The following is a 115,343-nucleotide window of genomic DNA, read 5'->3' on the forward strand; positions in this document are numbered from 1 at the left end:
TATTAATTCCTCCGGCGTATAATGTTTAGTGATCTGTGCACTGCTCATTTTAATGCCCAGCCCGCCAAAATCTACCTTCAGTTTATATGCGGGTCTTCTTGCCTCAGGAAATAGTAAAACTTCAACAATCGTTCCTGCTCTTAACTCTACTTTCTCAAAATCATTCCAGCTAATTTCTTCCATTATTTCCTGTTTTAACAAACATGGCTAAAATTACAAATCTCATCGTAATAAAATCTCCTTTTTACCGAATCCCTTTTTATTACCTTTGCAGCATGATTGATGTTGTACTTAAGAAAGGCAAAGAAAAAGCCGCATTACAAAGACACCCATGGATATTCTCGGGAGCGATAGATAAAGTTAAAGGGACACCAGTAAATGGGGAAGTTGTTAAAGCTTATGCGGCTGATCAGACTTTTCTTGCTTATGGTTATTATAACAATCAATCAAGGGTAGCCATCAGACTCCTGGAGTGGGAAGAAGACCAGATAATCAATAAAGAGTGGTATCACCAGAAAATAAAAAATGCGATTGCTGCAAGGGCTCATGTATTGAATCATCAGGATACAGATACCTGCAGACTGGTATTTAGTGAAGCTGATTATCTTCCGGGATTGATTGTGGATAAATATGCGGACTTCCTTTCGCTGCAGATTCTCAGTGCAGGAATGGAGAATGCCAAGGCAGAAATTATTGAGATTTTAAGAGAAGAATTAAACCCGCTGGGAATTTTCGATAAAAGTGATGCCAATGCACGCACGCATGAGAACCTGGAGGTTTCACAAGGCTTACTTTGGGGCGAAAACCCTCCTGAGTTTGTTGAAGTAAAAGAAAATGGCGTTCGTTACCAGATCAATATTGCTGACGGACAAAAATCAGGTTTTTATTGTGACCAGCGGGACAACAGGGAAATCCTGGCCGCTTATACAAAGGGTAAAAATGTACTGGACTGCTTTTCTTACAGTGGAGGATTTACACTGAACAGTCTCAAAGTAGGCGCAGCACACGTCACCAGCGTTGACAGTTCTGCTTTAGCGCTGGAAACATTAAGTCATAATTTAGGCTTAAACGGTTTTGATACTGCGCAGCAAACCAGCATACAGTCAGACGTTAACAAACAATTACGTATCTTTAAGGAAGAAGGCAGGAAATTTGATATCATTGTGCTTGATCCGCCTAAGTATGCGCCTTCAAGGTCTGCGTTAGACCGAGCAGCGCGTGCATATAAAGACTTGAACAGGCTGGGTATGTTGTTGTTAGAAAGTGGTGGATTACTGGCTACATATTCATGTTCTGGTGCCGTGGATCTGGAGACATTCAAACAAATCATTGCCTGGGCTGCGTTAGATGCAGGAAAAGAAGTACAAATCATCAAACAGTTTCACCAGCCTGAAGATCACCCTGTAAGAATTTCCTTTCCTGAAGGCGAGTATCTGAAAGGTTTATTAGTAAGAGTTTTATAGTTCTCTTTGTAAGAAAGTATGCTAAAAAACGGTGCTGATGGCTAAAAAATTGCTTTGGTAAACTATTTACATAATTAATTTTATCCAGATGCTCGTTGCACAAAACATCAAGATTAGCAGAATACTCAGAGATACCTGGCAGGTAGACATCATTATGATTGTTTCCTGCACAGGAGCTTACCTGGTGAGGGAATTTTTAATTAAACACCATTTCGAAATACCGGCAATTATCCCTACAGTGCTGGGTACAGCCATTGCCTTTTTCGTGGGTTTCAATAATAACCAGGCTTATGACCGCTGGTGGGAAGCCCGCAAGGTATGGGGAGCACTGGTCAATGATTCCAGGTCATGGGCCAGATGTGTAATTGCATATATCTCACAACATGAATTGGAAAACAGCCAGTTTACCATCCTGAAAAACAGATTGGTTTGCCGGCATATTGCTTTTCTGTATGCACTGAAAGCTAATTTACGCGGTGCTGTAGATGAAACATATTCACAATACCTGGATGAAAAGGATATCAAAGAAATAAACGGTCATACCAACGTTCCTAATGCTATCCTTACCATCCAAACAAGGGAATTGCAGACCCTTAGTGCGTCTGGAATGATCGACGGTTTCCGTTTTATGGAGATGAACCAGTTGCTGGTCAAATTTACGGATGAGATGGGTATGTCTGAGCGCATCCAGAAAACGGTATTTCCGACTACCTATAATTACCTCACCAAGGTTTTTATCTGGTTGTTTGTCGTATCCCTGACGCTTGTTATTAGTCAGTATGCAGGTTTATGGTCCATCTTCCTGGGCTGGCTGGTTGGTTTTGTTTATGTTTCTACACAAAAAAACGGAATGAGTTTAGTCAATCCCTTCGAAAATAATTCTGCCTCAATCCCTTTAAATCAGATTACAAGGAACATAGAGATCAATCTGCTCGAAATGATCGGTGCCGATAAAATCCCTAAACCTATACAACCCATTAATGAAGAATATGTGCTTTAAGCACTATTCTTCTTCCTTGAAGAATACCTTGTAATAGTTCATCGCCTTATCGTCATCGAATCCCTTTTCGATCAGGTCCTTGTCGCCATGAATATAGATATGGAAGTTCTTATCCAGTTTTAACACACTCTTGAATGCGCTCGATTGTTTTTTAACGGCAGCACCGGAAATCTCAAATGCATCCTGAATAGGGGTGTCAAATTCTTCTTCATAACTTTTCTTGTAGTTTTTGAAAGATGCGATACCATCACTATTTCCAATCACTTCGTTGGAAAACTCATCCAAATCAAAGGTTTCTTTCTCTTTAAAGTACTTCATAGAGCGGTTTAACAGATCTATCTTATCTGCCTTGGAGATTTCATACTCCTCATCCATTTTCTCCGTAACAAAGCTCTTATAAACGCCCAGTACATTATTGGTCTGGTTGTAATTGTCGTTCCTTACTTTAAGCTTCAGGAATTCATCTTTCCAGTATACCGCCTCTGCACTGCGGTTGGTCTGATCGATCACTGCTACTTTAAAGCCTTCCTCTTTTTCAGTGTTGAAGATCAGGCAGCCTTTATCTAGTTTACTGATGTTGATGGCACCTTCTTCATAGCTTAAGCCAAATCCCGCTTGCTCCGGATAAACTTTAAGATAAGTCTCTTTAGTTTCCGATTTAAAAATACCTATAGCATCATGCAGATCTCCTTCAATCTGAACATTCTCAAAGTAAGCTACATAAAGCTCTCCTGCTTTAATTTTAGGGTGACTGGAAATTTCGAAGAGATACTTCGCTAGTTCCTGACTGTTTTTATGGAAGTGCTGCCCGTTTTCAAATATTTGCTCCACAAAATGATAGACCTCATTCAGGTTCAGATCATCATTGACATGGGTGAAGCGATAGATTTCATTTACTTTTTCATAAGGACTCAGGAAGTACTGGATCAGCAGATTTTTTAAGAACTCATCCTGGATCTGTAAAGAAGCTTCAGATAGTACATAAAATTCATCCTGCGACTTATTACCTATCCTGTGTATAGAAAGCTCTGCCAGAGACGCTTCGAAAAAAGTGATCATATTTGCCTTTGTTTAAATTATAGCGGCCGTAAAAATACTCCTTACGAATTGAATAATTAAACAATTGTGTATTTCCGGTATTATATTTTTTCCTCTTCTTTTGGACTGTTCCTCAGCTTTAATGGTGTCTTGGTATTTTTCTTCATTTTCAAATTAAGCATTTCCACCAGAATAGAGAAAGCCATCGCAAAATAGATATAACCTTTAGGAATATGCTGATCCAGACCTTCGGCCAACAAGGAAACACCGATCAGCAGCAGAAAAGATAGTGCAAGCATTTTTACCGTAGGGTGGTTATTCACGAAGGCACTGATTGCATTGGCCGAAACCATCATAATCAGTACGGCTATAATAACCGCAGCAATCATAATTTCCACATGTTCGGCCATACCTATGGCAGTGATTACAGAATCCAGAGAAAAAACGATATCCAATATCAGGATCTGAACAATTACTCCGGCAAACGAATGCACCTTAGCTTTGCCTTCTTCATCTTCTTCTCCCTCCAGTTTCAGATGTATTTCATGCGTGCTTTTATAGATCAGGAATAAGCCGCCCAAAATAAGAATCAGGTCTCTCCCCGAAATGGCCAGCTTCTCCAGCCACTCTTTATTATCAAGACTGATCCACGACCCTATATTGAACAGCGGAGAAGTTAAGCTCATTACCCAGCTTAAAGAAAGCAGCAACAGGATTCTGGTAATCATAGCCAGTCCAAGACCTAACTGCCTTGCCTTTTTTTGCTGATCTGCGGGAAGTTTACCAGAAAGAATAGAAATGAAAACAATGTTATCTATACCCAGAACAATTTCTAAAAGGGTAAGCGTTAACAGGGATATCCATGCTTCAGGGGTGGTAAAAAATTCCATATAAATTCTTGTATAATGGCTAAGATATAAAAAAAGCTTGCTGAATAATCAACAAGCTTTAGCTGTATTAAGTTTTACGTTTTTTACCTGAAGGTGAGGGATCCGTATTCAGTTTTAATACGGACATTTCCCGTCCCGCCATTCCCGATTTTACCGGTATAGTTTTTATTCGATGAATCATCACTATCCCCACTGATCCGGGCCTTTACATTTGATCCGTATTTGAATCCTCCGTAACTTCTCTGCACGGTAAAGTCGCCATGATAACTGTCATTAAAAGCCATTGCAATATCCACATACTCGGCGTCGATAGTCAAGTTCCTGCAGGACTGGCTGATTTCATTTATCGCCAGGTTGTTATAGCTCATATTGAAATTGCCATCTCCCCTTAAAGCACCGATAGTTACACCCGCATATTCAGAACGCAGGTTCAATTTTCCCGCAGATCCTATTTTCAATCCGTTATATTGCTGATCAATAGTTGCATTTCCTTTGATCGTACCAATCGTTGCAGTTGCATATTGAATATTCAGGTCTAGATTATTAACTGAGCCCACTTTGAGGCTTTCTCCATACTGCTGTCTGATCAGCGCATCTCCTTTGATGGTAGAAATAGCCACTTTAACATATTGTGCATCCAAGTCCAGCGTTCCAACAGTCCCTACTGTTAATCCGGCACCATATTGCTGTTTGATTACAGCGCGGTTCACTGAAATAATAGTAGTTTTACCATATTCCACAGCCACATAATTATTTGCAGATGATAAATTTCCGGCATTAAAATCACCGTACTGTACTTTTGCAGAGAGAGGTCCGTCATAATCTCCCATGATGACATTACCAAACTGCTGTGAAACAGTCAGTGGATTGCCTGAAGGAAGGTACACCACATAAACAATTTTAATTTCCCGTTTTTTGTTTCTGCCACCGCGCCTGCTCCCCTGACCAATTGATGTCCTGCAGGAAACAACGTCCCCATTTTTATCTGCAGTAATATTTACCTGTTCAATTAATTTCCGGGCTTCCCCGTCATTGTTGCTGTTAGCACTGACGGTAATATCTATTTTCACCTCTTTCCTGTCCCATGTTTTGATCAGTATGGAGCCAAATTGATTATTCAGATTGATCTTATCTGCACGGTCTACCGCAAATGTTTTGCTAAACTTCCTCACCTGCACAGGTTCATCTTCATCCTGCACATCCGTTTCCGCATCAATCACATCATTTTGCTTAATATTAACAGCATAATCAACATTAACCGGCACCCTGGCATCCACGTTCACTTGTGCTGCTGCACCACCAGACCAACACAGTGCAAGACCGAAAAATATTAAGTTTTTCATATACTGTTCTCCTTTTTATATTGACTTACTTCATTAATGATAGATAGCTGCTGACTCACTACTTGTAACTGAATTTCCAGGTTTTTAACCATGGCCTTGACAACCAGCTGCTGGTTTGGACTTGCAGGAAGTTCTTTCTTCAACTGATCATAAGCCAGTTCCAGTTTTTCCAGATCAGCACTAAACTTATGATACAGTTCCGGATTAGCTTTCGCAAAAATCTGCAGGCTATCACGTTTCTCTTCAATAAGCCCTGCAAATCTAAGCTGCTTTTGTGCATAGGATGGATTTACATCTGCCACAGTCATATGCTGCTGCTTTGCTGGCAAAAGGTAAACAAATGTAATCCCCAGCATAACAAGAACCGCAGCAGCGACACCAGCCCAAAGCCGCAGATCGATTACTGGTCTTGGTTTTTTTTTATTCAGCTCGGCATCTATCCTGTCCCATAACATACCCGAAGGCATGTCAGTATCAAATGCTTTCTTATTTTCCTTAATGAAATCTTCTAATTTAATACTCATCTCTTGCTCCTTTCTTTTCCATATTGTTTTTTAATTTCATTTTAGCCCTCATCAGTTGCGAACGTGAAGTGGCTTCAGTTATTTTGAGGATATGCGCAATTTCTTCATGATCATATCCCTCAAAAAGGTAAAGCGTCAGCACCACCCTGTACCCGTCAGGCAATAATCTTACCGCAGCTTTGATCTCCTCTACTCTGAGTATCAGGTCCTCGTCAGACCCCGCAATTTCATCTGGCAGGTCCACCCCGTCAATGCTTACAAATTCCGCTCTTCTTTTTCTTAAGCAGTTAATCGATTTATTAATTACAATCTGCTTAAGCCATAAGCCAAAAGTTGTGTCTCCTCTAAAATCAATTATTCTTGTAAACGCTTCCAGAAAAGCTTCCTGTAAAACATCCTCCGCTTCTGCCTCATGATTGACAATCCGTAGCGCAGCACTGTACATAGCACGCTCATACAACTTGTATAATTCAAATTGTGCTTTCCGGCTTCCTTTCCGGCAGTCGTTGACCAGTTCAATATTCTTGTCGATGTATACGGCTTCCAATGTTTTTCTTATTCGCTATAAATGACACTCAGCTTTTTAAAACGTTGCACCATAATGATAAAACTTTTGAATATACTAAGCTAAATCAACAAGGCTTTGAAATATATGGGTCAAAATCAATATTTTTGCGACTTAATCCGATTGATAATGTTAAGAACAACAACTTGCGGAGCACTAAACATTGAAAATTTAGGCGAAAGCGTTATACTGTGCGGTTGGGTACAGAAATCCAGAGATTTAGGAGGAATGACTTTTATAGACATCCGTGATCGCTATGGCATCACTCAGCTGGTTTTTAATATGGACGATAACCGTGAGTTATGTGAAATTGCGCGCAGCTTAGGCCGCGAATTTGTCATCAAAGCCAGCGGATTAGTAGTTGAGCGTTCAAATAAAAACCTTAAGATCCCTACAGGAGAAGTAGAAATTAAGATTACCGGCCTGGAGATATTAAACTCTTCAAAGATTCCTCCATTCATGATTGAGGATGAAACTGATGGAGGTGATGATTTACGTATGAAATACCGCTACCTGGATTTACGTAGAAACCCGGTAAGAAATAATATGGTACTGCGCCATAAAATGGCACAGGCGGTAAGAAGATACCTGGATGGACTGGATTTCATCGAGGTGGAAACCCCTGTCCTGATCAAATCAACCCCGGAAGGGGCGCGCGACTTTGTCGTTCCCAGCAGAATGAACGCCGGCGAATTTTATGCATTACCGCAATCGCCGCAAACATTTAAGCAATTGCTGATGGTGTCGGGATTTGACCGCTATTTCCAGATCGTAAAATGTTTCAGAGATGAAGACCTACGTGCAGACAGACAGCCTGAATTTACACAGATCGATTGTGAGATGTCTTTTATTGAACAGGAAGATATCCTCAATACCTTCGAAGGCCTGATCCGTACTTTGTTTAAAGAAGTAAAGGACTTTGATTTGCCTGAGGTGCCCAGAATGCAATATGCTGACGCCATGCGCTGGTATGGTTCAGATAAACCTGATACACGTTTCGAGATGAGATTTGTAGAATTGAATGATATTGTAAAAGGACAGAACTTCCCGGTATTTGATAACGCGGAATTAGTTATAGGCATCAATGCGAAGGGCTGTGCGCATTATACACGCAAACAGCTGGATGAGCTGACTGACTTTATTAAACGCCCGCAAATTGGCGCTACAGGCTTAATTTACTGCAGACATAATGATGATGGTACGATAAAGTCCTCAGTAGATAAATTCTACAGTGAGACTGAGCTGCAGAAATGGTCTGAAGCCCTGCAATCTGAGCCAGGCGATTTACTTTTATTAATGGCTGGAACAAAAGATAAGGTACGCAAACAATTAAGTGAACTGCGCCTTGAAATGGGTACCAGACTTGGCCTGCGTGATAAAAATATATTCAGTGCACTATGGGTATTGGACTTTCCATTACTGGAATGGGATGAAGAATCAGAACGCTACCATGCAATGCACCACCCTTTCACCTCTCCAAAACCAGAAGACATCGCACTCTTGGATACCCATCCCGGAGATGTGAGGGCTAATGCTTATGATATGGTGGTAAATGGTACTGAAATTGGCGGAGGCTCCATTCGTATCCACGACAGAACCTTACAGGCACTGATGTTCAAACACCTTGGTTTTTCTACAGAAGAAGCACAAAAACAGTTTGGCTTCCTGATGGATGCGTTTGAATTCGGCGCACCGCCGCATGGTGGCATTGCTTTTGGTTTTGACAGGCTATGTTCAATATTTGCTGGTCTGGATAGCATCAGGGATGTAATTGCTTTCCCTAAGAACAATTCTGGAAGGGATGTAATGATTGACAGTCCTTCTACAATTGACGAGAAGCAATTGAAAGAACTGAAAATAAAGACAAATTTATAAATCATAAAAAAAGGAAGCTATTAGGCTTCCTTTTTTTATATAAGATTTAATAGGTCTCACTATCCGGAGGTATACCATAATCGACATACACACCAGCTTTCTCTTTCTTCTTTTTTGAACCAAATAACCCTTTTACTGAGTTAAATATTGCAGATAAATGTTCTGCATCAAGTGTCTTCCCAACTTTGCTTGTCGCCAGGCCTACCAGTGTTTTGGTAATAAAACCAGATCCTCTGAACAGCGTACTGTTCATCAGTACAGGAAGGACAAATGACATCAGCTTACTGCTGATATTCAGCTTGTCATCTACCTTTAGCAGGGAGGAAGGCGTTGCGTATTTTTTGATCAGGTTGCCAGGGGTAAACTGTTTAGCATAAGTCTTCACGTCATCTTTAATGACTACTTCCTGCATCTTATAATCCACTTTAAGACTAAGCATTTTTGCCTGCAGATCATTCAGGTTTTTGATATTATACTTTTTGCTCATCTTCTTCCTCCTCCTCTTCTAGTTTATTGAAATATTTTCTGATAGTGAAGTTAACGATAGCTTTTTCAATGAATTTATCTTTAGCAAGAAAAACAACAACTGCAATCAGGAGATAAATCAGAGCGACTACACCAAAACCTGCTGTAGCACTATTCAATACTGAAGCCAGATAAAGTGCCAGTGTAATTGTTCCCAGCAGGAAAGCAAGTACAAAGCATACCACTACCACTGCAGTGGTTACGATGTCCGCAAATAATTTAGATGCCCGCTTTATAAAGAATAACCGGGTATATTCCACCCGTGTATCCAGATAAGTTTTGGCTTCTGAGATTATTTCCTCAAAATTCTTTTCTTTCTTCTCCTCCATTGGTATTGTTTTTAGCTTTTTTTGTCTTAAAATCTAGGCGTGCTCAACATCGTCAGCAAACTCATCTTCAGTCTCATGAAGCTTACTTTTTACCGAACCTACCACTTTATCTTTCATAGCAGTAAGGTTTTCAATTTCTTCAGCAGCTCTGTCTTTAATAGAATCCCCAAGGTCTTTTAAAGACTGACTTAATCTATCGCGCGTTTCACTTCCCTTTTCCGGAGCAAACAGCAAACCTAATGCAGCACCTGCAGCTAAACCAGTTAAGAGACCAATTAATACTTTTGAATTATCGTTCATGACTTTAGTTTTTATGTGTAAAATAATATGTAAAAAAGTAATTTGCGCTTTTGTTACTGATGATTATAACTCTTCTGTATCAGAAATTGTTTTAATTCTTTCCAATCTTTCCGAAGCCATTGCACTGGTTTCATAAATTTTGATCAGCAGAATAAAATACGACAACAACAGGGGACCAAACACCAGACCCAATATACCAAATAAGGGAATACCAATAACTACACCAATCACAGTAATGATTGGATGGATATTGCCCACCCTTTTCGCAATCATAAACCTGATTACATTGTCTATGTTAATGATGACCACGAAGCCAAATACCAGCATTGCCCAGCCTGCAAAATTATTACCGTCCGCAATCTGCAACAGCGCAGCAGGCACAAATATAACTGGCGGCCCGAGAATGGGTACAAAAGAAATAAATGTTGTAATTACTCCCCAGAAAACAGGATCCTTATAGCCCAGAACAAAAAAAGAGAGGCTCACCAATGATCCCTGTACCAGCGCAATAAAACCCTGCCCAATTACATTGGCATAGGTTGTATTTCTCATCTCTTCGCCAAAGCGCTGCGCATTTTGCGTTCTGAACGGTGCGTACTTAATCAATGCTGCTTCGAAACGTTCGTTTTCCACTAGCATGAAATATAATAGGAAATACATCAGCAAGAGTCCGAGTACGATATTAAAGGCCCCGGAGATCAGCGAAGGAAATAATTCCGTAGCCCATTCACCGGCCTTTTTTAATCCCTCTTCTATTAAGTGCTGTGAATTTGTTCCTACCGGAATAAGATGTTTGACTTTAAAAATAAGGTTACTGAAGTAAATATGATCATTTTGTAATTCTGCAATCTTTTGCAAAACCATGGTGCTTAAAGCATAAAATGGCAGAATAATCAGGATAACGGAAACAAACAGTAACAATACCGCAGCAAAGCTCCTGTTTAACTTTTTCTCTTCTACTAGAAAAAGAAAAACAGGTCTTAGAATAGTATACATAACCAGCGTACTCAGTATAGATCCAAAGATCCCCTGAAGCGAATAAGCAATCACACAACCTAGAGCAATGATAATCACCAGGTTAATTGTATTCCGCTGCTTATACGTAAAAATCGACATAAAAACGTCTAGGTGTCCAGATTTATCGCTTTCATTTTATTATAAAGGGTCTTTCTGTCAATATTCAGAATTTTTGCAGCCTTTGTCTTGTTGAAGTTTACTTCTCTGAGAACTTTCAGAATAGCATCATACTCTGCCTCTGAAGCCGCATTTTTAAGATCCCTGGATTTCTCCGGATTACGGTGAATCGTATTTTCTATAGCGGTCACTTTAGCATCCGTTGAGATTTCTAATGGCAGCGCCTTCAGTTGAATTTCATCAGATTCAGTGAGCAATGTAGCCCGTCTAACCACATTCTTTAACTCACGGACATTTCCCGGCCAGTTATAGGTAAGGAAACATTCTTCCACATCTTTCGAGAATCCCTGTACATTTCTGCCCAGCTCTTCATTGGCAAAATCAAGAAAGTTCCTGGCAAAGATCATGATATCCTTTCCTCTCTGGCTCAATGGCGGCAGAATGATCGAAAATTCATTAAAACGGTGGTACAAATCCTCTCTGAACCTTCCTTTTTGTATTGCCGTACCCAGATTCTCATTTGTAGCAACAATGATCCGTACATCCAGATCAATCTCTTTGGTACTTCCGATCCTTTTAATCTTCCGCTCCTGAACCGTTCTTAAAAGTGCTGCCTGAATTTCGTAAGAGAGGTTACCTACTTCATCAAGAAATAAGGTACCTCCGTTGGCCATTTCAAAATGTCCGATTTTTGTATTCAGCGCACCAGTAAAGGAACCCTTCTCATGTCCGAAAAACTCACTTCCTGCTAATTCCTTTGTTAAAGAACCGCAGTCCATTGCCACAAAAGGATTATCTTTTCTCGGACTATTTAAATGTATCGCTTTGGCAACAGATTCTTTCCCTGTTCCGCTCTCCCCGGTAAGAATAACACTGTAAGTAGTAGGCGCAACCAGTTGAATCTGTTTCAATAATTCTTTTGAAGCCTGACTTTGTCCGGCAACAAAATTCTCCACCTGAGTATACGCAGGTTTTGCAGCCTTTACTTTCGGTGCTTCCTGTCTGCTATGGCTTTCTGCAAAAGCATCATTCAACGCTACCTGTGTATCAATAGCCTTATTAATTGTATTTAAAATTTCATCCGGATATAAAGGCTTGGTGATATAATCGTAAGCACCAAGTTTGATCAGCTCTACTGCAAGCTTAATATCTGAATAACCTGTAATTATAATTACGCCGGTAAGCGGATAGCTCTCTTTGATTTTAATAAGCATTTCCTTGCCATCGGTGTCTTCAAGCCTGTAATCACATAACACCAGATCATAAGTGTCCTTTGCGAGATAGTCGAGCGCAGACAAACCACTTGTAGCAGTGTTAACCGTGAAACCATTTCTTGTTAAGAATTTTGACAGCAATAGCCCTATATTAACTTCATCATCTACTATTAATATCCTTTTCATATTTGGCACCTAATTCTGAAAACCTAATCAGATGATAAATATAAAGAAATATTTTATATGGGAAATAATTTCTACAGTTTTAAGTCAAATTTCCCCTTTTTTATTTAAAATAGATTAAAAAATGACCTAAAGGCAATAACCTGATCATAAAATAGTACGCTTGGAGAAAGCTTGATATTAGCCTAATGTTAAGCGCCTTTAAAATCTGCTTTACGTTTCTCCAAAAAGGCAGTCACCCCTTCTTTGAAATCTGCTGTTCCAAAACACTTGCCAAATTCTTCAATTTCCACCTCGAATCCGTCTGCAGCAATTGCTCCGGCTGCGTTGACTGCTCTGATTGCAGCAGCTACGGCAAGCGGCCCTCTCATTTTTATTTTATTCAGAATTTCTTCTGCCTTTCCCATTACTTCGCTAGGCAATACCACGTAATTGACCAGTCCTATCCGTTCCGCCTTTTCTGCAGAGATCATATCAGCAGTGGCAATCATTTCAATCGCCCTTCCTTTTCCAACCAATGCAGTTAAACGCTGGGTACCGCCATAACCCGGAATCAATCCTAAGGAAACTTCTGGTAATCCCATTTTCGCAGTATCCGCGGCCACCCGTATATGGCAGGCCATGGCCAGTTCCAGCCCACCACCCAATGCAAATCCATTGATTGCGGCAACCACTGGCTTCGGACAATTTTCGATGGCATCAAAAACAGTTACATGCCCGTTTCTTGCTAAAGCTTCACCCTGATCTGTGGTATAACTGGAAAATTCAGATATATCTGCCCCTGCCACGAAAGCCTTTTCTCCTGCACCCGTTAAAATTACGCCTTTCACTTCTTTTTCCGTAGATGCGAATGCAAAAACATCGGCCAGCTCAATTAAAGTATCTTTATTTAATGCGTTTAATTTCTGTTCACGGTTAATCGTGATATAAAGCAGGTTATTTTTAAGTTCTGATAAAATGTTCTGATAAGTCATGATTTAGAATTGTCGATGTTCAAAAACCCATTCCTGGATATAATTTACGATAGTTTGCATGGTGGTACCCGGAGCGAACAATGCGCCGACACCAATTTTATGAAGCTGATCCATATCGGCTTCCGGGATGATTCCGCCACCGGTCAGTAATACATTGCTGAGCTGTTTTTCTTTCATGATGTCAACAATTTTCGGAAAGACGGTCATATGTGCACCTGAGAGGATGGAAATACCTATTGCATCAACATCTTCCTGCAATGCCGTATTCACTACCATTTCAGGAGTTTGACGTAATCCTGTGTAAATCACCTCCATACCTGCATCTCTCAGGGAAGTGGCAATCACTTTTGCTCCTCTGTCATGCCCGTCTAATCCTACTTTGGCTACTAAAACACGAATTGGTCTATTTAATGTTTTGCTCATAAATTATACCGGTAGTAGATCGTAAATGTAAGTGAAATTAGCTCTTTTATGTTAACTTTGGATATAAATTTACAGTTTTTATGAGTGAGGAAAGATCATTGAACTTTATTGAAGAGATCATTGAAAACGATTTAAAAGTAGGGAAATACGAAACATTAGTTACCCGTTTCCCTCCTGAACCCAACGGATATTTACATATTGGTCACGCAAAGGCCATTTGCTTAAATTTCGGGCTGACCAAAAAATATGGCGGTTATACTAACCTGAGATTCGATGATACCAACCCGGTAACAGAGAAAACTGAATATGTAGATAGTCAGCAGCAAGACATTAAATGGCTTGGCTTTGAATGGAAAAACGAATTATATACCTCAGATTATTTTGATACGCTGTATGATTTTGCTGTTACGCTGATAGAAAAAGGCCTGGCCTATGTAGATCATGGTACTGCAGACGAAATTGCTGCCCTTAAAGGCACACCTACAGAACCGGGATCAGCTAGTCCATACCGTAGCCGCAGCATAACAGAAAACCTGGAGCTGTTCAGTAAAATGAAAGCTGGTGATTTTGAGGACGGGGTTTGTATACTACGTGCAAAAATTGATATGACCAGCCCGAATATGCTGATGCGCGATCCTATCATTTACCGTATTAAACATGCTGAACATCACCGTACGGGCAATAAATGGTGTATTTATCCGATGTACGACTTTGCGCATGGACAAAGCGATAGTATTGAAGAAATTACACACTCTATTTGTACGCTTGAATATGTTTCTCACCGGGAACTGTATGACTGGTTTATTGAGAAACTGGAAATCTTCCCCTCCAAACAGTATGAATTTGCCCGCTTAAACCTGACCTATACGGTAATGAGCAAGCGTAAATTATTGCAGCTGGTGAATGATGGAATTGTTAGCGGATGGAATGATCCGCGCATGCCTACCATCAGCGGTTTAAGAAGAAGAGGATATACACCAGAAAGTATCCGCGAATTCTGCGAAAGAATTGGTATTGCCAAAAGAGAGAACCTGATAGAATTGAGTTTACTTGAATTCTGTGTGCGTGAACATTTGAATAAGACCTCAAACCGCGTAATGGCAGTTTTAGACCCTATTAAACTGATCATCACGAACTACCCTGAAGGCAAGGAGGAGACTTTGATTGGAGAAAACAATCCTGAAGCGGAAGATAAAGGCGGAACGAGAGAAATTCCATTTAGCAGCGAGCTCTGGATCGAACGTGAGGATTTCATGGAAGAGCCAGCAAAAAAATGGTTCAGATTAGCTCCTGGTGCGATGGTACGACTTAAAAATGCGTACATCGTGAAGTGTGATGATTTCAGGAAGGATGCCGATGGTAATGTAACGGAGATCTACTGTACCTACATTCCTGAATCTAAAAGTGGTGAAGATACCAGCGAAATCCATGTAAAGGGAACTATTCACTGGGTAAGCACAGCACATGCTAAAACTGCAGAAGTAAGAATTTACGATAGATTGTTCTCTGTAGAATCACCAGATAGTGAAGACGGTGATTTTAAAGACTACCTGAATAAAGATAGTGTGAAAGTGATTAAACAAGCGTATATAGAGCCTTTCCTGGCCAATGCAGATCTTGATTCACGTTACCAGTTTATTCGTAAAGGCTATTACTGTCTGGATACGGATTCTACTCCGGAACAACTGGTTTTCAACCAGACTGTCGGATTAAAAGACGCCTGGGCAAAAGCGAAGAAGTAATTGCCTCAGTTATAAACAGAAATGCGGGTATATGATTCTCACGATATACCCGCATTTTTTTAATTGACATTTCCAGATAAGACCTGCCTTCTCTTTAATATTTTTTGTACAAATTAAACAGGATCATCATTTCCGATGCGGATAGCGCAGGGTTAATATTTGTTTGTATAAAATGTCTCTTAAAAGCAATAATAGCGGCATTGAGGTTGCTCACATCATAACCGATCACTCGTAATGCAACTGCCGGACTAAATTCAGGCGGCGGGATTTGCAGTACGGCATCATACCACAGGCCATAACCTTGTTCAGCTAATTTTTTCCATGGGAAGTTATTGGGATCCTGTTTTCTTTTTGGAGCGATATCAGAATGCCCTATAAAATTTGCAGACGGAATATTATATTTAGTCTTCAGTGTAGAAAGCAAGGTGATCAGACTGCTAATCTGCACGTCCGAATAAGGTTCATTACCATTGTTATCCAGTTCGATCCCTAATGATGAAGAATTAAGATCAGTATCATTTCCCCATTTAGCGGCACCTGCATGGTTCGCTCTCAGGTAATCGTTCACCATTTGTACCACTTTTCCGTCACGACCAACAATATAATGTGCACTCGTCTCGGTTTTTTTAATCAGAAATGTTTTTATGGTCTGAGCGGTAGAATCCTGTGCCGTGTGGTGAAGAATGACGAAATTGGGCTTGCGAATACCAAAATTCACGGAGCCAATAAATGTCTGTTCATTCACTGGCATGGAATCTATCATTTGCTTCGGCGGAGGCACTGTTGCCAGGGTTTCTCCAAACTCCTTTGCCTGCTCTTTATATATTTTATTTGTTGCCGCATATTTGTTTGTAGAACAAGAAGTAAAGGTCAGTGCTGCAGAAAATGCTAAAAGGGATAATTTTTTGTAACTGTATTTTTTGATCATTTTGTAATTGTGAGCCGTTAAATTACCTTTTTTTATATAAATGCACCTGATTTAACTAAAGTTTATGCCTGATTTATATTTTTTCCTAATTTAGTTGCGTTGAAAAAAGCAACTTGTTTTAAGCAGGACAAAAGACACAACAAATACCAGGAAAAACGCAATACATTCTAAATGAAGAACATCAACAAAGCAACCCTGTGTTTTATGGGAAGCGCACTCCTTGCAGGTTTTACTTCCTGCACCAATACAACTGGCACTAAAATAGTTAAAACTGAAAAAAATACGGCAGTAGCAGTTAAAGATAGTCTTCAGGACTATGTTAATCAGAGATTAGCAATCTATGAACCTGTAAAGCTGACAACAAACCTGAATGCGCTCAGCCCTAATCAGCGTAAGGTATTGCCTTTGCTCATTCAGGCCGCTCAGATCATGGACGAACTTTTCTGGAAACAGACTTATCCGCAAAGGGACAGCCTGCTGGCAAAAGTAAAAGACGAAAAGACAAAAGCATTTATCAAGATAAATTACGGCCCCTGGGACAGACTTAATGGGGATAAACCATTTATTGCGGGTATCGGACCAAAACCAGAGGGTGCTACATTCTATCCGGCTGGTATTACCAAAGAGGAGATAGAAAAGGTACAACTGAAAGACAAATTCAATGCCTATTCTGTGATTCAAAAAGATTCCCTGGGAAAACTGATTACAGTTCCTTATCGCGTGTTATTTGCAGCAGACCTACAAAGAGCATCAAATTTATTGAAACAGGCAGCTTTGCTTTCTGAAGATGCCGGTTTTAAAAAATACCTCAACCTGCGGGCTGATGCATTGGTAACAGATAATTATTCGCCGAGCGATTACGCATGGCTGGATATGAAAACCAATGTCCTTGATATCATTATCGGCCCTATAGAGAATTACGAAGATAAGCTGTTTAATGCCCGCAGTTCTTTTGAAGCTTATGTACTGGTGAAAGATAAGGTATGGAGCAAGAAACTCGCAAAATATGTAAGTATGCTGCCTGAATTACAAAAAGGATTACCCGTGCCTGAAAAATATAAAAAAGAAAAACCAGGTACTGATTCTGAACTGAATGCTTATGATGTGGTTTATTATGCAGGTGATTGCAATGCGGGCTCTAAAACGATTGCCGTAAACCTCCCTAATGATGAACTCATTCAACAGAAGAAGGGCACACGCCGTTCCCAGCTGAAAAATGCAATGAAAGCCAAATTTGATAAGATCTTAGTGCCAATTGCGAATGAATTGATTGACAAAGACCAGCAGCAATATGTAAATTTTGATGCTTTCTTCTCGAATGTAATGTTCCATGAAGTTGCACATGGATTAGGTATTAAGAAAACGGTTAATGGCAAGGGCTTCGTAAAAGCAGCGCTAAAGGAGCAATATAGCTGGCTGGAAGAAGGAAAAGCGGATATCCTGGGTTTATACATGGTAACCGGCCTGCTTAAAAAAGGAGAGTTAAAAGGGGATATCAAAACTTTTTATACCACCTTTATGGCCGGGATCCTGCGTTCAGTAAGGTTCGGCGCCGCGAGTGCACACGGACAGGCCAATATGCAGTGTTTCAATTATTTCCAGGAAAAAGGTGCATTTATCAGAACTGAAAGCGGCACCTACAAGGTAGATTTTACCAAATTCGCGACCGCGATGAACGGACTGAGTAATGTGATCCTTACGCTACAAGGGAATGGCGACAAAGCCGGGGTAGAAAAACTCCAGAAAGAGAAAGCTGTGATCAGTCCAGCGCTACAATCGGATCTGGACAGACTAAGTAAAAAAGGTATTCCGGTCGACATTGTTTTTGAGCAGGGCGTCGACGTGTTAGGGGTTAACTAAGTATAAAAGGATTAAGCTGGAAGGTGTTTTAATATAATATCTTCCAGTTCATGAATATCAAAAGGCTTGGACAAATAACCGTCTGCGCCGGCCTGATCTGCAAGAGACATCACATCATTATTAGCAGAAAAATAGATTACTGGTATATTCTTTAGGTTTTCATCACTTTTTAGCTCTCTGGTGGCATCAATTCCCCCAACATCAGGTAACCAGTTATCCATAAAGATAATGTCCGGTATATAGGCTGAAACCTGGTCTATAATATTATTAGAAGTAGATGATGTTTTAATCTCATATCCTGCATCTTCCAGAATAATAGTACACAGTTCCAGAATGTCAGTATTATCATCAAAAATGAATACTTTTTTTTGCTCAGCCATTTATATCAAATCTTTAGGACAACAAATTTATAAAATCTGCCATATCTTCTATGGGTAAAATGTAATCAATTTTTACCTGCGCCGCAGCCTGGGCAGGCATGTAAGAAACCTGGGCCGATTGCGGATCCTGAATCACCGCTGTTCCACCCCATGCTTTTACACTTTTTAAGCCGTTCACACCATCAGAATTAGATCCCGACAACAATAAACATACTAGTTTTTCTTTATATACTTCTGCTGCAGTTTGAAAAGTAGCATCAATTGCAGGTCTCGAATAATTAATTTTTTCCGAATAGTCGAGAGAGAAAGTATGATCCTGCTCAATCAATGTATGATAATCAGAAGGCGCAATATAGACAGTCCCCGGCCTTAGCACCTCTTTCTCATCTATTTCCTTCACCAGTAGCTTTGTACGTCCTGATAATAATTCTGGTAATAGAGAGTCAGCCCCATTTTTTCTATGGATAACAATAGTAATTGGGAAATTAAGATCAGGTTTGATCAGTGGCAGTACTTTGAGCAGCACGTCCAGGCTTCCGGCAGAACCGCCAATTATTAGTGCATCACATTTATTCATCAGTTGGTCTTCCTCCAAATTTTTTCTCCAGGCAATCTTTTATAACTTTTTGAGATCTGCGAAAAATCCAGTGTTTCCTTTGTTCCAAGAGCAAGATAACCTAATCCTTCAAGACTGTCATCAAAAAGGGCCAAAACTTTGTGCTGCAAATCACGGTCGAAATAAATCAGCACATTTCTACACAATATCAATTGGAACTCATTAAATGAATGATCGGATACCAGATTATGCGTAGAAAAAATAATCTTGCTTTTTAATTCCTCATTAAATTTTGCCAGAGAATAATTAGCCGTATAATAACTTGAAAAATCGTTTGTACCTCCTGATGAAATATAGTTCTCCGAATATTGCTTCATCTGGCTCATGGCAAACATACTTTGTGCAGCTTTCTCCAGCACTACAGGATTGAGATCTGTGGCATAAATAAGCGATTTGTGCAATAAATTCAGCTCTTTCAACAGGATAGAGATAGAATATGCTTCTTCCCCTGTAGAACAACCCGCTACCCAGATACGGATAAACGGGTAAGTTCCCAATTTAGGAAGTACCTCGTTCCTTAGTGTTTTAAAAAAAAGCGGATCCCTGAACATTTCTGTCACATTTACGGTGATCTGCTCTACAAAGCGCTTAAAATAACCATGCTCACTTTTAATCTTATACCTGAACTCGGCAAAACCCGGGATCTTGTCAAGCGAGTATAACCTTAGTATTCTTCTTTTTAAAGACGCCCTGGAATAACCTGTAAAATCATACCCATAATACTCCAGCAGATCTGACAATAAAACCTCTACCTGCTCATCCGTAATTACGGGTAGTTCTATGCTCATTAAATATATTTTACAAGTAAATCAGTTAAACTATCTACGTTAATGGGTTTAGATACATAACCAACAGCACCCGCTTCAAGGCAACGCTCTTTATCACCAACCATGGCCTGTGCTGTAACAGCAATCACAGGAATATCTTTCAGGACAGGATTTGCATTCATCACCGCCATGGCCTGATAACCATCCATTCCCGGCATCATCATATCCATCAGCACCACAGCAATGTCAGGTTGCTCCTCCAAAAGCTGCAGTCCTTCTACTCCACCTATTGCAGACAAACAGCTATATCCCTTTGCTTTTAAAACAGCTGTCAGGGCAAATATATTCCTGTTGTCATCATCAATAATCAGTACTTTTTTTGTATCTGGCATATCGCTAAAACATTGTTTTTTTAATTTTTATCATAAAGCCAAACCCTGAGCAATGAGATCAGCTGATCCACATCTACCGGTTTGGAAATATAATCTGATGCACCTGCTGCTATACATTTCTCCCGATCTCCCATCATGGCCTTCGCAGTAACAGCCAACACTGGTAAATGTTTGAACTTATTTATTTTTCTGATCTCCATTGTACTTTCATACCCGTCCATCTCCGGCATCATCATGTCCATCAGTACTATATCAACGGAAGGATTATCTTGCAAGACCTGTAAAGCTTCTTTACCATCTGTAGCGGCCAGGACTTTCATCTTGTGCTGCTCCAGTGCTTTAGTAAGGGAAAAGATATTTCTTACATCATCATCAGCAATCAGTACTGTTTTATGATGCAGCACCTCATATAATCCGCCTAATCCCTCTGTCAGTTTTTTATTCTTTTTCTCGCCATTATTTTCTTCTACCAAATGAAGGAAAAGTCCCGCTTCATCTAAAATACGCTGGTAAGAATGGGCCGTTTTCACAACGATAGAATCCGCATATTGCTTAATTCTGATTTCTTCCCCTTTAGAAAGGTTTTTGCCGGTAAAAATGATGATAGGCAGATTTTCCAGGCCATCGCTCTTCTTGATGGTTTCCAGTGTCTCGTAAGCATTTTTGTCTGGTATGCCCATATCCAGAATTACACAGTCAACCTCATTCTTCTGCAGGGCATCAATGCTCTGAGAAACATTATTGGCCACCTGCGTTTGGATGTTATAAGTACTGAGGAAATAACTCAGCGCTTTTGCATGCTGCTCATTCTCTTCCACAATCAGTACTTTCTTGGGATGCCTGCTCAGCGCATCTTCCAGTTTCTGGAAAATCTGCTGCATGTGCTCAATTGCGAATGGCTTATTGATAAAATCTACCGCGCCCATGAGTAAACTTTCTTTTTTAACCTCCAGCGACGACATGATATGCACCGGAATAGGCCTGGTTGCAGGATTTGCTTTCAGCTCTTCCATTACCTGCCAGCCATCCTTAATGGGCAACTGTATATCCAGCAGGATAGCAACTGGTTTATAATGATTGGCCATCTCGATGCCAATATCACCCCTTACAGCAACAATCCCCTTGTAATGACGTTTGCGGGTAAAGTTTAAAAGTGTTTTGGCAAAAGCAGTATCATCTTCAATAATCAATATGATTTTATCGTCAGGAAGAATATTGTTTCTGTCATCTTCCACGTCCTGCGGGATATAGTCTACAGTAAACCGTTCCGGCAATGCAATTGCCGGTGGCTCAGCAAAGGCTGGAATTGAAGCATATCCCCGTTCAACTGTTATTTCACTGGCAGCAGCCTTAACTATTGGCAGATACAGCGTAAATATACTCCCGGTATTTTCTTCACTGCTGAGCAGGATTTCACCACCCAGTAACTTGGCTAATTCGCGACTAATAGAGAGCCCCAGTCCTGTACCGCCAAATTTCCTTCTGGTAGATCCGTCTGCCTGCTGAAAGGCTTCAAATATAATCGCCTGTTTAGCTGCGGGGATGCCTATACCAGTATCTTTCACCTCAAATACGATCGATTCTCTATGCTCATCTTTGTGTACATCCATTGTCACACTGCCCTGCGAGGTAAATTTAATCGCATTGGAAAGCAGGTTTTTAAGGATTTGCTCCAATCGCATTTTATCCGTTTCAATGGTCGGCAGATTATCTGCCACAACGATCTTCAGCTCCAGCTTTTTATTTTTTGCCAGGGGATTGAAGAGCGAGCGCATATCTGTAGAAACCTCCGTCAGGCTAATATCGCCAAACTCCAGCTTCATCTTCCCTGCTTCAATTTTAGACAGGTCCAGAATCTCATCAATCAGCCCGAGTAAACCCTGACCTGAACTCTGTATCACTTCTGCGTATTCTATATACTCCGGATCCAGTTCTTCATTTTCGGACATGAGTTTAGATAGCAGTAATATAGAATTTAGTGGCGTCCGCAGCTCGTGCGACATATTTGCCAGGAATTCTGATTTATATTTTGTGCTCAGTTCCAGTTGTTCTGACTTCTGCTGAATTTCAAGGTTATGCTCCTGGATCAGCTGATTTTTTTCTTCCAGCAGACTGGTTCTCTCTTCCAGCTCCTGGTTTGCCTGCAACAGTTCTTCCTGCTGCACTCTTAACTCCTCTTCAGAAGTCTGAATTTTCTGTGTTTGTGCTTCAAGTTCCGCATTTAATCCTTCCAGTTCACTATGCTGTGCCTGTAGTTCCTCAGCCTGTGCCTGTGTTTCTTCTAAGAAATCCTGTAAGCGTTTGCGGTTCTGAGAAGACTGTACAGCAATGCCTATATTACCCGATATACTGGTAAAGAATTCCAATTGCAGCGGCGTAAAGATATTCAGTGAGCCAAATTCCATTACGCCTACCACCATCCTGTCCCGAATTACCGGCACCGCAACGATATTTCTTGGACGGGTATTTCCTACTGCATAGCTGATGGTCAGTTCTCCTTCAGGAATATCATTCAGCAAGATCATTTTCTCTGATTTTAAAGCCTGCCCGGCAAGTCCTTCTCCTGCTTTCAGCACTTCCTGACGCTGTTCATCAATCAGGGCGTAACTTCCTGTGATATGTAACAACCTGTCTTCTTCCAGCAAATAAAATGCAGCAACCTGTGCGCCTGTATGTTCTATAATATTTTCCAGGATATCATTTGTCAGTGTGCTTACACTCTTATCACCCACCATTTTATCGTTTAACCTGGCGATACCTGACTGTAACCATTCTTTATCTTCCAGCAAAGAGAATGAATACTGAAGCGATTCTGCCATCGCATTTAAGGATCCGGCCAGACTGCCCAATCCATCCTTTTCATCCTGATCTAGTCTCACTTTATAATCACCACTCGAAATCTGACTCGCTATCCCCTGGATCACTTGTATCCTGTGGTCAATCTCATCATTTTTATCCTGCAGTTCCTGCTGAAGTACTACTCTGGTGTTAAAATCGGATGATACCCTTCGATAGAAAAATATGGTAATCAAGATTGCAAAAGCAGCGGCAAGGATGATTAACATCGGGGTATAACCAGCCAGCTTATTCTGATCAGAAGTCCTTGATATCAACAGGTTGTTTTCATCAGTCTGCATCGTCTTGATGACAGTTCGCGCATTATCCATGTACTCCTTGCCTGTAAGCAAATCACCTACACTTACGGACCCACCAGCCTTTTTTATCTGTATAGTCCGGTCAAGCACACTCAACCGATCCTGAATAATGGTTCTTAATTTTTTTACACTGCTTTGTTGTACAGGATTATCTTTCGTTTCCTGCTCTACATTATTCAGTAAACGTATAGCTTCTTCCTTTGCACCGCTGTAGGGTTGCAGAAAGAGATCTTCACCGGTTAAAAGATACCCCCGCTGCCCTGTCTCTGCATCTTTCAGGGTGGAAATAATTCCATCCAGGTTAGACATGACCAGGTTACTATGAGAAACCATTCCTGAGCTTTTAATCAGGTTTTGTATACTCATGTAAGAAGCGAGAGAGCTAATAAAAAGTATAATTAAAGATAGCCCCAGTCCGATACGAAGGTTATTTTTTAAAGTTTTTTGCATGATGGTAATGAAATATATTAATCCTCTTCAGCTAATGAAACTAACGGAATATTAAAGTAAAACTCAGAGCCTTCACCGAAAATGCTGCTTACACCAACATTCCCCTGATGCCTTCTGATAATTTCAGCAGAAATATATAAGCCAATTCCTAATCCCTGGAAATGTATTGCCGTTTCTTCAACTCTGTAAAATTTATCGAACACACATTTCTGTTGTTCAGGCTCAATCCCGATCCCAAAATCCCTGACTGCAACATGAACGGTATCCCCATCTGTTTTTACATTAATATGCACCTCGGTCGTACCAGGAGCATATTTAATAGCATTTGTCAGGAAGTTAACGATGACCTGCTCAATGCGCATTTCATCTGCGTAAATCTCCTGCCCCACTACTCCGTTCCTGATTATTTTAAATTCAGGATTAGACTGATGAATAATTTCTATAATGCTGTCTAAAAGCACATCTAAATTAAAATATTTTTTGTTGAATTTCAATTTCCCGCTTTCAATCTTAGAAATGTCCAGCAGATCTGCAATAAGATCGTTTAGTTTATCCAGCTGAACCTGTGCCTTCTGGAGGTGTCTCTTCACCGTTAACATATCGCCCTTATCTATACTGCGCTCCAGCAACTGTACATAGCCTTTTACACTGGTTAAAGGCGTCTTTAGTTCATGACTGGCAATACTGATAAATTCGTCTTTTTTACGCTCCGCTTTTTTACGGATTTCTATTTCCTCCAGTAAGGCATTCTGGATTTCAATAAGTTTCCTGCTTTGTTCATATATCCTGTAAAAAGTTTTCACTTTCAACAGCAGGATATTCATATCGACAGGCTTGGTGATATAATCCAGTCCGCCGGAAGAATAACCTTTAGTAATGAAATTCAATTCTGTATTAACAGCTGATAAAAATATGATGGCTGTTTCTTTAGCTTTGCTGTATCCTGCAATGGCTTCGGCGACTTCAAATCCATCCATTCCAGGCATCTGAACATCAAGAATGATCAGGACATAAGCATTTCGCAAAACTTTCTTCAGGGCTTCTTCGCCTGAAGACGCTGTATCTACTTCAAAATCGTGCTTTTCGAGAACTCTTTTTAGAGAAATTAAATTCTCCGGGGTATCGTCTACAATTAGGATCATTAGTAAGAATAAATAGTAGGACTAATAAATGGTGTGGCTGATTTCTCTTGTTTTAATTTTTGGCTAAAGTTATACAACTTTAAAGAATAAACAATAGATAAAATAGGCTGTCCGATGAATGGAAAGTTGTCAAGTAGAGACATTTTAAAGCGCATTGCTTTTAAAAGTGTCTCCCTGATTGATATCTCCTGTGTCAAATCCTTTTTTAAACCAATACTTACGCTGTGCTGAAGTACCATGCGTAAATGCATCCGGAACCACCTGTCCCTGAGATTGTTGCTGAATCTTGTCATCGCCAATTGCATTTGCGGCATTCAGCGCTTCTTCAAGATCCCCGTCCTCCAGCGCGATATTTTTCATTGATTGTGCATTATGTGCCCACAAACCCGCAAAGAAATCAGCTTGAAGCTCCAGCTTCACAGACAGTTTATTATATTCCTTTTCGCTCATAGAAGACCGAGCGCGGTCCATCTTTTCGGAAATACCTAGTAAATTCTGCACGTGATGGCCAACTTCATGCGCAATCACATAAGCCTGGGCAAAATCGCCGGCTGCGCCAAAACGGTCTTTTAATTCTTTATAAAATGCTAAATCTATATAAACTTTATGGTCTGCAGGACAATAGAATGGTCCCACTGCTGAACTCGCAAAACCACACCCCGATTCTTCTCCATCAGTAAATAACCTGAGTACAGGCTGTTCGTATTCTTTACCCATCTGCTGAAACTGGGCTTCCCAAACCTGATCTGTAGAAGCGAGCACATCTGCAACAAATTTTCCCTGTGCATCAGCCGGGGTTCCTTTTTGTACAGTAGCCTGTTCGGTATTGCCTACAGGCATTTGCGAAACCAGTCCGCTGAGGTCTTTTCCGAAAAACAACCCAATAATAACGACAATGACACCTAATCCCCCTCCAATAGCTCTCCCACCGCCAGAGCTTCCCCGAGCGTCTTCGATATTACCACTGCTTTTCCCGAAAAATTTCATAATAAATCTGATTAATTTGGTATAACAATGACAAACCTCAATTGTTATACCAAATTAATAATTGTTTAGGCATCAAATGCAGCCAATGCAGCAGCGATTCTTTTTTTAGTTTCAGCAATGCCTAAAGTGAGTGCGATATCAAATATGCCTGGCCCGAATTTGCCTCCAACCAGCATCATACGGAAAGGCAACATCAGCTCTCCAGGTTTCAAAGCATTTGCGGTTGCCAATGCCTTAAAATTCTCTTCCATTTCTGCCGCAGTTAACCCTTCAGCTAAATCTGATTGATAACGATTAAAAAATGCGGTCTTTTCTGTGGTCCATTTGCCTTTTACTGCGGTCAGATCATACTCAACCGGAGCAGTAAAGAAAAATCCGCTCTGCAGGATAAAATCTGTCAGCAGGTTACAACGGTCTTTAACAAGATCTATCACTTTTAGCGTATAGGCATCATCATTCAATGTTGTTCCCTGAGTTGCAAATTCCTGTTTTACGACTTCCAGTAACTGACTTGCATCGGCATTTTTGATCCATTCATGGTTATACCACTTGGCTTTCTCAAAATCAAATTTAGCACCTGCTTTACTGATCCTTTCCACACTAAATTTCTCTATCAGTTCAGGCAAAGTAAAGATCTCCTGATCTGTACCATCGTTCCAGCCCAGCATACCTAATAAGTTGACAAATGCTTCAGGCATAAAACCAAGCTCTTTAAATCCTTTGGTCAGATCGCCACTTTTTGGATCCAGCCAGTTCTGTGCGTAAACCGGGAACCCTAAACGATCACCATCACGCTTACTTAACTTTCCATTTCCGTCTGGTTTCAGAATCAATGGTAAATGCGCCCATTGCGGCATTTCATCTTCCCACCCCAGGTATTTCCACAGAAGAACATGGATTGGTGCTGAAGGCAGCCATTCTTCACCTCTGAAGATATGACTGATCTCCATCGCCCTGTCATCTGCAACAACTGCCAGGTGATAAGTAGGCATGCCATCTGCTTTCAAAAGCACTTTATCGTCAACTAAATTTGTATCAAAGCTAACCAGTCCGCGAATCATATCTACAAAAGATACATGTTCATCTTCCGGCATTTTTATCCGCACCACATGCGGCGTGTTATTTTTTAACAGTTCATCAACTTCTGCTGAAGACAGGGTAAGTGAATTGTTCATGTCCATCCTCGAAGCCTGACCATACAGAAAATTAGGAATTTCCTTCCTTTTTGCATCAAGTTCTTCAGGGGTATCAAAAGCATAATAAGCAAAGCCATCGGCAATCAGCTGTTCAGCATATTGTCGGTAACTGGATTTACGCTCACTCTGGCGGTACGGCGCGAATGGTCCTCCTGCCTGCGGACTTTCATCCGGATGTATACCACACCATGCTAAACAGGAAACAATATATTCTTCGGCACCTTCAACAAACCTTGTCTGGTCTGTATCTTCCACGCGCAGTATAAATGTACCGTTGTGCTTTTTGGCGAATAAATAATTAAATAAAGCCGTACGTACACCACCTAAATGAAGGCCGCCAGTCGGACTAGGGGCAAATCTTACTCTAACTTTCTTTTCCATATAATCACTGCAAAGATATATTTTTTAAGCGCTTACCGTTCTATTGATGTCTTTTTGAATGCTAATTCGTAATTTGCCTTCCTATTCTATGAATCCCTACGAAAAAAAACGCCGCTGGAAATTATTTTTACTGGCCTTCGCTATACTTATTGGTGCCGCTTCTGTTTTCTACAGTGACTTTTTTGTCAAGAAAATGGAACGTGAAGAAAAGGTACAATTCCAGATCTACGTCAAAGTAACCGAACAGGTACTGGCGATGTACGATGATGACAGGTTTACGGACCTGATCGAAACCATCACAAAAAACACAAAATTGCCGGTAATCATGACCGATGCAGAAGGTGTAATCAATTCTTACCAGGGGCTTGATTCCACAAAAACAAATTACGATGTAGAAAAACAGGACAAAAGGACTTATGATCCGGCTTACTTTAACCGTGAGCTCAGGAAAATGAAAGAACAGCATCCAGGAACGCCTATTATCGGGCTGGACGGCAAAATATGGCATATTTACCATAAAGATTCTTTCATGCTCACACAGCTAAGGTACTTCCCTTACATACAGCTGGGTGTAATCGGATTATTTCTGCTGACGGCATATGTGGCTTTTAGTTCCGCAAGACGATCTGAACAGGATCAGGTATGGGTGGGCATGGCCAAAGAGACAGCGCATCAGCTGGGCACACCTATTTCTTCTTTAATGGCCTGGGTAGAGCTGATGAAATCCCGCTTTGATGCAGAGGATGATCCGCTGATTGCAGAAATGGAGAATGATATCAAACGCCTGGAAGTAATTACCGACCGTTTTTCAAAAATCGGATCCAAACCTATTCTGGAAGACCACGTGGTATATACGGTAATTTATAATTTCATTCAGTATTTCAAGCTGAGAACCTCAGACAAGGTTATTTTTACAATTACAGGCGACGATCAGGTACGTGCATTGCTGAACGTTCCGCTGTTCGATTGGGTAACAGAAAATCTGTTAAAGAATGCGGCAAATGCGATTGAAAATGAAGGGAGTATCACTGTAAATATTATAGAGCACCTGGCGAAAGAAGAAGTATACATTGATATTACAGATACAGGCAAAGGCATTCCCAGATCTAAGTTTGATGCTGTTTTTCAACCGGGATACACCACCAGAAAAAGAGGCTGGGGACTCGGATTATCGCTAACCAAACGTATCGTTGAAAACTACCACAGCGGTCAGATTTTTGTGAAAGATTCTGAAGTGGGTAAAGGCACTACTTTTCGTATAATTCTAAAAAGCAGCATAACTTATGAACCAACCTCAACCTAACGAATACTCCGACTGGAGTAAAGGCTATATTGACCAGGTTAATGGCGACCTGATGGAAATCCTGCAGCGTCAGTCGACCGAATTCCCTGAATTCATTAACAGCATCGCTGCAAAAGCGGATTATGCTTATGCACCGGGAAAGTGGACCATCAAAGAGATGACCGGACATATTATAGATACAGAAAGAATCCTTGTTTACCGTTTAACTGCCTTTGCGAGAAATGAACAAGCAGTGCTTCCCGGTTTTGAAGAAGATGATTACGTAGCTAATGCCCGTTTCGCTGAACGAAGTCTGCTGAGTTTTACCGAAGAGTTTAGCCTCCTCAGAAAAGCAAATCTTTATCTGTTCCGTTCTTTAAATGAAACCGAACTCAACCGCGCAGGTACGGCTTCAGGAAAACCAATATCAGTAAGGGCGCTCCTCTTCGTCATCGCAGGACATATGATTCACCATACACGGATAATTAAAGAAAGGTACCTATGATCTGGCTCAAGACCTTTAGTCCGGAAGACCTGAATAACAGGCCTAAAAACCATCTTGGTGCGTTGATAGATATACAGTTTACCGAAATCGGCCAAGATTTTCTCACAGCAACGATGCCGGTCGATGAGCGCACGCATCAGCCTGCGGGGATTTTACATGGTGGTGCTTCAGTAGTATTGGCAGAAACCCTTGGCAGCATTGCCTCCTATATGTGCATAGATCCCGAACGTTATCAGGCAGTCGGCCTAGAGATTAATGCAAATCACCTGCGTCCGGTTAAAAGTGGTAGAGTGACCGGCATTTGCAAGCCCCTACACCGGGGAGCAAAAACACATGTCTGGGAAATAAAGATCTACGATGAGAGAGGTAAAATGAACTGTATTAGTCGGCTGACCGTAGCTGTGCTCCCAAAATAAAGCTTTTGGAACATACCCTAAATACCATCAAAAGCATTTACCCTTTACAGGATAAACACCTCCAACTGCTATACGGGCAGTTGAAAAGAATAGAGGTACCTAAAAACCAGCTTATTTTTCATGCACAAAAAGTAGAACGGTCCTTATATTTTATTGAGAAAGGTATTGCCAGAGCTTATTTAGACGGCGTGGATAACCGGATCACCTTTTGGTTCGGTATGGAAGGAGATGTCATGTTTTCCTACCATAGTTATATCAATGGAAAACCCGGATACGAAAATATCGAGTTACTGGAAAACAGTATTCTTTACGAATTAAAAACAGACAGTTTAATCCAATTATATAACAGCCATACCGAACTGGCCAACTGGGGCCGTAAGCTGGCAGAGCTGGAGCTGATTAAAACGGAAGAGCGTTATATCGCCCGGTTATTTAAATCTGCCTCAGCAAGATATAAGGAATTACAAGCCTCCTATCCTGCGCTGATCAATAGAATACAATTAGGTCATATTGCTTCTTACCTTGGTGTTACGCAGGTTACACTCAGTAGAATCCGGTCAGAAAACAAATAATGTTCTCTTTTTAACATTTGTAAAATTTGAGCCGGATTTCAACTGCTAGCTTTGCAGGAAATATTTACATTATGAACTGGATCTTATTAATTATCGCGGGGCTGTTTGAAGTCGGTTTTACCACCTGTTTAAAGCTCTCTGATAACTTTACCAACCTAAGGTGGACAGCAGGTTTCCTTGCGGCCATATTGCTCAGCTTTTTCTTTTTAAATAAAGCGATACAAACCCTGCCAATGGGTACTGCCTACGCAGTGTGGACCGGGATCGGTGCTGTAGGCACAGTGATTGTAGGAATTGCTTATTTCAATGAACCGGCAAACTTCTGGAGGCTATTTTTCATCGCCACGCTGATCGCATCCATACTTGGATTAAAGTTTTTTGCGGGGTCTGCACATTAAAATAAAGATGCCATCCCCGAAATCACGAAGATGGCATTTTTGTATATTTTGAAGGCTTATTTAATGGTAACAGGAACTTCAACAGAAGTTTTGTCCCATCCAATAATCAGATTTGCACCTGATGCCATCGGAGTAAATGTAATAGATAATGATTCCAACGCGGTAGCTAATGGTTTAACTGGCACTTCTATCCTAACCACATCCTTTTTCTCATCATAAGTATAGGCTCCCCATCTATCAGTCTGCTTGTTGATAATGATCACCCATTTATCCTGATTTGGAATCGCGAACAAGCTATATGTGCCCACTGCTATGTTTTTACCACCAATTACAACCGGTTTAAAAAACTTAATTTCTGTACTTTCATTAGCTCCCACTCTCCATACTTCTCCAAAAGCGGCCAAAGTGCCGAAAACTGTACGTCCTTTTGCAGAAGGTCTTGAATAGAGAACTTTAATCAAAGGAGCTGAATCTTCTCCTTTTTTGACTTTTACAGCATTTAAAGGATAATAAGCGATATCAGCCGGACTGGAATCCAGGGATGGGAATTTTACTTCCTGTGCGCTGACAGCAAAGCCAAACAGCACGAAAAGAACAACCAGGTTGAATTTTCTGTACATCTTCTAGTATTTACGTCCTTTAACGATCGCATTTACAAATATCACAGATCCGATCCAGCCTAAAATTCCACCAAAAATAGACCACAGGAAACCACCTGAAATTACAGCAGCTGTTAAAATTCCAAAAACCAGACCTATTACATAATAAACCCAGTCAAAGCTTGTGTTGTTTTCTTCTTTAATCATTTTGAATATTCTTATGTGCCAAAGGTATTGATTTATTTTAAATATGGAACATAGAATCTATTGTCAACCTACTGTCAATTATCTTTCTAATGCGGTTCTAATCTAAAAACTAATCAATCGATTGATTAGTTTTGTGCTATCAAATCAATTATGGAAAAGCCAGACAAGAAAGCAAACATATTATCAGCCGCAGAAACGTTATTCTCCGAGCTGGGATATGAAGGTACATCTACCAGGCAAATCGCAAAAGAATCAGGTGCCAACATGTCTATGATCAACTATTATTTTGGATCTAAAGAAGGTGTGTTTCTGGAAATTATGAACCAGAGACTGCAGGAGTTCAATGTGCAGCTGACCAGCATCAATGAAGAGCGCATTTCCTCAATGGAAAAGCTCATGCAGATTATAGAATCCTATACCAGGCGTATATTGAATAATATCTCGTTTCATAAAATGATGCACCGCGAACTCTCATTGGCACAGCGCCCTGAAATGTTCTGTAAATTAAAAGATGCGATGTCCCTGAATCTGAATGTAATAGAACAGATCATTAATGAAGGAATTGCAGAGGGAAGTTTCAAACCTATCGATATCCGGATGCTGATTGCTTCAATTATGGGAACGATTACTAATGTAGCTACAATGCCCTCTAAAATAACCCGAGGCTCAGTTTTAGATATTACCATCCCCGAGGACAGGGAAGTATTAACCCAACGCCTTATCCTTCACCTCAAAGATTTGGTTACCACGTATATAACACCCCAAAAATGATACACAGAACAATTAAAATGAGCTGCTTCGTGCTCTTACTGCCAGGCATGCTCTTTGCGCAGAATGTGAAGAAGTTAACACTTCAGGAAGCAATCCAGCTTGGCGTAGAAAACAGCAAAAATTTAAAGCTCTCTCAGAACAAAATTGATGAAGCAATGGCAAGGCTGGAAGTTATTAAAGACAATGCACTGCCGACTGCAAAAGCCAGCTTAATTTATAACCACGCAGAGATACCTACCAATCAGTTGATTATAGGAGATGCAAGCCCTTTATTCTTACCTAAACGCGCTGATGCATATCTGGCGACCGCAGCAGTAGAGCAACTGGTTTATGGTGGTGGAAAATTAAGATATGCAAAAGAGTCTACGCGACTTCTTTCTGATGTAGCCAGACTGGATGCAGATCAAAGCAAAGAAGAAGTAAGTTATGCCGTCATCAATACTTACTATGCTTTATATAAAGTAGCACAAAGTAAAAAAGTAGTGGCCCAGAATCTGGCTTCTATCGCAAGCCAGTTAAAACAGGCACAACGCTTCTTTGAACAAGGCATAGTGACTAAAAATGATGTATTAAGATTTCAATTACAACAGGCAAATATTACGCTGACAGATCTGGAAATTGAAAGCAATCGTAAAGTAGTTAATTACAACCTTGATATATTATTAGGCTTATCAGAAGATACCGAAGTAGAAATTACCGATCCTGCAGGTGAAGGAATGGGCGTCGCACCATTAAGCAACTACATGGAGATGGCAATGGCAAACCGTCAGGAATTAAAAGGTCTTGATTTGAGAAATAAAGTAGCTGAGCTGGATATTAAATCCGTTAAAGCGAATACTTTACCAACCGTTGGGGTGGGTGCAAATGTATACTATATTAATCCAAGTGGCAGTTTTATCCCTCCTACTCACCAGTACATCGTACCAATGACTTTGGGAGCAACTTTATCCTGGAATATAGGTACGCTGTGGACCAACAAAAACAAGGTAACCGAAGCCAGGGTTCAACAAAGGAATGTAGTGATCCAGAAAGAGATTCTTACGGATAATGTTAAAACTGATATCAATAAAAACTATCAGAATTACGAAGTAGCCATGAGCAAGATCAAAATCCTGGAAACCTCTATTGCACAGGCAACTGAAAATGACAGGTTACTGGAATCAAAATATAAAAACAATGTGGCTTCCGCTATAGACAGGATAGATGCAGAAACACTTTTATACCAATCAAAAATTAATCTGGAAATAGCAAAAGCCGATGCCGGCATTGCCTATTACACCTTATTAAAATCAACAGGAAAAATTTCTCAATAAGCCCCCTCATAAAAAAATATAATGACAACAGAACCAACAGCAGAAACAACAATTGAAACTAAAAAGAAAAGTAAAATTGTTCCTATAATAGTACTGGTATTAGTAGTTATAGGCGTCATATTTGGCGTAAAGGAATACATATATTACAGTAAACACGTAGATACTGATGATGCGCAGATAGATGGCGATATCAGCCCCGTAGTTGCCCGTGTAGGTGGATATGTAAACGAGATCAAATTTGAAGAGAATACTAAAGTTACTGAAGGCCAGACACTGGTAACGTTAGATGACAGAGACTATAAAGTGAAATTAGAGCAGGCAATGGCCGGTCAGAAAGGTGCCAGCGCTGGTGTTGGTGTTTCTCAATCACAGATCATCGCAACTTCAGCAAACACCAGTACTGCTAAAGCAAATATAGAGTCTGCTAAAGTAAAATTATGGCAGGCACAAAAAGATTACGACCGTTATGCAAATCTGATTAAAGATGGTTCAATCACTCAGCAGCAATTTGATCAGGCTAAAGCCACAAGAGACGTTGCACAGGCTACATATAACGCATCAAAGGATCAGTATACAGCTGCGCTGAAACAAGTAGGGACTACACAATCACAATTAGCAGTAAGCAGCAATGGCGTTTCACAACACCAGTCGGACGTAGACTTTGCTAAATTACAATTGTCTTATACCAACATCACCTCCCCGGCTACGGGTATCGTTTCTAAGAAAAGTATTCAGAAAGGTCAGCTGGTACAGGCTGGTCAGTCTTTATTCTCTATTGTAAACGAGAACAGCTTATACATCACTGCAAACTTCAAAGAAACGCAACTGGAAGAAATCAAAGCCGGATTAAAAGTTAATGTTGAAGTAGATGCTTACCCGGATCAGGAATTGGAAGGTGAAGTATATAACTTCTCTCCTGTCACAGGTGCTAAAGGTTCATTGCTTCCACCGGATAATGCAACAGGTAACTTCGTTAAAGTTGTACAGCGTGTACCTGTAAAAATTAAACTTAAGGCCTCAAAAGAAATGCTGGAAAAATTACGTCCGGGTATGAGTGTTAAAGTTTCTGTGATCACAAAAGACTAATAAAATGGCCGAACAAGGTTTAAAAAAATGGGTAATCACGTTTACAGTGATCACAGCTTCATTACTGGAGCTGATTGATACCACTATTGTAAACGTGGCCTTACCACAAATTCAGGGTAACCTGGGCGCAACCCTCGAGGATGTGGCCTGGTTATCTACCGGATACGCTGTTGCCAATGTTATTGTCCTTCCTATGTCGGGCTGGCTGGGTAGCCGTTTCGGACGAAAAAATTATTTCCTCACTTCCATCATTGTCTTCACTATAGCCTCCTTCCTGTGTGGAAATGCAACTACATTAGAAGAATTAATTCTTTTTCGTATCCTGCAGGGTATCGCTGGCGGTGGATTGATTTCTACAGCACAGGCTATCTTGATTGAAACCTGGCCCCGGGAAGATATTGGTATTGCGACTGCCCTTTTCGGATTAGGTGCGGTTGTGGGACCAACTGTCGGACCAACTATAGGGGGTTATATTCTTGATATCAGTTCATGGCCGTGGATATTTTATGTAAATATTCCCGTCGGGATTCTCGCTGCCTACTGTACGTATGCCTTTATAAAGGTCACGCCCAAGGATGGACAAGGTAAACCGGTCGACTGGTGGGGTATTGCCTTACTGGCAATCGCTGTAGGTAGTTTGCAAACCGTACTGGAAAAAGGCGAAAGCGAGGACTGGTTTGCTACACCTTATATCACTGCTTTAATGGTAACCTCTGTATTTGGATTGTTGCTGTTTATCTGGCGGGAGATGACAACGGACCATCCGATCGTAAACTTTAAGATTATGCGTCACCGCAGTTTTTCTGTAGGCCTGGTCACCTCATTCATTTTGGGATTTGGTTTATATGGATCCGTATTCGTGTTTCCGGTGTTCTGTCAGAACCTGTTAGGGTTCTCTGCACTGCAGACAGGTGAACTCTTATTTCCGGGAGGTTTATGCACTATTGTGATGATGCCATTTATCGGGATTTTCCTTAAAAAGGGTATTCCTGCACAGTTTATGGCTACTATAGGAATGTTCCTGTTCTTCGTATTCTGTAATATGCTGAGTAAATCTACCCTGGCATCGGGCACATCAGACTTCTTCCTGCCGCTGGTAATCAGGGGTATAGGGATGGCTCTGCTATTTGTTCCATTAACAACCCTGGCTATTCAGGACCTTAAAGGTGCAGAAGTTGGACAAGGATCAGGATTAAACAATATGATGAGACAATTAGGGGGTTCATTTGGTATTGCTGCGTTAACAACACTGATTCACACACGTCAGGGTTTCCACCGCAGTAATCTGCTGACAAACATCAATGAGTATAATCCTGCTTTTACACAACGTTTCAATGCTTTCATCAATAATTTCATGACCAAGGGTTATTCTTACCTTGACTCAAAAATTATGGCAACCAAAGCTATTGAAGGTACCGTAATCAAACAATCGCTGCTTTTAACTTATAGCGATGCCTATTGGGTAGCAGGAATGGTCATGTTATGCTCAATTCCATTACTTTATCTGCAGAAATTCAAAAAAAATGTGGAGATACCTGCAGATGTACACTAATCAGGTAAATTAAAGCACAAAAAAAGCCGTTAAGTTCAGAACTTAACGGCTTTTTCGTACAAAAAATCATTTGCATCATTTGTCGCTACACAACAAACTGCTTATACCTTTTTAAATGTTGTAAACCTTTATGTCAGCAATTTAAATTTAATTACAATCAAACCAAAATAATTTTATTAACATTATTCATTAATGTTAGCATCATTTTTCTTAGCTTATACCCGAAAAAATTATGAATTAATATGATGCAGAAACCACGTGTGGCAAGTCAGCGGGAAGCAATTTTCAATAATGAGGTTGTCTCCAGATTTGAATTGTACAACAGCCTTTTCCTCACCCTTCCATTTTATAAAATTAAGGATACAGGCACCTTATTGCCCCTTTTTATCAAACATTGCGAAGATGGAGTAAAGAACCATCAAACTCCTGCCCAGATTATCAGCACCTTTTTTGACAAGTATACACAAGTCCAGGAGCCTAAAGAAGTAGTCGATTTACTGTTCAGGTTTATCCAATATATTGAGCGTCAGGTAGTGTTATTTGACGCTGTAGAGGATGCTTCATTTAACAAACTGAACGTGTCAGATGACCAGCAATCGCTCAGATTAATGTTGAAAAAGAGCGAATCCAACACAGAACTTCACCATAAGATAGAAGAATTGATCAAAGATTTCTCTCTTCGCCTGGTGCTCACTGCACACCCGACACAATTTTATCCCGGAAGTGTATTGTCAATTATTACCGATCTTACTTCGGCAATAAAGATTAATGATATAGTAACAATCCATGAGCTGCTGCAGCAATTGGGAAAAACGCCTTTCTTCAATAAGAAGTCGCCCACCCCTGTAGATGAAGCACTCAGTCTTTCCTGGTACCTCGAAAATGTCTTCTACTTTGCCGCTGCCAATATTCAGTCCGAAATAGACAATGGACTGGAAGAGTTCAATATTCCGACTAAAAAAGTAATTGAATTGGGTTTCTGGCCGGGTGGCGACAGGGACGGGAATCCAAACGTGCATGCAGAAGACACTCTGCAGGTATCTAAAATGCTTCGCCAGATCCTATTCCGCTGTTATTACAGGGATTTCAGGAAACTGAAACGCAGGATTACTTTCAGAGGCGTTGAAGACACTTTATACAAAATTCAGGATGTATTGTACCAGAATGCATTTGATACGAATATCGTTCCGGAAAATATTTCTGCATTTTTAATAACACATCTGGAGGAGATAAAAACTACGCTTATACAACATCATGATGGTCTCTTTGCCAATCTGGTAGATGACCTGCTACGTAAAGTTGAACTATTTGGCAGTCACTTTGCCTCATTGGATATCAGGCAGGACAGCCGCGTGTTAAGAGATGTACATGCCTACTGCCGACAAAGCAAGCCAATCATCTCCCTCTTCCCTGAAAACTACGATGAGTTATCAGAGAAAGAGAAAATCAGTCACCTGTCCTTTAAAAGTGCGAAGGTAAACTATACAGGCGAGGCCGATGCACTGGTAACCGACACGCTGGAAACCATTGTAAAAATAAAACAGATTCATGAAGCCAATGGTGAACTGGCTTGTCACCGTTTCATTATCAGTAATTGTCAGCAGGCAAGTGATATACTTCAGTTGATAGAACTTTTTCTATGGAATGGCTGGCAGGAAGATCAGCTGAACATGGATTTTGTGCCCTTATTCGAAACGGTGAACGACCTTGAAGGAGCCGCTGAAATTATGGAAGAGCTTTACGCACATCCATTTTACAGAAAACACTTGGAAAGCAGGGGCAATAAACAGGATATCATGCTTGGCTTCTCCGACAGTACTAAGGATGGGGGCTATTTGATGGCTAACTGGTCTATTTTTAACGCCAAGGTGGCTTTAACTACTACCTCTGTGGCAAACAACATCCAACTGGCATTTTTCGACGGCCGTGGAGGCCCTCCTTCTAGAGGAGGCGGTAAAACACACCGTTTTTATGCTTCTATGGGTAAAGAGATCGCTAACAAAAATATTCAGCTCACTATACAGGGACAAACCATCAGTTCACAATACGGCTCTATAGACAGCGCGGGCTTCAATATTACACAACTGATCAATGCCGGTATTTCTGCGGGCATTAAGGAAAAACACAATATTCTCCTTGATCCCTTACATAAAGACGTACTGGATATCATGGCAAGGGATAGCTTCAATGCATTTGTATCCCTGCGTAAACATCCCTTATTCTTAACTTACCTGGAGCGTTTCTCTCCACTGAGCTTACTGTCTAAAATTACGATCAGCAGCAGGCCGGTAAAAAGAAGTTCGGGAGAAAAATTACGTCTGGAAGACCTGAGGGCAATCAGTTTCGTGACCTCATGGGGTCAGCTGAAACAGAATATCCCCGGCTTTTATGGTATAGGAACTGCCTTAAAAAACCAGGAAGAAAGTGGTAACTGGGATAATATCGTGCAAACTTACCAGGAATCAGGCTATTTCAAAACGATTATAGACAACTGTATGATGTCTATGAGCAAAGCCGATTTCTCTATCACCGCACATTTTGCCAACGATCCTGAATATGGCGATTTCTGGAAAATGCTGAATAACGAATATGAGTGTTCGAAAGAAATGCTGTTAAAGCTTGCTGGACACACCACTTTAATGGAAAACTATCCGGTAGAAAAACGCTCTATCGCCGTTCGTGAGAAGATTGTATTGCCATTGGTGCTGATCCAGCATTATGCACTCGAAAAAATGCAGCATGAACTTACAGATCTGGAATTGCAGTCTTACGAAAAACTGGCTATCAGGACAGTTTACGGTATCGTAAATGCAGGCAGAAACTCTGCTTAGCAATTATTCATTGTTAAAATGCCCCCGGAAATATCTGAATTTTCGGGGGCATTTCATGAGCAGAATCGCGCTTTTTTAAGAGAGCTGATTAATAAATGATCTTACCTGCAGAAGTTACAATAGATGCAATACGAACAGCATCAAAAACACGCTCTTCTGTAGCACCCAATCCTAAGATTGATTTTTCATGTGCATTCACACACATTTCACATCCATTTACGGCAGAAACAGCCAGGCTCATCAGTTCGAAGAACTCTTTACCTGTTACCGGGCTGCTCATTAATTGCATGCGTACACGGGCAGGAATCTGCGTATATTTTTCTTTTCCGGTAAAGTGACGGAAACGATAAAATACGTTGTTTAAGGCTAATAAAGAAGCGCAACCGGCAGCTTCAGCAATCTCCTCAGGGGTAGCTTCCTTTGCAATTGCCTGTTTCTCGAAAAATTCAGTAAGTACTTTATTGTTATTGTTTACAGCAATACTTAAAGCAAGCAATGCACATTCTTTTTCAGTCATATGTGCTGAAGTAAATGTACTGGTAAAGTTCAGCTTCAAGTCTCTTACATACCTTGAATTACCTTTTTCCAATAAATGAAGTCCTTCATTTCTGTAATCGGCATTTAGTCCTACAACAGCTAGTAATTCTTGTATAGTTTCAGTTATTTCACTCATTTTATGTTTTTTTGGATATAAAAAATCCCTGCAAAATGCATTTACAGGGATTTTTTATAAGGAATTAAATTATACAGTTAAAGTAGCTTCACCTTTTTCCCAGTTACAAGGACAAAGTTCATCAGTTTGTAAAGCATCTAATACTCTTAAAACTTCTTTAACATTACGGCCAACGCTTAAATCATTAGCACTTGCCCAACGGATAATACCTTGCGGGTCGATAATGAAAGTTGCACGGTAAGCGATTTTTTCAGTTGGCTCAAGAATATCCAAAGCTTCAGCTAATGACTTTGAAGTATCAGCAAGCATTGGGAATTTTAAACCGCGTAAATCATCATGATTGTGTCTCCAGGCCAAATGCACATTCTCAGAATCAGTAGAAGCACCAATTAAAGTAGTGTCACGGTCACGGAATTCACCAAAATTAGCATTGAATTCAGCTATTTCAGTAGGGCAAACGAAAGTAAAATCTTTTGGCCACCAGAACATGCAAGTCCACTGGTTGTTCTCATTTACTAAAGTATCTGACGTTAATGTTTCGAATTCTTTACCTTTTTCTATGCTAACTACAGCAGGTTTTGAATACGCTGGAAATTGTTCACCTATATTTATCATAATATTATTGTTTTCGTTGCGCAAAGGTACATCAATCTAAATCCTTAAGCAACCCAATTGAATACATTACAGATCATTAATATTGATGCCTATATAGACATAAGCTATAATTAACGCTCATCAATTAGAATTCATCTATTTAGTTTTCAGTGTGGTTTCAAATAGTTTAAATATTCTTTTATACTCATCCGTCCAGCTGGAGGGTTGGGTAAAGCCATGATCTTCAACAGGGTAAACAGCTAACTCCCAGTTGTTTTTACCTAATTCTATGAAACGCTGACTTAACCTGACAATGTCCTGGAAATGAACGTTTACATCTACCATACCATGGCACATTAAAAGATTTCCTTTCAGTCCCGCAGCAAAATAGATAGGAGAACTGCGTTTATAGGCCAGTTCATCATTGTAGGGTTCATTCAAAATATTAGAGGTATAGCCATGGTTATAATGTGCCCAGTCAGTCACCGATCTCAATGCCGCCCCGCTGGCAAAAACATCTGCTTCTTTGAACAAAGCCATCAGGGTTATAAATCCACCATAAGATCCGCCATACAATCCTACATGCTTGGGATCCACATTGTATTTCTCTACCAGCAATTTTACACCGTCAGCCTGATCGGTAAGATCCTTGCCGCCCATGTGGCGATAAATACCTGTACGGTGATCTCTTCCATATCCCGAACTTCCGGTATAATCAATATCAATCACGGTATAACCGTTATCAGCCAGCATATTGTTAAACATATACTCCCTTGAATACTGACTCCACCAGTAATGCACGTTCTGCAGGTAACCTGCACCATGTACAAAAACTACAGCAGGACGGTTTACATCAGGTTTTGTTGCCGGATAAATACGCGCGTACACGTCTGCTCCATACCTGTTTTTAAATGAAATGAGCTCTGGCTCTCTCCAGGCATAGGCTTTAAATTCCGGGGAGGTCGACTCCGTAACTTTTACAGCTTTTGCGCCTGCTTTATTCGCCTGAATATATAATTCCCATGGTTTGTTCATGTAGGAATAATTAATGGCCAGCCATTTTTCATCAGGAGACAGGGTAACTTCATTGCCTCCTTTCATTCCGGTAATTTTAACAGGTGTACCACCTCCAACCGCGATACGATAGAAATGTGTAATTCCAGGATGTTCTATATTGGCGGTAAAATAAAAAGTCTTTTTGTCGCCGGACAACTGCAGCTGCTGCACTTCCCACTTACCGGAAGTCAGTTGTTTTTTCTCTCCGGTCGTTACATTTGCTGTATACAGGTGAGCATATCCGCTTTTTTCGCTCTGAAAATAAATTTGCTGATTATCGATCCAGCCAAAATTTCTCGGGCCTATACCAGGACCACCAATCCAGGCCTCATCCCTTTGTCTGTCTATTACCGTTACATTGCCGGTTGCAATATTGATTTTCAGGATCCACAGATCCTTGTTATCCTGTGATTCAGCCATCGCCACAGCGACAGTTCCCTCAGCATTCCAAAGTGTAGCAGAAATGGAAACTTTTCTATCTTCATTATTTTTCTTCGCCTCTTCCAGTTTTTTCGGATAATCTTTCAGATAATCAGGCAGGTCTTTGATTCCCGTAATCTGCTCATGATGTATTTTGTAGATGGTATCACGCTGCTGATCATAAATGAAACTCTCCGAGGTTGGCAATGGTTCCCCTACTTTAGTCCTTCCATGAATATCCTCTGTATAACCAGATGCAGTAACGTAATTGGGTACGAGGGTAGACTTACCTTCTTCTCCCGCCGTAAACAGCTTATAGGTCACGTAACGGCCATCAGGACTGATTGTAACAGCTGTGAGAAACTTATCATCGAGATAAATAGGCTTTAATGATTTTTCCGGTGCCATCAGACCTGAGCGACCAAAATTAAATGGTGCCTTTGGTTTGGCATTTCTAATGACATCAAACAGCTCTGTCTGTTCGTTCTTAAGCCAGATATCCTGCTCATTCTTTTTACCTGCAGCAGCAGGACGTTTGCCTTTTACAAAGTTGGTTAACTGCCGGATGGTGTTCGACTTTAAATCGAGTGTAAAAAGGTTATCTCCTCTTTGAAAAGCGATCACATCGTTTTTTAAAAACACAGGGTTACTTTCACGCTCCGCTGTATGGGTTAAGCGCTGTTTGGTGTGCAACTTCGGCTGGTATAAATAGAGGTCACCAGATTGCTCTGTAATCCCGAGCGTTCGGTAGGTATTAAAGATATAATCGGTTGTGATTTTCCGGTCCGCTTCAGCAGTATCTGCAAGTACCGGCTTAAGCACATTCAGGTTAACCTGATACAAACTGCTTTTATCCTTTTGTCCGGGGTTCCAATCGAAATAAACCGTTTTACTATCCGCAGACCAGCGGTAATTTGATGGTGGGATGCCCAGCCATTTCTGGTCGCGCATAATCTTTTCTACAGTTAAAACAGGTTTTTCCTGTGCTTGAGCGGCGATACTGCCCAGCAGAAATAAAAAGCAGAGTTTCTTCATGAATTGTTTAGGTTATGCCTGCAATTTATAAAAAAACCTTTTGCTTTACTACCCTACTCTCACGGATGTCATCGTTAATGAGCCACCTATCGCTTTATCATTAAAAAGTGACACTTCTTCCTTACCATTTTGCAGACCCAAAGTATACAACAGAGGCAAATAATGCTCCGGCGTAGGAATGGCCAGCAGCGCTGCAGTTCCTAAATTCCGGTAATTCATTAATGGCTGATGGTCGCCGTTCATGATCATAGTTTTAAACCGGTCATTGATGTCCATCGCCCAGTCATAACCGCCACCCTGCATCATATCCCAGTTCACCATTCTCAGGTTATGGACCATATTACCACTTCCCATGATCAGCACACCTTTCCGCCGCAACTGGTATAATTCTCCCGCAAGCTCATAATGTGCTTTCGGACTTTTATTGTAATCTATACTCAGCTGCAATACCGGGATGTCTGCCGCCGGAAACATATGCTTCAGGATCGTCCAAGCGCCATGGTCAAGTCCCCAGTCGTGATCCAGCGTCACTTCCGTACTTTCGATCAGTTCAGCCATTTCCACTGCGAGTTCCGGGCTGCCGGGAGCAGGATATTGTGCATCGAACAAAGCCTTTGGAAAACCACCAAAATCGTGGATCGTTTCCGGAAAACTCATCGCTGTTACCGCTGTACCAGGCGTAAACCAATGTGCGGACACTACGATTACTGCTTTTGGAATAGGTAATGTAGCACCAATATCTGCCCATTTATTACTGAATTCATTATCCTCAATGCCATTCATCGGCGATCCATGCCCGATAAAAAATGCAGGCATCAGCTCCCCCTGTACCGGAAGGCTTGCAGTTAAATTCTTAATTTCTGATAGGTTTGCCATAATTTCTCTGCTATAAAAAAAGGGTTGTATTAAAGCGTTCGCTTTATATACAACCCCATAATGCTATTATTAAGACTTATTTAGCCTGAACAAATTCCAGGTTTAAATTGATCTTAACATCTTTGGAGACACCCATTCCGGTTGGATCATACTTGATGTTATAATCTAAACGGTTAATCGTGGTTGTCGCGTTGAAACCCGCTTTAGTATTCGACTGCTGGTCTTTCGCTGTGCCACCATAAACAACCGCAAATTTAACATCCTTAGTTACGTCGCGAATAGTCAGTTTACCACTTAATTCGTAATTGTTACCTTTCAGTTTTTTGAAAGATGAACCTACAAAAGTCATCGTCGGGTATTTAGCTGCATTAAAGAAATCATCTGTTTTCAAGTGATTATCACGCATTTCAACACTTGTGCTGATACTATTAACGTCTACTGTAAAGTTAATCTTTGCATCTGTTAAATCTGGTTTGGCCGCATCAACAGTACCTTCAAATTTTTTGAATGAACCGTCAACAAAGGAAATACCCATATGCTTCACTTCGAAGTTCACGAAAGAGTGCATAGGATCAATCGTCCATTTGGTTTGTGCAAAAGATGCCGCACTTATAGAAAGTGCTACAAAAAATAAAAATACTTTTTTCATAATCATATTTGTTAGCTGAATTGTATCACAAAGGTAAAGACCTGATGACCATTCCGCCTTGATGTATGGTAAGAAATACTTATTTCTTCGCAATTGTACTTTTTACCGTACCGCAATCATACATTTCACTGCCATAATATGGGTTCTGAATTGTTTTGGCATCACTCAGCCAGCTAAACCTTCCCATTGGGCAATACTGTACAAAGGCATCTTTTTTATTTATTTTGAGCGCTTCTGTAAGCTTAATGAATGAAGTGCTGATACCTTCAAAACTTTTACGCTGACTTTTTATATCGGCCGCCTTGGCTAATTCACCGGCACCGGTACGAATCAGCGCAGATTGCTCCATCCATAATTCATGCTGTGCGTCATTTGCGAATCCCTGGTGAGGAACTGCTTTCAGTGCTGCCTGTAAAACCAATGCAGCCTTTCCGGCATCCTCAAACTGATCTGCTGCCAAAGCATTTTTCAGCGAGTAATAGCTTTCTAAGCTAGTATTAAATTTATCAGACACTTGTTTAGTCTGTGCATGAGTTGAAGACACTGAAAGGCTTAAAAACAGTGCTATACTTAAAATTATCGTTTTCATCATCAAAAAATTAAAGAAGGATCTACTCCTCCGGTTTTATAAAACATTAAAAAAATTAAATTCGGCTCTTGCCAGGTACATATTCTTGTTGTACCTGCCGGGTATATCACCAGCCACCTGGAATCTGTATCCTAAATCTATGCGCGTTCTGCTGTTAATAATCACCTGAACAGCAGGTGCCAGATCCACATATGTCTTTCCATTTGCGGGATTTGTTTTTCCGAGCATCTCAAAATAGATATTGAAATTGGGCTGATTGTAATTTTTATACACAAAAGGAAGCACCAGGTAACCAGAGGATAAACTGTATCCCAGTAACTGATCCGGGCGTGGCATTCCTGCTATTTGTTTACTTTCCACATCAAATGCCTTAGTATAACTCAGTGTAGCAGACAGGGCTAATTTATGCAATAACTGCGTTACAACCACTCCTCCCTGTACACCGCTATTATCTCCTTCTAAATTGATATCCTCGGTGTAAGTAGGGCGTTTACTCGTGCTTAGTCTTCCGAATGCTGCGGCACGTAAATGCTGTTGCGTTCCGTCGACAGATAAGAAGCGGTATTTCGCATACAAACTTCCGCCTTCCAGCCTGTATTTACCGTCCATATCAGAGAAAAACCCCTGGGCATGTGCCATCAGGTTTTTATTAAAACTGACCATCAATTCAGGAATTGTCCGGTTCATGGCACCAGCATTTAAAATTCCCTCATTAGTCACCCTGATGCCTATAGATTTAGCCGCCATGTTACTTGCTGGCTCAGTAAAAACATATAATTCCTGCGCCTGAATGCGCAGGCTCGCGCAGAGCAGTAAAAATACTGCAGTCAATTGATAAAATCTCATCCGGGCTGCTTAGATGCTTAAATGAAAAATACGTGTTTCCTTACCTTCCACAACACCTTTTCCAGTCAGGTAGGCCGGAGACTTAAATTCAGCAGCGTTTTTTTTGAATGCCGATGAAGTAATAAAATCCTTATCAAGGATTTTCGCAGTTACAGGACCGTCCAGCGTTTTGCTCTTTGCATTTACAAACTGAAATACTGCACCGTCAAGTTTTGCCAGTCCGCTCTCATCTACGGTTGTATTTTTGAAGTTGATCGTCGCAGAAAGATCACCTACAGAGAAACCCGCATCCTGCACTTTGTCTCTGATCTCATCCATATTTACCTGTTCATTGTTTTTGAAGGTAAGCACAAAAACATTTCTGTTCAGGTCTGGCGTAACAGACTCAATGAAACCAAGACTTTTAAGTGATGTTTCCGTAGCGCGTGAGCACATAGAGCAGGTAAGCCCGTTAACTTGTACCTCTGCTTTTGAAATTTGTTGTGCAAAGGTGTTTGCACTAATAAAAAGGATTGAAAGTATGATAAATGATTTGATCGTTTTCATAATTGAAATTTTTGTAAAAGATGTTGAAATAAATTAAACGCATCGCTTCATACCGGTCATACCGATAGCAAGCAGGTAATTCATTCCTGGTCTAATTTCTGAAAACGCAGTTATAGGCATATAAAGACAGCTTCGCTGAGAGCGGTGGTGCTTTATTTTCTGCCTTGCTGAAGAGCTTTGGAAGAACTTCTTTAATCAGGCCCGAAATAAAAGGGGCAATAAACAACTGAATACTATAGTTCTTAGGTAAATCAACTTTCAAACCGGACTGATGGCTGTCTTTGATCTTCGCATCTACAGCCGTATTCTTGCAGCAGTTATTTTCAGCAGACGCCTTTTTGGTCATTTTACATGTTCCGCAACGCGCTACTTCGGTGAAATGAACAGAAGCCAGTTTACCCCCGCAAAAATGCAGACTCAGTGCAACACCGATTACGCTAATCAGGTAAAAGGCACACAAGCCAAGGGTTATTTTCTGTTTCAAATTCATTCGTTATACAAACTTAATGATAATTAATTAAAAAACAGTTTCTCCGTCAGAGATTTTCATAAAGCAAAATTCTCTATATCTTAGCAGCTCAATCTAACCGCTTATGAAATTTCTTGCTACACTCCTGCTGTCTCTATGGCTGATTACGGCCTTCGCTGCCAGGCCAAAACACAGCTATATCCGGATAAAGACAGACCAGGGAGAGTGTATCATCATGCTCTACAATGCCACGCCTCAACACCGTGACAACTTCATTAAACTGACTAAAGAAGGCTTTTATAACGGGACAATCTTTCACCGGGTGATTAAATCATTTATGATCCAGGGAGGTGACCCTGATTCCAGGAATGCGCAGCCGGGCAAAGAACTTGGCAATGGTGATGTGGGCTATACGATCCCTGCAGAATTCCGCGATAGCCTCTTTCATAAAAAGGGGGTACTCGCTGCAGCAAGAGATGATAATCCGGCAATGGCTTCCAGTGGCTGCCAATTCTACATTGTCCAGGGTAAAAAATTCAGTCCGGCGCAATTGGACAGCATGGAGATCAGGAGGCTGCATTTTAAGATTCCGACCGCACAACGTGCAGTATATGAAACTTTGGGCGGTTCGCCTCACCTCGACAGAAAATATACAGTTTTTGGAGAAGTAGTTCAGGGAACTGACCTGGTAGATAGCATTGCAATTATGCCTACAGGTGCAAACGACCGGCCTAAGGTGGACGTAAAAATGACAGTCACGCTGCTCAAGCGCCGTGAAGCAAGAAAAATAGAAAAAAAACTCAGGCTAAAAACGGCCGCATAATATATAGAAAACACAACAAATGAAGATCATCTCTTATAATGTAAACGGAATACGTGCAGCTTCAACAAAAAACTTCTTTGGCTGGCTGAAGGCGACTGACGCAGATATGATCTGCCTTCAGGAAGTAAAAGCATTACCTGTGCAAATTCCGGAAATCATTGCCTTAATTGAAGAGCTGGGCTATCACCATTACTGGTTCAGTGCAGAAAAAAAAGGCTATAGTGGTGTGGCCATTCTCAGCAAAATTAAGCCCAATCACGTGGAATATGGTTGCGGAGAAGAATGGATAGACAAGGAAGGACGCATTTTAAGGGCTGATTTTGACACCTTCTCTTTGATGAGCGTCTATCTTCCATCCGGATCATCCGGAGATGAGAGACAGGTTAAAAAGTATGAATTTATGTCATTCTTCCACACTTATATCACCAATCTGCGCATTAGTATCCCGAATCTCATCGTTTCCGGTGATTACAACATCTGTCATGCAGCAATTGATATTCACAATCCTAAATCGAACGCTAAATCTTCCGGTTTCCTGCCAGAGGAAAGGGAATGGATGGGGGTCTTTCTTGACAGCGGATTAATTGATACTTTCCGCCAGTTTAACAAGGATCCGCATCACTATACCTGGTGGAGTTACAGAGCCGGGTCAAGAGCAAAGAACCTCGGATGGCGTATCGATTACCATCTGGCCACAGCTCCAATGCTGGAAAGACTGAAAAACGTAAAAATTCTGCCCGATGCGATCCATTCAGATCACTGCCCGATCCTGCTTGAACTGGATGCTTGAGTGCTGAAATAAACAATCCGCTCCGGCGTAATACACAAATCCAGACGGATATCATTCACGTGGGTATCAGCAATGGTACCCACACTACTAAAAAAACACAATCCTGCTTTAATGCAATTTTGTCCTTCAAGGAAGCGGTCATAAAATCCTTTCCCATACCCTACACGATAACCGCGGTCATCAAAGGCCAGTAAAGGTACAATCACCATATCTATTTTTCCCGTATACTGTTCTTCCTGCATAGGTTCCAGGATATTGAAGATACTCTTCTGTAAATCTTCTTCTCCTTTAAAAGTATGGTGTGTCATTAAAGCTGTACTGAAATCTGCCCGGGGCACCAGAATGTGTATCTGCGGCTGATGAATCCGCAGCCAGTTGATCAGCAGAAAGGTATCTGGTTCATTTTTCTCCACGATGGGCAAAAAAATATGCAGTGTATGTATGTTTTTAAAATCCAGCGTTGAAAATTTAGTCAGCAGGGCTGCATTTAACGCGGCAATTGCTTCCCTTGTCAGCCCCCTTCTATCGGCCATAGCGCCTTTTCTGATCTCCGCTTTGTTCATTCCGCAAGTTAGGAATTCCTGTAAAAAAATATGGCTTCGGGAACCACTCCGAAGCCAAAATCAACCTAAACCTAAAACTAAACTATGAAAATTCTTATTTTACTCTTTCTATGTAATCGCCTGTGCGTGTATCAACTTTGACTTTATCGCCCTGATTCACAAACATCGGCACTTTTATTTCTACTCCTGTCTCCACCGTTGCGTATTTCAATGCACTAGTAGAAGTATCGCCTTTTACAGCAGGCTCTGTGTAAGTGATTTCCAATTCTACATGAGCAGGTGTCTGCGCCATGATTGGCTCTTCACTTTCAAATGCAATCACTACATTCATTCCCTCTTTTAAGAATTTAATTGAATCCCCGAATAATAGCCTGGGAATGTTAAACTGCTCAAAAGAACTATTATCCATTACAACAAGGAAATCTCCATCCTCATATAAATACTGATAATCATTGGTTTCCACACGGCAAATTGTCACCTCTTCATCTGTACGGAACCTGTACTCAACTAACTTACCGGTTTTAACATTGCGCATTCTCGCTTGATAGAATGCTCTTAAATTTCCAGGAGTACGATGAAGAAACTCTTCAACAGCGACTAATTCTCCGTTGAACCGAAGAACATTACCACTTTTTACTTCTGACGCTTTTGCCATTTTTTATATTGTTATGATCGCATTTCGCACTAAGTAAACGCTCATTGTAATCAGGTTATTATACCCTTCTAAAAATAAACGCTTTCTTTGAAATTTTGCCTAAACCAACAGCCGTATTTCGTGCCGCAAAGGTAAAGACTATTTATCGATCTCACAATAGCTATTTGCAAAAATATTTATTAAGTGAAAATACGCCTTGATTCGTGACACTTCACTTGCAAATGAAGCCTAATTATTGCTATTTGTAGTCCATAATCTGGATCTGGCGCGTACAAAAAGAATATTCTTCTTCCTGATTTGAGCCTACAAAAACCAATCTGTCTGTACTGAATCTGCTGATGAGTTCATGGTACCAGACCATTCCCTGCCTGTCCAGATTGGACGTTGGTTCGTCCAGCAGCAGTATTGGGGTATCTGTACAGCAGGCTAAAGCAAGCTTGGTACGCTGCTTCATACCAGAAGAAAAATATTTAAGGGCTTTATCCTGCGCGCTGCCCAGGCCCAGCAGATCCATTAACTGAGCTGCATTGATATCCGGATGGAAATTTTTGAATTTAAAATGAAAATCTATCGTCTCCTGCAGCGTAAATTCCTCTACCAGATCCAGGTAAGGGGCCGCAAAACTGATCTGTTTATATATTTTTTCTACAGGAATTTCCTGCTCGCCGGCATATACAATCGTGCCTTCAGAAGGTGCAAGGCTACCCAATATTACACTTAATAAGGTCGACTTTCCCGAGCCATTGGGCCCGAGGATGGCATATTTACCGGCAGAATGAAAAGAATAAGTGAAATTTCTGAAAATCCATTCCTTATTAAATCTTCTGCCGGCATCCTTTAAATCGATCTTCAAAATTAAGGTGTTTTAGCTTCCTGATCCAAAGCCTTTCATCACACCCCTGTTTGAATTACGGATAAAATCAACTATTTCATCCCTGATTTCAGTAGGTGCAAATTCTGCTTCTATTTTATCCAGTGCTTTGGTTACGTTATTATGCTTTACAAATAATACCCTGTAAATCTCCTGGATTTCGTTGATCTTCTCCGAAGAAAAACCACGTCTCCTCAAACCTACAGAATTGATTCCCGCATAAGAAAGTGGCTCTCTTGCCGCTTTAACATAAGGAGGAACGTCTTTTCTTACCAGTGAACCGCCAGTTACGAATGCATGTGAACCAACTTTAACAAACTGGTGTATTGCTACCAGTCCCGCCAGAACTACATAGTTACCGATAGTGATGTGTCCTGCCAGCGTAGTGCTGTTAGAAAAAATGCAATGATCACCAACTTCACAGTCGTGCGCAATGTGGGAATAAGCCTGTATAAGGCAATTACTTCCAATTACAGTCTTCCACTTGTCTTTCGTCCCTCTGTTAATTGTAACGCATTCTCTGATCGTTGTATTGTCACCAATCTCTGCTGTAGTTACCTCCCCGGCAAACTTGAGATCCTGTGGCACGCCTGAAATCACTGATCCGGGAAAAATCCGGCAGTTTTTACCAATACGTGCGCCGTCCATAATTACAACATTCGATGCAATCCATGTACCTTCTCCAATCACAACATCCTTATGGATAACTGCAAATGGCTCAATAATAACGTTATCCGCAATTTTGGCATCGGGATGTATATATGCTAAGGGTTGAATCATGATACGCGTTCGCTTTCTTTTACTTTTGAAATTTGTGCCATCATTTCTGCTTCAACAACGACTTTGTCTCCTACCATACCTACACCTTTCATCTGTGCAATTCCCCTGCGGATTGGCTCCATCAGGTCACACCTGAAAACGATAGTATCACCTGGTAAAACCTGTGCCCTGAATCTTACTTTATCTATTTTCAGGAAGTAAGTCAGGTAGTTCCTTGGATCCGGAACCGTACTCAGCACCAGGATTCCTCCTGTCTGTGCCATCGCTTCGATCTGTATTACACCCGGTAATACCGGTGCGCCCGGAAAATGTCCTTTGAAGAACTCTTCGTTCATCGTCACATTTTTCACTCCAACCACATGTGTTTTAGACAGTTCAAGAATTTTATCTATAAACAGAAAAGGCTGTCTGTGCGGCAGTATATCCATGATCTGCACCACATCATATAATGGTTTTACAGATGGATCATATACTTTCTGTACTTTTTTGTTTTTCTCTTTTTTTATTGCTGCCTTTATTTTTTTAGCAAAGGCAATATTAGCCGCATGGCCTGGTCTCGCAGCCATGATATGCCCTTTCAGGTATGTCCCAACCAATGCAAGGTCACCAATCATATCCAGCAATTTATGGCGTGCCGGCTCATTCTGATACCGCAGCTCCATATTATTCAGTATACCCTGAGGGGCAACTTCTATTTTTTCCCTGTTAAAGATCTTGGCAAGGTGATCTAACTCATCCCGGGTTACTTCTTTATCAACAATAACAATTGCATTATTTAAATCACCACCCTTAATCAGGTTATTCTGCAACTGGTATTCCAGCTCATGCAGAAAACAGAAAGTACGGCAGGAAGAAATCTCTTCCTTAAATTCTGCAATGCTGGAAATTACCGCATGCTGACTACCCAGAACAGGAGAATTATAATCGATCATACAAGTAAACCTGTAATCGTCCAGTGGCATCGCCACAATCTCTACCTTCCTGTCAGATTCAGTATAAATGATGTTATGAGGAATCTGGAAATACTCACGGTCAATACTCTGATGTACAATACCAGCACTTTCCAATGCTTCAACAAATAAGATTGCGCTGCCGTCCATGATAGGCATTTCCGGCCCATCCAGTTTCATCAGGATATTATCCAGATCCATACCCACTAAAGAAGCCATTACATGCTCTACAGTACTGATACTGGCCCCATTCTGAGTTACGGTTGTTCCTCTTGCAGTATCTGTTACATTATCGCAATCTGCGTCAATTATCGGCTCTCCGGGTAAATCCGTTCGCTGAAACTTGAACCCATGATTTTCCGGCGCCGGACAAAAAGTTAAGGTAACATTCGCTCCTGTATGCAAGCCTACCCCCTGTACAGAAACTTCGTTTTTTATAGTTTTTTGTTTAACGTTCATTATTGTTTTGTGTGGTACTAAAGTCTTTATGTTTGGCTTTATCTGCGACTGCAGCTTCTAAATTTGCTATTCTCTTATTCATACCCGGCAGGTCCCTGAACAGTACAGAAGCACGCATCCAGTTTCTTAATGGCTGAGCAGGCGAACCGTGCCATTGTTTATCCTCTTCAGTAATACTGAAGTTAATTCCTGCCTGTGCACCCAGCTGTGTCCCTTTTGCAAGCGATAAATGGCCGGCGATGCCCACCTGACCTCCAATAAGAGATTGTTCTCCGATTTTTGTACTGCCTGAAATTCCTGCCTGTGCAGCAACTACAGAGTTAGCACCGATCTCCACATTATGGGCAATCTGAATCAGGTTATCCAGCTTCACTCCTTTTCTGATAAAAGTAGAACCCATTGTAGCACGATCTATTGCTGTATTGGAACCGATCTCTACATCATCTTCAATAACAACATTTCCAATCTGCGCAATTTTAGAGTAAGTGCCATCCGGCTGAGGAGCAAATCCAAAGCCATCACTGCCTATTACCGTATTGGAATGAATGGTAATCCTGTTCCCTAAAACAGAACGGACATACACTTTAACACCAGGATAAAGGATACAGTCTGCGCCAATTACGGCATCCTGCCCGATAAAAACCTGCTGATAAATTTTACAGTTGTCCCCAATCACCGCATTCTCTCCGATGTAGGAGAATGCACCAACAAACACATTCTTCCCTATTTTAGCAGAGGGATGTATAAAAGAAGGTTGCTCAATTCCGGTTTGTACCGAAGACATATTCAATGCTTCATTATACTTATCCAGCAAAACGGAAAAAGCACTATAAGGATCCTTCACCTTAACCAAAGTGCAGGACACGGGTTGTGAAGGGAAAAAGTCGGTTCCAACAATTACAACCGAAGCTTCAGTTGTATATATATAATTCTCGTACTTTCGGTTTGATAGAAAACATAACGCACCTTTCTTTCCGTCCTCTATTTTTGAAAGTTCTGAAACTGTAACATTTTCATCACCTTCAACGATCCCACTTAAAAAGTCGCTTATCTGCTTGGCAGTAAATTGCATTCTACAAAGTTAAATGTTAAATTGATATGAACAAATAAACTCAAGCCGTTAATTTATGGCCAGTTTAAAATTTAAGGCTAAAAACGGTATTAAACATTAAATATTTTGTTAAATAATGCTAAATTATTCTTGGATAGCATAATATGTGCTTTCTGACAGTTTTGTCCAGCGATTCCAGATTGGACAAATCAGATGCTTTTGCGATATCGATAGTGGTATTATTTTTTAACAATATGTTTATTGAGCTGTTTCCTGCTTTTGCATCGTAAGCCCTGTTCATAATCGTATCTGTAAACACAAAATAAGCAGCGTCTTCCCCGCTGATTTCCAGCGTTAACGCTGTACTCTCCAGAATGGCCTGTATTCTGCTCTCTTCTGCCGGTACATTTCCCATTTCTACCTTATACAGATTTCTGTTCACCAACATTTTACATAGCATAGACAAAATTCTGTCTTTATGGTCTGCCCAGGCTTTCACAGAAGCAAAAATGTCCTGATCATCCAGCTTGGCAAATTGCGCTAAGTGTGCATCAGTTTCAAAGAACTCCTTCTCAGAAATATGATGCTGAAGAAAATGCTGCAAGGCCGGAGTAGCAAATAAAACAGCTCCGTTAATAGCCAGAAATTTGGCTCTTTTAAGAATTTTAACCAGCAATTGTTCCCCTGCAATCACCGTTTTATGGAGATAAACCTGCCAGTACATCAGTCGCCGGGCTATCAGGAACTTCTCAATAGAATAAATCCCCTTTTCTTCAATAACTAAATGATCATCAGCGATATTGAACATTTTGATGATCCTGTCAAAACTGATTACTCCCTCACTTACACCTGTAAAAAAGCTATCGCGGTTCAGGTAATCCATCCTGTCCAGGTCCAGCTGACTGGAGATGAGCTGGTGAAGAAACTTTTTAGGGCATTTCCCGGTAAAAATCTCTATTGCCGCCGTTAATTTCCCATCAAATTCCTTATTCAACCGCTCCATCATGAACATTGAAATAGACTCATGGTGAATTCCGTTCACCAGCGCGTGCTCCAATGCATGTGAAAAGGGGCCATGACCAATGTCATGCAATAGTATAGCAATAGTAGCGCCCTCTTCTTCGTCCTTTGAAATCTCATGTCCCTTACTGCGAAGCACTTCAATGGCAAGACTCATCAGATGCATTGCACCAAGTGCATGGTGAAACCGTGTATGCAGCGCACCGGGATAAACCAAATGTGTCATTCCCAGTTGTTTAATATACCGCAGCCGCTGAAAATAGGGATGTGATATCAAATCAAATACCAGCTCTGAGGGGATATTTATGAATCCGTATACCGGATCATTTATTATTTTCTTTTTGTTCAATCCTGATAAAATAAATTATACGGTACAAAAATTGCTATTTTTATCGATACTAAAGGAAGGTCTACTTCTTTTTTTGATTATTTACAACATATATATACAATCATGCAGGAAACCAAGATTCTATGGGCCGACGATGAGATCAACTTATTAAAACCACATATTTTACTTTTAAACGAAAAAGGATACCACGTAACTACATTCACCAATGGGAACGATGCACTGGAGGCTTTTGGAAAAGAGCATTTCGACCTCGTATTTCTGGATGAAAATATGCCGGGAATGAGCGGACTGGAAACATTGTCTGCCATAAAAAACATAAAGAGTGATGTACCTGTAGTGCTCATTACCAAAAGTGAAGAGGAAAACCTGATGGAGGATGCCATCGGTTCAAAAATAGACGACTACCTGATAAAGCCTGTTAATCCAAAACAGGTGCTGTTAACGATTAAAAAGATTATTGACAATAAACGCCTGATCAGTGAAAAGACTTCCATGGCTTACCAGCAGGATTTCAGACGACTGGGTATGACATTAAATGACAGGTTAAGTTACGAAGAATGGATTGAAGTTTACAAAAAACTGGTATTTTGGGAACTGGAGCTGGAAAAACTGGATGATCCGCAGATGCATGAGATCCTGACCATGCAAAAATCTGAAGCCAATGCACAGTTTTCAAAATTCATTGAAGACAATTACTTAGGCTGGGTAAACGGGAAAGAAAAAGCCCCGTTGTTGTCTAATGATCTGCTTAAAAAGAAAGTTTTCCCTCATATTAACACGACTACTCCTGTTTTTTTCATCCTGATCGATAATTTGCGTTATGACCAGTGGAAAATTATCAATCCGCTGATTACTGAATATTTCAGACTGGATGAGGAAGATACCTATTCCAGCATCCTGCCTACTGCAACGCAGTATGCACGTAACTCTATTTTCTCGGGATTAATGCCGCTGGAAATGGAAAAACGTTTCCCTACCCTGTGGCAGAATGATGATGATGAAGGCGGAAAAAATATGCATGAGGAAGCATTTCTTGCAGATCAGCTGAAACGCAGTTTAAAAAAAGACTGCAAATTCAGTTACCATAAAATACTGACTTATGATGATGGTAAAGCACTGAATGAGCAGATGAACAATCTGTTGCAAAATGACTTTAATGCGATCGTCTATAACTTCGTAGACATGCTGTCACATGCACGTACTGATATGCAGATGATCCGTGAGCTCGCAAATGATGATGCGGCATACCGCTCTTTAACACTGTCATGGTTTGAGCACTCTCCTTTGCTGGAACTGCTAAAAAAACTCTCTCAGAAACAAGTCAAAGTAGTTATTACCACGGATCATGGTACCATCAGGGTGAAACATCCCAGTAAGGTAATCGGCGACAGGAATACAAATACCAACCTCCGCTATAAACAGGGCAGAAACCTGAATTATAATGCAAAAGAAGTATTCCTGATTAAAAATCCGCATGAAGCCCAGCTGCCAAAAATCAATATCAGCTCTAATTATATTTTCGCAAAAGAAGACCGTTATTTTGTCTACCAGAATAACTATAATCAGTTTGTGAACTATTATAATGAGACTTTCCAGCACGGCGGAATCTCATTAGAAGAAATGATCATTCCCATTGCAACTTATAGCACAAGATAATTTTTAAACATGAATATTGAGGTAAACAGCCTTGGTGAATTGAGCAATGCAGCAAAAGCATTGCTCAATTTTGCTGAAAATGAAAGGATAATTATTTTTGAAGGAGATATGGGTGCCGGAAAAACCACCTTTATCAAGGTATTCTGTGCAGCACTAGGCGTAGCAGACAACGTAACCAGTCCCACTTTTTCCATCGTAAATGAATATGCGGCGACAGCAGGTACCGTATATCATTTTGATTTTTACAGGATTAAAAATCTGCAGGAGGCTTATGATTTAGGCTATGAAGAATACTTCTATTCCGGAGATTACTGCCTAATCGAGTGGCCCGAACGTATCGCCGAATTACTGCCGGATAGCTATGTGAAGGTGACCATCACTACACTGGCGCCTGACAAAAGAATGTTCTCGTTTAGTAAATTTTTTTAGTAATTTCAATCCCATAAATATATCAGATATACCATGGCTACAGGATTACGCGAAGAAATGGCCTCAATTGCACAGAAAGGATTGCTGCAGCCCAAAGAGACCCTTTCAGAATTAAAGCAGAAAAGCAATAGTCTTTATATCGGCATCCCAAAAGAGATCTCTTTTCAGGAAGCGAGAATTGCACTCACCCCTCTATCGGTCGCCCTTTTAGTCAATAATGGCCATAGGGTTGTACTGGAAAGCGGTGCCGGAACCGGCGCCAATTTTTCTGACAATGATTACAGCGAACAGGGTGCACAAATATCATATAGCAAGGAAGATGTCTTCAATGCTGATATTATCGTAAAAATAGCCCCGCCCACTTTAGAAGAAGTCGAGCTCATGCACAAAGGGCAAACCCTGATCTCTGCATTGCAGATGGGCGCACTAAAAGAGGTGTACCTGAAAGCACTGCTCAACAAAAAGATCAACGCACTTTGCTTTGAAAACCTCAGAGATGAGGGTAATATATTAAGCGTTGTCCGCGCAATGAGTGAGATTGTAGGGGCAACCTCTATATTTATTGCAGCAGAATACCTGAGCAGCGTAACAGGTGGAAAGGGCTTAATGCTCGGTGGTTTTACCGGCGTTCCCCCCACAGAAATAGTCATTCTTGGAGCCGGAACCGTCGGGGAATACGCTGCCCGGACAGCACTCTCGCTCGGCGCAGAAGTTAAAGTGTTTGACAGCTCCATTTACCGCTTAAGAAGGCTGCAGAATAACCTCGGAAGCCGTGTTTTCACTTCAGTAATGCAGCCTATTGTTTTAGGTAAGGCAGTTACCACCTGTGATGTAGTCATTGGCGCTATACGTGCCACGCATGGCAGGAGCCCTTGTCTGATTACAGAAGAAACAGTAAGCAGAATGAAACCGGATTCAGTATTGATAGATGTAAGTATTGATCAGGGTGGCTGTTTTGAAACATCAGAAGTAACTAACCATAAGGATCCTGTATTCCGCAAATATGATGTGATCCATTACTGTGTGCCTAATATAGCCTCCCGGGTGCCACGTACAGCATCATATGCGCTGACCAATATCTTTACCCCAATACTGGTCGATATAGGCGACATGGGAGGATTAATGAACGTAGTATGGAACAAACCTGGGATCAGGGAAGCATTGTATATTTACCAGGGACACCTCACCAGTAAAAACCTGTCAACAATGTTTAATCTGCCTTATAAGGATATTGAACTGCTTGTTGCGGCAAATCAATAGTGAATACATGAGAGCATTTCTGATTTTTCTGCTGTTTAGTAACCTGTTAAACGGGGCATCCGGACAATCCGTAAAAAAACACAGGTTATATATCCAGGGATTTAAAGCTTACCAGGCGGCGGTAAAAAAGGATAAAAAGAAAGAACTGGTTGAAATCAAATCTGCAATACCGTCGGTAAAGCTGGATATCAGGTATGCAACGAATCATAATTTTATGCACCAGGTAATGTACCAGCAAGCGCGCGCCTTTGCGAGAAAAGAAGTGGTGGAGCAGCTGAAAAAGATCCAGCAGGAACTGTATAAAAAAGGTTATGGACTGCTGATATTTGATGGATATCGCCCTTATGCGATTACCGTAGCTTTTTATCAGAAAGCCAGTGATAAAAATTTTGTCGCCAATCCGGCAAAAGGTTCTATCCATAACCGTGGCTGCGCGGTAGACCTGACGCTCATCTCTTTAAAAACAGGCAAAGAAGTGGCAATGCCTACTCCCTATGACAGCTTTTCAGCCGCTGCGGCAGCTAATTATGCCAAAGTAAGTCCTGCAGCCTTAAAAAACAGAACCTTACTGATCAGCACTATGCAGAAATATGGCTTCACTGTAATGCCAAATGAATGGTGGCATTTTGACTATAAGGGATGGGAAAGCTATGAGCTGATGGATATCCCTTTCGGTCTTTTATAAATGAATTGCAGATAAACCAGGGCCAGTGTGGTGATGCCTGTGCAGATGAAAAAGGTGACTGGTATAGTCGATATATCATCGATGAACAACCACCCTGCCAATAATGCACCCAATCCTATTCCTGCTTCCAGAGCGATATACATGGTCGCCATAGCCTTCCCTCTATGGTCAGGATCACTTAAATCTATCGTCCAGGCATTAGCCGTTGGAGAAAGCATTCCCGTGGCCACTCCATATAGCGCTGAGGCCGACATCAGCAGAAAAGAAGAATTTGCCAGTCCGATACACAACAATGAAACAGCCAGGAGTACTAATGAAACTTTAAGTATTAAGAGTCGCCCGTAACGGTCAGAAGCCTTTCCCGCCACAAAACGGATCAACAGCGAGGTCAACGTAAACACCATAAAAAACAGTCCTTTATTTGCTGTCCCAAGGTATTTGCTCCAATCCCCTATTACTGTAAGAATAACCCCATAACTGACGTAACTCAGCAAAGTAATCAGTGCTGCCGGAATAACTTTCCACTCGATAATATCTTTACGCTGGATCTTTAAATGAGAAAAGCTGAAGCGCTTTGGTTCGAGCAAAGTTTCTCTCATATTCCACAAGATGACAATAGACAACAACGCAAATACAGAAGAGCAGTAGAATAAGATATCGATAGACCAGTGTGCTGTGATCGTACTGCCAATTGCGGGGCCGATAGCGAGACCTGTGCTGAAACATACACCATGAACGCCCATTGCTTCGCCCCAGCGGTTCTGCGGCACCAGGTCGGCCACATAAGCGGCAGTCGCGGTAGGTTTAAATCCTGTAGAAAAACCATGGATCAGACGTAAAAACAGAAAACCGGCTACCGTGGTCAGTACAGGGTAAAGGAAGCCGCAGACAAAACATACGATTGACCCTACAGCCATTACTGGCACGCGACCTACTGTATCTGTCAGTTTCCCGCTAAAAGGCCTGGAGATGCCCGCGGTAAGCGTAAATAATGCAATGATCAATCCTTTATAGTTAGCCCCTCCCATATTACTCAGGTAAGCCGGCAGCTCCGGAATCAGCATATTAAAACTTGCCGAAAAAAGAAAAGAGCTTAAGCAGACAAGGCCAAATTGTAAGGTATAAATCGATTCATCAGATTTTTGCATATCGCTGCAAAAGTAATATTAATGGCTTAGAAATGTCTAGAATTTTTCGTGGATGAAGGTCACAATCCTTGCCATTTCCTTTCTTACCTCAACCGTAGGTTGTATAAACTGATTATTCATGAAGGAAAAAAGCAGCACCTTACCTTTTTTTGTGACGATGTATCCGCTCTGGTTATAGTTGTTAGAGAAACTTCCTGTTTTACCAAATACAAAAGGATGATTCGTTTTAGGGTAAGCATTTTTAAGCGTGCCCGATTTTCCGCCGGCAGGCAACAGGCTGAACAATTCCTCTCTGGAACCTACCTCTTTATAAATATTTGATAATACTTTAATCATGTCTCTCGGTGTGATCAGGTTCATTCTAGATAAACCGGAGCCATCTACCCAATGTGGTTTATCAGGCAAATCTGACAAATACCTGGTGCTGATGTACCGGATTGCATCCGCGGTATTCAGTTGCTGCTGAAACTGGTTAGCGCAGACCAGCAGCAGTTGTTCTGCGATAAAATTATCACTTGGCAGCATCAGCTCACGCAGTACATCTGCTTTTTTCATATTATACACTGTTTTTGCATTGCTGTCTAATGGCATATGAATCAGCTGAACGGGTCTATGCAGGGTGTCTGACAACAGGCTTAAGCTGATGGCCGTACCTGTTTTATAGGGTATTTCCTGTGTAAATCCTGATGGAGCGGGACGATTGGGATAGGTAAATACATTGCTGTTAAATGATCGGGTAATTTTGAAAGTAGTATCTGTAATTGTGCTGTCTTTATAGAAACAAGAAGCGAAAAGCTGAGGTGAAACAGCGAGTTCACCATTCACCACCTTTACTTTAACCAGGTTGTCCATTAAGGGCAATTCATTGATTTCCGCCTGGTAGTAGTCGTTATAATCATCCCAGGCCCAGCCCTGGCCATAAAAGCTTCCCCTGTATCGGCCTTCAGCGAAAAACAATTTTTGAGTAGCCGATTGCAAAAAATGATAAGTATTGCCTGCCTGCAGCCTGCTTTGTAAAAAAGAAGGATCTCCATTTCCCCAAAAAATCAGCGAGTCTCCCCTGATCACATAACGTATGGATGGAATAGAGTCGGGAAGCATCTTCAAGGCGGCATAAAATGTCAGCAGTTTCATATTCGAAGCAGGTATAAAATATTTATCTGCTTCTTCCTGATAGATCAGCTTTTCAGCATTTGTATCTGCCAGTGCAAAACCGACCTGGTAATTACCCATTATTTTTGATTCACGGAATGTTTTTTTAACCTGACTGGCCATTCTTTGATTTGCAGCGCAACCATAAATAAAAACTAAGGGGAGAAAAACCAGAATAAAAAAATATTTACTGCCACGAAGCTCTTTTTTGAACATTTTCCGTAAGATTTTAGGAGATCCAGTCTAAAATATTACTTTTTATTAGGAATATGTAATAAACATGAAGAATACATATCTAACGTGCTTGTAACTTTGTAATTACAGTCCTTCATATTGCCTTTTACAATGATAATTTTAATGCCTTAAAACAATTAACGCTAAACATATAATTCTAAATGAATAAAAATACAAAATCACTGGCGATTGCTGGTCTGTTTGTTTTATGCGCATTCAATAGTAATGACTCATTTGCACAGAAAAAAAACAAAAAGAATGCAAAAGGCACTCCACCCCCTGCTATGACCGCTCCCGCCCCTAAAAAGGAAGGAATCAAACCTTTCGGGGATATCATCACTGCAAAAGCTAAAGCTAAAAAAGGTTTATTCAATACCTATAAACTGGATGATAAGTGGTTTTTTGAGATCCCTGATACCCTGCTGAACCGCGAAATGCTGGTAGTAACCAGGTTAAACAAAGTTCCATCGGGCGTAAAAGTGGGTAATCAGCAATATGGTGGGGAGCAGTTGAATGAACAGGTATGGCAGTGGGAACGCCGCGGAAAGCAGGTATTTGTCCGCGTACCCAGCTATTCAGTAAGAGCAGACAGTACTTCTGATATGTATCAGTCGGTAAAAAACTCCAATCTGTCAACCATTCTTGCCAGTTTTGAGATTAAGGCTTATAATAAGGATACTACTGGTGTGGTGATTGATGTGACGGACTTCTATAATGGTGACGTGATGTCAATCGGTGCTACAGATGAATTGAGAAAAGCCTATAAAATGACGATGATGGATCCTTCGAGATCTTATATCGATACTGTAAAATCTTTCCCTTTAAATGTGGAGGTAGTCACCAGCAAAACTTACCGCACCATGGAATCACCGATAGATAACAGTATTGGCGCCATTACCTATGAGTTCAATACTTCTATGTTGTTATTGCCAAAAATTCCTGCAAAGGCCCGTTTAAGAGATGCGAGGGTTGGTTTTTTTGGTCAGTCGCAAACGGACTATGGTACAGATGCTTTAAAGGCAGAAAGAACTTCCTATATCCACAGGTGGAGCCTGGTGCCAAAAGATACCGCGGCATACATGCGTGGAGAACTGGTAGAGCCGGTAAAACCAATTGTGATCTATATTGATCCTGCCACGCCTAAAAAATGGGTACCTTATTTAATCCAGGGAATCAATGACTGGCAGGTGGCTTTTCAGGAGGCAGGTTTTAAAAATGCCATCGTTGGTAAAGCAGCACCTACTGCTCAGGAAGATCCTGAATTCAGTGTAGACGACTCACGTTATTCTGTTGTACGTTATTTTGCTTCAGATATCGCCAATGCTTATGGTCCGCATGTGTCAGACCCGCGTACAGGACAAATCCTGGAAACACATATCGGCTGGTACCACAATGTGATGAGCCTGTTAAGAAACTGGTATTTTGTACAAACAGCAGCAGTTAATCCTGCAGCCAGAAAGGCGAAATTTGACGATAAACAAATGGGTGAGCTGATCCGTTTTGTATCCTCTCACGAGATAGGGCACACGCTTGGCCTGCCACATAACTTTGGATCAAGCTATGCTTATCCGGTTGACTCTTTACGTTCAAAAACTTTTACTGATGCACATGGAACGGCTCCTTCTATCATGGATTATGCGCGTTTCAATTATATCGCACAGCCTGGAGATGGTGTAACCAAACTACATCCGAACATTGGTGAATATGATAAATGGTCTGTTAAATGGGGATATACCTGGTTTCCGGGTAACCTGACAGCTAAACAAGAACGTGAAAAGCTGGATATATGGACAAAAGCTAAAGCTGGCAATCCATTATACTACTATGGCAGACAAGGCACAAGCATTGATCCGCGCCTTCAAAGTGAGGATCTGGGTGATAACGCGATGAAAGCAAGTACCTACGGTATTGCAAACCTGAAACGTGTTTTACCTAATGTAGAAAAGTGGACTTATGAAAAAGGAAACGACTACAGCGACCTCAAAGAAATTTATACTGAAGTGATCGGCCAGTTTAACCGTTATATGGGTCATGTAGCTGCTAACGTTGGCGGTATGAACGAAAATTTTAAGACTTACGACCAGACTGGTGCGGTATATACTTACCTGCCAAAAACTAAGCAGAAAGAGGCGATCAGGTTTTTCAATACGCAGTTATTTACTACTCCATTGTGGCTGATTAATAAAGAAGAACTGAATAAGTTTGATAATGGTGCGCTGCTGAACAGGATTAAAGCTGTACAGACAGGTACATTGGGAAACATCCTGTCAGCCCCCCGCCTTGCCAGATTGCTGGACAATGAAACCAAAAACGGAACTGCAGCAGCTTATACCTTACCTGAACTATTTACAGATTTGAAGGGTACGATTTTCTCGTCAGCGCGCCCGGATGCTTTTAAACGCAACCTGCAACGTTCTTATGTAGATAAACTGGAAGTATTGATGACCAAGGAGATGGATCTTCCACCGGGTGTATCAGGAGATATGATTGCAAACTTCGGCATGACGCCTATCAGTGTAGCCTTATCAGATATCAGACCCCTGGTAAGAGTAGAACTGAAATCATTAATGGCTACAGCAAAAGCAAGAGCAGTAGCGGGTGATGCGCTAACAAAAGCACATTATGACGACCTGGTCATCAGGATTAATGACATTTTAAATCCTAAGAAATAAGGCAGATAGTTTATCTGATACGACTATTTTCACAAAGGGGTCCTGATCAATACAAACGATCAGGACCCCTTTTTTATTTATTCAAGTCATTCAGCCATCATTAGCTAGACATCTGCCTGAGGGGCTACCAACAAGTGAGTAAGTTAACTATTGGTATAGGATTGAGTTAGTATTGAGATAGGGTTGACATAGTAAAAGGGTATGTCAACCCTACGCCAACACTAGCGCAACCCTAAGCCAACGCTATCTCAATACAAATGTTAGTACCTCCAGACCCACTGGAACAGTATTCCCGAAATTAACTGGATTGGCTTGACACCCCTCCTTATACAATTAAAGGAAAATCCTTTCAGCAAAAAAGAAGAAAGCTGATATATTTGTGCTGAAAAAGCGTTGTTACGATATGAGAGAAAGGAACTTCCTGTTAGTGATATTAAGTTTAGGTATGCTATTAACTGCTTGTCATTCCAAACCAGTAAAAGAAACGCCCGCACAGCCTAAAGATTTTGATTTCGATGCAGTGAAAGGCATAAAATACACAGAAGTAAAACGACGTTTCAGTAACGGTCTCTCTTTCGACACTACAGGTTTCCAGCAGGAGCCCAGCTGGATTGTTCAGTTTCAGTCAAAAGATACCATACTCGCTTATGATCCAGGGAAAAAAATCATGCAGGGTTTTCATTTGCACCACGACCATAAAGACGTCTATAATTTTGCCAAGGAATGGTTCCGCTTTAAACTGATCAGCAAAGACAGCCTTGTATTTCAGCGTTTACAAGTCAGCAAAAAAGAAATCGCTGCAGATATCCGCTCGGATGTGAACATGACCTTTTATTCAAATGAGTACATAGAAAAGAAACTGCATACAGAGCCTGCATTATTACAGCGCCCCAGTAAAGCTGATACCCTTTTCATTCGTGAAATGGTTGACAGGGCAAATAGGAATCCGGGTAACAGGGACAGTGTTTTTGCGGGCCGTCAGATCGCTCAGCTCAGCAGCAAAAGCGAAATGGCTACCGTAACCTTTCAAAGTTCCGTAGACCCGATGAATGGACGCACAAAAGCATATGATTATTTGTATCCCCGGTATAAAGTTGTCATACAAAGAGCTTATAAAGATTTCGCTTATGAATTTAACGTGATTGCGGATGAAAAAGGCAAATTAAGAATGAGCTGGTTTTATACCAATCTGCCTGAATTTAAAGAAACACGCAAAAAAGTATTGGAAGGAATTACCAGCATCTACCTGCAAAACCTGTTAAAAGTAACCCCGGGAAGCACATTAGGTATCCCCCATGCCAGCGAAATTACGGTAATAGTGACGGGTAAAAAAGCCAATAAATAAAGATTCCAAATTATATTTATCAAAAAATGAAGCATTTGCAGATTATAAAAAAATAATTACTACCTTGCAAGCTTATAATTAATACTTAATACAATGCAAGAAGGAACAGTAAAATTTTTTAATGTAACTAAAGGTTTCGGATTTATCGTACCAGCTAACGGCGATAGCGAAATTTTTGTACATTCAACAGGCCTTATCGATGAGATCCGTGAAAACGACAAAGTAGAATACGATGTTGAAAGCGGCAAAAAAGGTTTGAATGCGATCAATGTTAAAGTAATCTAGATTATTATAACCATAATTCGTACAAGCTTCCTGATGACATCAGGAAGCTTTTTTTATGCGCTCTATTTTGGTTGATAAATAATTTTTATCTTTAAATTCATTCTTAGTTTAATGAATAGCAGCTACGAACTTTTAATTTCAAAGATTAATGAATTCACAAGGAAGTTTTACTTAAATAAGCTTCTCAGAGGAACGATCTATACGCTGGCAACATTACTATCCACCTTCCTCCTGTTATTCGTTCTTACGTACTGTTTTAATCCTGGAATTATTGTCAAAACAATTTTATTTTACGCCTACCTATTCCTTTTTATTTTATCTTTTACGGCCGGTATCATCAAACCAGCCCTCGCCTACTTCCGGATCATTAAAAACATAAGTCCGAAAGAATCAGCTCTGTTGATAGGCGCGCACTTTTCAGCAATCAGAGATAAACTCTTAAATACACTGCAGCTGAAAGAACTTGCAGAATTATCATCCCATCAAAATGAACTGATCCTTGCTGGCATAGATCAGAAAATAAATGAACTCAGACCTATTCCATTCAGCAGTGCAATTCATTTGCAGGACAACAGGAAATATATAAAATACTTGCTGACCCCACTCCTTATAATTATAATTATTGGTTTGGTTGCGCCAGTGGTATTAAAACAAGGAACCAGGAGTTTTGTACAATACGACAGAGAAATTTTGCCTGCCGCACCTTTTACTTTTGAACTGCTGAATAAAAAACTGGTTGTTGCACAAGGAGACAGTCTTCGTCTTGAACTGCAGTTAAAGGGCGACGAATTTCCTCAGGATATCTATATCATAGAAGGAAAGAATACCTTCAAATTTGAGAAGGACAATACCAGCAAATTTCACTACACCTTCAAAAATCTGCAAAAGGACAAGCGCATTATCTTTAGTGGTGGTGGTTTCTCATCTGCTTCCCATCAGCTCCGGGTAAAACCAAGGCCGGGGATTCTGACGATTTCTGCTAGTTTAGTATTTCCTCCCTATCTGAACAAACGCAGTGAGCGGATACAAAATTCAGGAGACTTATTGATTCCTGAAGGCACTACAGTCACCTGGGAGATTAAAACAGAAAATAGTGATCAGTTAGATTTTAAGCTGGACAAAACAATCCGAAAGCTTAAAATAGAAGATAACAGTGCGACTTTTAAATCGCGTTTGCTGGCCAGTACCACTTATGAAATTATGCCTGTAAATAAATTTGCCGGAGCAAAAGATTCCATACAGCATAAAATTGAAGTGATTGCGGACCTTCATCCGGAGATCAGCGTGATAGAAAAGGCAGATTCATTAAGTAGTAAAGTCCTGTATTTTACGGGAAATATCAATGATGATCATGGTTTTAAGGACCTGAAATTTGTTTACCAGCTAACTGAAGCCGGAGCAGCAACGAGAAAAACAAGCATTACCCTTCCCATAAAAAAAACACAGACTGAAGAATCATTTTTTTATTTCTGGGATTTGAAAAAGATCGGATTAAAACCCGGTCAGCAGCTGACCTACTTTTTTGAAGTGGCCGACAATGATGGGGTAAATGGTTATAAAATCACACGTTCACCTGTTAGCACCTATGCAGTACCTCATCCGCAACAAATAGCAAAACAGCTGGATAATAGTAGCAGTAGCTTAAAAAAGAAAATGGAGAATGCCATTAAACTTGCTGCTACGGTAGAAAAAGAAAGCAAAAAATTAGGAGAAAGTCTGCTCAACAAACAATCGCTCTCCTTTGAGGATAAAAAAGAAATTGCCGGTCTCCTGGAAAAACAGAAGAAGCTGGAAGCTGCGGTACAGGATATTAAAAACACGAAAGAAAAGAACTCATTTCAGCAAAACGAAGAGAACCAGGTTAAAGAAGAACTGGCCGAAAAACAGAAACAGATAGATGATTTATTCAACAATGTATTAGATCCCAAAACTAAAGCGTTGCTGGAAAAACTGCAGGCGCTGATGGACCAGAACAGAAAAGATGATACCCGGGATGAGTTATCAAAAATGAACATGGACAATAAATCTTTGAAAAAGGAGCTGGACAGGATACTGGAATTATATAAACAACTTGAATTTGAGCAGGGTTTGCAAAATAAAATTGATCGTTTGACCGCTCTTGCTGCAGAGCAGAAGAAGCTTGCCGGAAAATCAGGAAACAAAAAAGACGCACAGCAGGAGCTCAAAAAAGAGCAGCAGCAACTGGCGTCAGATTTCAGCGAACTCAAAAAAGAACTCGATCAGCTGGACCAAAAGAACCAGTTGCTGGAGAAACCGAATGCTTTCGAGAATCCGGATAAAGAAAGTAAAGATATTCAAAAACAACAGCAGGAAAGTATACAGCAACTGGATAAAAATGAAGCCCAAAAAGCGGCTGGAACGCAGAAAAAAGCAGCAGAACAAATGCAGCAACTCGCTGAAAAATTAACAGCATCCCAGCAGCAGTCTGCTGAAATGGAAAATAATGTAAATGCCGAAAGCCTGCGGATATTGTTGCAAAATTTGCTGCATAGCTCATTTGAGCAGGAGAAAGTCATGTTGAATCTGAAAAAGATTAGCAATAGTGATCCTTCTTATTTATCGAGCGTTCAGACACAACGCACCATCAAAGATAATATGAAAACTATCGCTGACAGTTTAACGTCACTTAGCAAAAGGGTACCGCAGATTGAAAGTACAGTGAATGAAGAAATGCAGAAAATCAATTTTAATATTGATAAAAGTCTGGATAACCTGGGAGAACGTCGCACTGCGGAAGCACTTAAAAATCAGCAATATACCATGACCTCTATCAATAATCTCTCACTGATGCTCAATGAAGCGCTTGAACAGCTGGAAAAGAATCAGAAAAATGCGAAACAGGGTGGAAAAGGAAATAAAAAGCAGTCGATGCAGCAGTTGCAGCAAATGCAGCAGCAGCTGAATAAAAATATGCAGCAGGCTAAAGATCAGCTCCAGAAAGAAGGAAATAAAGGCAGCGTACCTAAAGGTAAACAAAGTGAAGAATTTGCTAAAATGGCACAGCAGCAACAACTGATCAGGGAGGCACTACAAAAAATAAACTCTTCAGATAACAAAGACGGAAAAGGAAGTCTGGGCAACCTGAACCAACTGATCAAAGAGATGAAGGCAACGGAATCCGATCTGGTCAACAAAAGAATCGAGCAGGAAACACTAAACCGTCAAAAAGCTATCCTGAATAAATTGCTTGACGCAGATCAGGCCGACCGGGAACAAAACGAAGATCAAAAAAGGGAGAGTAAATCAGGCAGAGACCTTCCTCCTTCTTACCGTAAAATGCTGGAAGAGTTTAAGAAAAAACAAGTGAACGAGCTGGAACTCATACAGAAATTACCGCCGGATCTGAATTACTATTACAAAAATAAGATCTCTGATTATTTTAAATTGCTAAATTTGCATTAAAATATGACATGCCCTGATGAGTAAACCTCCTATAAATTTTTTTACAGAAGAGATCAAGTACAACCTTCAACAAAAAACTAAAATCAGAACCTGGATTGAAAATACGATTAAGGCAGAAGGGTACGTTTTAGAGGAGTTGAATTTTATATTCTGTTCTGACGAATATTTATTGGCGATAAACCAGCAATACCTTCAGCATGATACTTATACCGACGTAATCACTTTTGATAACTCAGAGGTGCTTAAAACGATTACGGGTGATATTTTTATCAGTATTGAACGGATACAGGAAAATGCCAGAAACTATAAGGGGAAAACTGCAGATGAATTATGCCGTGTAATGATACATGGTACACTTCATTTGCTGGGCTATAAGGATAAAGGGAAGACAGCTAAAACTTTAATGACGCAAAAAGAAGATCATTATTTATCTCAATTGTCTAATTATTAATTAGTTATAATTAATTCCTGGTCAGAACTGCTGTTTATCTTATACATCAGCTGAATTAAACTGAATGTTTAAACACATTACATAATACCATTATTTACTTAATTTGCAGGTCTTTATCAAATCTGTTAATCCGTTAAACAAATACTTTGAGCACACTAATAGCAGCAGAAAATTTAGGCCATGCCTATAACGATGAATGGTTATTCAAAAATTTGACTTTAGGGATCCAAACTGGTCAGCGTGTAGCGCTGGTAGGTATCAATGGAGCCGGCAAAAGTACATTATTAAAATTATTAGCCGAACGTTTCAATCCTCTTGAAGGAAAAATCGTAAAAAATAAAGCAGTTAGAATTGGTTTTCTGGATCAGGAACCCTCCTTCCCTGATGGCTACTCTATTAGTGATTTTATTTTTTCCCTTGAGAATAAACAGCAGCAGCTGATCAAGGAATATGAAGAAATTATAGAGGATCCTAATCCCGATGAAAAAACGCTGAACAGGTTATATGAGGAATTAAGCGAGCACAATGCCTGGGAGTACGAACACGAAATCAAAACGATTTTGAGTCGCATGGGTATTAATCATTTACAACAACAGATTTCTACGCTATCAGGCGGACAAAAAAAGCGTATAGCTTTAGCGAAATTACTGATCGAAGATCCTGAAATTTATGTTCTGGATGAGCCTACGAATCATCTCGACATTGATACCATTGAATGGTTAGAGAAGCTCCTTACTTCAGGTAATAAAACGATTTTATTAGTGACGCATGATCGCTATTTCCTGGATAATGTTTGTAATACCATCGTAGAACTTGACCGTGGTAAGATCTACAATTACAGTGGTAACTACGCGTATTTTCTGGAAAAGAAATCTGAGAGAGAAGCTTCCGATGAAAGTACATTCCACAAAAATAAAAACCTGCTCAAAAAAGAATTGGAGTGGATGCGCAGAATGCCTCAGGCCAGGGGAACAAAATCTCAGGCCAGGATTGACGCTTTTTATGATTTAGATAGTAAAACCAAACAGCGTACCGATAACCAGAATATCACGTTAAATGTAAAGATGTCCCGCCAGGGTAATAAGATTCTTGAGCTGGAAAATGTGGGACAATCTTTTGATGAAAAGAATATCATTAACGACTTTACTTATACTTTTAAAAAGGCAGACCGTATTGGACTGGCTGGAAAAAACGGTACAGGTAAGTCTACCCTACTTAATATCATTACGGGTTATTTAACACCTGAAAAAGGAAAAGTAAGTACTGGTGATACCACTGTTTACGGTTATTATAAACAAGGTGGTTTAGCTTTCAATGAAAAAGAACGAGTAATAGATATTGTAAAATCAGAAGCTGAATATATCAAAATGGCCGATGGTCAGACGATCTCTGCTTCACAATTGCTCACCCTGTTTTTATTCCCACCAAAGAAGCAGCATGGAATGGTTGAAAAATTAAGTGGTGGGGAGAAAAAGCGTTTACATCTGATGAAGGTACTGATGCTAAACCCAAACTTTTTAATCCTGGATGAGCCGACCAATGATTTGGATATTGATACTTTAAATGTACTGGAAGAATTTTTGGAGAACTTCCCTGGCGTATTGATTTTGGTTTCCCACGATAGGTATCTGCTGGATAAAATGAGCGATCAGTTATTTATTATGGAAGGAAACGGAGAGGTTAATATTTATAACGGAAACTATTCTGAGTACAGAATTAGCCTGGAAACGCCAAAAGAAAAAACAGTAAGCAAAGAATCTAAGCCTAGAGCTTCTGCTGATATGGCTATTCCAAAGAAGCTTACATTTAATGAGCAAAAGGAATTGGAAGATTTAGAAAACAAGATCAGTACTACTGAAACGGAAATAGATCAACTGACAAATTCGCTGATTGATATAGATAGCGCAAACTATCAGGAGATACAGGCGGTTACGAAATCTATTGAAACACTAAATAAAGATCTGGAAAAAATAATGGAACGTTGGGTAGAACTTTCAGAGAAAGTAAACTAATACCTCTCCTATTTTAAGGCGTTTTAAGCACTTCTTTTATCCAGATACCGTGGATGGATATTGAGAAAAACAAATGTTCCACGTGAAACCTCTTCGCTTGAGAGCGTGAATTAACATGAAAGTTCCACGTGGAACAATTTAAAAATTAGACAAGATGTTTAAAGAATATGATGTAATTGTAGTTGGGGCAGGTCACGCCGGATGTGAAGCTGCTGCCGCTGCTGCGAATATGGGATCCTCAGTTTTATTGATTACAATGAACATGGAAACCATTGCGCAAATGAGTTGTAACCCTGCAATGGGTGGAGTGGCAAAAGGACAAATTGTAAGAGAAATTGATGCAATGGGTGGATACTCTGGAATCATCAGTGACAAAACAACGCTGCAGTTTAGAATGCTGAACCTTTCCAAAGGACCAGCAATGTGGAGTCCCCGCGCACAGAATGACAGGAAAAGATTTGCCGAAGAATGGAGACTGGCATTAGAACGTACACCTAATGTTGACTTCTGGCAAGACATGGTAAGCAGCCTGATCATTAAAGATAATCAGGTAAAAGGAGTTAAAACATCGATTGGTGTTGAGATCAGAGCAAAGAGTGTGGTGCTGACAAATGGCACCTTTTTAAATGGCCTTATCCATATTGGCGAAAAGAAATTTGGCGGTGGCCGTACAGGTGAAAAAGCAGCCACTGGCTTAACTGAACAACTGACATCAATAGGTTTTGAAGCAGGCAGAATGAAAACAGGTACCCCTCCCCGGGTGGATGGCAGATCACTGAATTATTCCCTGATGGAAGAACAATGGGGTGATGAAAATCCCGGTCGTTTTTCTTACACCAATGTAGATAGACCTACAGAACAACGCTGCTGCTGGATTACCTATACCAACTCAAATGTACACGAAACATTAAAAGAAGGATTTGAAAAATCACCAATGTTTACGGGTAGAATCAAGGGTCTTGGTCCGAGATACTGTCCATCAATTGAGGATAAAATTAACCGTTTTGCAGAGCGTGAAAGACACCAGATTTTCGTAGAACCGGAAGGCTGGAATACTTGCGAAATTTATGTGAATGGCTTTTCAACTTCACTCCCGGAAGACGTACAATATAGGGCACTGATCCAGATCCCGGGATTTGAAAATGCGAAAATGTTCAGACCTGGTTATGCGATCGAGTATGATTTTTTTCCACCTACACAGTTGACGCTTACACTGGAGACCAAATTAATACAGAATTTGTATTTTGCAGGACAGATTAATGGCACAACCGGATACGAAGAGGCTGCTAGTCAGGGTTTTATAGCAGGAATTAATGCGCATTTGAAGATAAATGATCAGCATGAGCTGATCATGAAACGTTCTGAATCCTATATTGGTGTATTGATAGACGATCTGGTAACCAAGGGAACTGAAGAACCGTATCGAATGTTTACCTCGCGTGCAGAACACAGATTATTGTTACGTCAGGATAATGCTGACATCAGGCTCTCCCCTATCGGCCATGCCCTGGGACTGATTAGTGATGAGCGATTAGAAATCGTTAAAAAGAAAGTGACCGACTCTGACGACATTGTAGCTTATACCCGGAAACAAAGTATAGAAATGTCTGAAGCCAACGAGATGCTTGAAAGTTTAAATTCCAGCGCACTTACACAGAACGTAAAATTATTCGGCGTACTGAGCAGACCACAGGTTGGAATCGAAGACTTAAGAAAAGTAAGTACAGCCTTTAATGATTACCTGAATCAATACGATCAGGTAACAGTAGAGCAGGCGGAAATCAAAATTAAATATGAAAGCTACTTTTTAAAAGAGCAGGAGATTGTAAATAAAATGCAGAAGATGGAAGACAAGGACATCAATCCTGATTTTGACTATTCGCAGCTGGTTTCTCTTTCTAAAGAAGCCAGAGAGAAATTATTGAAAATAAAACCGCGGACTCTAGGTCAGGCCTCAAGAATTTCAGGGGTTTCACCTTCAGACATTTCAGTTTTAATGGTTCATATAAGTAAGTAACTGTTTATTAATACGTTACATTAAAAATAAAGACGCCTAAAAATGACGCATTTTAATTAGTTTTAAGGCGTTTTTATTTTTTGTACAACATATTTATCCAAAACAATTAAAAGTTCATCAGATCTAATATAAATGACTAAAAACAGCTATATAAAAATCATAAAGGCCGCCTTGTGTTGCTTTTTTGGATTTTTACTGATTACAGGTTGTGCAAGTATCGGTGCGGGCCCTCAGGGCGGTCCAAAAGACTCAATTCCGCCAAAAATTTTGTCTATGCTTCCGCTAAATCAAAGCACAAATTTTAAAGCTAAAAAAATCGTGATCCAGTTTGATGAATATTTTAAATTGAATGATCAGTTCAAACAATTTTCTATTTCACCAGAACTGGAGGTACTCCCTACCCTCACGGTGAAAAAGAAAAACCTGGAAATTGAATTTACAGATTCCCTGGAAAAAAACACAACTTATACCTTAAACTTCGGAAAGTCTGTGGTGGACATTAATGAGAGTAATGCGCTTAAAAATTTCACTTATGTATTTGCTACCGGTCCCACTATTGATTCACTCAATATTTCAGGAACTATAAAAAATGCATTAACAGGTAAGCCGGAAATAGAAGCCCTTGCTTTTATCTTTCCACTATCGAGAGATAGTCTGTTCGGAAAAAAGAGAGCTTCAGTTTATGCTTTAACAGATAGCAGCGGAAACTTCAAAATCAGCAATCTGAAAGCTGATACTTATAAGATCTATGCATTGAAAGAACAAAACGGAGATAAAACTTACCAGCAAAGTTCCGATGAAATCGGCTTTTTGAAAGATCCGATAGTCCTAAAAAAGGATACACAAAATATCAATATGGTCATTTTTAAAGAAGATGCCACTGAATTCAGGGTTAACGAAAGAAGGTTAAATAATGATGGAAGTATCAGCATTTCCTTAAACCAGAAACTGAAAGATCCGGGTATTACGATCATCGAACCTAAAGAACTGGATGTATCGAAAAAAGTTAAGTTCAATAAGGTAGGTGATTCCGTAAAATTGTGGCTGACCGACATGAGTTTTGACTCCACAAAAGTGAGTATAACTGATGCGGGTAAACTACTCCAGACGGTAACATTCAGAAGAGGAAAAAAAGAAACTTATACCAGAAATGTAACCGCTACAGATAACATCGAAGGCAATCTGCTTAATCCAAATAAGACATTAAAATTAACCTTTGGTATTCCGGTAGAAACTATAGACCAGTCAAAAATTACTTTGCTGGAAGACTCTGTAGCCAATACCAATTTTACCCTGGTTAAGGACACTGCAGATTTTCTTTCTTACAATTTTAATTATGCCTGGCGGGCCAATACCATCTATGAAATCAAATTTGCCGCAGGAGCTTTTACCGCCATTTTCAATACCAAAAATAAAGAGTTTACAAAAAAGTTTGAACTGGCGAAAAGGGATGACTATGGTACCTTAAAATTAAAAATAGTCACCCCCGAACCTAATAAACAGTATGTATTAGAAGTGATCAATGAAGCCAAAGCTATAGTCAATACACTGGTAGTTGCAAAAGATACCACAGTAACATTTGCCAACTACAGGGCCGGAAAATACTTCATCAGGGTAATATATGACAATAACAAAAATGGTCAGTGGGACACGGGAAATGTCAGACAAGGCATACAACCTGAAAAGATATACAATGAATCAAAAGAGCTGTCTATTCGCGCTAACTGGGATAGAAATGAAACCATCACACTCCCAAAGGAGCAGTAATTTATTTAGCGAAACCAGTCGGAATACATAATATAATTATCCGGCAATTTATTTAATAAAGCCCGTTGCTCTTCAGTAATGGGCTTTATTTTTTTCGCAGGCGTTCCTGCATAAATATATCCGCTTTCACACAACGTATTTTCCAGTACAACAGATCCGGCAGCAATAATGCAGTAACTTTCTACGACTACGTTATCCATTACAATAGCGCCCATACCAACCAGTACATGATCTTTAAGGGTACAGCCATGTACAATCGCATTATGCCCTACAGAGACCCTGTTACCGATACTGGTAGCTGCTTTCTGATAGGTAGCATGGATCACAGCACCATCCTGTATATTACTGTCATTACCAATCGTAATAGTATTCACATCTCCCCTGACTACTGCATTGAACCATACCGAACAATTAGTCCCTATGGTTACATCCCCTACGATGGTTGCGTTTGGTGCAATAAAACAATTCTCACCCCATGAAGGGTATTTATCTAAGACTGGTAATATAATAGCTGCCATAATAATTAAAAAATAGTATCCGTGAGTGTTGTTGTGTGTTTTGGATAATCTGTTGTAAAATGTAATCCCCTGCTCTCTTTACGCGCCATGGCTGATTTAATAACGATGAACGCAACTTGTATTACATTTCTGAGCTCACATAGCTTTACAGAGACCTTATTACGCTTATAAAACTCTTCCGTTTCCTCGTGTAATAAAAACAAGCGCCGCATCGCTCTGTCTAACCTAAAATCAGAACGTACAATACCTACATAGTCGCTCATTAATTTTTGCGTTTCACGTAAGTTATGCGTCACTAAAATATCTTCATCAGATTGCACAACACCTTCATCATTCCAGTCCGGAATATGATCTGGTATGACCACCTGATTGAATCTTTCGATGGCGTCCAGGAAAATACGGTGAGCAAATACCGGCGCCTCCAGTAAAGAATTTGAAGCGAGTCGGTTTGCACCATGTAAACCGGTAGAAGAACATTCCCCGCAAGCATATAAATTATTGATAGAAGACCGCCCAAATTCATCAACTAAAATTCCGCCACACATATAATGTGCCGCAGGCGTAACCGGAATTAAATCTTTTGTCATATCAATTCCGATAGATAAACACTTCGCATATATATTTGGAAAGTGTGCCAGAATGTCAGACTTTTTTTTGTTTCTGATATCCAGATAAACAAAATCTTCACCTGATTTTTTCATCTCTGCATCTATTGCCCGCGCGACAATATCACGTGGTGCAAGGGATCCGCGTTTGTCATATTCATACATAAATTCCTCTCCATTCTTCCGTCTCAGAACGCCTCCAAAGCCCCTTACAGCTTCCGAAATTAAGAAGGATGGATACTCTCCAGGGTTATATAAAGCGGTTGGATGGAACTGAATGAATTCCATATTCCTCACTTTTCCTTTTGCACGGTACACCATTGCCATTCCGTCTCCAGTAGCAATTACAGGATTTGTAGTGCTCGAATAGATGTGGCCAGCGCCGCCGGACGCCAGAACAGTCACCTTTGCTAATATCTTTTCCACATCGTTAAGCTCTGTGTTAAAGGCATATATACCAAAACAGTTAATATCTTTAGAGCTTTTGTCAACAAACTCACCGAGGTGATGTTGGGTGATTAACTCCAGACAGAAGTAATGTGTTAATATCTCTATGTTATCATTTTCATGAATTTGCTTCAGCAAAACACTCTCAATTTCATAGCCGGTTACATCCTTATAATGTAAAACACGATGCTCTGAATGCCCGCCTTCTTTTGCCAGATCATATACCCCCGCCGTATTCTTGTCAAAGTTGATTCCGTAGTCTATAATCTCCTGTATACGCTGAGGGCCCTCTGTGACCACAATTTCCACGATTTTCGGATCACATAGTCCATCTCCGGCAATTAAAGTATCATCTATATGTTTTTCAAAAGAATCATCTTTGTTAACAACTACAGCAACTCCACCCTGGGCATATTTTGTATTTGATTCGTCCTCATTTGACTTGGTAACGATGATTACCTTTCCGAATTTTGCGGCCTTCAAAGCGAAGCTTAAACCCGCTATACCCGACCCTATCACTAAAAAATCTGCTTTTCTCATTAAAATCTGTTAATTCGACGTGTTTGTTAACAACGTTAGAAAAATGTTAATTACTTGTCTAAATAAATAGAGCAACTATTTAAGAATGTTTAAAGCTAAGGTAAAATGAGAATTAGACACAATATTTTAAGTTATTTTTGAGCAACTTTGCAAGAGTTATTAACTTTTTACCCCCAACTAACTAATAAACATATTGATATTGATAAGTATTTCAGCAAAAAAATATCTCGTTGTATATCAGCTGATATTTTCAGAAAAAAATCAATGTTACTGTTAATAACTATATAACAACTCATAAAAACGAATTTAAAATCGAGAGTTACAAACATTACTAACACACTAATAAACAATAGAAGTCTATTTATATTAAATAATTATTAATTATTGAAACGTTTAAAATGGATACCTTAGAAGAATTAAATAGAAGAGGATTTATCGAAGAAAGTATCGACCCAACACTTGATCTTTTTGAAGAAATTGAAAAGTTAAAAAAAGAGAAAAATGCAATTGTATTAGCACATTACTATCAAGAACCTGATATTCAGGATATTGCGGACTATATTGGGGACAGTTTGGGACTTTCCCAGGAAGCTGCAAAAACAGAAGCTGATGTAATTGTGTTCGCTGGTGTGCATTTTATGGCCGAAACCGCTAAAATACTTTCTCCGGAGAAAACGGTTTTATTACCAGATTTGAAGGCAGGCTGTTCATTAGCAGATAGTTGTCCTCCACATTTGTTTAAAAAATTTAAAGAGAAATACCCGGATCACCTGGTGATTACTTACGTGAATTGTACAGCAGAACTGAAAGCAATGAGTGACATAGTTTGTACTTCAACCAATGCAGTACAGATTGTAGAAAGTCTGCCAAAAGAGCAGAAGATTATTTTCGGTCCGGATAAAAATCTGGGTGCCTGGGTAGCGAAAAAAACTGGCAGGGACCTGGTGCTTTGGAATGGAGCATGTATGGTGCATGAAATATTTTCGAGAGAGAAAATAACAAAATTAAAATCACGTCATCCGGGTGCTGTGTTTTTGGCCCATCCGGAATGTGAAGAAGCGGTATTGGAGCTGGCAGATTATATCGGATCTACTACAGGGATATTGAATTATGCGACAAAAAGTAATGCAAAGGAATTTATTGTAGCTACGGAAAGTGGAATTATCCACCAGATGGAAAAAGCGAATCCTACAAAAACCTTTATACCGGCGCCGCCAAATAATAACTGCGCATGTAACGATTGTCCGTATATGAAAAGAAATACACTGGAAAAACTGTATTTGTGTATCAAAAATGGTTTACCAGAGGTGACAGTGCCAGCTGATATTATCAGGGAAGCAAGAAAACCGATAGAAAGAATGCTTGAAATATCAGCCAGTCTTGGTTTATAGAACAGATAGGATGATGATTAAAGAATAAAATTATGTTTGAAAACAAAGAGCGTACAGATCTGGCAGAATTAGGTGAATTTGGCTTAATTCAGCATTTAACAGATAATTTTAAAATAAGACACGACAGTAGTGTTAAAGGGATTGGTGATGATGCTGCAGTCTTAAATTTTGGAGATAAAGAAATGCTGATTTCTACAGATTTATTGCTGGAAGGAATCCATTTTGATTTAGCCTATGTGCCCTTAATGCATTTGGGTTATAAGGCTGTTCAGGTCAATCTAAGCGATATTTACGCGATGAACGGGGTGGCTACCCAAATTACATTTTCTATTGGCTTGTCGAGCAAATTTCCGCTGGAAGCTGTGGAAGAAATTTACAAAGGGGTAGAACTGGCCTGCAATAAGTTCAATATAGACCTGATTGGGGGCGACACTTCTTCGAGTAAACAGGGATTGGTGATCAGTGTCACCAGTATCGGTTATGCTGATAAAAAAGAAATCTGCTACAGAAATGGTGCTCAGGAAGGTGATTTATTGTGTGTTTCGGGAGATTTAGGTGGTGCTTATGTAGGACTGCAGATTCTGGAGCGTGAAAAACAGATTTTCCTTGAAAATCCTAATATTCAGCCTGATCTGGAAGGAAAAGATTATATAATTGAGCGGCAGCTTAAACCAGAAGGCAGAAGGGATATCGTTGACTTGCTGGCACAAATGAAAATTGTTCCGACGTCAATGATCGATGTTTCTGACGGACTGGCATCAGAAATTATGCATATCTGCAAGCAATCTGAAAAGGGCTGTACGCTGTATGAAGATAAATTACCCATTGATCCGATGACTTATGAAACAGCCAGGGAATTGGGACTGGATCCAACTGTTTGCGCTTTAAATGGCGGAGAAGATTATGAATTAATGTTCACCATCAAACAGGAAGATTATACCAAATTAAAACATGATGTAGACATCAGTGTAATCGGTCATATCACTGATAAAGCTTCTGGCTGTAAAATGGTTTCAAAATCAAATGTGGTGCACGAATTGAAAGCACAGGGATGGAACGCGTTTAAATTATAAGCTTTCATCATCTAATAAAGCAGGGTCCAAAAACTTATGATCAATCTGTTTCGTAGTTTTTGCACCCAGCTTTTTAATTTTTTCTGAGGTATTAGCCAGATTCCCCGTACCGGTGGAAAGCTTGCCCAAAGCTTTATCGTAGGCATCCTGACTCTGCCTGATATTCCTGCCAATATTTTCCATATCAGTCACAAAACCTACAAATTTATCATACATGCTGCCACTCAGACGGGCAATCTCGAGTACATTTCTGTTTTGTCTTTCCTGTTTCCATATACTGGAGATCGTTCGCAGGGTTGCCAGTAGTGTAGATGGGCTTACCATGACCACCTTCCTATCCCATGCATAGTTAAAGAGCTCTGCATCTTTTTGTACGGCAATGCCAAAAGAAGATTCTATAGGAATAAAAAGTAATACAAAATCCGGAGAATTGATCTGGTAGAGTGACTGATAATTTTTTGCCGCAAGCTCCTGTATATGGTTTTTCAGTGAAAGTAAATGCTGTTTAATATAAACCTGCGTTTCTTCGTCGGTCTCGGCAGTGACCGACCTTTCATAGGCAATTAAAGAAACTTTTGAATCGATCACAATGTGTTTATCGTCAGGGAGGTCAATAATCACATCTGGCTGTAACCTGTTTCCGCCGAAACTGTTAAAACTGGACTGAATACGATATTCCTGGTCTTTTACCAGTCCTGAACGTTCCAAAATACGCTCTAAAATTACTTCGCCCCAGTTTCCCTGTTTTTTACTGTCACCTTTTAAAGCTTTCGTAAGGTTATTTGCATCTTCCTGAATCTGCTTACTCTGTATCATGAGCTGAGAAATTACTCCCTTGAGTATATTGCGCTCGTCAGACTCACTCTTATAGACCCGGTCTACCTTGGCCTCGAACGCTTTAATATTTTCCTTTAGTGGGCTTAAAATGATGTCGAGGTTTACCTTATTCTGTTCTGTAAATTTTGAAGTTTTTTCATCCAAAACTTTATTGGCGATATTTTCGAATTCCAGCTGGAATTTCTGCTGAAGTTCAGCAATATATTTTTCCTGTTCCAGTTGTCTTTTAAGTTGTGCATTGAGTACTTCTTCTGCCTTGATGGCCCGCGTTCTTTCATTCATAAAACCCATCCTGAGATCTACGAGTTCATCTTCCAGTCTTTGTTTTTCTTCTTTGTAAATGGATAAGGTTTTTTGGTGCTCAGCTTCTTTTAATTCCAGCAGCGGGTACAGATCTGTTTGTTTTGCAGATTTTCTAAAGACAATCAAAAGGAGAAGAAGAATAACTACAGCGAGTAAAGCACTAAAAAGAATATCCATTTGCTAATTTTTTTATCAAAAATCTGTATTATAAATCATTTTAACAAATTTGTTAGTATGTATTTAATTGACCAGGGGGTTCTCTTTTAAGTACATTCGGGGATAATTCGCAAATTGGGGAAATTGAATTGTGCATAATTTGGGGCGGCGGTTATTTTAAAAAGCGGACTGAAGGCCCATAAGTAAGGCTTTTCAATTTTTAGCCGGTGATATGGTTGATTGGGAACAATTTTTGATTTATGTGGATCAGGAAAGTTTATATTTAAAGATGGGAGCCTATTTGTTTTTTATAATTCCAATGCTGATCATCAGCATGTTTGTGCAATGGAAATTTCGAAGTAAGTTTTCCAAATATGCTGAAATGCAACTGAATTCCGGGTTTTCCGGTAAAGAAGTTGCCGAAAAAATGCTGCATGATAACGGAATATACGATGTACGTGTGATGAATGCTGATGGTCAATTGACTGATCACTATAATCCGGAAGATAAAACAGTTAATTTAAGCACTGATGTTTATTATGGAAGAAGTGTGGCCGCAGCAGCTGTAGCAGCGCATGAATGCGGACATGCTGTGCAGCATACCAAATCTTATCACTGGTTGCAATTCAGGAGCAGTATGGTGCCTGTAGTCAGCATCTCTTCCAATTTATTGCAATGGGTTTTAATTATTGGTATTTTATTAATAGGATTTACGGGGAACCCCGTTGTGCTGGGTATTGGTGTAATTGGACTGGCCATTATTACCATCTTCAGTTTCATTACGCTTCCTGTTGAATTTGACGCCAGTAAAAGGGCATTGATCTGGCTAAAGAATAACCATAAGGTCATGTATACCGAAGAGGAAAATGCGCAGGCTAAAGACGCACTATGGTGGGCGGCAATGACTTATGTAGTGGCAGCTTTAGGTGCTTTGTCTAACCTGCTGTATTATGCATCAATGTTATTCGGCAGAAACAGGGATTAGTTTAATCTGTAAGGAACAATCAGCTGAAATTCAGGAATATTCACAGTAAAATCTATATCATCGGCCATTCTGTGCATCAGGTAACTGCCGCTCATGGAGCCAATATCTGTAGTGAGGTTGCAACCGGAAACATAAGAATAGCTTTCGCCCGATTCTATGACAGGCTGCAAACCAACAACACCTTCACCTTCTACTTCTCTCTGCGTTCCATTGGAATCAAAGATAAACCACTGACGGCGCATAAGCTGAATGGTATATTCTGTTAAATTTTCTACAGTGATCTGGTATGCGAACATGAAATGTTCTTTCTCAGGATTAGAGTATTCATCCTGATAAACTGTATCTACTGATATTTTTATGCCTTCTGTAATCGCTGTAACCATTGTAAAATAATTATGGATTGTATTTTTCAAAAATCAAGCCACTTCGCTTTCAATTTGAATGTACTGATATTTATCTGACACTTCGTCTAAAATGCTGTGAATAATTTCAATATTGTCTTCTTTGACAAGTAGCATCCGGTAAGGTTTAAAATCTGGCAGTCCTTTGAAATAATTCGCATAATGACGTCTCATTTCAAAAATACCTAATTTCGGACCTTTCCAGGCGATAGATTTATCCAAATGCGTTCTGCAGGCAACTACTCTTTCCTGTAGTGTCGGACCAGCAAGTTTTTCGCCAGTTTTGAAGAAATGATTGATTTCTCTGAATATCCAGGGATAACCGATAGCTGCCCTTCCAATCATGATGCCATCAACTTCAAATTCCCTGCGCCAGTCCAGCGCCTTTTGCGGACTATCTATATCACCATTACCAAATATTGGAATCTTGATTCTGGGATTTCTTTTAATCTCACGGATCATGCGCCAGTCGGCCTCACCTTTATACATCTGCGACCTGGTCCTGCCATGGATAGTTAATGCCTGTATACCGATATCTTGTAGTCTTTCAGCTACGATATCTACATTTTTGGTATTATCGTCCCATCCTAAGCGTGTTTTAACAGTAACTGGTAAATGTGTCGCTTTAACTACTGCTTCAGTCATTTTAACCATCTTGTCTATATCCTGCAGCAATGCAGAACCTGCACCTTTACAGGCCACCTGTTTTACAGGACAGCCGTAATTGATATCGATCAGATCGGGACCGGCCAGGGTAGCAATTTCAGTAGCTTCCCGCATAGATTGGATGTCACTACCAAAAATCTGGATGCCAATTGGGCGTTCATACTCAAAAATATCCAGTTTCTGGCGACTTTTAGCAGCATCTCTGATGAGTCCTTCTGAAGAAATAAATTCAGTATACATCATGTCTACCCCGCTTTGTTTACATACAAAACGGAATGGCGGATCGCTTACATCTTCCATCGGTGCGAGCAATAAAGGGAAGTCTCCCAAATCTATATTTCCTATCTTTACAGACATTTTTCTATCTTCAAACAAATTTTAAAATACAAAGGTACAAAAATCCTCAATAATGAATTTTATTCCGGCACAGCGCACAGAAAATAGTGCTTATATACAGTTACTTATCCTGGCTTCCTACGTACTTGCAGGATTAATTGCGGGTACGATCTTAAGTTTTGCTGTATTATTCGGGATGTATGGAATGGAAATTTTTAATAATCCGCTTGCTCTTGCAGGTGATGATTCCCATTATATTTCCGGATTAAAAGCTGCACAGGTAATTACCACAGTTTTTATGTTTTTATTGCCTCCTGTATTGCTGGCCATCACAGAAAGGACCAAAATCACGGTATTTTATGGTTTCAAAAAACCGAAGCTCTTCATAATACTGATTGTATTCATGATCATGGCTTGCTCGCTTCCGCTGATGGAATGGTTAAGTGCAGCCAATCAGAAAATGGTATTGCCCGAATTCCTGAAGACAGTTGAAAACTGGATGAGAGAGAAGGAAGACGCAGCCATGAAAATGACGGTTTTATTACTTACTATAAATAATGTTTGGGATTTTTTAATCAATATTGGAATGATTGCCCTGTTGCCTGCAATCAGCGAAGAACTATTATTCCGGGGAGGTGTGCAGCGCTCTTTCCAAAAAATGTTTAACAATCCTCATGTAGCCATATGGTTGTCGGCCTTTATATTTAGCGCCATACATATGCAGTTTTTTGGCTTTTTCCCAAGAATGATATTAGGTGCGGCTTTTGGTTATATTTATTTGTGGACAGGCAGTTTATGGTATGCAATGCTCGCTCACTTTTTAAACAATGCATATGCTGTTTGTGTAGCCTGGTATCTGCAATTGCATCATATACCGCTGTCAGAAGCAGATAATTCTACAAATTTTAAATGGTATGGTTATTTAATTAGCTTAATTTTGACCATATTTTTATTCCAATACTTAAAGAAAAAAACGAATGGAAACCAACTGGACTAAAGTGTACACTACAGAAAACCCTGTAACAGCAGAAATTATTAAACAGGGATTAATTGAAAATGATATTGCTGCGGTGATTATGAATAAAAAGGATTCTTCTTATCAGACATTTGGCGTAATCGAAGTACTGGTCAACAAGAAAGACGTAGAAAAGGCAGAAGCATTTATTCAATCTTCTGATTCGGAATGAAAACCAGAGCAATAACGGCATTCTTTTTTACGATAGTAATGTTGGGTTCCATGTTCCTTGGTGCCTATACTTTCACCGCTTTTTACCTGTTGCTGAGCGTTTTCAGTCTGGCAGAATTTTATAAACTGATTAAAACATCCGGGATCAGGCCGCACCGTAATATTGCTTTAGCAGTAGGCGCATTGATATTTTTGGTCACCGCAGGTTATCATTTTCTGCAGTTTGAAACAAAATATTTGCTGATACTGATTCCATTAATTTTCTCTGTTTTTGTGGGAGAACTGTATAAAAAAGATAAAATTCCCTTTGCCAATATCTCCTATACTTTTGTAGGCTTTATTTACGTGACTATTCCTTTCTGTTTTTTCTATTCCCTCGGGTTTTTAAACAGCTGGACGACTTATAATTTTCATTTGCCACTGGCTTTCCTGCTCTTGTTATGGGCTAATGATACCGGCGCATATCTGTTTGGCAGGAAATTAGGAAGCCATAAGCTTTTCGAACGCCATTCGCCTAAAAAAACATGGGAAGGCTTTTTTGGAGGAATGCTGACCAGTTTATTGGTTTCATTTATCATCTCAACCTTTTTCAAGGAAATTTCCCCGTTGATATGGGCTGGAATGTCTATTCTGGTCGTGAGTTTCGGAACACTTGGAGACCTGGTTGAATCAATGCTGAAAAGAAGTTTAAATGCAAAAGACTCGGGCAGTTTACTACCTGGCCATGGGGGCTTATTAGACCGCTTTGACGGCTTATTAATCGCTGCACCGGTAGTTTATGCCTATTTATATCTATTACTTAGCTAAATTTCATTAAAGGAATATAATAGTTATGCTGGTTGACATTATATTTAAAGGGAATCTCGCTTCTTTAAACCTGCAATTTTTGAAAGACTTTCTTTTCGATTTTAAGAAAGTTCAGGTTCATTATCCAGAAGATAGTGTTCCTGAAAGTTTTGAGGAGATTGGAGTTATTCTTAATGATAATGTCTATGTTGATTTAACGATTGCAACAGATTTTTTGAATATAAATGAGATATTAGTTGAAAAAGTCTTCATTGGTTTTACCAAAAACTATGAAAATTTTGAATTACTTTTCTTTTTTGATATTCGTGACCTGAAACATTTGAATATTAAGGAGGCATTTGGTGAATTAATATATTGGACTGATTTTTTTACAACTAAGTATAGTTTCAACCACTATGTTTGCCAGATGGACAATGGAAATAAAAATGAGTATTATTTCGACATAAACGGTCTGGGTCCGTTGTATAAAGAGGCAATTGCCGATTTTGAAGCTAATTTATAAAGATCTGTTTCTTAAAGGTTTTAACAGGTATTCCAAACCGTTCAGTCTGATCTCATACATGGTGCCCAGTAACTCTCCCAATTTACCCGGAGGCAAACCTTTACTTTGAAACCAGACCAGGTAAGTCTCCGGCAAGTCACAGATCAATTTGCCTTTATATTTACCAAAAGGCATCTGGAAGGTCACCAGGTCATTTAACAGCTGTGGGTTCATGTAAGAGCTTATTGGGCGATCATTTCTAACATTTCTATTGCTTCATCTACCGTATTCAGATTTTCAAAAGCTATTCTTAAAGTATCTTTGACCTCTTTGAGGTTACACATCCGCGGATGCTGTTGTGCAAAAGCCAGTATTTTACCAAACATAGGAGAATCGAAGAAATTGGATTGTTTATTGGAGATAAAATAACCTCTGAGTACGCCTTTTTTAAAACTCAGCTTTTCAAAGCCCAGTCTTTTGGCCGACCATTGCAGGCGCAGCACTTTTAACATGGTTTTAACAGGCTTAGGTACATTGCCGAACCGGTCTTTCAATGACGTTTCAAAGGCTTCCAGCTGCTTTTCATCATCCAGCTTGGATAATTCTGTATAGAGGTTATACCGTTCTGTGATGTTCGTTACATAGTCGTCCGGAATATAAAGCTCCAGATCAGTATCTATCTGTGTAAAGGTAACAAAGGGACGTTCTTTCTCGTCTTTAAAGAGATCCTTGAATTCATCTGATTTTAATTCCTGAATCGCTTCATCTAAAATCTTATGATACATTTCAAAGCCTATTTCTGCGATGAAACCACTTTGTTCTGCACCAAGTAAATTACCACTTCCACGGATATCCAAATCGCGCATAGCGATATTGAAACCACTGCCTAAATCAGAAAATTCTTCAATAGCACTGAGTCTTTTCCTTGCTTCAGAAGTCAGTGTAGAGAGCGGCGGACTCAGTAAATAACAGAAAGCCTTTTTATTTGACCTTCCTACCCTGCCACGCATCTGATGAAGGTCACTCAGACCAAACATATGAGCATGGTTGATAATTATGGTATTTGCATTTGGAATGTCCAGACCGGCTTCAATAATAGTTGTAGCCACCAGCACATCCTTTTCTCCATTGATAAAATCGAGCATTACATCCTCCAGGGCATCCCCATCCAGTTGCCCGTGGGCAATACCGATCCTGGCTTTGGGCACCAGGGTTTGTATCAGTCCGCCCAGCTGAGGAAGATCATTCACCCTGTTATGGATAAAAAATACCTGTCCTCCCCTGTCCAGTTCAAACTGAACAGCTTCCTGTATCAGTTTATCATTGAAAACATGTAATTCCGTATTTACTGCCTGTCTGTTTGGAGGTGGCGTACTCATGATAGAAAGATCCCTTGCACCCATTAAGGAGAAATGAAGGGTTCTCGGAATTGGCGTTGCCGTCAATGTAAGCGTATCTACGTTGACTCTTAAAGCACGCAGTTTCTCTTTGGAAGTTACCCCAAATTTCTGCTCTTCATCAATGATCATGATGCCCAGATCCTTGAACTTGACATCCTTACTCAGTAAACGGTGTGTGCCGATTACTATGTCTACTTTACCTTCTGCAAGTTGCGCTAAGGTTTCTTTGATCTGCTTATTTGTTTTGAAACGATTGATATAGTCAACCTTACATGGAAAGTCCTTTAAACGGCCTGAAAACGTCTTGAAATGCTGCAATGCCAGAATGGTGGTAGGTACAAGAACTGCCGCCTGTTTACCATTGGCTACGGCTTTAAAAGCAGCCCTTATGGCAATTTCTGTTTTTCCGAAACCCACATCCCCGCAAACCAGCCTGTCCATCGGATGTGGTGCTTCCATATCCTTTTTCACGTCGTTAGTCGCCTTCATCTGATCCGGCGTATCTTCATAAATAAATGAAGCTTCCAGTTCTGTTTCCAGGTAGCCGTCAGGATCGAACGCAGTGCCCACCTGTGCCTTTCTCAATGCATACAACTTGATCAGGTCGCGGGCAATATCTTTAACTTTTTTTTTAGTCGTTTTTTTAAGTTTGTCCCAGGCCTCGGTACCCAGTTTATTCATTTTCGGGGCAGTCCCATCTTTTCCGCTATACTTAGCAATACGGTTAAGGGAGTTGATATTGACATACAGCAGGTCATTATCTGCATATACCAGACGAATCATCTCCTGTGTTTTGCCACTTACTTCTACCTTTTCCAGACCTGCATATTTACCGATACCGTGGTCTATATGCGTTACGAAATCGCCGGGTTTAAGGTCGCGCAGCTCCTTGAGGGTGATCGACTGACTACGCTGGTACCCCCTTTTGAGCTTGTATTTATAAAAACGGTCAAATATCTGGTGATCCGTATAAAAAGCCACCTGTTGAGCCGGATCTATAAATCCTTCCCTCAGCTGAATATTGAGCGGAATAAATTTGGCCGACTTGTCTATATCATCTAAAATTGCATACAGGCGTTCTGTCTGTTTGGCAGAAGAACTGCAGATGAAATTATGTACACCCTGTTTCTCATTCTCTTTCAGATTATGGATCAGCAGGTTGAAATCCTTGTTAAAAGAAGGCTGCGGTTTGGTATCAAAATGAATGACGTGATCTGTCTGATAAAAAAACTGCTTGCCAAATTCTACCATAGGGAAGTCGTGCAGGATATCCCCGATCATTTTCTCATCCGAAAATGCAAACTTCGGATCTATCCAGTCCATGTTCTCCTGCTTTTCTTTTGCAGGCAATGCTTTCCATAATTCCGTTGCTTTTTTATAGCCTGTTTTGATGACATCTAAAGCAAATGCAACATCCTTAAACCATAACTGTGTATCCTTTTCTATATAATCGAGCAGGTTGATATTACTTTCCGTGAGGTATTTCGACTGTACATTAGGGATAATCGTCAGGCTCTTTACATCTTCCACAGAAAGCTGACTTTCAATTTCAAATGTACGGATGCTTTCAATTTCGTCACCAAAAAATTCAATCCTGTAAGGCAGATCATGTGAGAAAGAGAAAATATCTACAATTCCTCCGCGGATAGAGAACTGGCCGGGTTCATAAACAAAATCACGACGTTCAAAATTATAATCAAACAGGAACTCATTGATAAAATCTATTCCAAGTTTGATACCAAGGCTGATTTCCAGTGTATTGTTTTCCAGTACGGATCTGTTGATGACCTTCTCTGCCAATGCTTCGGGATAGGTAACTACAATCTTGCCGTATTCGGAATGATGGTTCAATTCGTTCAGCACCTCTGCCCTGGCCAGCACGTTTGCAGTATCTACCTGGGTAAAATCAAAAGCCTTGCGGAAAGAGGAAGGAAACAACAATACCTCCTTCTCCAGGATACTCTCCAGATCTGACATAAAGTAGGCTGCCTCTTCCCTGTCCGGTAAAATAAACAACTGTGGTTTATGCAGCAGGAAATAGGTAGCTACAGCAATAGTCGCATCGGCAGAACCGACAAGACCTTTTAACTGCAATTTAGTACCTTTAGCCGAATTGAGTGCTTTTGCCAGTTCGACAATGCGCTCATCTGTTTTGTATCTGTTGATCAGGTCGCGGATATTCACGCTGTAAAGATAATATTTATGATTTGCTATCCTGTAACATTGCGGCCATTTATAACTCTAAAATTCAAAACCTTAAGATGAACAGATTTCCTGCGGAGCTCATTTTCTGGACAACAGCCTTAGTTTTACTCGCTACCGCTGAACCTCATCATCACCTGCAGGAGCATCATTTTACCTTTTGTCCCCTGGCCAATATGGGTATAGACTGGTGTCCGGGATGTGGATTGGGCAGGTCAGTTACCCAGCTTTTTCATGGGAACCTGCAGGAAAGTTTTAAAATGCACTGGTTTGGTGTGCCGGCAACACTGATTATCATGTATAGAATCGGAGTGTTAGGCAGGAATCAGTTTAAAAAGAATGTACTATTAAAGAATAAGGAGAATGATTATGTATAACTCACCATTTATGATGCTTCCGGGCATCTCACCACAGGAATTTTCTTACCTGCAAACGGCTACTACAGGTTTCAGTGAGCAACAGCTGAATGGGTTTTTAATGGTTTATAATAGCAAAAGGAGAAATCCGGACGATATGATCCTTTATTGTGTACTTGGGTTCTTTGTACCGGGTTTACCAAGATTTTTAACCAACCAGATCGGTTTGGGTATTTTGTATATGCTGACTTACGGATTGTGTGCCATAGGAACCATTATTGACCTGGTAAATTATAAAAGCCTGGCTTTTGAATACAACCAAAGAATGGTTTTTGAGAGCCTTCAGCTGGTAAAAATGGGAACAATAGCGCAATCTTAAAAACCTAGTCTTATCTTTACTGCATGAGATTATCCGTGCTGATTAAACATCTGGAAGAATATGCGCCACTGAATTATCAGGAAGATTATGATAATTCGGGATTGCTTGCGGGAAATCCTGATCAGGAAATTACGGGGGCCATGGTGGCACTGGACTGTCTGGAAGAAGTGGTTGATGAAGCTATTGCGCATAACTTTAACCTGGTCATCACCCACCACCCTATTGTTTTTAAAGGTTTGAAAAAGCTGACCGGGAAAAATTATGTGGAGCGTGTGCTGTTAAAAGCGATCAGGAATAATATTGCCTTATATGCCACCCATACTAATTTGGACAGTGTGTCGAATGGTGTAAATGGCGTGATCTGTAACAGACTGGGCTTACAGCAGGCTAAAATTCTGAGTCCCAAAAGTGGATTACTGAAAAAACTGGTTACTTTTTGTCCGCTTGCACAGGCAGGGATGCTGCGGGAAGCTTTATTTGCTGCCGGTGCGGGACATATTGCAAATTACAGTGAATGCAGTTTCAATGCAGAAGGTTTCGGAACCTTTAAGGCAGGTGAAAATACTGACCCCTTTGCGGGTGCTAAAGGTTTACAGCACCAAGAGCCGGAAGTACGGATTGAAACGATATTTCCAGCGCAGCTGGAGCGGAAAGTGCTGCTGTCCCTGTTGGAAAATCATCCTTATGAAGAGGTCGCCTATGATATTTATCCCTTGGAAAATAAATTAGCTACTGTGGGTGCAGGAATGATTGGGTGGCTGACAGATGAAATGGAGCTGAACGACTTTCTGCATTTTGTGAAGGACAGGATGAATGTAACTTTAATCAGGCATACACAAGATACCGGCAAAAAAATAAAGAAAGTAGCCGTTTGTGGTGGTTCTGGCAGTTTTTTGCTGAATCATGCCCTGGCTGCGGGGGCAGATGCTTTTATCACTGCTGATTTCAAATACCATGAATTTTTTGATGCAGATGGAAAACTGGTGATCGCAGATATCGGACACTTTGAAAGTGAACAATTTACATCTGATTTGTTGATTGATATTATTCGGGAAAAATTTCCTAACTTTGCGATCCGTTTAACGGAGCATAATACAAACCCCATAAATTATTTCATTTAATGGAACAAACTGTAGAGCAAAAGCTAAAGGCTTTATACGAATTACAAACCCTTCATACAAAAATTGATAAAATACGTCAGATCCGTGGTGAATTACCAATGGAAGTGGCTGATTTAGAAGATGAGGTTGCAGGATTGGAAACGCGTATACAAAAATTCAAGGCTGAATTGGATGAAACTGAAGATGCCATTGTAACGCGTAAAAACATGATCAAAGAATCTCAAAATTTGATCAAAAAGTATGACACGCAGTTAAAAGAAGTTAAAAATAATCGTGAATACGATGCTTTGACTAAAGAAGTTGAAATACAATCTCTTGAAATTCAGGTTTGTGAAAAGAAAATCAGAGAGCATGGATTTGAAATTGCTTCTAAAACTGAAATCTATGAAAAAGCACTTGCTGATCTTGAATCAAGAAAAAATGACTTAGACATCAAAAAAAGTGAGTTGCAAACGATTACTTCTGAAACAGAGAAAGACGAACTGGCTTTATCTAAAAAAGCGGAAAAAGCTGAAGGAGTAATTGATGAGCGTTTATTAATCGCCTACAGAAGATTGAGAGGAAATGCAAGTAATGGTCTGGCAGTAGTTACGATTGACCGTGATTCTTGTTCAGGTTGTTTCAATCAGATTCCACCTCAGCGTCAGTTAGACATTCGTCAACGTAAAAAAATCATTGTATGTGAGCATTGCGGAAGGGTTTTAGTAGATGAGGCTTTAACACAAGAGTCTGTTGCTGTATAATTAAGCATCAAAATATATCAGAAAGGTCAGATTTTTATCTGGCCTTTTTTTGTTTTAAATTTCCGCATTCAAAACAAAAATCGTCATTGGGAGTTATATTGATCATATTATGATATCTTCTGTTATTGCCAAAAGTCCTGTCAGCCGGCTTTTCAAATTGTCACTTTTATCTGTTTTCCTTTTCTTTCCAGCTGCCGTTAAGGCAAATTTTGATTTCAATGCGAATTGCTTGAAAGCATATCAGTACATTTTTGAACTGAAGCTGAATGCAGCGAGACAGTTGATCAGCAATGAAAAAAGAATCCATCCGAAGAATGCAATCGTACCGCTTTTAGAAAATTATGTGGACTATTTCCATCTGATCACGACAGAGAGCAAAGCTGATTTTGACCGGCTTAAAGAAAAAAAATCTGTACGGATAGATCAGATTGAGGATGAAGATGATAACTCTCCCTACTATCTGTATGCTCAGGCAGAAATTAACCTGCAATGGGCACTCATCAGAGGTCGTTACGGGGAATTTTTTGCGGCGGCAAGAGAAATAAAAAAGGCGAATTCACAATTGCTGGAAAACAGTAAAAAATATCCTGGTTTCCATCTGAATGGTAAAGGACTGGGCATGATTAATATATTTTTAGGTAATTTACCAGATGGTGTGCTGAAGAGTACCTTATCCACCTTTGGCATCAGAGGGAATGTGCAGACAGGTATAATGATGCTGGATAAGCTGGCTCAGAACCTGCCTAAATCTTCCTATGAGCCATTTTATGAAGAGGTTGTCTTCTATTATGCATTTGTTTTATCGGATCTGGTCCATGCACCCGATGCTTATGCGAAAACAATGCGTTATACTGCACGAATATCGGATCAGAGTTTATTAAAGGCCTATCTGCAGGCCTATGTATGTGCAAGAAATGGCCATACAGATGAAGCGATTACTATTTTGGGCGACAGGCCTACGGGGGAAGCCTACCAGCCATTTGCATACCTGGAGCTGCTCACGGGGATCGCCAAGCTCAATAAACTGGATTATTCTGCCGCTGCCAATTTCAAAAGATTTTTACAGCTAAATAAAGGTGATAACCATATCAAAGATGCTAACCTTCATCTTGGATGGGTAGCCCTCTTAAATGGCGACACAGGGCTTTATAATGCCGCTGTTATCAAAGTTAAGCAGTCGGGGTATACTTACAGTGACAAAGATAAGCAGGCACTAAATGAAGCTAATGCTTTGCGGCCCGATACGGAGCTGCTCAAAGCCAGGTTATTATTTGACGGAGGTTATTATCAAAAGGCACTGAAAGCGCTCTCAGATGTCAATACTGATCGGTTTAAGAATGACAGGGATAAGGTTGAATACCAGTACCGTTTAGGGCGTATCCATGATGAGCTGGGCAGAGACGATGAAGCGTTACAGGATTACCAGCGAACCATCAATGCAGGAAAAAGTCTTAAATATTACTACGCAGCTACGGCTGCGGTTAATATGGGAAAAATATACCTGAAGAAAAAGAATAGTGCTAAGGCAAAGGCGTATTTTAATCTCGCTATCAATATGAAAAACCATGAATATGAAAACAGCATAGAAGCTCAGGCCAAAGATGGCCTGAGACATCTGTCTGACTAATTATTTGTGGTTTTTTTCTGTCAACGCCGCATCTGTGGCAACCAGTGCTCCGGTAGCACCAACAAGAGCTACCCCCACCATTGCTTTTCCGAATCCGGTAGTTCTTGAATTGTAAATAACATTGCCTGGTTTTGCGGCGTAATCTGTCAGGGCTGATGGATTAGCTCCCGTCCTGATCATACCGGAAACAAAAAATTCATGCTGATAAGCAAACATTTGTGGCTGATTGCCTTTTAAAGTATACAGAGTCAGGTAACTTCTGAATTTCAGTGGAGAATTTGCGGCTGAAAAACCAGCTTCTTTTACATGTACTATACCAGTGCCATCATTATAGTTCAGGGCAGATTTTTTAAATAACGAATCAGGAACTTTATACATTTCAACCTGATTTAAAGTGTAGGTGGTCCTGCTCACTTTAGATTTAGGTGGAATAAAGCTTTCTTCTTTGGAAAGTTTCGCGGTCGCATTGATGTTTCCGTCTGTATACGTGCTGCCGTGATAATATCTCGTACTGCTGGAAGAGGTTTCGCCGGTAATTTTTACTTCATCGTCAACAAAGCTATAGGATTTATCGCCTACAATTACTGCAGAACGCTGCCAGTTGACGTATAAAGGCTCATTCAATTTATTGTAAACGTCCACGTGCATAGGTGCATTATCACCTGTAAAACTGTAACTGATTCGAAGTGAATCGTTTTCCAGGTTAAAGGTTCCGGTGGAATCAGGTTGAGCACTCCCCGAACTGGAAACTGTGCTGAGCAGATAGGATGTGCAGGAGGATAGCATGGCTACCGCACCGAATAAGAGAAATAATTTTTTCATGGTTTTCTATTTGTGTAACCGAATATAAATAAAAAACCATGAAAAAATTAATTGTAACTTAAAATTTATATATGAATGCATTGATGTGCATTCCCGCCCCTACAGAGGTAAAGACGGCATATTCTCCTTTATTTACTTTGTAGCCTTCTACCTGGCCTTTGCGTACCAAATCCAGCAATGTGGGTATAGTTGCTACCGAACTGTTACCTAACCAGGAAATCGTCATCGGCACCAGATTTTCTGGTACCGCATCCAGATCGTACAATTTAAACAGCCTTTTCATGATGGCATTGTCCATCTTGCCATTAGCCTGGTGTATAAAAACGGTTCTGATATCTTCAATAGAAAGACCTGCTTTATCTATAGCCATTTTTACCACTTGGGGTACATTGATAACGGCAAACTCATATAATTTACGACCGTTCATTTTAAGATAGGTATTGCCATCTTTCAACTCCGGGTTGAAGCTGTTGCCCATCACCAGTAAGGATGCGAAATTACCGGCAAATGTTTGTGTTTTATGGGCGATAATACCTGTAGGCTCGTCACTTTCTGCAGCTTCAAAAACTACTGCACCAGCGCCGTCAGAGAAAATCATGCTGTCACGGTCATGTGGATCAATGATCCTGGAAAGGGTTTCTGCACCGATCACGAGTACACGTTTGGCATCGCCACTTTTAATCAGGTAATCTGCCTGTATAGAGCCCTGAACCCATCCTGGACAACCGAAGATAATGTCATAACAAACACAGTCAGGATTATTGATCTCCAGCTGCTGTTTAACCTTTGCAGCCAGGGAAGGCAAAATGTCCATGCGGTTACTGCCATGATGAATATCACCAAAATTGTGGCAAAAGATAATGTGGTCTAACGTCTCCTTGTCGATACCAGCGTCATCTATCGCTCTTTGTGCAGCTATTGCGCCGATATTACTGTTGAGCAGATGATCATCTACATAACGTCTTTCTATAATTTCAGTGATGTCTGAAAACTTACTGATAATTTCAGTGATATCTTTTTCAATCAGGACGCCATTTTCGTAAAAAGTGGAAGTTAAAAAAGATTCCCCCGAAATAACTTTCTCCGGGATATAACTCCCTGTACCTGCTATTACTGAATGTAGATGCTTATTATTACTCATTTTGAACCGTATACTGTTTTAGTCTTTAGTATAAAATTACTATAAATATCTTAATAATAAAAATTTAAGAAAAATCATCAATTAAAAAAACGAACAATTCCTTGGGTCCATGTGCACCTAAGACCAATGTTTTTTCAATATCTGCAGTCCGGCTCGGACCGGTGATGGTGCTGATCATTGAAGGAATCTGTGCGCCGTATTTATTTTTGATCAGTTGAAATCCATCCTTCAGATTCATTACCATCTGGCCTGTTCTGGCAATGACGATGTGGTGATGAGGAAAGATGCTTAGCCTCCTGCCAGCCTCGTTTTGATTCGACACCAAAATAGAGCCGTTTCTGGCAATTAAAGCCTCACACATAGTAATTCCAACTTCGGCCATTTCGAAGTCCTTATCCGTCTTGTAAAAAGGAAATTCGTAGTTAGCCAGCAGCTGCTGAAGCTCGGGTTCCCAGCAATAGATCTTTCTCCATTTGAAGCGTTCTGCCAGTTCCAGGATGTTCTCTATGAATTCAACACCGTTTTCGCAAAAAATAAAATTGCCGGAAACAGCAGTAAGCTGTTCGGCAAATAAAATTTCTGGAATTTCTTCAGTGGGTTTATAGAGCGGGGTTTCTTCTAAATTGGGATAGGGGCTGTCTCTTTTTTCAAGTAAAGCCTTCCTGATCTTTTTTAGCATTAATTCTTTCGAAGAAATATTCTCTTTCATATCAAATGGATTTGCTGTCACCCTGTTTAGCGGATGACAGCTCCATAAAAATTAATTACTATAATTCTGTTTGAGCAGGATTAATGGAAGCGTTAGGATCAGTAGTTTCTCCTACACCTTCATGAAGCAATCCTTCTGCTGCAGGCTTCTGATCACCGGTGCCGTTTACAAACTCATCATAAGTAGTACGGTTGTCAAATGGACGTTTACCTAAAATTTCTTCCAAATCTGCCTGGAATAAGATTTCTTTCTCCAGTAGTTTTTCAGCTAATTTCTCCAGTCCTTCTCTTTTTTCAACCAATAACTGCATTGTTCTTTCATAAACCTCACCAATCAGTTTACGCACTTCAACATCGATCAGTTCAGAAGTTTTTTCCGAGTATGGTTTGTTAAAGTTGTACTCATTTTGAGGGTCATGAAAAGATACATTACCTACTGCTGCGTTCATGCCATAAATGGTGACCATCGCATAAGATAATTTAGTGATTCTTTCCAGGTCATTCTGTGCACCAGTGGAGATCTTTCCAAAAACAAGGTCCTCTGCAACACGTCCGCCCATTGTCATACACATCCCGTCAGTAAGCTGCTCTGTCGTATATAGGAACTGCTCTTTAGGCAGGTATTGTGCATACCCCAAGGCTGCAACGCCACGTGGCACAATAGATACTTTCACCAATGGATCTGCATGCTCAAGGAACCAGCCGGCAATAGCGTGACCCGCTTCATGATAGGCAACTATTCTCTTCTCTTCAGGAGAGATGATTTTATTTTTCTTCTCGAGACCACCAATTACACGATCAATCGCATCCTGGAAATCCTGCATATCTACAAATTCTTTGTTTTTTCTGGCTGCAATCAGTGCTGCCTCATTACAAACATTCGCGATTTCAGCACCGGCAAAACCCGGAGTCTGTGCAGATAGTTTTTTTGCATCTACAACGATATCCGTTTTAATAGGTTTAAGGTGGACCTTAAAGATCTGCTCTCTGCCTACTAAATCTGGTTTATCAATAGAAATCTGTCTGTCAAATCTTCCCGGACGCAATAATGCTGTATCCAGTACATCAGGACGGTTGGTTGCTGCTAAAATGATAATTCCTGAATCTGTTCCGAAACCATCCATTTCCACTAACAACTGGTTTAATGTGTTTTCACGCTCATCATTACCACCCATCATACTGTTTTTACCACGGGCGCGACCAATTGCGTCTACCTCGTCAATAAAAATAATACATGGTGCTTTATCTTTAGCCTGTTTAAACAAGTCACGCACACGGGATGCACCAACACCTACAAACATCTCCACAAAGTCAGAACCTGACAGGGAGAAGAAAGGTACCTGGGCTTCACCCGCTACAGCCTTCGCCAGCAGCGTTTTACCAGTTCCGGGAGAACCTACCAGTAGTGCACCTTTAGGAATTTTACCTCCCAGGTTGGTGTACTTTTTAGGGTTTTTAAGGAAATCTACAATTTCCATCACTTCCTGTTTTGCTTCTTCAAGACCGGCAACATCGTTAAACGTTACATTTACCTGGCTTTCTTTATCAAATAAAGTTGCTTTGGACTTTCCGATATTAAATATCTGTCCGCCACCACCACCTGCGCCGCCGCCCATTTTCCGCATAATAAATATCCAGAATCCGATAAATAACAACACAGGGATAATTACCGTGAAGAACCATGAATTGAAAGTACTCTGCCTGGTTTCTTTTTCTGCCTGAACCTGACTGTCTGCCGGCACATCAACCTGTGAATCCTTCAGCTGTTTATCCAGTGCATCCATTGATCCTGCAGTAAATGATACAGTAGGTCCGCCGGTAGAACCAAAATTACTTTTAGTCTGGTATTTTTTATATTTCTCCTGATTCAGACGGTCTGCTTTAATAAAAACATCAGCCCTTACCAGATCCTCATATTTATAGGCAACAATTTTCTGTACATCGCCAGGGCGTAACATGTTCGTTTCGAATTCCCTGTAAGTAATGGTTTTGCTCGTGTCGTTATTAAATAAAACAGATACCAGGATCAGTCCTAAAATGATAGCGGCATAAACCCAGAATATATTAAAATTAGATCCTTTTTGAGGTTTTTTGGGAATATTTGGAATCCTCTTAATTAATTTGGGTTTCGTATTTTCTTTCTCTTTCATCATTGATTAAAAAAATGTATGTGGTTGTAAGTTTTAGGCGCTTTGATAGGAAGTAGTCTGAGCATCGCCCCATAAATCTTCAATACCGTAAAAATCTCTTTTTTCCGTCTTAAATATATGGATAACTACATCAAAGTAGTCTAATATTATCCATTCTGCATTTTCCAGCCCTTCTTTCCGCCATGGATTCAACTGTGTATTCTTATAAACCTCGTCTTCAACGCTGTCAGCAATAGCTTTAACTTGTGTAGAGGAATCTGCATTACAAACGATGAAGTAGTCGGAGACAGAACTGTTTAATTCTCTTAAGTCAAGACGGACAATATCATGTCCCTTTTTTTCCTGCATGCCGTGTACGGCTATTTCTGATAGGTAGGTAGAAAGGTTTACCAATTTCTTTTTTACCATTAAAATGTTTTATTTTTGATAAATAACAATTATAAAATCAACTATTGCAAAATAACACTTTTTCAACACTATTTGTTGGTCAAAATCTTATCAAATTATCAGCGGTCGATTCTACTAATAATTTTCTTAAAAGGATGTTGTCAAATTCCGAGCCATTACCCGAAGGGACTGTTATTATGGCAGACAATCAATTTGAGGGTCGCGGGCAGCAGGAGAGCCGCTGGCATGCAGAACCTGGAAAGAATCTGACCTTCAGTATTCTCCTTCGTCCGGCATTTTTAGCTATCGCTGACCAGTTTCTGCTGAATATGGCAGTGAGTAATGCCTTGTATATTGCTGTAAAAGATTTGGTTGGAGAAGGCTTAACCGTTAAATGGCCGAATGACCTTTATTTTAACGATAATAAAATAGGCGGGATGCTGATTGAAAATATAATTTCCGGTAGCAGTATCAGAGCCTGTATCGTGGGTATAGGACTTAATGTGAATCAGGCACACTTTAAAGACGGGCTGGAAGGCATAGCAGGCTCTCTTTGGCAAATTTTACACCGCGATGTCAATTTAATTGAGCTGTTAGCACAAATTTGCAGTCAAATAGAGGCTGCTTATTTAAAACTGAAGGCTGGAACAGCGGCTGGTTTGCGTGAAACTTATCTGAATCACCTTTACCAGTACAATGTAATGGCCGCTTACCGTCAGAATGGCGAGATTATTGAAGGGAAAATAGTTGACGTGAGTGAAAAAGGGCTATTAAGTATGGAAACCAGGATTGGTTTGCAGACGTATAATTTTAAAGAGATAGAATTTATTAAAACACACAAAAAATGAAACAGATCACATTAGTACTTACGCTATTATTTTTCACGGCAGCCGGTGCATTCGCACAGATCGAAACGCCTGTAACCTGGTCTTACGCACAAAAGAAAATCAGTAAGACAGAAGCTATTGTTTACCTGAAAGCAACTATTCAGGACGGATGGCATATCTATTCACAAAATGTAAAACCGGGTGGCCCCGTAAAAACTACAATCAAATTCGCGCCTTCCAAGGATTTCGTTAAGGTAGGGACTACTGCAGAACCGAAGCCATTAAGCAAGTTTGAAAAGGTTTTTGACATGAATGTAGGTTATTTTGTAAAACAAGTTATTTTTCAGCAAAAGATTAAGTTAAACAAACCTGAAACGCTGGTTAAAGGAACAATTGAATTTATGGTTTGCGATGAATCAAGATGTCTTCCTCCGGATGAAGTTCAATTTTCTGTGCAGGTAAAATAAAAAGATGGTAATTATTTTAAAAAGAGCGGCAGGATTTTCTGCCGCTCTTTTTTTGTTTTAGCGCATAGCTAATATCGGATTATAGTAAAATATTAGTGATGGCAGGTTTACAGGGGTTCTTAAACAAGAAATAATCTGTAATTTCACGGCCAGATAAAGGTAAGATGAAACCTGCATGAGCTGATGGCTCAAAAAGGACAGATTAAAGCTGATGCAGGCTTCATGACAGATAAAAAACAATAATATACGAATGAAAAAATTAATTTTGATGCTTGGCCTTGTGCTGGTTATGGTTTCTTTTCATAATGCACAGGTTTTTGCTTTTGTGCAAAGCCAGGACACCACTGCTGCCGTAGATGAAGATATTCAGTTTACAGAAATCGGTTCTCCTGCTGATAGTGCTGCAAATGTGGTTGTTGCCGATACAGTAAAAAAAGATACGGTGGTGGCTGCGGCTACAGTGCCGGCAGCAAATGTGGCCACTACACAGAATGAACAGGAAAAAACTTTGTGGCAGACCTTTATTCAGGGACTTGTTGGTGGTTTCATCGCTTTCCTGATGCCTTGTATCTTTCCTATGGTACCGTTAACGGTCAGCTACTTCACCAAAAGGGCAGGCAGCAGAAATAAAGGAATAGGGCAGGCACTGATCTATGGTATTTCCATTATCATCATTTATGTAGCCTTTGGTCTGTTCATTACCCTTGTATTCGGATCCGCAAAACTAAACGAGTTGAGCAGTAGCGGATGGTTTAATTTTATATTCTTTATTTTACTGGTTGTGTTTGCAGTCTCCTTCTTTGGAGCATTTGAAATTACCCTTCCAAGTTCGATCGTAAATAAAATAGACCAGAAGGCTGACGACAGTAAAGGACTGGGTGGGATTTTCTTTATGGCTGCTTCATTGGCCTTAGTGTCTTTCTCCTGCACGGGACCTATTATAGGAACACTGTTGGTACAGGCGAGTTCTAAAGGTGAAGTCCTTGCGCCCGCCATCGGGATGTTTGGTTTTGCTTTAGCACTGGCATTGCCGTTTACTTTATCTGCAATTTTCCCGGGTTTTCTGAACAGCATGCCTAAATCAGGCGGATGGCTGAACAGTCTGAAAGTATGTCTTGGTTTCCTTGAGCTGGCGCTGGCGTTGAAGTTTTTATCGGCGGCCGACCTGGTATGGCACTGGGAGTGGTTTGACCGTGAAATCTTCTTGTGCCTGTGGATCGTCATATTTATACTGATGGGCATCTATATATTAGGGAAAATCAAATTCTCACATGATAGCGATGTACCTTTTGTATCGGTACCGCGACTATTTTTTGCGATTATCTCTCTGTCTTTTGCGATGTACCTGGTACCCGGATTATGGGGAGCCCCGGTGAATATATTAAGTGGTATCGCACCGCCGTTAAATACGCAGGACTTTATCCTTGGCGGCAATACTTCATCAGCAGTGCAGGGAAGTACAGAATTCCCGGCTACTGTGAAATACAATGATGTGCTGCATCCGCCACATGGATTTAATGCATTTTTTGACCTCGATGAGGGAATGGCTTATGCAAAAAAAGTAAATAAACCTATTCTGATTGATTTTACAGGACATGCCTGTGTGAATTGCAGAAAGATGGAAGATAAAGTATGGATTGATCCGGAAGTAGGACACCTGATCAAAGATGAATTTGTATTGATTCAGCTTTACGTTGATGAACGTTCAGTGAAAATGCCTGCGGAAAAAGTTCATTATTCTAAGATCCTGCGTACAACCACAGATGATCTCGGAAGATGGAATGGTGATTTCCAGGCAACGAATTATAATTCTAATTCGCAACCTTTTTATGTGATGACCGGTCAGGATCTAAAGCCGCTTGTTGCACCTCAGGGAGCGATATTTGAAGCTAAGGACTATGCTGCCTACCTGAAAAGCGGACTTGATAAATTTAAAGCATCCAATAAATAAGAAAAAGAACTAATGAGTGAAATTAAAAACATAGCTGTATTAACATCAGGAGGAGATGCACCGGGTATGAATGCTGCCATAAGGGCAGTAGTCAGAGCGGGTATATACTATGATTTAACCGTTACAGGTGTACTACGTGGTTACGAAGGTTTAATTTGTGGTGATTTTATACCGATGGACCGTAAGTCTGTCGCCAATATTATTCAGCGCGGAGGGACGATCCTGAAGACAGCAAGAAGTGATAACTTCCGCACCGTTGAAGGAAGACAGAAAGCCTACGATCACCTCATCAGTAATGGAATTGACGCTTTAGTGGTAATTGGAGGTGACGGTACTTTTACCGGTGCCAATCTCTTCACCAAAGAACATAATTTCCCGGTAATAGGTTTACCCGGCACAATTGATAACGACCTTGCCGGTACTGATTTTACCATTGGTTATGATACTGCTATTAATACGGTTGTAAACGCGATTGATAAAATCAGGGACACAGCAGAGTCGCACGACCGTCTTTTTATTGTAGAGGTAATGGGTCGTGATTCTGGCTTAATTGCTTTGAGAAGCGGTATTGGTGTCGGTGCTGAGGCAATCATGATCCCGGAAGCTAATATGGGCGTTGAAGGATTGGCTAAACGTCTGGAGTACGGCCGTAAAGATAAAGCCTCTAAAATTATTATTGTAGCCGAAGGTGATGAAATAGGCGGTGCTTTTAATGTCGGAGAAGTCCTTAAAGACAGGTTTCCGAACTATGATATCCGCGTATCCGTTCTGGGACATATTCAGCGCGGAGGAAAACCGAGCTGTATGGACCGTGTGCTGGCCAGCCGTTTTGGTGTCTCCGCAGTAGAGGGTTTGCTAAACGGTCACTCTGGTGAGATGGTTGGGCAAGTGAACAGGGAGATTCTATTCACACCATTTGATCATGCCATTAAACACATTGATGCTGAAGAAGTAACACCGGCCTGGTTAAAATTAGTAGAGATCCTTTCGCTGTAATACACCTCTTAAATATAGTGCAGCCCCGTAAAAATCGTGGGGCTGTTATTTAAATATATTGCATCTTGTTAATCATTAGTATTTTACTTACTTTTGCATCCCCGCAAGCATGCAGCTCCGGGAACTATGTTGAATACATAAACTTATACAAAAATGGCAACTAAAATCAGATTGCAAAGATTCGGTAAAAAAGGGAAACCTTTTTTCCACGTAGTGGTAGCAGATTCCCGCTCACCAAGAGATGGTAAATTTATTGAGCGTTTAGGTTCTTATAACCCAAACACCAATCCTGCAACTATCGAAATCAATTTCGAAAAAACGTTAGACTGGGTAAACAAAGGTGCTGAGCCTACGGATACTTGTCGTGCTATCCTTTCTTACAAAGGTGTTTTATACAAAAAACACTTAGAAGGTGGTGTTAAAAAAGGTGCTTTAACTGCAGAACAGGCTGATGCTAAATTTGCTGAATGGTTAAGTGCTAAAGACGGTAAAATCGAAGGTAAAAAAGAAAACCTTGTAAAATCTAAAGGTGAAGTGAAACAAGCTGCCTTAGCTGCTGAAGCTAAGAAAAATGCTGATCGTGAAGCTGCACTTGCATTGAAAAATGCACCGGTCGAAGAAGAAGTTGTTGCTGAAGAAGAAGTAACAGAAGAAACTCCTGCTGCAGAAGAAACTACAGAAGAAAAAACAGAAGAAGCATAGTATTTGTTATTCTTGATTATAGCGAAGAATCTTTCTTTAAGGAATGATTTTCTTCGCTATTTTTATTTAAAAAAAGACCATGACGCACGAAGAGGCATTTTATATAGGATATATTACCAAGACAAAAGGGTTAAAAGGCGAAGTTCAGCTGTACTTTGAATATGATGAACCAGAGTTACTGGATCTGGATGTTGTATTTGCTGATATCAATGGTAAAATGGTTCCTTTCTTCGTGTCAGTCTGCAAAATGCAGCCTAATAATACAGGTAATATTTATTTCGACGATATCGATCATATCGATAAGGCACAGCCCCTGCTGAAAAAGAAGATCTATCTGCCATTGAGCAAAATGCCGGATCGTTCTGATGATGATTTTCACTATAATGATTTGAAAGGTTTCATTGTTTCTGATGAAACAAAAGGAGAACTGGGCGAGATCATCGAGATTAATGAATATCCGCAACAATTCGTAGCTACCGTTTCTTACCAGAACAAGGAGGTCATGTTTCCTCTAAATGAGGATCTGATCGTGGAAATTGATGAGGATGAAGGCACATTACTTGTTGATTTGCCTGACGGCTTATTGGATCTTTACCTTTCAAATTAATCCCCCCTTTCCTATGCGTTTCGACATCATTACTGTTTTGCCAGATTTACTGGAAAGTCCTTTTGCACATTCTATTTTACAAAGGGCGCAGACCAAAGGAATTGCAGAGATTGTAGTACACAGTCTGCGGGATTACTCCACGAATAAACAGCGTAGTGTAGATGACTATCCTTACGGCGGCGGAAGTGGTATGGTAATGTCTATCGAACCTTTTGCACGGTGTATCGAAGCGCTGAAAGCAGAAAGGGAATATGACGAAGTGATCTTCATGAGTCCCGATGGTGTTACCTTAAACCAGAGCATGGCGAATGAGCTATCCGGTAAAGGCAATGTGATTATTCTTTGCGGGCACTACAAAGGAATTGACCAGCGGATCAGGGATATCTATGTAACCCGTGAAATCTCGATTGGAGATTATGTGCTGTCTGGCGGAGAACTACCCGCTGCGGTGCTTGTAGATGCCGTGGTGCGATTAATACCGGGTGTACTGAATGATGAGACCTCTGCGCTTTCTGATAGTTTTCAGGGAGGATTACTGGATGCGCCTATCTATACGCGTCCGGCCGACTGGAAAGGTCACAAGGTGCCGGACATTCTGCTCAGCGGGCATGAATCTAAAATCAATAACTGGAGGCATGAACAAGCTGTTGCAAGAACGCTTAAACGCCGTCCTGATTTATTAGAAGATTAGGTTTCTTTTTTTATTAGTCAAAACCATATTGTAAATTATTGATATGCAGAAGGTTGTATTTTAAATCCGATTGTATGTTAATATTTCCGGCAATAACATATTTTTTTTAGCCAAATAAATTTATTTATAGAAATTATTTGTATTTTTACGAAAGTAAAGGTCGCTGAGTTGCGAGACACATTTTTTATAAATTTAAATCTTTGTTGAGAGAATAGTTATGGCTGAAAAAATTGAAAAATACAAAATTAATGAATTCTTAGATAAGCTGACAGTAAAGGAATATAAGTTTGCCATGAGGAAGATCCCGGCTATACTTAAGATTTCGACGAACACCTTTCATAATTACCGTCATATCAAGCTGAAAGAGAAACAGGATATCCCTTATGAAAAGGTAAAAAAAATGGAAATTATATTCAGCACAAAAGTTGGGGGGCTGGAGAATAGAAAAATTTCAGGTAAAAGCCTCTCAGACATGATTAAAGAGCTGAAATAGACATATTTTTTGTTGGTTTCCAATTGTATCTTTAACCTGAACGGATGTGGAAATCATAAAGAATGTGGAAAAAAACAAAAATCACTTTTTTTTATAAAATAAAATTCTTAATATTGCAGTCCGATTTTAAACAACAAAAAGTCGGCTTAATAGCTTAAAATCATGGATTTAGTAAAATTTGTTGAAGAGCAGGTAATCGCAAAGAACGAGTTTCCTGCATTCAAATCAGGAGATACAGTGAGTGTTCACTATAAAATTCGCGAAGGTAATAAAGAACGTGTTCAAATTTACCAGGGCGTAGTCTTACAACGTAATAGCGTAGGTGCTAATGAGACGTTTACAGTTCGTAAAATGTCTAATGGTGTTGGTGTAGAGCGTATATTCCCTATAAACTCTCCAAACATCGCTAAAATTGAAGTTAACAGCCACGGTAAAGTGCGTAGAGCGAAATTATTCTATCTACGTGAACTTACTGGTAAAGCTGCTCGTATCAAGTCAAAAAGAGTTTAATCACTCAACAGCATATAAGCCTTTCCGATTACATCGGGAGGGCTTTTTTGTGCGTCTGAATTTTCACATACAGGCCGGTGCAGAAGACATTTTAGGATGACCTGTCTTTCTTAAATGCGCTTTCCTCCTGTTTGACATGAGTGATCTGTTTAACCACAATTCAATCCCTGGTTGCGGGAATGTTTTGGAGCCTGAAACAGGATAGGGTACAGGACATGCCGGGAAGATATAATTTTGTGGTAATGGCTGTAAACGAAGAAAGCCTGCACCATTTGAATGATACAGGCTTTGAATGATATCATAGGCTTTGCCTATTTTAAATAGTTTGAAGCTTATACAAGTTCCGCAAGAACAGTAATACCTCCCTTAACCACCTGGTTAAGCTCAAGATTTATTTTAGTTTCCAGAGGAAGAAAGATATCTACTCTGGATCCGAATTTGATGAATCCGAATTCTTTGCTCTGTTCTACGACATCACCTTCTTTAACGTACCATACAATCCGTCTGGCTAAGGCACCAGCAATCTGGCGGAATAACACCGGCGTTCCGTTTTGATGTTCTACAACGACTGTTGTGCGCTCATTTTCGGTAGATGACTTCGGGTTCCAGGCAGCAAGATATTTTCCGGGATGATATTTAAAGAATTTTACCACTCCTGAGATTGGATTTCTATTGATATGTACATTTACAGGTGACATGAAAATGGAAACCTGTAATCTTTTGTCTTTGAAATACTCTCCTTCTTCTGTTTCTTCAATCACTACAACTTTACCATCTGCAGGGCAGATTACAAGATTGTTGCCGGTATGAAATGATCTCGACGGATTTCTGAAAAATTGTAGTACAGTAATAAATAATGCAAAGGAAGCAATATATCCAAACCATCTTAACCAGAAGATATCTGCAAATCTGTAATCAATAACAGCATTTAAGATAAATATAAAAAGCAGGGAGAGCGCTATGGTCGTATAGCCTTCTTTATGTATTGTCATTTTATTGAATAAATAATTTTGAGTTGCAAAATTGTGAAAATTTATTGGGAAAAGATCAAGTATTATTAAGGGATTGCCTTGTAGATGTCTTTTAGGTTTCTGCCCAGGCCATTATAGTCTAAACCATAGCCTACTACAAATTCATTAGGAATCTCAAATCCTACGTATTCCAGCTCGTCAATTTGTGTCTGAATCGCATCCGGTTTATATAACAGCGTGCATACACGTACAGAAGCAGGTTGCTGTAAATGTACTTTTTCCAGGATATATTTCAGGGTAAAGCCGGTATCCACAATATCCTCCACAAGGATCACATCACGGTCTTTCAGCGTATCTGGCAAACCAAAGGTCTCCCTGACCGTTCCTGTGCTTGCTGTACCTTTATAGGATGATACGCGGATAAATCCTACCTCACATGGAATTTCTATTTCTTTTAACAGGTCTGCCATAAACAGGAAACTTCCGTTTAAGACCCCTATAAAAACAGGACAGCGGTTTTCATAATCTACATTCATTTGAATGCCGATCAGGCGTGTACGTTTATTGATATTGTCATTTTCAATCAGCAGTTCAAATTTTTTGTCTGCAACCTCAACTGTATTCATCTATCTGTATTTTTCAAAAATTATAAGCTAATTCTGCTGCGCTTTTTCCTGTTCTTTCTCTCTTCTCCGCCTCTCCCTGCGTTCCTGTCTGAGCTCTTTATTTGTTTTGGGAATACTGTCTGGTTTGATCTGCTGACGGGCAACAGAATCTTTTTTAGGTTTGCCAAATAACCTGTCGAAAAGATTTTTAGACTCATCCTGCATTTTAACCGGTGCATCTGTATCTGCATCAAAAGCGGTAGTATCCACCTGAGCAGAATCAGGAAGGAGATACTGACGTAAACCCTCACGAAGTCTCACATTGTAAAACCCGTAACCGCTGGTGTCTGCGGGCGTTAGACCGCGTCTTGCCATAATTCTGCCCATATACCTGAAGTAAGGCAGCATGTAGTCTTTCAAACCACCATCCCCGCGAAACTTAAACATAGCAATCTTGGGACGGGGTACAATATTGGCCAGAAAGATACCCTCACCTATGCTCAGGTCTGCCGGACTCTTACCAAAATACTGTCTGGAAGCTTCACCGATACCATAAATGTTCTTACCCATTTCTATGATATTGAAGTAGACTTCAAGCATCCGCTGTTTACTGATCAGCCTGTTGTTCTCTATTAACCAGACAATCAGTATTTCTTCTGCTTTACGTGCAAGCGTTTTATTACGGCTTAAAAACACGTTTTTTACCAGTTGCATCGAAATGGTACTACCGCCCCTCACGAACCTTTTCTCTTTAAAATTGATGACAAAAGATTTGCGGATAGACTCTTCTACAAAACCTTTATGGCTAAAAAATGAAGGGTCTTCGGAAGTAAGCAGTGCATTTTTGAAGTTACTGGATATTTGTGATAAGGGGGTATAATTGGGGTTAGATGGCCCAATCGTGATATCCCGCATCGGTTTACCATACTCGTAAGGTGTATAAACAAATACGTCATTGATTTTCTGAAGATTGATTTTCCCCCACTTCATAATTTTGAAATTATACGGAGTAAGTGTTGAATTGAATTTCAGGCTGTCTGGCTCGCTGCTGTCCAGATAGAAATTAAGATCATACCTGATCTTTCCTTTTACCTGCAGGCCTTCGAGCGACTCAAACAGTCCCTGCGGAAAGGCATTCAGTACATTTTGGGCATCCTGCTCATCTGCGTGCAGTTTTACCTCATATATTTTATTTGGTGAAAGGGTATATTTTAAAAACGGGTGTATGGCTGCATCTTTCAGGTAAACAGTAGATGTGCTATCCAGAGCAATAAAATTGGAACCGATCAGCAAATCTGCATCCAGTCGTGCATCCTTAACAACAATATCATTTGCCGCTATCTTTTCGTGATTAATCAACAGGTTTTTGACCGACCATGATCCCGTAATTTTGAAATTATCACCGCTATAATCTGCGCTTTTTAGTTCCGTCCTTACCGTATCAAAGCTGAACTTTGCATGCAGTTTCTGATCAAGGTAAGGCAGCTCTACCTTTTTATTATCAGCGAAAAACAAAACATCCATTTGTTTCTTGCCGGGGTAAACCTTACCATTCAGGTGCCAGCGGGCTTCGTTATTATTTACAATTATAGTAGAATGGAGATCCCCATCATCTATCGTGGCGGTGGTGGTCATGAAGTTTAATCTTGCCGTATCATTATCATTCAGGGTGAACAATAAATTCTTCACCTCCATGTCGTCAGGAATCTTATTAAGTACCTGATTCAGCAGGTCGTGCGCCAGTTCACTCAGGTCTACCTTGTTCTTTTTTTCCGGGTTATCCTTCTTCTTTCTTTTTAGAAAGAAATCCAGGTTAGTAAGGCTGTCTTTTACGACAATACTTACCTTCCCTGTATTTAATACCACTTCAGCCAGCTTTACATCGCCAAAAAGTAAGGGGAAAATTTTAACACCAATCGTAAGATCTTCTACAGTGGAAAGGGTATCCCTGTCCTTGGGTACAACAGAAATATGCCTCATATGCACTGTGCTTAAGCCATTAAAGCCCGCTTCCCCAATCTTCACACTTAATCCGTAGTCCCGGTCTGCTTTAGTAATAGCGCGGGCTATCACTTTTTTTAAAAGCGCTTCACGCTTGCTGTAGGCAATGGCACCAAGGATAATAAGGAGGACGACAAATATCCCTAAAATCCATGCACCAGCTTTGATGTATTTTTTAGGGATGTTAATTTTTGGAAGACGCATGCTGTAAAATAGATGTTTAATTGCTAAACGTTAAATGCAAATGTTTATTTCGTGTTAAAATTACACTTAAAAAGCCTAAAATCAATTAATTGTACTGTCCTTTTGCTAATTTTGGGGAATCATGATAAGTAACGAACAAGTTTTATCAGCTTTAAAAAATGTTGAAGACCCTGATCTTAAAAAAGATCTGGTGACTTTAAACATGATTAAAGACCTGAATATAGAAGGTAAAAAAGTCAGCTTTACACTGGAACTGACTACGCCGGCCTGCCCAATGAAAGATATGCTGAAGAATGCCTGTACCAATGCGATTAAGTATTTTGTAGACAACGAGGCAGAAATAAATATCAATATCACTTCAAGAGTGACCAAACCAGCAGATACGACACAGTTAAAGGCGATCAAAAATATTATCCTTGTTTCGTCGGGAAAAGGCGGGGTTGGAAAATCTACTGTAGCCAGCAATCTGGCCATTACACTGGCTGAGGATGGTGCGAAGGTAGGGTTGATTGATGCAGATATCTACGGACCATCAGTACCTACCATGTTTGGTCTTGTAGGTGGTAAGCCGAGTGCAAGAGAAACAGAGGATGGAAAAACGCTGATCCTGCCGATAGAAAAATACGGAATCAAATTACTTTCTTTAGGCTTCTTTGCTGATCCGGATCAACCTGTACCCTGGCGTGGACCAATGGCCTCTAACGCGATTAAGCAGTTATTTAATGATGCCGACTGGGGAGAACTGGATTACCTGATCGTAGACCTTCCTCCGGGAACGGGTGATATTCATATCACGATTACGCAAAGTTTCCCGATTGCCGGTGCGGTGATTGTGACTACACCGCAACAGGTAGCGCTTGCCGATACCAGAAAAGGTCTTGCCATGTTCAAGATGCCGAGCATTAATATCCCGGTATTGGGCGTTATTGAAAACATGTCTTATTTTACCCCGGCAGAATTACCCGAAAATAAATATTATATTTTTGGTAAAGATGGCGGAAAAGCGCTTGCAACATCATTTGAAGTACCTTTTCTGGGTGAAATACCTATCGTACAAAGTATTTCTGAGGCAGGCGATAATGGTACGCCAATTGCACTGAATAAAGAAAGTATAGTGTCGCAGGCCTTTTCAGCAATAGCTGGCAGGATCGCGCAACAGATAGCAATACATAATGCACAGCAATAATTTGCTGAAAAATTACTAAATTTATATTTTAAAATTTAATCATGAATCTAACCGAACAAGTTGAGCAAGCCTTAGAAACTATCCGTCCCTATCTTATTGCAGATGGCGGAGACGTAGCTATAGAAGAGATAACGTCAGATAATGTAGTTAAATTGAAATTACTGGGGAATTGCGGATCATGCAAAATGAGCTTCATGACCATGAAAGCCGGCATTGAGCAGGCGATCATGAAAGCCGTACCTGAAATTACTGCAGTAGAAGCAATCAACCTGACTGAGTCAGTTTAGGTAATTTAACACAATTTAACTAGCCGGGATTTTTATAACGGCTATTTTTGGCTGATGAAATACATTTTCACGTTGATTTCCATATTTTTTACCTTGGGGGTTTTTGCACAGCAAACACCTGCAGGGAAAAAACTGGTCCAATTTTCGGGTATCATCACTGATGCAGACAGCAATTTTGTGGTTCCTTATGTGACGATTACCAACCTTTCCAATCAGGAGCAGCGTTATGGTGCCAATTATAAGGGCTTTTTCTCATTTGTTGCGCATCCCGGCGATGTGCTGCAGTTTAATGCAATCGGTTATGGTGATAAAACCATTACCCTGCCTGAAGTAATTAAAGAGGAAAAGTATACAGAAATGGTAAAGATGAAGTCTGAGATCGTTTATCTGCCGGCTGTACGTGTTTATCCATGGGCAACAGTGGAGGAATTCACCAAAGATTTCCTGTCGATGAAAATTGCCGATGATGATATGGAAATAGCGAAAAGAAACCTATCCAGGGAATCATTAAACGGAATGATGAGAACCCTGCCCAGAGACGGGGGAGAAATCTCTAAAAGTAATTTCAGAATGGATCAGGAGCGTGAATTAAACAGGAACTTGGTTCAGTCTAATCCACTATTAAATCCATTTGCCTGGGGTAAACTGATGCAGCAAATTTTTAATGGCGACAAAAGTCGCCAGTTGAACTAGCGTTTTTTACGCTGCTGCGGGAATTTCATTTTATAATCTGCGCGTACATCTCCTCTGGAAATAGAGTCCAGTTTAGACTTCAGCATTCTTTTACGTAATACACCTAAGGTATCTGTAAATAATTTGCCCTGAATATGGTCATATTCGTGCTGAATCACACGTGCAGGCATACCAGTTACTTCCTCTTCATGTAACATCCAGTTTTCATCATAATATTTAACAAGGATATTAGGCTTGCGCATCACATCTTCCCTGATATCAGGAATACTTAAACATCCTTCCGTAAAAGCCCAGGGCTCACCCGTTTCTTCAAGAATTTCTGCATTAATAAATACTTTTTTGTAACCAGCGTTGCCCTCTTCATCTTCACCAGTATCAACGATAAATAACCTGATCGGGAGGCCGACCTGTGGTGCTGCCAATCCTACGCCACTTGCTGAATACATCGTATCAAACATATTACTGATCAGTTTAGCCAGATCAGGGTAATTTTCATCTATGCTTACACATACTTTCCTTAATACTGGATCGCCGTAGGCAACAATAGGTAGTTTCATCTGCTTATTTTAATGTTTTCGTTGAGATACAAAAGTACGAATATTACCCTAAAGGGTAAAACGTAAGTGTACTTAGATTTTTTTCGTCCAGAATTTCCTCTGCAATTGCAGCCATTTCAGTAGTGGTGACAGCCTCGATCTTTTTAAAGACAGTCTCCAGGCTATCAATTTTGTCATAGTCGATCAGGCTCTTCGCCATAGAAACGATTAAACCAATCCTGTTTTCCTCACCAAGGGCAATCTGGCCGATAAACTTATTCTTTGATTTCTGCAGTTGACTTTCAGTAAGTGGCTTCTCTTTAATCTTCTTGAACTCTTTATAAATCAGCGATAATGCTTTTTCTACTTTTTCCTTATCCGTGCCGAAATACAAAGTGAATATGCCTGTATCGCTCAAAGGACTGTAACCCGATTCTATACTGTAAGCAATACCATGTTTCTCTCTGATCTGTAAGTTAAGGATTGAGCTCATTCCCGTGCCGCATAGCAGGTTATTTAGCAACAGCAGTCCTGTTTTATAGGGATGGTGTAATGAGTAAGCCTGAGAGCCGATAATAGTATGGGCCTGGGAGATTGGTTTGGGAAATTGATCATTAAAAAAAGGAGCAGGTACCGGCGCTTTCCTGTCTGGCCGATGCAGATTTTCTTTGATACGGGCATAATGTTTTTCGCCAATCTTCACCACTTTGGAAAGCGGATAGTTGCCCAGTACTGCAACTACCATTTTATCCGTATGGTAATTTGTTGCGATAAAATCCTTAATGTCTTTCCTGGAAAGCTTTTCTACGCTTTCTGTTGTTCCAAGGATGTTTCTGCCCAGCGGGTGACCTGCAAAAACAAGATCTTCAAAGTCGTCATATATCGCTTCTTCAGGCTGGTCCAGATAAGAGGCGATTTCATCCAGGATCACACCTTTTTCCTTCTCCAGTTCATCTTCCGGAAAAGTTGAATGAAATACAATATCATTAAAAAGTTCCAGCGTTCTTTCCAGGTAAGGATTCAGAAATGAAGCATGGATGCAGGTATATTCTTTAGTGGTATAAGCATTCAGATCTGCCCCAACATCTTCAAGCCTGCTTAATATCTGGTTGGTACTGCGTTTTTCTGTGCGTTTGAAGATCAAATGCTCAATAAAATGTGCTAAACCAGCCTGGTCAGCCGTTTCATCTCTTGATCCGCTATTCACGATAATACAGGCGTGAGAAATAGCTGATGCTGATGGTACATGAAGCAGGCGGATGCCATTAGGCAGTGTGTGTACGTTGTATTCCATTGACTTGCAAAGATACAGAATCACATTGCTAAGCGATTGTAATTTTTACTTAAAATCCACTGCTTGAGCCACCCCCGCCAAAATCACCCCCGCCAAATCTGTTTTCTGCAGGTGCAGGACCATCCGAAAAGGTTTCGGTGATCAGCAGGGACTCTACATTGATTTTATCCAGCATATGATTTTCGTTCAGGTCTTCATAGGTAAAACCATGTTTAGGGGTCTTTAAATACCTTCTGATGGTGTAGGATATGGCAAGAAAAGCAGCGCCGCCAAGGGCTAAAGTCACTTCAATAGGTGCCACATGATAGTATATTTTAAAAGTGAATACCGCAGCAGCAATCAGCAGCATGCCTGCCCTGAGCATAATTACATCTTTCTTTTTTAGTCCCCAGCCGATGTAAACAAAAGGAAGTAAGACCGACCATATCCAGAAGAAAGGTGCAAAGGGAAGCGAACCCGGACTATCTTCATTGGTATCAAACAACATATTGCCCAGGTTTTGAACTACAAAGTAATTGCCGGCAAGATAAAGTGTAAGGAGACTAATGATTTGCACTACATCCAGACAGGAAAGATAATAGATGGCTTTGGCACTCTTCCCTGCCATGCGGGCGAAGAACCAGCTGGCAAAAGAGACTGCAATCAG

At 40.3% G+C, this 115,343-nt stretch carries 113 protein-coding genes (2 of these 113 cut by a window edge); 53 read left to right on the forward strand and 60 right to left on the reverse strand.

The window, feature by feature from the left end; all coding sequences use genetic code 11:
* Positions 1–183, reverse strand: the 5' portion of a protein-coding gene (locus OQX62_RS00260) for a tRNA-binding protein (RefSeq protein ID WP_265829265.1). It extends 153 nt beyond the left edge of the window; only the first 183 of its 336 coding nucleotides appear in the window; the start codon lies at positions 181–183; the stop codon falls past the left edge of the window.
* 92 nt (positions 184–275) lie between these two features.
* Between OQX62_RS00260 and OQX62_RS00265 the strand changes: the two genes are divergently transcribed.
* Positions 276–1,463 carry a class I SAM-dependent rRNA methyltransferase gene (locus OQX62_RS00265; protein WP_265829266.1) on the forward strand — a complete coding sequence of 396 codons (1,188 nt, stop codon included), beginning with the start codon at positions 276–278 and terminating at the stop codon, positions 1,461–1,463.
* A gap of 88 nt (positions 1,464–1,551) precedes the next feature.
* Complete coding sequence (locus tag OQX62_RS00270) at positions 1,552–2,463, forward strand: bestrophin family protein (RefSeq protein WP_265829267.1); 912 nt, start codon at positions 1,552–1,554, stop codon at positions 2,461–2,463.
* 3 nt (positions 2,464–2,466) lie between these two features.
* On the opposite strand, the gene OQX62_RS00275 is transcribed toward OQX62_RS00270, so the two are convergent.
* From OQX62_RS00275 to OQX62_RS00295, 5 genes are all read right to left on the reverse strand, one after another.
* Positions 2,467–3,522 carry a nucleoid-associated protein gene (locus OQX62_RS00275; protein ID WP_265829268.1) on the reverse strand — a complete coding sequence of 352 codons (1,056 nt, stop codon included), beginning with the start codon at positions 3,520–3,522 and terminating at the stop codon, positions 2,467–2,469.
* Between the two features lie 80 nt (positions 3,523–3,602).
* Positions 3,603–4,391 (reverse strand): TerC family protein, encoded by a 789-nt coding sequence (locus OQX62_RS00280; RefSeq protein WP_265829269.1) that lies wholly within the window; start codon positions 4,389–4,391, stop codon positions 3,603–3,605.
* 83 nt (positions 4,392–4,474) lie between these two features.
* Complete coding sequence (locus tag OQX62_RS00285; protein ID WP_265829270.1) at positions 4,475–5,734, reverse strand: hypothetical protein; 1,260 nt, start codon at positions 5,732–5,734, stop codon at positions 4,475–4,477.
* Complete coding sequence (locus OQX62_RS00290) at positions 5,731–6,258, reverse strand: hypothetical protein (protein WP_265829271.1); 528 nt, start codon at positions 6,256–6,258, stop codon at positions 5,731–5,733. The genes OQX62_RS00285 and OQX62_RS00290 overlap by 4 nt, the downstream gene beginning before the upstream one ends.
* On the reverse strand, positions 6,248–6,805 hold the full coding sequence (locus OQX62_RS00295; RefSeq protein ID WP_265829272.1) for an RNA polymerase sigma factor: 558 nt from the start codon (positions 6,803–6,805) through the stop codon (positions 6,248–6,250). Before OQX62_RS00295 ends, OQX62_RS00290 begins: the two co-directional genes overlap by 11 nt.
* 147 nt (positions 6,806–6,952) lie before the next feature.
* Between OQX62_RS00295 and aspS the strand changes: the two genes are divergently transcribed.
* A complete protein-coding gene (gene aspS, locus OQX62_RS00300) occupies positions 6,953–8,698 on the forward strand; it encodes an aspartate--tRNA ligase (RefSeq protein ID WP_265829273.1) in 1,746 nt (581 codons plus the stop codon).
* Between the two features lie 46 nt (positions 8,699–8,744).
* Here the strand turns inward: aspS and OQX62_RS00305 are convergent, their stop codons facing one another.
* The 7 genes from OQX62_RS00305 to OQX62_RS00335 form a co-directional block, all read right to left on the reverse strand.
* Positions 8,745–9,185, reverse strand: a complete 441-nt coding sequence (locus OQX62_RS00305) for a hypothetical protein (protein WP_265829274.1) — start codon at positions 9,183–9,185, stop codon at positions 8,745–8,747.
* A complete protein-coding gene (locus OQX62_RS00310; protein ID WP_265829275.1) occupies positions 9,169–9,552 on the reverse strand; it encodes a phage holin family protein in 384 nt (127 codons plus the stop codon). Before OQX62_RS00310 ends, OQX62_RS00305 begins: the two co-directional genes overlap by 17 nt.
* 33 nt (positions 9,553–9,585) lie before the next feature.
* The gene (locus OQX62_RS00315; protein ID WP_265829276.1) at positions 9,586–9,852 is read right to left on the reverse strand and encodes a YtxH domain-containing protein; all 267 of its coding nucleotides are present in this window, start codon (positions 9,850–9,852) and stop codon (positions 9,586–9,588) included.
* Between the two features lie 63 nt (positions 9,853–9,915).
* Positions 9,916–10,968 (reverse strand): AI-2E family transporter, encoded by a 1,053-nt coding sequence (locus OQX62_RS00320; protein ID WP_265829277.1) that lies wholly within the window; start codon positions 10,966–10,968, stop codon positions 9,916–9,918.
* An 8-nt stretch (positions 10,969–10,976) separates the two neighbouring features.
* On the reverse strand, positions 10,977–12,386 hold the full coding sequence (locus OQX62_RS00325; protein ID WP_265829279.1) for a sigma-54-dependent transcriptional regulator: 1,410 nt from the start codon (positions 12,384–12,386) through the stop codon (positions 10,977–10,979).
* 188 nt (positions 12,387–12,574) lie between these two features.
* Positions 12,575–13,357 (reverse strand): enoyl-CoA hydratase/isomerase family protein, encoded by a 783-nt coding sequence (locus tag OQX62_RS00330; protein WP_265829280.1) that lies wholly within the window; start codon positions 13,355–13,357, stop codon positions 12,575–12,577.
* A gap of 3 nt (positions 13,358–13,360) precedes the next feature.
* Complete coding sequence (locus OQX62_RS00335) at positions 13,361–13,780, reverse strand: cobalamin B12-binding domain-containing protein (RefSeq protein WP_265829281.1); 420 nt, start codon at positions 13,778–13,780, stop codon at positions 13,361–13,363.
* Between the two features lie 80 nt (positions 13,781–13,860).
* Here OQX62_RS00335 and OQX62_RS00340 point away from each other — a divergent pair, with 80 nt between their 5' ends.
* Complete coding sequence (locus OQX62_RS00340; RefSeq protein ID WP_265829282.1) at positions 13,861–15,522, forward strand: glutamine--tRNA ligase/YqeY domain fusion protein; 1,662 nt, start codon at positions 13,861–13,863, stop codon at positions 15,520–15,522.
* A gap of 94 nt (positions 15,523–15,616) precedes the next feature.
* Here the strand turns inward: OQX62_RS00340 and OQX62_RS00345 are convergent, their stop codons facing one another.
* Positions 15,617–16,450, reverse strand: a complete 834-nt coding sequence (locus OQX62_RS00345) for an N-acetylmuramoyl-L-alanine amidase (protein ID WP_265829283.1) — start codon at positions 16,448–16,450, stop codon at positions 15,617–15,619.
* 171 nt (positions 16,451–16,621) lie between these two features.
* On the opposite strand from OQX62_RS00345, the gene OQX62_RS00350 reads away from it, so the two are divergent.
* Complete coding sequence (locus tag OQX62_RS00350; RefSeq protein WP_265829284.1) at positions 16,622–18,310, forward strand: dipeptidyl-peptidase 3 family protein; 1,689 nt, start codon at positions 16,622–16,624, stop codon at positions 18,308–18,310.
* Between the two features lie 11 nt (positions 18,311–18,321).
* Here the strand turns inward: OQX62_RS00350 and OQX62_RS00355 are convergent, their stop codons facing one another.
* The 8 genes from OQX62_RS00355 to gltX all read right to left on the reverse strand — a co-directional run bounded on the left by OQX62_RS00355 (position 18,322) and on the right by gltX (position 27,776).
* Positions 18,322–18,690: a response regulator gene (locus OQX62_RS00355; RefSeq protein WP_265829285.1), complete on the reverse strand. Its 369-nt coding sequence runs from the start codon at positions 18,688–18,690 to the stop codon at positions 18,322–18,324.
* Positions 18,691–18,703: 13 nt separating this feature from the next.
* Complete coding sequence (locus tag OQX62_RS00360) at positions 18,704–19,285, reverse strand: chemotaxis protein CheB (protein ID WP_265829286.1); 582 nt, start codon at positions 19,283–19,285, stop codon at positions 18,704–18,706.
* Positions 19,267–20,094 (reverse strand): CheR family methyltransferase, encoded by an 828-nt coding sequence (locus tag OQX62_RS00365; RefSeq protein ID WP_265829287.1) that lies wholly within the window; start codon positions 20,092–20,094, stop codon positions 19,267–19,269. The genes OQX62_RS00360 and OQX62_RS00365 overlap by 19 nt, the downstream gene beginning before the upstream one ends.
* The gene (locus OQX62_RS00370; protein WP_265829288.1) at positions 20,094–20,465 is read right to left on the reverse strand and encodes a response regulator; all 372 of its coding nucleotides are present in this window, start codon (positions 20,463–20,465) and stop codon (positions 20,094–20,096) included. The genes OQX62_RS00365 and OQX62_RS00370 overlap by 1 nt, the downstream gene beginning before the upstream one ends.
* A 20-nt stretch (positions 20,466–20,485) precedes the next feature.
* Entirely contained in the window at positions 20,486–24,070 is a 3,585-nt protein-coding gene (locus tag OQX62_RS00375; protein WP_265829290.1) for a response regulator, read from the reverse strand.
* Positions 24,071–24,087: 17 nt separating this feature from the next.
* A complete protein-coding gene (locus OQX62_RS00380) occupies positions 24,088–25,212 on the reverse strand; it encodes a hybrid sensor histidine kinase/response regulator (protein ID WP_265829291.1) in 1,125 nt (374 codons plus the stop codon).
* A 144-nt stretch (positions 25,213–25,356) separates the two neighbouring features.
* Positions 25,357–26,199 (reverse strand): neutral zinc metallopeptidase, encoded by an 843-nt coding sequence (locus tag OQX62_RS00385; protein ID WP_265829293.1) that lies wholly within the window; start codon positions 26,197–26,199, stop codon positions 25,357–25,359.
* Positions 26,200–26,264: 65 nt separating this feature from the next.
* Entirely contained in the window at positions 26,265–27,776 is a 1,512-nt protein-coding gene (gene gltX / locus OQX62_RS00390) for a glutamate--tRNA ligase (protein ID WP_265829294.1), read from the reverse strand.
* Positions 27,777–27,864: 88 nt separating this feature from the next.
* On the opposite strand from gltX, the gene OQX62_RS00395 reads away from it, so the two are divergent.
* From OQX62_RS00395 to OQX62_RS00415, 5 genes are all read left to right on the forward strand, one after another.
* Positions 27,865–29,079, forward strand: coding sequence for a sensor histidine kinase (locus OQX62_RS00395; protein WP_265829295.1), 1,215 nt, complete (start codon positions 27,865–27,867; stop codon positions 29,077–29,079).
* Positions 29,060–29,563: a DinB family protein gene (locus tag OQX62_RS00400; RefSeq protein WP_265829297.1), complete on the forward strand. Its 504-nt coding sequence runs from the start codon at positions 29,060–29,062 to the stop codon at positions 29,561–29,563. The genes OQX62_RS00395 and OQX62_RS00400 overlap by 20 nt, the downstream gene beginning before the upstream one ends.
* A complete protein-coding gene (locus tag OQX62_RS00405) occupies positions 29,560–29,979 on the forward strand; it encodes a hotdog fold thioesterase (RefSeq protein WP_265829298.1) in 420 nt (139 codons plus the stop codon). The genes OQX62_RS00400 and OQX62_RS00405 overlap by 4 nt, the downstream gene beginning before the upstream one ends.
* Positions 29,980–29,984: 5 nt before the next feature.
* A complete protein-coding gene (locus tag OQX62_RS00410; protein WP_265829299.1) occupies positions 29,985–30,551 on the forward strand; it encodes a Crp/Fnr family transcriptional regulator in 567 nt (188 codons plus the stop codon).
* Positions 30,552–30,622: 71 nt separating this feature from the next.
* A complete protein-coding gene (locus OQX62_RS00415) occupies positions 30,623–30,949 on the forward strand; it encodes a DMT family transporter (protein ID WP_265829300.1) in 327 nt (108 codons plus the stop codon).
* 56 nt (positions 30,950–31,005) lie between these two features.
* On the opposite strand, the gene OQX62_RS00420 is transcribed toward OQX62_RS00415, so the two are convergent.
* Complete coding sequence (locus tag OQX62_RS00420) at positions 31,006–31,569, reverse strand: DUF2911 domain-containing protein (RefSeq protein ID WP_265829301.1); 564 nt, start codon at positions 31,567–31,569, stop codon at positions 31,006–31,008.
* A 3-nt stretch (positions 31,570–31,572) separates the two neighbouring features.
* Positions 31,573–31,755, reverse strand: coding sequence for a hypothetical protein (locus OQX62_RS00425; protein WP_265829302.1), 183 nt, complete (start codon positions 31,753–31,755; stop codon positions 31,573–31,575).
* A gap of 150 nt (positions 31,756–31,905) precedes the next feature.
* Between OQX62_RS00425 and OQX62_RS00430 the strand changes: the two genes are divergently transcribed.
* From OQX62_RS00430 to OQX62_RS00450, 5 genes are all read left to right on the forward strand, one after another.
* A complete protein-coding gene (locus OQX62_RS00430; protein ID WP_265829303.1) occupies positions 31,906–32,526 on the forward strand; it encodes a TetR/AcrR family transcriptional regulator in 621 nt (206 codons plus the stop codon).
* Positions 32,523–33,839, forward strand: coding sequence for a TolC family protein (locus tag OQX62_RS00435; protein WP_265829304.1), 1,317 nt, complete (start codon positions 32,523–32,525; stop codon positions 33,837–33,839). Before OQX62_RS00430 ends, OQX62_RS00435 begins: the two co-directional genes overlap by 4 nt.
* Positions 33,840–33,860: 21 nt before the next feature.
* Positions 33,861–34,925: an HlyD family secretion protein gene (locus tag OQX62_RS00440; RefSeq protein ID WP_265829305.1), complete on the forward strand. Its 1,065-nt coding sequence runs from the start codon at positions 33,861–33,863 to the stop codon at positions 34,923–34,925.
* Between the two features lie 4 nt (positions 34,926–34,929).
* Entirely contained in the window at positions 34,930–36,477 is a 1,548-nt protein-coding gene (locus OQX62_RS00445) for a DHA2 family efflux MFS transporter permease subunit (protein WP_265829306.1), read from the forward strand.
* A 242-nt stretch (positions 36,478–36,719) separates the two neighbouring features.
* Positions 36,720–39,308: a phosphoenolpyruvate carboxylase gene (locus OQX62_RS00450; protein WP_265829307.1), complete on the forward strand. Its 2,589-nt coding sequence runs from the start codon at positions 36,720–36,722 to the stop codon at positions 39,306–39,308.
* An 88-nt stretch (positions 39,309–39,396) separates the two neighbouring features.
* Here OQX62_RS00450 and OQX62_RS00455 read toward each other — a convergent pair whose 3' ends face one another.
* The 9 genes from OQX62_RS00455 to OQX62_RS00495 form a co-directional block, all read right to left on the reverse strand.
* The gene (locus OQX62_RS00455) at positions 39,397–39,981 is read right to left on the reverse strand and encodes a carboxymuconolactone decarboxylase family protein (protein WP_265829308.1); all 585 of its coding nucleotides are present in this window, start codon (positions 39,979–39,981) and stop codon (positions 39,397–39,399) included.
* Positions 39,982–40,050: 69 nt separating this feature from the next.
* The gene (locus tag OQX62_RS00460; protein ID WP_265829309.1) at positions 40,051–40,596 is read right to left on the reverse strand and encodes a peroxiredoxin; all 546 of its coding nucleotides are present in this window, start codon (positions 40,594–40,596) and stop codon (positions 40,051–40,053) included.
* 135 nt (positions 40,597–40,731) lie between these two features.
* Complete coding sequence (locus tag OQX62_RS00465) at positions 40,732–43,086, reverse strand: S9 family peptidase (RefSeq protein ID WP_265829310.1); 2,355 nt, start codon at positions 43,084–43,086, stop codon at positions 40,732–40,734.
* 48 nt (positions 43,087–43,134) lie between these two features.
* Positions 43,135–43,962, reverse strand: coding sequence for a 4,5-DOPA dioxygenase extradiol (gene ygiD, locus OQX62_RS00470; RefSeq protein WP_265829311.1), 828 nt, complete (start codon positions 43,960–43,962; stop codon positions 43,135–43,137).
* A gap of 76 nt (positions 43,963–44,038) precedes the next feature.
* The gene (locus tag OQX62_RS00475; protein WP_265829312.1) at positions 44,039–44,611 is read right to left on the reverse strand and encodes a YceI family protein; all 573 of its coding nucleotides are present in this window, start codon (positions 44,609–44,611) and stop codon (positions 44,039–44,041) included.
* 79 nt (positions 44,612–44,690) lie between these two features.
* Complete coding sequence (locus OQX62_RS00480; protein WP_265829313.1) at positions 44,691–45,203, reverse strand: DUF3347 domain-containing protein; 513 nt, start codon at positions 45,201–45,203, stop codon at positions 44,691–44,693.
* Between the two features lie 33 nt (positions 45,204–45,236).
* Positions 45,237–46,046, reverse strand: coding sequence for a hypothetical protein (locus tag OQX62_RS00485; protein WP_265829314.1), 810 nt, complete (start codon positions 46,044–46,046; stop codon positions 45,237–45,239).
* A gap of 9 nt (positions 46,047–46,055) precedes the next feature.
* Positions 46,056–46,592, reverse strand: coding sequence for a heavy-metal-associated domain-containing protein (locus OQX62_RS00490; RefSeq protein ID WP_265829315.1), 537 nt, complete (start codon positions 46,590–46,592; stop codon positions 46,056–46,058).
* Positions 46,593–46,683: 91 nt separating this feature from the next.
* A complete protein-coding gene (locus OQX62_RS00495; RefSeq protein ID WP_265829316.1) occupies positions 46,684–47,076 on the reverse strand; it encodes an HYC_CC_PP family protein in 393 nt (130 codons plus the stop codon).
* A 109-nt stretch (positions 47,077–47,185) separates the two neighbouring features.
* Here OQX62_RS00495 and OQX62_RS00500 point away from each other — a divergent pair, with 109 nt between their 5' ends.
* On the forward strand, positions 47,186–47,884 hold the full coding sequence (locus tag OQX62_RS00500; protein WP_265829317.1) for a peptidylprolyl isomerase: 699 nt from the start codon (positions 47,186–47,188) through the stop codon (positions 47,882–47,884).
* 19 nt (positions 47,885–47,903) lie between these two features.
* Positions 47,904–48,674 carry an exodeoxyribonuclease III gene (locus tag OQX62_RS00505; RefSeq protein ID WP_265829318.1) on the forward strand — a complete coding sequence of 257 codons (771 nt, stop codon included), beginning with the start codon at positions 47,904–47,906 and terminating at the stop codon, positions 48,672–48,674.
* Here the strand turns inward: OQX62_RS00505 and OQX62_RS00510 are convergent.
* The 7 genes from OQX62_RS00510 to OQX62_RS00540 all read right to left on the reverse strand — a co-directional run bounded on the left by OQX62_RS00510 (position 48,641) and on the right by OQX62_RS00540 (position 55,372).
* Complete coding sequence (locus OQX62_RS00510) at positions 48,641–49,237, reverse strand: 5-formyltetrahydrofolate cyclo-ligase (RefSeq protein ID WP_265829319.1); 597 nt, start codon at positions 49,235–49,237, stop codon at positions 48,641–48,643. The genes OQX62_RS00505 and OQX62_RS00510 overlap by 34 nt on opposite strands.
* Before the next feature lie 94 nt (positions 49,238–49,331).
* Complete coding sequence (gene efp / locus OQX62_RS00515) at positions 49,332–49,892, reverse strand: elongation factor P (RefSeq protein WP_265829320.1); 561 nt, start codon at positions 49,890–49,892, stop codon at positions 49,332–49,334.
* 238 nt (positions 49,893–50,130) lie between these two features.
* On the reverse strand, positions 50,131–50,745 hold the full coding sequence (locus tag OQX62_RS00520) for an ABC transporter ATP-binding protein (protein WP_265829321.1): 615 nt from the start codon (positions 50,743–50,745) through the stop codon (positions 50,131–50,133).
* A 12-nt stretch (positions 50,746–50,757) separates the two neighbouring features.
* Entirely contained in the window at positions 50,758–51,543 is a 786-nt protein-coding gene (gene lpxA, locus OQX62_RS00525; RefSeq protein WP_265829322.1) for an acyl-ACP--UDP-N-acetylglucosamine O-acyltransferase, read from the reverse strand.
* Positions 51,540–52,952: a bifunctional UDP-3-O-[3-hydroxymyristoyl] N-acetylglucosamine deacetylase/3-hydroxyacyl-ACP dehydratase gene (locus OQX62_RS00530; RefSeq protein ID WP_265829323.1), complete on the reverse strand. Its 1,413-nt coding sequence runs from the start codon at positions 52,950–52,952 to the stop codon at positions 51,540–51,542. The genes lpxA and OQX62_RS00530 overlap by 4 nt, the downstream gene beginning before the upstream one ends.
* Complete coding sequence (gene lpxD / locus OQX62_RS00535) at positions 52,942–54,024, reverse strand: UDP-3-O-(3-hydroxymyristoyl)glucosamine N-acyltransferase (protein ID WP_265829324.1); 1,083 nt, start codon at positions 54,022–54,024, stop codon at positions 52,942–52,944. The genes OQX62_RS00530 and lpxD overlap by 11 nt, the downstream gene beginning before the upstream one ends.
* A gap of 118 nt (positions 54,025–54,142) precedes the next feature.
* On the reverse strand, positions 54,143–55,372 hold the full coding sequence (locus OQX62_RS00540; RefSeq protein WP_265829325.1) for an HD domain-containing protein: 1,230 nt from the start codon (positions 55,370–55,372) through the stop codon (positions 54,143–54,145).
* A gap of 102 nt (positions 55,373–55,474) precedes the next feature.
* Here OQX62_RS00540 and OQX62_RS00545 point away from each other — a divergent pair, with 102 nt between their 5' ends.
* The 4 genes from OQX62_RS00545 to OQX62_RS00560 are packed head-to-tail and all read left to right on the forward strand — an operon-like array spanning position 55,475 to position 59,402.
* On the forward strand, positions 55,475–57,028 hold the full coding sequence (locus OQX62_RS00545; protein WP_265829326.1) for a bifunctional response regulator/alkaline phosphatase family protein: 1,554 nt from the start codon (positions 55,475–55,477) through the stop codon (positions 57,026–57,028).
* 9 nt (positions 57,029–57,037) lie between these two features.
* The gene (gene tsaE / locus OQX62_RS00550; protein ID WP_265829327.1) at positions 57,038–57,457 is read left to right on the forward strand and encodes a tRNA (adenosine(37)-N6)-threonylcarbamoyltransferase complex ATPase subunit type 1 TsaE; all 420 of its coding nucleotides are present in this window, start codon (positions 57,038–57,040) and stop codon (positions 57,455–57,457) included.
* A 33-nt stretch (positions 57,458–57,490) separates the two neighbouring features.
* Entirely contained in the window at positions 57,491–58,717 is a 1,227-nt protein-coding gene (locus tag OQX62_RS00555) for an alanine dehydrogenase (RefSeq protein ID WP_265829328.1), read from the forward strand.
* A gap of 7 nt (positions 58,718–58,724) precedes the next feature.
* Positions 58,725–59,402 (forward strand): M15 family metallopeptidase, encoded by a 678-nt coding sequence (locus OQX62_RS00560; protein WP_265829329.1) that lies wholly within the window; start codon positions 58,725–58,727, stop codon positions 59,400–59,402.
* On the opposite strand, the gene OQX62_RS00565 is transcribed toward OQX62_RS00560, so the two are convergent.
* Both OQX62_RS00565 and OQX62_RS00570 read right to left on the reverse strand, forming a co-directional pair.
* Positions 59,366–60,550: an MFS transporter gene (locus tag OQX62_RS00565; protein WP_265829330.1), complete on the reverse strand. Its 1,185-nt coding sequence runs from the start codon at positions 60,548–60,550 to the stop codon at positions 59,366–59,368. The two genes, OQX62_RS00560 and OQX62_RS00565, sit on opposite strands and share 37 nt — an antisense overlap.
* Before the next feature lie 36 nt (positions 60,551–60,586).
* Positions 60,587–61,918, reverse strand: a complete 1,332-nt coding sequence (locus OQX62_RS00570) for a D-alanyl-D-alanine carboxypeptidase/D-alanyl-D-alanine-endopeptidase (protein ID WP_265829331.1) — start codon at positions 61,916–61,918, stop codon at positions 60,587–60,589.
* Between the two features lie 179 nt (positions 61,919–62,097).
* On the opposite strand from OQX62_RS00570, the gene OQX62_RS00575 reads away from it, so the two are divergent.
* The 8 genes from OQX62_RS00575 (at position 62,098) to OQX62_RS00610 (ending at position 75,908) form a co-directional block, all read left to right on the forward strand.
* A complete protein-coding gene (locus OQX62_RS00575) occupies positions 62,098–64,608 on the forward strand; it encodes a zinc-dependent metalloprotease (protein ID WP_265829332.1) in 2,511 nt (836 codons plus the stop codon).
* 403 nt (positions 64,609–65,011) lie between these two features.
* The gene (locus OQX62_RS00580) at positions 65,012–65,953 is read left to right on the forward strand and encodes a hypothetical protein (RefSeq protein WP_265829333.1); all 942 of its coding nucleotides are present in this window, start codon (positions 65,012–65,014) and stop codon (positions 65,951–65,953) included.
* Positions 65,954–66,046: 93 nt separating this feature from the next.
* On the forward strand, positions 66,047–66,238 hold the full coding sequence (locus OQX62_RS00585; RefSeq protein WP_037441187.1) for a cold-shock protein: 192 nt from the start codon (positions 66,047–66,049) through the stop codon (positions 66,236–66,238).
* A 111-nt stretch (positions 66,239–66,349) separates the two neighbouring features.
* Positions 66,350–69,661, forward strand: a complete 3,312-nt coding sequence (locus OQX62_RS00590) for a hypothetical protein (RefSeq protein WP_265829334.1) — start codon at positions 66,350–66,352, stop codon at positions 69,659–69,661.
* Positions 69,662–69,677: 16 nt separating this feature from the next.
* Positions 69,678–70,112: an rRNA maturation RNase YbeY gene (gene ybeY, locus OQX62_RS00595; protein ID WP_265829336.1), complete on the forward strand. Its 435-nt coding sequence runs from the start codon at positions 69,678–69,680 to the stop codon at positions 70,110–70,112.
* 146 nt (positions 70,113–70,258) lie between these two features.
* Positions 70,259–72,124, forward strand: coding sequence for an ABC-F family ATP-binding cassette domain-containing protein (locus OQX62_RS00600; protein ID WP_265829337.1), 1,866 nt, complete (start codon positions 70,259–70,261; stop codon positions 72,122–72,124).
* A gap of 154 nt (positions 72,125–72,278) precedes the next feature.
* A complete protein-coding gene (gene mnmG, locus OQX62_RS00605) occupies positions 72,279–74,141 on the forward strand; it encodes a tRNA uridine-5-carboxymethylaminomethyl(34) synthesis enzyme MnmG (RefSeq protein ID WP_265829338.1) in 1,863 nt (620 codons plus the stop codon).
* Between the two features lie 132 nt (positions 74,142–74,273).
* Positions 74,274–75,908, forward strand: coding sequence for an Ig-like domain-containing protein (locus OQX62_RS00610; RefSeq protein WP_265829339.1), 1,635 nt, complete (start codon positions 74,274–74,276; stop codon positions 75,906–75,908).
* 5 nt (positions 75,909–75,913) lie between these two features.
* On the opposite strand, the gene OQX62_RS00615 is transcribed toward OQX62_RS00610, so the two are convergent.
* Positions 75,914–76,426: a gamma carbonic anhydrase family protein gene (locus OQX62_RS00615; RefSeq protein ID WP_265829340.1), complete on the reverse strand. Its 513-nt coding sequence runs from the start codon at positions 76,424–76,426 to the stop codon at positions 75,914–75,916.
* Positions 76,427–76,431: 5 nt separating this feature from the next.
* Complete coding sequence (gene nadB, locus OQX62_RS00620; RefSeq protein ID WP_265829341.1) at positions 76,432–78,018, reverse strand: L-aspartate oxidase; 1,587 nt, start codon at positions 78,016–78,018, stop codon at positions 76,432–76,434.
* Positions 78,019–78,416: 398 nt separating this feature from the next.
* Between nadB and nadA the strand changes: the two genes are divergently transcribed.
* Both nadA and thiL read left to right on the forward strand, forming a co-directional pair.
* Complete coding sequence (nadA, locus tag OQX62_RS00625; protein ID WP_265829342.1) at positions 78,417–79,409, forward strand: quinolinate synthase NadA; 993 nt, start codon at positions 78,417–78,419, stop codon at positions 79,407–79,409.
* Positions 79,410–79,441: 32 nt separating this feature from the next.
* Entirely contained in the window at positions 79,442–80,482 is a 1,041-nt protein-coding gene (thiL, locus tag OQX62_RS00630; RefSeq protein ID WP_265829343.1) for a thiamine-phosphate kinase, read from the forward strand.
* Here the strand turns inward: thiL and OQX62_RS00635 are convergent.
* The gene (locus OQX62_RS00635) at positions 80,477–81,799 is read right to left on the reverse strand and encodes a DNA recombination protein RmuC (RefSeq protein ID WP_265829344.1); all 1,323 of its coding nucleotides are present in this window, start codon (positions 81,797–81,799) and stop codon (positions 80,477–80,479) included. The genes thiL and OQX62_RS00635 overlap by 6 nt on opposite strands.
* A 268-nt stretch (positions 81,800–82,067) precedes the next feature.
* On the opposite strand from OQX62_RS00635, the gene OQX62_RS00640 reads away from it, so the two are divergent.
* A complete protein-coding gene (locus tag OQX62_RS00640) occupies positions 82,068–82,763 on the forward strand; it encodes a zinc metallopeptidase (RefSeq protein ID WP_265830142.1) in 696 nt (231 codons plus the stop codon).
* Here OQX62_RS00640 and apaG read toward each other — a convergent pair.
* Complete coding sequence (gene apaG, locus OQX62_RS00645; protein ID WP_265829346.1) at positions 82,760–83,146, reverse strand: Co2+/Mg2+ efflux protein ApaG; 387 nt, start codon at positions 83,144–83,146, stop codon at positions 82,760–82,762. The two genes, OQX62_RS00640 and apaG, sit on opposite strands and share 4 nt — an antisense overlap.
* 33 nt (positions 83,147–83,179) lie before the next feature.
* A complete protein-coding gene (gene dusB / locus OQX62_RS00650; protein WP_265829347.1) occupies positions 83,180–84,187 on the reverse strand; it encodes a tRNA dihydrouridine synthase DusB in 1,008 nt (335 codons plus the stop codon).
* Between the two features lie 52 nt (positions 84,188–84,239).
* Between dusB and OQX62_RS00655 the strand changes: the two genes are divergently transcribed.
* From OQX62_RS00655 to OQX62_RS00670, 4 genes are all read left to right on the forward strand, one after another.
* A complete protein-coding gene (locus OQX62_RS00655) occupies positions 84,240–85,163 on the forward strand; it encodes a CPBP family intramembrane glutamic endopeptidase (RefSeq protein ID WP_265829348.1) in 924 nt (307 codons plus the stop codon).
* Complete coding sequence (locus OQX62_RS00660) at positions 85,144–85,353, forward strand: DUF2007 domain-containing protein (RefSeq protein WP_265829349.1); 210 nt, start codon at positions 85,144–85,146, stop codon at positions 85,351–85,353. The genes OQX62_RS00655 and OQX62_RS00660 overlap by 20 nt, the downstream gene beginning before the upstream one ends.
* Positions 85,350–86,159 carry a phosphatidate cytidylyltransferase gene (locus OQX62_RS00665; protein ID WP_265829350.1) on the forward strand — a complete coding sequence of 270 codons (810 nt, stop codon included), beginning with the start codon at positions 85,350–85,352 and terminating at the stop codon, positions 86,157–86,159. The genes OQX62_RS00660 and OQX62_RS00665 overlap by 4 nt, the downstream gene beginning before the upstream one ends.
* 79 nt (positions 86,160–86,238) lie before the next feature.
* Positions 86,239–86,661, forward strand: coding sequence for a hypothetical protein (locus OQX62_RS00670; RefSeq protein WP_265829352.1), 423 nt, complete (start codon positions 86,239–86,241; stop codon positions 86,659–86,661).
* Here the strand turns inward: OQX62_RS00670 and OQX62_RS00675 are convergent.
* Both OQX62_RS00675 and mfd read right to left on the reverse strand, forming a co-directional pair.
* On the reverse strand, positions 86,656–86,874 hold the full coding sequence (locus tag OQX62_RS00675; RefSeq protein WP_265829353.1) for a DUF3820 family protein: 219 nt from the start codon (positions 86,872–86,874) through the stop codon (positions 86,656–86,658). The genes OQX62_RS00670 and OQX62_RS00675 overlap by 6 nt on opposite strands.
* Positions 86,875–86,882: 8 nt before the next feature.
* Complete coding sequence (gene mfd, locus OQX62_RS00680) at positions 86,883–90,224, reverse strand: transcription-repair coupling factor (protein WP_265829354.1); 3,342 nt, start codon at positions 90,222–90,224, stop codon at positions 86,883–86,885.
* Positions 90,225–90,301: 77 nt separating this feature from the next.
* On the opposite strand from mfd, the gene OQX62_RS00685 reads away from it, so the two are divergent.
* From OQX62_RS00685 to OQX62_RS00705, 5 genes are all read left to right on the forward strand, one after another.
* Entirely contained in the window at positions 90,302–90,619 is a 318-nt protein-coding gene (locus OQX62_RS00685) for a DUF2752 domain-containing protein (RefSeq protein ID WP_265829355.1), read from the forward strand.
* Positions 90,612–90,977, forward strand: a complete 366-nt coding sequence (locus OQX62_RS00690; RefSeq protein ID WP_265829356.1) for a TM2 domain-containing protein — start codon at positions 90,612–90,614, stop codon at positions 90,975–90,977. Before OQX62_RS00685 ends, OQX62_RS00690 begins: the two co-directional genes overlap by 8 nt.
* A gap of 23 nt (positions 90,978–91,000) precedes the next feature.
* On the forward strand, positions 91,001–92,098 hold the full coding sequence (locus OQX62_RS00695; protein ID WP_265829357.1) for a Nif3-like dinuclear metal center hexameric protein: 1,098 nt from the start codon (positions 91,001–91,003) through the stop codon (positions 92,096–92,098).
* Positions 92,098–92,841 (forward strand): zinc ribbon domain-containing protein, encoded by a 744-nt coding sequence (locus tag OQX62_RS00700; protein ID WP_265829358.1) that lies wholly within the window; start codon positions 92,098–92,100, stop codon positions 92,839–92,841. The genes OQX62_RS00695 and OQX62_RS00700 overlap by 1 nt, the downstream gene beginning before the upstream one ends.
* A gap of 109 nt (positions 92,842–92,950) precedes the next feature.
* A complete protein-coding gene (locus OQX62_RS00705) occupies positions 92,951–94,468 on the forward strand; it encodes a tetratricopeptide repeat protein (protein WP_265829360.1) in 1,518 nt (505 codons plus the stop codon).
* Here the strand turns inward: OQX62_RS00705 and OQX62_RS00710 are convergent, their stop codons facing one another.
* The 5 genes from OQX62_RS00710 to rsfS all read right to left on the reverse strand — a co-directional run bounded on the left by OQX62_RS00710 (position 94,469) and on the right by rsfS (position 99,697).
* Positions 94,469–95,290, reverse strand: a complete 822-nt coding sequence (locus OQX62_RS00710) for a lipoprotein (RefSeq protein ID WP_265829361.1) — start codon at positions 95,288–95,290, stop codon at positions 94,469–94,471.
* Between the two features lie 58 nt (positions 95,291–95,348).
* Positions 95,349–96,431 carry a 3-oxoacyl-ACP synthase III family protein gene (locus tag OQX62_RS00715; protein WP_265829362.1) on the reverse strand — a complete coding sequence of 361 codons (1,083 nt, stop codon included), beginning with the start codon at positions 96,429–96,431 and terminating at the stop codon, positions 95,349–95,351.
* 64 nt (positions 96,432–96,495) lie between these two features.
* The gene (locus OQX62_RS00720; RefSeq protein ID WP_265829363.1) at positions 96,496–97,140 is read right to left on the reverse strand and encodes a LutC/YkgG family protein; all 645 of its coding nucleotides are present in this window, start codon (positions 97,138–97,140) and stop codon (positions 96,496–96,498) included.
* Between the two features lie 58 nt (positions 97,141–97,198).
* Entirely contained in the window at positions 97,199–99,289 is a 2,091-nt protein-coding gene (gene ftsH, locus OQX62_RS00725) for an ATP-dependent zinc metalloprotease FtsH (protein WP_265830143.1), read from the reverse strand.
* Between the two features lie 33 nt (positions 99,290–99,322).
* Positions 99,323–99,697 (reverse strand): ribosome silencing factor, encoded by a 375-nt coding sequence (rsfS, locus tag OQX62_RS00730; protein ID WP_265829364.1) that lies wholly within the window; start codon positions 99,695–99,697, stop codon positions 99,323–99,325.
* Between the two features lie 44 nt (positions 99,698–99,741).
* On the opposite strand from rsfS, the gene OQX62_RS00735 reads away from it, so the two are divergent.
* The 9 genes from OQX62_RS00735 (at position 99,742) to rplS (ending at position 106,920) form a co-directional block, all read left to right on the forward strand.
* Positions 99,742–100,524, forward strand: coding sequence for a biotin--[acetyl-CoA-carboxylase] ligase (locus OQX62_RS00735; protein ID WP_265829365.1), 783 nt, complete (start codon positions 99,742–99,744; stop codon positions 100,522–100,524).
* Positions 100,521–100,970, forward strand: coding sequence for a protein-disulfide reductase DsbD domain-containing protein (locus OQX62_RS00740; protein ID WP_265829366.1), 450 nt, complete (start codon positions 100,521–100,523; stop codon positions 100,968–100,970). Before OQX62_RS00735 ends, OQX62_RS00740 begins: the two co-directional genes overlap by 4 nt.
* A 250-nt stretch (positions 100,971–101,220) precedes the next feature.
* Positions 101,221–102,921: a protein-disulfide reductase DsbD family protein gene (locus tag OQX62_RS00745; protein WP_265829367.1), complete on the forward strand. Its 1,701-nt coding sequence runs from the start codon at positions 101,221–101,223 to the stop codon at positions 102,919–102,921.
* A gap of 12 nt (positions 102,922–102,933) precedes the next feature.
* Positions 102,934–103,917 (forward strand): 6-phosphofructokinase, encoded by a 984-nt coding sequence (gene pfkA / locus OQX62_RS00750; RefSeq protein WP_265829368.1) that lies wholly within the window; start codon positions 102,934–102,936, stop codon positions 103,915–103,917.
* Positions 103,918–104,070: 153 nt separating this feature from the next.
* Positions 104,071–104,619 carry a 30S ribosomal protein S16 gene (locus OQX62_RS00755; protein WP_265829369.1) on the forward strand — a complete coding sequence of 183 codons (549 nt, stop codon included), beginning with the start codon at positions 104,071–104,073 and terminating at the stop codon, positions 104,617–104,619.
* Positions 104,620–104,698: 79 nt separating this feature from the next.
* Positions 104,699–105,226 (forward strand): ribosome maturation factor RimM, encoded by a 528-nt coding sequence (gene rimM, locus OQX62_RS00760; RefSeq protein ID WP_265829370.1) that lies wholly within the window; start codon positions 104,699–104,701, stop codon positions 105,224–105,226.
* A 13-nt stretch (positions 105,227–105,239) separates the two neighbouring features.
* Positions 105,240–105,917, forward strand: coding sequence for a tRNA (guanosine(37)-N1)-methyltransferase TrmD (gene trmD / locus OQX62_RS00765; protein WP_265829371.1), 678 nt, complete (start codon positions 105,240–105,242; stop codon positions 105,915–105,917).
* A 217-nt stretch (positions 105,918–106,134) separates the two neighbouring features.
* Positions 106,135–106,410, forward strand: coding sequence for a hypothetical protein (locus tag OQX62_RS00770; protein ID WP_265829373.1), 276 nt, complete (start codon positions 106,135–106,137; stop codon positions 106,408–106,410).
* A gap of 162 nt (positions 106,411–106,572) precedes the next feature.
* A complete protein-coding gene (rplS, locus tag OQX62_RS00775; RefSeq protein ID WP_041883657.1) occupies positions 106,573–106,920 on the forward strand; it encodes a 50S ribosomal protein L19 in 348 nt (115 codons plus the stop codon).
* A gap of 332 nt (positions 106,921–107,252) precedes the next feature.
* On the opposite strand, the gene OQX62_RS00780 is transcribed toward rplS, so the two are convergent.
* The 3 genes from OQX62_RS00780 to OQX62_RS00790 all read right to left on the reverse strand — a co-directional run bounded on the left by OQX62_RS00780 (position 107,253) and on the right by OQX62_RS00790 (position 110,701).
* On the reverse strand, positions 107,253–107,912 hold the full coding sequence (locus OQX62_RS00780) for a phosphatidylserine decarboxylase family protein (RefSeq protein ID WP_265829374.1): 660 nt from the start codon (positions 107,910–107,912) through the stop codon (positions 107,253–107,255).
* Positions 107,913–107,977: 65 nt separating this feature from the next.
* Positions 107,978–108,517 carry a hypoxanthine phosphoribosyltransferase gene (hpt, locus tag OQX62_RS00785; protein WP_265829375.1) on the reverse strand — a complete coding sequence of 180 codons (540 nt, stop codon included), beginning with the start codon at positions 108,515–108,517 and terminating at the stop codon, positions 107,978–107,980.
* 27 nt (positions 108,518–108,544) lie between these two features.
* A complete protein-coding gene (locus OQX62_RS00790; RefSeq protein WP_265829377.1) occupies positions 108,545–110,701 on the reverse strand; it encodes a transglycosylase domain-containing protein in 2,157 nt (718 codons plus the stop codon).
* 121 nt (positions 110,702–110,822) lie between these two features.
* Between OQX62_RS00790 and OQX62_RS00795 the strand changes: the two genes are divergently transcribed.
* The 3 genes from OQX62_RS00795 to OQX62_RS00805 are packed head-to-tail and all read left to right on the forward strand — an operon-like array spanning position 110,823 to position 112,867.
* Positions 110,823–111,887, forward strand: coding sequence for an Mrp/NBP35 family ATP-binding protein (locus OQX62_RS00795; RefSeq protein ID WP_265829378.1), 1,065 nt, complete (start codon positions 110,823–110,825; stop codon positions 111,885–111,887).
* A 41-nt stretch (positions 111,888–111,928) separates the two neighbouring features.
* Entirely contained in the window at positions 111,929–112,174 is a 246-nt protein-coding gene (locus OQX62_RS00800; protein ID WP_265829379.1) for a NifU family protein, read from the forward strand.
* A gap of 54 nt (positions 112,175–112,228) precedes the next feature.
* Positions 112,229–112,867: a hypothetical protein gene (locus OQX62_RS00805; RefSeq protein ID WP_265829380.1), complete on the forward strand. Its 639-nt coding sequence runs from the start codon at positions 112,229–112,231 to the stop codon at positions 112,865–112,867.
* Here the strand turns inward: OQX62_RS00805 and def are convergent.
* The 3 genes in view from def to OQX62_RS00820 are tightly spaced (at most 49 nt apart) and all read right to left on the reverse strand, a layout consistent with a single transcriptional unit that may run on beyond the window.
* Positions 112,864–113,424, reverse strand: coding sequence for a peptide deformylase (def, locus tag OQX62_RS00810; protein ID WP_265829381.1), 561 nt, complete (start codon positions 113,422–113,424; stop codon positions 112,864–112,866). The two genes, OQX62_RS00805 and def, sit on opposite strands and share 4 nt — an antisense overlap.
* 43 nt (positions 113,425–113,467) lie before the next feature.
* A complete protein-coding gene (locus OQX62_RS00815; protein ID WP_265829382.1) occupies positions 113,468–114,697 on the reverse strand; it encodes a M16 family metallopeptidase in 1,230 nt (409 codons plus the stop codon).
* A 49-nt stretch (positions 114,698–114,746) separates the two neighbouring features.
* Positions 114,747–115,343, reverse strand: the 3' portion of a protein-coding gene (locus OQX62_RS00820; RefSeq protein WP_265829383.1) for a hypothetical protein. The gene runs 579 nt beyond the window's last position; only the last 597 of its 1,176 coding nucleotides appear in the window; the start codon falls outside the window, past its right edge; its stop codon occupies positions 114,747–114,749.

Origin of the sequence: Pedobacter sp. MR2016-24 (assembly GCF_026239655.1) — a bacterium.
In the GTDB taxonomy this organism is placed as follows: domain Bacteria; phylum Bacteroidota; class Bacteroidia; order Sphingobacteriales; family Sphingobacteriaceae; genus Pedobacter.

Bases quoted from the DNA above. Each gene is read 5' to 3' on its own strand.
- OQX62_RS00265 (WP_265829266.1), top strand. From the start codon at position 276: ATGATTGATGTTGTACTTAAGAAAGGCAAAGAAAAAGCCGCATTACAA.
- OQX62_RS00270 (WP_265829267.1), top strand. From the start codon at position 1,552: ATGCTCGTTGCACAAAACATCAAGATTAGCAGAATACTCAGAGATACC.
- OQX62_RS00275 (WP_265829268.1), bottom strand. From the start codon at position 3,522: ATGATCACTTTTTTCGAAGCGTCTCTGGCAGAGCTTTCTATACACAGG.
- OQX62_RS00280 (WP_265829269.1), bottom strand. From the start codon at position 4,391: ATGGAATTTTTTACCACCCCTGAAGCATGGATATCCCTGTTAACGCTT.
- OQX62_RS00285 (WP_265829270.1), bottom strand. From the start codon at position 5,734: ATGAAAAACTTAATATTTTTCGGTCTTGCACTGTGTTGGTCTGGTGGT.
- OQX62_RS00290 (WP_265829271.1), bottom strand. From the start codon at position 6,258: ATGAGTATTAAATTAGAAGATTTCATTAAGGAAAATAAGAAAGCATTT.
- aspS (WP_265829273.1), top strand. From the start codon at position 6,953: ATGTTAAGAACAACAACTTGCGGAGCACTAAACATTGAAAATTTAGGC.
- OQX62_RS00305 (WP_265829274.1), bottom strand. From the start codon at position 9,185: ATGAGCAAAAAGTATAATATCAAAAACCTGAATGATCTGCAGGCAAAA.
- OQX62_RS00310 (WP_265829275.1), bottom strand. From the start codon at position 9,552: ATGGAGGAGAAGAAAGAAAAGAATTTTGAGGAAATAATCTCAGAAGCC.
- OQX62_RS00315 (WP_265829276.1), bottom strand. From the start codon at position 9,852: ATGAACGATAATTCAAAAGTATTAATTGGTCTCTTAACTGGTTTAGCT.
- OQX62_RS00320 (WP_265829277.1), bottom strand. From the start codon at position 10,968: ATGTCGATTTTTACGTATAAGCAGCGGAATACAATTAACCTGGTGATT.
- OQX62_RS00325 (WP_265829279.1), bottom strand. From the start codon at position 12,386: ATGAAAAGGATATTAATAGTAGATGATGAAGTTAATATAGGGCTATTG.
- OQX62_RS00330 (WP_265829280.1), bottom strand. From the start codon at position 13,357: ATGACTTATCAGAACATTTTATCAGAACTTAAAAATAACCTGCTTTAT.
- OQX62_RS00335 (WP_265829281.1), bottom strand. From the start codon at position 13,780: ATGAGCAAAACATTAAATAGACCAATTCGTGTTTTAGTAGCCAAAGTA.
- OQX62_RS00340 (WP_265829282.1), top strand. From the start codon at position 13,861: ATGAGTGAGGAAAGATCATTGAACTTTATTGAAGAGATCATTGAAAAC.
- OQX62_RS00345 (WP_265829283.1), bottom strand. From the start codon at position 16,450: ATGATCAAAAAATACAGTTACAAAAAATTATCCCTTTTAGCATTTTCT.
- OQX62_RS00350 (WP_265829284.1), top strand. From the start codon at position 16,622: ATGAAGAACATCAACAAAGCAACCCTGTGTTTTATGGGAAGCGCACTC.
- OQX62_RS00355 (WP_265829285.1), bottom strand. From the start codon at position 18,690: ATGGCTGAGCAAAAAAAAGTATTCATTTTTGATGATAATACTGACATT.
- OQX62_RS00365 (WP_265829287.1), bottom strand. From the start codon at position 20,094: ATGAGCATAGAACTACCCGTAATTACGGATGAGCAGGTAGAGGTTTTA.
- OQX62_RS00370 (WP_265829288.1), bottom strand. From the start codon at position 20,465: ATGCCAGATACAAAAAAAGTACTGATTATTGATGATGACAACAGGAAT.
- OQX62_RS00375 (WP_265829290.1), bottom strand. From the start codon at position 24,070: ATGCAAAAAACTTTAAAAAATAACCTTCGTATCGGACTGGGGCTATCT.
- OQX62_RS00380 (WP_265829291.1), bottom strand. From the start codon at position 25,212: ATGATCCTAATTGTAGACGATACCCCGGAGAATTTAATTTCTCTAAAA.
- OQX62_RS00385 (WP_265829293.1), bottom strand. From the start codon at position 26,199: ATGAAATTTTTCGGGAAAAGCAGTGGTAATATCGAAGACGCTCGGGGA.
- gltX (WP_265829294.1), bottom strand. From the start codon at position 27,776: ATGGAAAAGAAAGTTAGAGTAAGATTTGCCCCTAGTCCGACTGGCGGC.
- OQX62_RS00395 (WP_265829295.1), top strand. From the start codon at position 27,865: ATGAATCCCTACGAAAAAAAACGCCGCTGGAAATTATTTTTACTGGCC.
- OQX62_RS00400 (WP_265829297.1), top strand. From the start codon at position 29,060: ATGAACCAACCTCAACCTAACGAATACTCCGACTGGAGTAAAGGCTAT.
- OQX62_RS00405 (WP_265829298.1), top strand. From the start codon at position 29,560: ATGATCTGGCTCAAGACCTTTAGTCCGGAAGACCTGAATAACAGGCCT.
- OQX62_RS00415 (WP_265829300.1), top strand. From the start codon at position 30,623: ATGAACTGGATCTTATTAATTATCGCGGGGCTGTTTGAAGTCGGTTTT.
- OQX62_RS00420 (WP_265829301.1), bottom strand. From the start codon at position 31,569: ATGTACAGAAAATTCAACCTGGTTGTTCTTTTCGTGCTGTTTGGCTTT.
- OQX62_RS00425 (WP_265829302.1), bottom strand. From the start codon at position 31,755: ATGATTAAAGAAGAAAACAACACAAGCTTTGACTGGGTTTATTATGTA.
- OQX62_RS00430 (WP_265829303.1), top strand. From the start codon at position 31,906: ATGGAAAAGCCAGACAAGAAAGCAAACATATTATCAGCCGCAGAAACG.
- OQX62_RS00435 (WP_265829304.1), top strand. From the start codon at position 32,523: ATGATACACAGAACAATTAAAATGAGCTGCTTCGTGCTCTTACTGCCA.
- OQX62_RS00440 (WP_265829305.1), top strand. From the start codon at position 33,861: ATGACAACAGAACCAACAGCAGAAACAACAATTGAAACTAAAAAGAAA.
- OQX62_RS00445 (WP_265829306.1), top strand. From the start codon at position 34,930: ATGGCCGAACAAGGTTTAAAAAAATGGGTAATCACGTTTACAGTGATC.
- OQX62_RS00450 (WP_265829307.1), top strand. From the start codon at position 36,720: ATGATGCAGAAACCACGTGTGGCAAGTCAGCGGGAAGCAATTTTCAAT.
- OQX62_RS00455 (WP_265829308.1), bottom strand. From the start codon at position 39,981: ATGAGTGAAATAACTGAAACTATACAAGAATTACTAGCTGTTGTAGGA.
- OQX62_RS00460 (WP_265829309.1), bottom strand. From the start codon at position 40,596: ATGATAAATATAGGTGAACAATTTCCAGCGTATTCAAAACCTGCTGTA.
- OQX62_RS00465 (WP_265829310.1), bottom strand. From the start codon at position 43,086: ATGAAGAAACTCTGCTTTTTATTTCTGCTGGGCAGTATCGCCGCTCAA.
- ygiD (WP_265829311.1), bottom strand. From the start codon at position 43,962: ATGGCAAACCTATCAGAAATTAAGAATTTAACTGCAAGCCTTCCGGTA.
- OQX62_RS00475 (WP_265829312.1), bottom strand. From the start codon at position 44,611: ATGAAAAAAGTATTTTTATTTTTTGTAGCACTTTCTATAAGTGCGGCA.
- OQX62_RS00480 (WP_265829313.1), bottom strand. From the start codon at position 45,203: ATGATGAAAACGATAATTTTAAGTATAGCACTGTTTTTAAGCCTTTCA.
- OQX62_RS00485 (WP_265829314.1), bottom strand. From the start codon at position 46,046: ATGAGATTTTATCAATTGACTGCAGTATTTTTACTGCTCTGCGCGAGC.
- OQX62_RS00490 (WP_265829315.1), bottom strand. From the start codon at position 46,592: ATGAAAACGATCAAATCATTTATCATACTTTCAATCCTTTTTATTAGT.
- OQX62_RS00500 (WP_265829317.1), top strand. From the start codon at position 47,186: ATGAAATTTCTTGCTACACTCCTGCTGTCTCTATGGCTGATTACGGCC.
- OQX62_RS00505 (WP_265829318.1), top strand. From the start codon at position 47,904: ATGAAGATCATCTCTTATAATGTAAACGGAATACGTGCAGCTTCAACA.
- OQX62_RS00510 (WP_265829319.1), bottom strand. From the start codon at position 49,237: ATGAACAAAGCGGAGATCAGAAAAGGCGCTATGGCCGATAGAAGGGGG.
- efp (WP_265829320.1), bottom strand. From the start codon at position 49,892: ATGGCAAAAGCGTCAGAAGTAAAAAGTGGTAATGTTCTTCGGTTCAAC.
- lpxA (WP_265829322.1), bottom strand. From the start codon at position 51,543: ATGATTCAACCCTTAGCATATATACATCCCGATGCCAAAATTGCGGAT.
- OQX62_RS00530 (WP_265829323.1), bottom strand. From the start codon at position 52,952: ATGAACGTTAAACAAAAAACTATAAAAAACGAAGTTTCTGTACAGGGG.
- lpxD (WP_265829324.1), bottom strand. From the start codon at position 54,024: ATGCAATTTACTGCCAAGCAGATAAGCGACTTTTTAAGTGGGATCGTT.
- OQX62_RS00545 (WP_265829326.1), top strand. From the start codon at position 55,475: ATGCAGGAAACCAAGATTCTATGGGCCGACGATGAGATCAACTTATTA.
- tsaE (WP_265829327.1), top strand. From the start codon at position 57,038: ATGAATATTGAGGTAAACAGCCTTGGTGAATTGAGCAATGCAGCAAAA.
- OQX62_RS00555 (WP_265829328.1), top strand. From the start codon at position 57,491: ATGGCTACAGGATTACGCGAAGAAATGGCCTCAATTGCACAGAAAGGA.
- OQX62_RS00560 (WP_265829329.1), top strand. From the start codon at position 58,725: ATGAGAGCATTTCTGATTTTTCTGCTGTTTAGTAACCTGTTAAACGGG.
- OQX62_RS00565 (WP_265829330.1), bottom strand. From the start codon at position 60,550: ATGCAAAAATCTGATGAATCGATTTATACCTTACAATTTGGCCTTGTC.
- OQX62_RS00570 (WP_265829331.1), bottom strand. From the start codon at position 61,918: ATGTTCAAAAAAGAGCTTCGTGGCAGTAAATATTTTTTTATTCTGGTT.
- OQX62_RS00575 (WP_265829332.1), top strand. From the start codon at position 62,098: ATGAATAAAAATACAAAATCACTGGCGATTGCTGGTCTGTTTGTTTTA.
- OQX62_RS00580 (WP_265829333.1), top strand. From the start codon at position 65,012: ATGAGAGAAAGGAACTTCCTGTTAGTGATATTAAGTTTAGGTATGCTA.
- OQX62_RS00585 (WP_037441187.1), top strand. From the start codon at position 66,047: ATGCAAGAAGGAACAGTAAAATTTTTTAATGTAACTAAAGGTTTCGGA.
- OQX62_RS00590 (WP_265829334.1), top strand. From the start codon at position 66,350: ATGAATAGCAGCTACGAACTTTTAATTTCAAAGATTAATGAATTCACA.
- ybeY (WP_265829336.1), top strand. From the start codon at position 69,678: ATGAGTAAACCTCCTATAAATTTTTTTACAGAAGAGATCAAGTACAAC.
- mnmG (WP_265829338.1), top strand. From the start codon at position 72,279: ATGTTTAAAGAATATGATGTAATTGTAGTTGGGGCAGGTCACGCCGGA.
- OQX62_RS00610 (WP_265829339.1), top strand. From the start codon at position 74,274: ATGACTAAAAACAGCTATATAAAAATCATAAAGGCCGCCTTGTGTTGC.
- OQX62_RS00615 (WP_265829340.1), bottom strand. From the start codon at position 76,426: ATGGCAGCTATTATATTACCAGTCTTAGATAAATACCCTTCATGGGGT.
- nadB (WP_265829341.1), bottom strand. From the start codon at position 78,018: ATGAGAAAAGCAGATTTTTTAGTGATAGGGTCGGGTATAGCGGGTTTA.
- nadA (WP_265829342.1), top strand. From the start codon at position 78,417: ATGGATACCTTAGAAGAATTAAATAGAAGAGGATTTATCGAAGAAAGT.
- thiL (WP_265829343.1), top strand. From the start codon at position 79,442: ATGTTTGAAAACAAAGAGCGTACAGATCTGGCAGAATTAGGTGAATTT.
- OQX62_RS00635 (WP_265829344.1), bottom strand. From the start codon at position 81,799: ATGGATATTCTTTTTAGTGCTTTACTCGCTGTAGTTATTCTTCTTCTC.
- OQX62_RS00640 (WP_265830142.1), top strand. From the start codon at position 82,068: ATGGGAGCCTATTTGTTTTTTATAATTCCAATGCTGATCATCAGCATG.
- apaG (WP_265829346.1), bottom strand. From the start codon at position 83,146: ATGGTTACAGCGATTACAGAAGGCATAAAAATATCAGTAGATACAGTT.
- dusB (WP_265829347.1), bottom strand. From the start codon at position 84,187: ATGTCTGTAAAGATAGGAAATATAGATTTGGGAGACTTCCCTTTATTG.
- OQX62_RS00655 (WP_265829348.1), top strand. From the start codon at position 84,240: ATGAATTTTATTCCGGCACAGCGCACAGAAAATAGTGCTTATATACAG.
- OQX62_RS00660 (WP_265829349.1), top strand. From the start codon at position 85,144: ATGGAAACCAACTGGACTAAAGTGTACACTACAGAAAACCCTGTAACA.
- OQX62_RS00665 (WP_265829350.1), top strand. From the start codon at position 85,350: ATGAAAACCAGAGCAATAACGGCATTCTTTTTTACGATAGTAATGTTG.
- OQX62_RS00675 (WP_265829353.1), bottom strand. From the start codon at position 86,874: ATGAACCCACAGCTGTTAAATGACCTGGTGACCTTCCAGATGCCTTTT.
- OQX62_RS00685 (WP_265829355.1), top strand. From the start codon at position 90,302: ATGAACAGATTTCCTGCGGAGCTCATTTTCTGGACAACAGCCTTAGTT.
- OQX62_RS00690 (WP_265829356.1), top strand. From the start codon at position 90,612: ATGTATAACTCACCATTTATGATGCTTCCGGGCATCTCACCACAGGAA.
- OQX62_RS00695 (WP_265829357.1), top strand. From the start codon at position 91,001: ATGAGATTATCCGTGCTGATTAAACATCTGGAAGAATATGCGCCACTG.
- OQX62_RS00700 (WP_265829358.1), top strand. From the start codon at position 92,098: ATGGAACAAACTGTAGAGCAAAAGCTAAAGGCTTTATACGAATTACAA.
- OQX62_RS00705 (WP_265829360.1), top strand. From the start codon at position 92,951: ATGATATCTTCTGTTATTGCCAAAAGTCCTGTCAGCCGGCTTTTCAAA.
- OQX62_RS00710 (WP_265829361.1), bottom strand. From the start codon at position 95,290: ATGAAAAAATTATTTCTCTTATTCGGTGCGGTAGCCATGCTATCCTCC.
- OQX62_RS00715 (WP_265829362.1), bottom strand. From the start codon at position 96,431: ATGAGTAATAATAAGCATCTACATTCAGTAATAGCAGGTACAGGGAGT.
- OQX62_RS00720 (WP_265829363.1), bottom strand. From the start codon at position 97,140: ATGAAAGAGAATATTTCTTCGAAAGAATTAATGCTAAAAAAGATCAGG.
- ftsH (WP_265830143.1), bottom strand. From the start codon at position 99,289: ATGAAAGAGAAAGAAAATACGAAACCCAAATTAATTAAGAGGATTCCA.
- rsfS (WP_265829364.1), bottom strand. From the start codon at position 99,697: ATGGTAAAAAAGAAATTGGTAAACCTTTCTACCTACCTATCAGAAATA.
- OQX62_RS00740 (WP_265829366.1), top strand. From the start codon at position 100,521: ATGAAACAGATCACATTAGTACTTACGCTATTATTTTTCACGGCAGCC.
- OQX62_RS00745 (WP_265829367.1), top strand. From the start codon at position 101,221: ATGAAAAAATTAATTTTGATGCTTGGCCTTGTGCTGGTTATGGTTTCT.
- pfkA (WP_265829368.1), top strand. From the start codon at position 102,934: ATGAGTGAAATTAAAAACATAGCTGTATTAACATCAGGAGGAGATGCA.
- OQX62_RS00755 (WP_265829369.1), top strand. From the start codon at position 104,071: ATGGCAACTAAAATCAGATTGCAAAGATTCGGTAAAAAAGGGAAACCT.
- rimM (WP_265829370.1), top strand. From the start codon at position 104,699: ATGACGCACGAAGAGGCATTTTATATAGGATATATTACCAAGACAAAA.
- trmD (WP_265829371.1), top strand. From the start codon at position 105,240: ATGCGTTTCGACATCATTACTGTTTTGCCAGATTTACTGGAAAGTCCT.
- OQX62_RS00770 (WP_265829373.1), top strand. From the start codon at position 106,135: ATGGCTGAAAAAATTGAAAAATACAAAATTAATGAATTCTTAGATAAG.
- rplS (WP_041883657.1), top strand. From the start codon at position 106,573: ATGGATTTAGTAAAATTTGTTGAAGAGCAGGTAATCGCAAAGAACGAG.
- OQX62_RS00780 (WP_265829374.1), bottom strand. From the start codon at position 107,912: ATGACAATACATAAAGAAGGCTATACGACCATAGCGCTCTCCCTGCTT.
- hpt (WP_265829375.1), bottom strand. From the start codon at position 108,517: ATGAATACAGTTGAGGTTGCAGACAAAAAATTTGAACTGCTGATTGAA.
- OQX62_RS00790 (WP_265829377.1), bottom strand. From the start codon at position 110,701: ATGCGTCTTCCAAAAATTAACATCCCTAAAAAATACATCAAAGCTGGT.
- OQX62_RS00795 (WP_265829378.1), top strand. From the start codon at position 110,823: ATGATAAGTAACGAACAAGTTTTATCAGCTTTAAAAAATGTTGAAGAC.
- OQX62_RS00800 (WP_265829379.1), top strand. From the start codon at position 111,929: ATGAATCTAACCGAACAAGTTGAGCAAGCCTTAGAAACTATCCGTCCC.
- OQX62_RS00805 (WP_265829380.1), top strand. From the start codon at position 112,229: ATGAAATACATTTTCACGTTGATTTCCATATTTTTTACCTTGGGGGTT.
- def (WP_265829381.1), bottom strand. From the start codon at position 113,424: ATGAAACTACCTATTGTTGCCTACGGCGATCCAGTATTAAGGAAAGTA.
- OQX62_RS00815 (WP_265829382.1), bottom strand. From the start codon at position 114,697: ATGGAATACAACGTACACACACTGCCTAATGGCATCCGCCTGCTTCAT.